The 109,777-nt window shown below is 69.0% G+C and carries 111 protein-coding genes, 1 tRNA gene and 1 pseudogene (2 of these 113 cut by a window edge); 59 read left to right on the top strand and 54 right to left on the bottom strand.

The window, feature by feature from the left end:
- Together U5918_RS14545 and U5918_RS14540 are read right to left on the bottom strand one after the other, a co-directional pair.
- A protein-coding gene (locus tag U5918_RS14545) for an anthranilate phosphoribosyltransferase (RefSeq protein ID WP_336002192.1) crosses the window boundary here: on the bottom strand, positions 1-1,026 show its 5' portion. Its footprint begins 42 nt before the window's first position; only the first 1,026 of its 1,068 coding nucleotides appear in the window; its start codon is at positions 1,024-1,026; its stop codon lies off the left edge, out of view.
- Positions 1,027-1,124: 98 nt separating this feature from the next.
- Positions 1,125-1,577 (bottom strand): MaoC family dehydratase, encoded by a 453-nt coding sequence (locus U5918_RS14540; protein ID WP_336002191.1) that lies wholly within the window; start codon positions 1,575-1,577, stop codon positions 1,125-1,127.
- A gap of 85 nt (positions 1,578-1,662) precedes the next feature.
- Here U5918_RS14540 and ahbB point away from each other — a divergent pair, with 85 nt between their 5' ends.
- From ahbB to U5918_RS14520, 4 genes are all read left to right on the top strand, one after another.
- Positions 1,663-2,757 carry a siroheme decarboxylase subunit beta gene (ahbB, locus tag U5918_RS14535; RefSeq protein ID WP_336002189.1) on the top strand — a complete coding sequence of 365 codons (1,095 nt, stop codon included), beginning with the start codon at positions 1,663-1,665 and terminating at the stop codon, positions 2,755-2,757.
- A 322-nt stretch (positions 2,758-3,079) separates the two neighbouring features.
- A complete protein-coding gene (locus U5918_RS14530; RefSeq protein ID WP_336002188.1) occupies positions 3,080-3,673 on the top strand; it encodes a response regulator in 594 nt (197 codons plus the stop codon).
- Between the two features lie 176 nt (positions 3,674-3,849).
- Positions 3,850-4,449 carry a HalX domain-containing protein gene (locus tag U5918_RS14525; RefSeq protein WP_336003340.1) on the top strand — a complete coding sequence of 200 codons (600 nt, stop codon included), beginning with the start codon at positions 3,850-3,852 and terminating at the stop codon, positions 4,447-4,449.
- Positions 4,450-4,461: 12 nt separating this feature from the next.
- Positions 4,462-6,249, top strand: a complete 1,788-nt coding sequence (locus U5918_RS14520) for a histidine kinase N-terminal 7TM domain-containing protein (RefSeq protein ID WP_336002187.1) — start codon at positions 4,462-4,464, stop codon at positions 6,247-6,249.
- A gap of 15 nt (positions 6,250-6,264) precedes the next feature.
- On the opposite strand, the gene U5918_RS14515 is transcribed toward U5918_RS14520, so the two are convergent.
- On the bottom strand, positions 6,265-8,553 hold the full coding sequence (locus U5918_RS14515) for a nitric-oxide reductase large subunit (RefSeq protein WP_336002185.1): 2,289 nt from the start codon (positions 8,551-8,553) through the stop codon (positions 6,265-6,267).
- A gap of 207 nt (positions 8,554-8,760) precedes the next feature.
- Between U5918_RS14515 and mptA the strand changes: the two genes are divergently transcribed.
- Together mptA and U5918_RS14505 are read left to right on the top strand one after the other, a co-directional pair.
- Entirely contained in the window at positions 8,761-9,690 is a 930-nt protein-coding gene (mptA, locus tag U5918_RS14510) for a GTP cyclohydrolase MptA (protein WP_336002183.1), read from the top strand.
- Positions 9,691-9,907: 217 nt separating this feature from the next.
- Positions 9,908-10,687, top strand: coding sequence for an enoyl-CoA hydratase/isomerase family protein (locus U5918_RS14505; RefSeq protein WP_336002182.1), 780 nt, complete (start codon positions 9,908-9,910; stop codon positions 10,685-10,687).
- A gap of 7 nt (positions 10,688-10,694) precedes the next feature.
- Here U5918_RS14505 and U5918_RS14500 read toward each other — a convergent pair whose 3' ends face one another.
- Complete coding sequence (locus U5918_RS14500) at positions 10,695-11,498, bottom strand: TrmB family transcriptional regulator (protein WP_336002181.1); 804 nt, start codon at positions 11,496-11,498, stop codon at positions 10,695-10,697.
- 57 nt (positions 11,499-11,555) lie between these two features.
- Positions 11,556-13,181, bottom strand: a complete 1,626-nt coding sequence (locus tag U5918_RS14495; protein ID WP_336002180.1) for a DUF255 domain-containing protein — start codon at positions 13,179-13,181, stop codon at positions 11,556-11,558.
- A gap of 114 nt (positions 13,182-13,295) precedes the next feature.
- On the opposite strand from U5918_RS14495, the gene U5918_RS14490 reads away from it, so the two are divergent.
- The 5 genes from U5918_RS14490 to U5918_RS14470 all read left to right on the top strand — a co-directional run bounded on the left by U5918_RS14490 (position 13,296) and on the right by U5918_RS14470 (position 17,803).
- The gene (locus U5918_RS14490) at positions 13,296-13,823 is read left to right on the top strand and encodes an FxsA family protein (protein ID WP_336002178.1); all 528 of its coding nucleotides are present in this window, start codon (positions 13,296-13,298) and stop codon (positions 13,821-13,823) included.
- Positions 13,824-13,923: 100 nt separating this feature from the next.
- Positions 13,924-13,997 (top strand) — tRNA-Ile (locus U5918_RS14485).
- Between the two features lie 293 nt (positions 13,998-14,290).
- Positions 14,291-14,596: a putative quinol monooxygenase gene (locus U5918_RS14480; protein WP_336002177.1), complete on the top strand. Its 306-nt coding sequence runs from the start codon at positions 14,291-14,293 to the stop codon at positions 14,594-14,596.
- Positions 14,597-14,680: 84 nt separating this feature from the next.
- A complete protein-coding gene (locus U5918_RS14475) occupies positions 14,681-16,978 on the top strand; it encodes a neutral/alkaline non-lysosomal ceramidase N-terminal domain-containing protein (RefSeq protein ID WP_336002175.1) in 2,298 nt (765 codons plus the stop codon).
- Between the two features lie 54 nt (positions 16,979-17,032).
- Positions 17,033-17,803: an enoyl-CoA hydratase/isomerase family protein gene (locus U5918_RS14470; protein WP_336002173.1), complete on the top strand. Its 771-nt coding sequence runs from the start codon at positions 17,033-17,035 to the stop codon at positions 17,801-17,803.
- 6 nt (positions 17,804-17,809) lie between these two features.
- On the opposite strand, the gene U5918_RS14465 is transcribed toward U5918_RS14470, so the two are convergent.
- Positions 17,810-18,223 (bottom strand): GIY-YIG nuclease family protein, encoded by a 414-nt coding sequence (locus U5918_RS14465; RefSeq protein ID WP_336002172.1) that lies wholly within the window; start codon positions 18,221-18,223, stop codon positions 17,810-17,812.
- A gap of 141 nt (positions 18,224-18,364) precedes the next feature.
- Here U5918_RS14465 and psmA point away from each other — a divergent pair, with 141 nt between their 5' ends.
- Positions 18,365-19,105, top strand: coding sequence for an archaeal proteasome endopeptidase complex subunit alpha (gene psmA / locus U5918_RS14460; protein ID WP_336002170.1), 741 nt, complete (start codon positions 18,365-18,367; stop codon positions 19,103-19,105).
- A complete protein-coding gene (gene psmB, locus U5918_RS14455; protein ID WP_336002167.1) occupies positions 19,102-19,815 on the top strand; it encodes an archaeal proteasome endopeptidase complex subunit beta in 714 nt (237 codons plus the stop codon). Before psmA ends, psmB begins: the two co-directional genes overlap by 4 nt.
- An 81-nt stretch (positions 19,816-19,896) precedes the next feature.
- Here psmB and U5918_RS14450 read toward each other — a convergent pair.
- From U5918_RS14450 to gfcR, 3 genes and pseudogenes are all read right to left on the bottom strand, one after another.
- Positions 19,897-20,832: pseudogene (locus U5918_RS14450) on the bottom strand (formate/nitrite transporter family protein); the annotation flags it as partial.
- A gap of 56 nt (positions 20,833-20,888) precedes the next feature.
- Positions 20,889-21,938, bottom strand: a complete 1,050-nt coding sequence (trmB, locus tag U5918_RS14445) for an HTH-type sugar sensing transcriptional regulator TrmB (protein WP_336002163.1) — start codon at positions 21,936-21,938, stop codon at positions 20,889-20,891.
- A 41-nt stretch (positions 21,939-21,979) separates the two neighbouring features.
- Positions 21,980-22,615, bottom strand: a complete 636-nt coding sequence (gfcR, locus tag U5918_RS14440; RefSeq protein WP_336002161.1) for a transcriptional regulator GfcR — start codon at positions 22,613-22,615, stop codon at positions 21,980-21,982.
- Between the two features lie 133 nt (positions 22,616-22,748).
- Here gfcR and U5918_RS14435 point away from each other — a divergent pair, with 133 nt between their 5' ends.
- Positions 22,749-24,029, top strand: coding sequence for an HAD family hydrolase (locus U5918_RS14435; RefSeq protein ID WP_336002160.1), 1,281 nt, complete (start codon positions 22,749-22,751; stop codon positions 24,027-24,029).
- Between the two features lie 3 nt (positions 24,030-24,032).
- On the opposite strand, the gene U5918_RS14430 is transcribed toward U5918_RS14435, so the two are convergent.
- The gene (locus tag U5918_RS14430) at positions 24,033-24,242 is read right to left on the bottom strand and encodes a hypothetical protein (RefSeq protein ID WP_336002158.1); all 210 of its coding nucleotides are present in this window, start codon (positions 24,240-24,242) and stop codon (positions 24,033-24,035) included.
- A 66-nt stretch (positions 24,243-24,308) separates the two neighbouring features.
- On the bottom strand, positions 24,309-24,605 hold the full coding sequence (locus U5918_RS14425) for a ubiquitin family protein (RefSeq protein WP_336002156.1): 297 nt from the start codon (positions 24,603-24,605) through the stop codon (positions 24,309-24,311).
- A 130-nt stretch (positions 24,606-24,735) separates the two neighbouring features.
- On the opposite strand from U5918_RS14425, the gene U5918_RS14420 reads away from it, so the two are divergent.
- The 4 genes from U5918_RS14420 to U5918_RS14405 all read left to right on the top strand — a co-directional run bounded on the left by U5918_RS14420 (position 24,736) and on the right by U5918_RS14405 (position 29,194).
- Complete coding sequence (locus U5918_RS14420) at positions 24,736-25,644, top strand: dihydrodipicolinate synthase family protein (RefSeq protein WP_336002155.1); 909 nt, start codon at positions 24,736-24,738, stop codon at positions 25,642-25,644.
- A 57-nt stretch (positions 25,645-25,701) separates the two neighbouring features.
- Positions 25,702-25,965 (top strand): hypothetical protein, encoded by a 264-nt coding sequence (locus U5918_RS14415; protein WP_336002154.1) that lies wholly within the window; start codon positions 25,702-25,704, stop codon positions 25,963-25,965.
- A 63-nt stretch (positions 25,966-26,028) separates the two neighbouring features.
- Positions 26,029-27,267, top strand: coding sequence for a mandelate racemase/muconate lactonizing enzyme family protein (locus U5918_RS14410; protein WP_336002152.1), 1,239 nt, complete (start codon positions 26,029-26,031; stop codon positions 27,265-27,267).
- Positions 27,268-27,397: 130 nt separating this feature from the next.
- Positions 27,398-29,194: a histidine kinase N-terminal 7TM domain-containing protein gene (locus U5918_RS14405; protein ID WP_336002151.1), complete on the top strand. Its 1,797-nt coding sequence runs from the start codon at positions 27,398-27,400 to the stop codon at positions 29,192-29,194.
- Between the two features lie 30 nt (positions 29,195-29,224).
- On the opposite strand, the gene U5918_RS14400 is transcribed toward U5918_RS14405, so the two are convergent.
- From U5918_RS14400 to glpA, 4 genes are all read right to left on the bottom strand, one after another.
- A complete protein-coding gene (locus U5918_RS14400) occupies positions 29,225-29,791 on the bottom strand; it encodes a hypothetical protein (RefSeq protein WP_336002149.1) in 567 nt (188 codons plus the stop codon).
- Positions 29,792-29,894: 103 nt separating this feature from the next.
- A complete protein-coding gene (locus U5918_RS14395) occupies positions 29,895-31,277 on the bottom strand; it encodes an anaerobic glycerol-3-phosphate dehydrogenase subunit C (RefSeq protein ID WP_418771286.1) in 1,383 nt (460 codons plus the stop codon).
- Positions 31,274-32,539: a glycerol-3-phosphate dehydrogenase subunit GlpB gene (glpB, locus tag U5918_RS14390; RefSeq protein ID WP_336002148.1), complete on the bottom strand. Its 1,266-nt coding sequence runs from the start codon at positions 32,537-32,539 to the stop codon at positions 31,274-31,276. The genes U5918_RS14395 and glpB overlap by 4 nt, the downstream gene beginning before the upstream one ends.
- The gene (glpA, locus tag U5918_RS14385) at positions 32,529-34,205 is read right to left on the bottom strand and encodes an anaerobic glycerol-3-phosphate dehydrogenase subunit GlpA (protein WP_336002147.1); all 1,677 of its coding nucleotides are present in this window, start codon (positions 34,203-34,205) and stop codon (positions 32,529-32,531) included. Before glpA ends, glpB begins: the two co-directional genes overlap by 11 nt.
- A 100-nt stretch (positions 34,206-34,305) precedes the next feature.
- On the opposite strand from glpA, the gene glpK reads away from it, so the two are divergent.
- The gene (gene glpK, locus U5918_RS14380; protein ID WP_336002145.1) at positions 34,306-35,844 is read left to right on the top strand and encodes a glycerol kinase GlpK; all 1,539 of its coding nucleotides are present in this window, start codon (positions 34,306-34,308) and stop codon (positions 35,842-35,844) included.
- Between the two features lies 1 nt (position 35,845).
- On the opposite strand, the gene U5918_RS14375 is transcribed toward glpK, so the two are convergent.
- The 5 genes from U5918_RS14375 to U5918_RS14355 all read right to left on the bottom strand — a co-directional run bounded on the left by U5918_RS14375 (position 35,846) and on the right by U5918_RS14355 (position 41,507).
- Positions 35,846-36,811, bottom strand: coding sequence for an ROK family protein (locus U5918_RS14375; protein ID WP_336002144.1), 966 nt, complete (start codon positions 36,809-36,811; stop codon positions 35,846-35,848).
- Between the two features lie 102 nt (positions 36,812-36,913).
- Entirely contained in the window at positions 36,914-38,662 is a 1,749-nt protein-coding gene (gene pyk, locus U5918_RS14370) for a pyruvate kinase (protein WP_336002143.1), read from the bottom strand.
- 114 nt (positions 38,663-38,776) lie between these two features.
- Positions 38,777-40,204: an aldehyde dehydrogenase family protein gene (locus U5918_RS14365; RefSeq protein WP_336002142.1), complete on the bottom strand. Its 1,428-nt coding sequence runs from the start codon at positions 40,202-40,204 to the stop codon at positions 38,777-38,779.
- Between the two features lie 90 nt (positions 40,205-40,294).
- Complete coding sequence (gene kdgK1 / locus U5918_RS14360; RefSeq protein ID WP_336002140.1) at positions 40,295-41,248, bottom strand: bifunctional 2-dehydro-3-deoxygluconokinase/2-dehydro-3-deoxygalactonokinase; 954 nt, start codon at positions 41,246-41,248, stop codon at positions 40,295-40,297.
- 88 nt (positions 41,249-41,336) lie between these two features.
- Positions 41,337-41,507, bottom strand: a complete 171-nt coding sequence (locus U5918_RS14355; RefSeq protein WP_336002139.1) for a DUF7331 family protein — start codon at positions 41,505-41,507, stop codon at positions 41,337-41,339.
- Positions 41,508-41,868: 361 nt separating this feature from the next.
- Here U5918_RS14355 and U5918_RS14350 point away from each other — a divergent pair, with 361 nt between their 5' ends.
- A complete protein-coding gene (locus U5918_RS14350; protein ID WP_336002138.1) occupies positions 41,869-42,387 on the top strand; it encodes an HTH domain-containing protein in 519 nt (172 codons plus the stop codon).
- Here the strand turns inward: U5918_RS14350 and U5918_RS14345 are convergent, their stop codons facing one another.
- Positions 42,388-42,753: a winged helix-turn-helix transcriptional regulator gene (locus tag U5918_RS14345; RefSeq protein ID WP_336002137.1), complete on the bottom strand. Its 366-nt coding sequence runs from the start codon at positions 42,751-42,753 to the stop codon at positions 42,388-42,390.
- 169 nt (positions 42,754-42,922) lie between these two features.
- Between U5918_RS14345 and U5918_RS14340 the strand changes: the two genes are divergently transcribed.
- Positions 42,923-43,324, top strand: a complete 402-nt coding sequence (locus tag U5918_RS14340) for a universal stress protein (RefSeq protein WP_336002136.1) — start codon at positions 42,923-42,925, stop codon at positions 43,322-43,324.
- 225 nt (positions 43,325-43,549) lie between these two features.
- On the opposite strand, the gene U5918_RS14335 is transcribed toward U5918_RS14340, so the two are convergent.
- Positions 43,550-44,122, bottom strand: a complete 573-nt coding sequence (locus U5918_RS14335) for a response regulator (protein WP_336002135.1) — start codon at positions 44,120-44,122, stop codon at positions 43,550-43,552.
- Positions 44,123-44,222: 100 nt separating this feature from the next.
- Between U5918_RS14335 and U5918_RS14330 the strand changes: the two genes are divergently transcribed.
- Both U5918_RS14330 and U5918_RS14325 read left to right on the top strand, forming a co-directional pair.
- Positions 44,223-44,450, top strand: coding sequence for a DUF7996 family protein (locus U5918_RS14330; protein ID WP_336002134.1), 228 nt, complete (start codon positions 44,223-44,225; stop codon positions 44,448-44,450).
- Between the two features lie 41 nt (positions 44,451-44,491).
- Positions 44,492-44,752 carry a DUF8006 family protein gene (locus tag U5918_RS14325; protein ID WP_336002133.1) on the top strand — a complete coding sequence of 87 codons (261 nt, stop codon included), beginning with the start codon at positions 44,492-44,494 and terminating at the stop codon, positions 44,750-44,752.
- Between the two features lie 2 nt (positions 44,753-44,754).
- Here U5918_RS14325 and U5918_RS14320 read toward each other — a convergent pair whose 3' ends face one another.
- Complete coding sequence (locus U5918_RS14320; protein ID WP_336002132.1) at positions 44,755-45,585, bottom strand: NAD(+)/NADH kinase; 831 nt, start codon at positions 45,583-45,585, stop codon at positions 44,755-44,757.
- Positions 45,586-45,735: 150 nt separating this feature from the next.
- Between U5918_RS14320 and U5918_RS14315 the strand changes: the two genes are divergently transcribed.
- Positions 45,736-46,986 carry a KaiC domain-containing protein gene (locus tag U5918_RS14315; RefSeq protein ID WP_336002131.1) on the top strand — a complete coding sequence of 417 codons (1,251 nt, stop codon included), beginning with the start codon at positions 45,736-45,738 and terminating at the stop codon, positions 46,984-46,986.
- Positions 46,987-47,203: 217 nt separating this feature from the next.
- Here U5918_RS14315 and U5918_RS14310 read toward each other — a convergent pair whose 3' ends face one another.
- Positions 47,204-47,632, bottom strand: coding sequence for a universal stress protein (locus U5918_RS14310; protein ID WP_336002130.1), 429 nt, complete (start codon positions 47,630-47,632; stop codon positions 47,204-47,206).
- 63 nt (positions 47,633-47,695) lie between these two features.
- A complete protein-coding gene (locus tag U5918_RS14305; protein WP_336002128.1) occupies positions 47,696-49,594 on the bottom strand; it encodes an ATP-binding protein in 1,899 nt (632 codons plus the stop codon).
- Positions 49,595-49,737: 143 nt separating this feature from the next.
- Between U5918_RS14305 and U5918_RS14300 the strand changes: the two genes are divergently transcribed.
- Positions 49,738-50,079, top strand: a complete 342-nt coding sequence (locus U5918_RS14300) for a DUF7113 family protein (RefSeq protein ID WP_336002126.1) — start codon at positions 49,738-49,740, stop codon at positions 50,077-50,079.
- Here the strand turns inward: U5918_RS14300 and U5918_RS14295 are convergent.
- From U5918_RS14295 to U5918_RS14280, 4 genes are all read right to left on the bottom strand, one after another.
- Positions 50,076-51,326, bottom strand: coding sequence for a DNA double-strand break repair nuclease NurA (locus U5918_RS14295; RefSeq protein ID WP_336002124.1), 1,251 nt, complete (start codon positions 51,324-51,326; stop codon positions 50,076-50,078). The two genes, U5918_RS14300 and U5918_RS14295, sit on opposite strands and share 4 nt — an antisense overlap.
- A gap of 105 nt (positions 51,327-51,431) precedes the next feature.
- Entirely contained in the window at positions 51,432-51,731 is a 300-nt protein-coding gene (locus U5918_RS14290; RefSeq protein WP_336002122.1) for a hypothetical protein, read from the bottom strand.
- A gap of 63 nt (positions 51,732-51,794) precedes the next feature.
- Positions 51,795-52,373, bottom strand: a complete 579-nt coding sequence (locus U5918_RS14285) for a hypothetical protein (protein ID WP_336002121.1) — start codon at positions 52,371-52,373, stop codon at positions 51,795-51,797.
- Between the two features lie 156 nt (positions 52,374-52,529).
- Positions 52,530-52,925, bottom strand: coding sequence for a DUF7522 family protein (locus U5918_RS14280; protein ID WP_336002119.1), 396 nt, complete (start codon positions 52,923-52,925; stop codon positions 52,530-52,532).
- A gap of 187 nt (positions 52,926-53,112) precedes the next feature.
- On the opposite strand from U5918_RS14280, the gene gpmI reads away from it, so the two are divergent.
- Complete coding sequence (gene gpmI, locus U5918_RS14275) at positions 53,113-54,630, top strand: 2,3-bisphosphoglycerate-independent phosphoglycerate mutase (RefSeq protein ID WP_336002118.1); 1,518 nt, start codon at positions 53,113-53,115, stop codon at positions 54,628-54,630.
- 18 nt (positions 54,631-54,648) lie between these two features.
- Here gpmI and U5918_RS14270 read toward each other — a convergent pair whose 3' ends face one another.
- A complete protein-coding gene (locus U5918_RS14270; protein ID WP_336002117.1) occupies positions 54,649-55,044 on the bottom strand; it encodes a hypothetical protein in 396 nt (131 codons plus the stop codon).
- 47 nt (positions 55,045-55,091) lie between these two features.
- Positions 55,092-55,280, bottom strand: a complete 189-nt coding sequence (locus U5918_RS14265; RefSeq protein ID WP_336002116.1) for a hypothetical protein — start codon at positions 55,278-55,280, stop codon at positions 55,092-55,094.
- A gap of 137 nt (positions 55,281-55,417) precedes the next feature.
- On the opposite strand from U5918_RS14265, the gene U5918_RS14260 reads away from it, so the two are divergent.
- The gene (locus tag U5918_RS14260) at positions 55,418-56,152 is read left to right on the top strand and encodes a bifunctional helix-turn-helix transcriptional regulator/GNAT family N-acetyltransferase (protein WP_336002115.1); all 735 of its coding nucleotides are present in this window, start codon (positions 55,418-55,420) and stop codon (positions 56,150-56,152) included.
- Here U5918_RS14260 and nadC read toward each other — a convergent pair.
- From nadC to nadA, 3 genes are read right to left on the bottom strand one after another with little or no spacing between them, the layout of a single operon-like run.
- Positions 56,149-57,018, bottom strand: coding sequence for a carboxylating nicotinate-nucleotide diphosphorylase (gene nadC, locus U5918_RS14255; protein ID WP_336002114.1), 870 nt, complete (start codon positions 57,016-57,018; stop codon positions 56,149-56,151). The two genes, U5918_RS14260 and nadC, sit on opposite strands and share 4 nt — an antisense overlap.
- Positions 57,018-58,541: an L-aspartate oxidase gene (locus U5918_RS14250; RefSeq protein WP_336002113.1), complete on the bottom strand. Its 1,524-nt coding sequence runs from the start codon at positions 58,539-58,541 to the stop codon at positions 57,018-57,020. Before U5918_RS14250 ends, nadC begins: the two co-directional genes overlap by 1 nt.
- Positions 58,542-58,545: 4 nt before the next feature.
- Positions 58,546-59,667, bottom strand: a complete 1,122-nt coding sequence (gene nadA, locus U5918_RS14245) for a quinolinate synthase NadA (RefSeq protein WP_336002112.1) — start codon at positions 59,665-59,667, stop codon at positions 58,546-58,548.
- 306 nt (positions 59,668-59,973) lie between these two features.
- Here nadA and U5918_RS14240 point away from each other — a divergent pair, with 306 nt between their 5' ends.
- Both U5918_RS14240 and hmgA read left to right on the top strand, forming a co-directional pair.
- Positions 59,974-61,701, top strand: coding sequence for an alkaline phosphatase D family protein (locus tag U5918_RS14240; RefSeq protein ID WP_336002111.1), 1,728 nt, complete (start codon positions 59,974-59,976; stop codon positions 61,699-61,701).
- 35 nt (positions 61,702-61,736) lie between these two features.
- The gene (gene hmgA, locus U5918_RS14235) at positions 61,737-62,948 is read left to right on the top strand and encodes a hydroxymethylglutaryl-CoA reductase (NADPH) (RefSeq protein WP_336002110.1); all 1,212 of its coding nucleotides are present in this window, start codon (positions 61,737-61,739) and stop codon (positions 62,946-62,948) included.
- A gap of 19 nt (positions 62,949-62,967) precedes the next feature.
- Here the strand turns inward: hmgA and U5918_RS14230 are convergent, their stop codons facing one another.
- From U5918_RS14230 to U5918_RS14215, 4 genes are all read right to left on the bottom strand, one after another.
- A complete protein-coding gene (locus U5918_RS14230; RefSeq protein WP_336002109.1) occupies positions 62,968-63,378 on the bottom strand; it encodes a hypothetical protein in 411 nt (136 codons plus the stop codon).
- A 75-nt stretch (positions 63,379-63,453) separates the two neighbouring features.
- Positions 63,454-63,978: a DUF5817 domain-containing protein gene (locus U5918_RS14225; protein WP_336002107.1), complete on the bottom strand. Its 525-nt coding sequence runs from the start codon at positions 63,976-63,978 to the stop codon at positions 63,454-63,456.
- A 116-nt stretch (positions 63,979-64,094) separates the two neighbouring features.
- On the bottom strand, positions 64,095-65,357 hold the full coding sequence (gene icd / locus U5918_RS14220) for an isocitrate dehydrogenase (NADP(+)) (RefSeq protein WP_336002105.1): 1,263 nt from the start codon (positions 65,355-65,357) through the stop codon (positions 64,095-64,097).
- 134 nt (positions 65,358-65,491) lie between these two features.
- Positions 65,492-67,294: a hypothetical protein gene (locus U5918_RS14215; RefSeq protein WP_336002103.1), complete on the bottom strand. Its 1,803-nt coding sequence runs from the start codon at positions 67,292-67,294 to the stop codon at positions 65,492-65,494.
- 294 nt (positions 67,295-67,588) lie between these two features.
- Here U5918_RS14215 and map point away from each other — a divergent pair, with 294 nt between their 5' ends.
- Complete coding sequence (gene map, locus U5918_RS14210; protein WP_336002101.1) at positions 67,589-68,482, top strand: type II methionyl aminopeptidase; 894 nt, start codon at positions 67,589-67,591, stop codon at positions 68,480-68,482.
- Between the two features lie 6 nt (positions 68,483-68,488).
- Here the strand turns inward: map and U5918_RS14205 are convergent, their stop codons facing one another.
- Entirely contained in the window at positions 68,489-68,689 is a 201-nt protein-coding gene (locus tag U5918_RS14205) for a DUF7835 family putative zinc beta-ribbon protein (RefSeq protein ID WP_336002099.1), read from the bottom strand.
- 255 nt (positions 68,690-68,944) lie between these two features.
- Between U5918_RS14205 and U5918_RS14200 the strand changes: the two genes are divergently transcribed.
- Both U5918_RS14200 and U5918_RS14195 read left to right on the top strand, forming a co-directional pair.
- On the top strand, positions 68,945-69,487 hold the full coding sequence (locus tag U5918_RS14200; protein WP_336002097.1) for an HIT family protein: 543 nt from the start codon (positions 68,945-68,947) through the stop codon (positions 69,485-69,487).
- A gap of 45 nt (positions 69,488-69,532) precedes the next feature.
- A complete protein-coding gene (locus U5918_RS14195) occupies positions 69,533-70,471 on the top strand; it encodes a cation diffusion facilitator family transporter (protein WP_336002096.1) in 939 nt (312 codons plus the stop codon).
- A gap of 3 nt (positions 70,472-70,474) precedes the next feature.
- On the opposite strand, the gene U5918_RS14190 is transcribed toward U5918_RS14195, so the two are convergent.
- Positions 70,475-71,734 (bottom strand): tRNA (N(6)-L-threonylcarbamoyladenosine(37)-C(2))-methylthiotransferase, encoded by a 1,260-nt coding sequence (locus tag U5918_RS14190; protein ID WP_336002094.1) that lies wholly within the window; start codon positions 71,732-71,734, stop codon positions 70,475-70,477.
- Positions 71,735-71,782: 48 nt separating this feature from the next.
- Positions 71,783-72,448 carry a deoxyribose-phosphate aldolase gene (gene deoC, locus U5918_RS14185; RefSeq protein ID WP_336002093.1) on the bottom strand — a complete coding sequence of 222 codons (666 nt, stop codon included), beginning with the start codon at positions 72,446-72,448 and terminating at the stop codon, positions 71,783-71,785.
- Positions 72,449-72,527: 79 nt separating this feature from the next.
- Between deoC and U5918_RS14180 the strand changes: the two genes are divergently transcribed.
- From U5918_RS14180 to U5918_RS14165, 4 genes are all read left to right on the top strand, one after another.
- Positions 72,528-73,352 (top strand): DUF63 family protein, encoded by an 825-nt coding sequence (locus U5918_RS14180; protein WP_336002091.1) that lies wholly within the window; start codon positions 72,528-72,530, stop codon positions 73,350-73,352.
- Between the two features lie 289 nt (positions 73,353-73,641).
- A complete protein-coding gene (locus U5918_RS14175) occupies positions 73,642-74,367 on the top strand; it encodes a hypothetical protein (protein WP_336002089.1) in 726 nt (241 codons plus the stop codon).
- Positions 74,368-74,423: 56 nt separating this feature from the next.
- Positions 74,424-75,149 carry a nucleoside phosphorylase gene (locus tag U5918_RS14170; protein WP_336002087.1) on the top strand — a complete coding sequence of 242 codons (726 nt, stop codon included), beginning with the start codon at positions 74,424-74,426 and terminating at the stop codon, positions 75,147-75,149.
- A 42-nt stretch (positions 75,150-75,191) separates the two neighbouring features.
- Complete coding sequence (locus U5918_RS14165) at positions 75,192-76,766, top strand: HPP family protein (protein WP_336002085.1); 1,575 nt, start codon at positions 75,192-75,194, stop codon at positions 76,764-76,766.
- Here the strand turns inward: U5918_RS14165 and U5918_RS14160 are convergent, their stop codons facing one another.
- Positions 76,767-77,933: an NAD-binding protein gene (locus U5918_RS14160; protein ID WP_336002083.1), complete on the bottom strand. Its 1,167-nt coding sequence runs from the start codon at positions 77,931-77,933 to the stop codon at positions 76,767-76,769.
- Between the two features lie 101 nt (positions 77,934-78,034).
- Between U5918_RS14160 and U5918_RS14155 the strand changes: the two genes are divergently transcribed.
- Genes U5918_RS14155 through U5918_RS14135 form a run of 5 tightly spaced genes read left to right on the top strand, consistent with a single transcriptional unit; the run spans position 78,035 to position 81,671 of the window.
- Positions 78,035-79,297 (top strand): potassium channel family protein, encoded by a 1,263-nt coding sequence (locus U5918_RS14155; RefSeq protein ID WP_336002081.1) that lies wholly within the window; start codon positions 78,035-78,037, stop codon positions 79,295-79,297.
- Positions 79,294-80,475 carry a TrkA C-terminal domain-containing protein gene (locus U5918_RS14150; protein ID WP_336002079.1) on the top strand — a complete coding sequence of 394 codons (1,182 nt, stop codon included), beginning with the start codon at positions 79,294-79,296 and terminating at the stop codon, positions 80,473-80,475. The genes U5918_RS14155 and U5918_RS14150 overlap by 4 nt, the downstream gene beginning before the upstream one ends.
- A gap of 39 nt (positions 80,476-80,514) precedes the next feature.
- Positions 80,515-80,793, top strand: coding sequence for a ubiquitin-like small modifier protein 1 (locus U5918_RS14145; protein WP_336002077.1), 279 nt, complete (start codon positions 80,515-80,517; stop codon positions 80,791-80,793).
- A 53-nt stretch (positions 80,794-80,846) separates the two neighbouring features.
- Entirely contained in the window at positions 80,847-81,182 is a 336-nt protein-coding gene (locus tag U5918_RS14140) for a TM2 domain-containing protein (RefSeq protein WP_336002075.1), read from the top strand.
- A 9-nt stretch (positions 81,183-81,191) separates the two neighbouring features.
- Complete coding sequence (locus tag U5918_RS14135) at positions 81,192-81,671, top strand: DUF2085 domain-containing protein (protein ID WP_336002074.1); 480 nt, start codon at positions 81,192-81,194, stop codon at positions 81,669-81,671.
- A 21-nt stretch (positions 81,672-81,692) separates the two neighbouring features.
- On the opposite strand, the gene U5918_RS14130 is transcribed toward U5918_RS14135, so the two are convergent.
- From U5918_RS14130 to gatD, 4 genes are read right to left on the bottom strand one after another with little or no spacing between them, the layout of a single operon-like run.
- The gene (locus U5918_RS14130; RefSeq protein WP_336002073.1) at positions 81,693-82,088 is read right to left on the bottom strand and encodes a PIN domain-containing protein; all 396 of its coding nucleotides are present in this window, start codon (positions 82,086-82,088) and stop codon (positions 81,693-81,695) included.
- Positions 82,085-82,321 carry an antitoxin VapB family protein gene (locus U5918_RS14125; RefSeq protein ID WP_336002071.1) on the bottom strand — a complete coding sequence of 79 codons (237 nt, stop codon included), beginning with the start codon at positions 82,319-82,321 and terminating at the stop codon, positions 82,085-82,087. The genes U5918_RS14130 and U5918_RS14125 overlap by 4 nt, the downstream gene beginning before the upstream one ends.
- Before the next feature lie 49 nt (positions 82,322-82,370).
- Entirely contained in the window at positions 82,371-83,306 is a 936-nt protein-coding gene (locus tag U5918_RS14120) for a GNAT family N-acetyltransferase (RefSeq protein WP_336002070.1), read from the bottom strand.
- A 1-nt stretch (position 83,307) separates the two neighbouring features.
- Positions 83,308-84,555, bottom strand: a complete 1,248-nt coding sequence (gatD, locus tag U5918_RS14115; RefSeq protein ID WP_336002068.1) for a Glu-tRNA(Gln) amidotransferase subunit GatD — start codon at positions 84,553-84,555, stop codon at positions 83,308-83,310.
- Between the two features lie 92 nt (positions 84,556-84,647).
- On the opposite strand from gatD, the gene U5918_RS14110 reads away from it, so the two are divergent.
- A complete protein-coding gene (locus U5918_RS14110; protein WP_336002066.1) occupies positions 84,648-85,232 on the top strand; it encodes a hypothetical protein in 585 nt (194 codons plus the stop codon).
- On the opposite strand, the gene U5918_RS14105 is transcribed toward U5918_RS14110, so the two are convergent.
- A complete protein-coding gene (locus tag U5918_RS14105; RefSeq protein WP_336002064.1) occupies positions 85,229-85,882 on the bottom strand; it encodes an ArsR/SmtB family transcription factor in 654 nt (217 codons plus the stop codon). The genes U5918_RS14110 and U5918_RS14105 overlap by 4 nt on opposite strands.
- An 85-nt stretch (positions 85,883-85,967) precedes the next feature.
- Positions 85,968-86,939, bottom strand: coding sequence for a hypothetical protein (locus U5918_RS14100; protein WP_336002062.1), 972 nt, complete (start codon positions 86,937-86,939; stop codon positions 85,968-85,970).
- Positions 86,940-87,212: 273 nt separating this feature from the next.
- Here U5918_RS14100 and U5918_RS14095 point away from each other — a divergent pair, with 273 nt between their 5' ends.
- Together U5918_RS14095 and U5918_RS14090 are read left to right on the top strand one after the other, a co-directional pair.
- Complete coding sequence (locus U5918_RS14095) at positions 87,213-87,608, top strand: DUF5802 family protein (protein WP_336003337.1); 396 nt, start codon at positions 87,213-87,215, stop codon at positions 87,606-87,608.
- A gap of 25 nt (positions 87,609-87,633) precedes the next feature.
- A complete protein-coding gene (locus U5918_RS14090) occupies positions 87,634-88,521 on the top strand; it encodes a Vms1/Ankzf1 family peptidyl-tRNA hydrolase (RefSeq protein ID WP_336002060.1) in 888 nt (295 codons plus the stop codon).
- On the opposite strand, the gene U5918_RS14085 is transcribed toward U5918_RS14090, so the two are convergent.
- A complete protein-coding gene (locus tag U5918_RS14085) occupies positions 88,514-89,821 on the bottom strand; it encodes a preprotein translocase subunit SecD family protein (RefSeq protein WP_336002058.1) in 1,308 nt (435 codons plus the stop codon). The genes U5918_RS14090 and U5918_RS14085 overlap by 8 nt on opposite strands.
- A gap of 76 nt (positions 89,822-89,897) precedes the next feature.
- On the opposite strand from U5918_RS14085, the gene U5918_RS14080 reads away from it, so the two are divergent.
- Positions 89,898-90,911, top strand: coding sequence for an N-acetyltransferase DgcN family protein (locus tag U5918_RS14080; protein WP_336002057.1), 1,014 nt, complete (start codon positions 89,898-89,900; stop codon positions 90,909-90,911).
- Between the two features lie 8 nt (positions 90,912-90,919).
- Positions 90,920-91,963: a dipeptide epimerase gene (locus U5918_RS14075; protein WP_336002055.1), complete on the top strand. Its 1,044-nt coding sequence runs from the start codon at positions 90,920-90,922 to the stop codon at positions 91,961-91,963.
- Between the two features lie 10 nt (positions 91,964-91,973).
- Here the strand turns inward: U5918_RS14075 and U5918_RS14070 are convergent, their stop codons facing one another.
- Positions 91,974-93,491, bottom strand: coding sequence for a glutamate-cysteine ligase family protein (locus tag U5918_RS14070; RefSeq protein ID WP_336002053.1), 1,518 nt, complete (start codon positions 93,489-93,491; stop codon positions 91,974-91,976).
- Between the two features lie 173 nt (positions 93,492-93,664).
- On the opposite strand from U5918_RS14070, the gene U5918_RS14065 reads away from it, so the two are divergent.
- Complete coding sequence (locus U5918_RS14065; protein WP_336002051.1) at positions 93,665-94,387, top strand: MinD/ParA family ATP-binding protein; 723 nt, start codon at positions 93,665-93,667, stop codon at positions 94,385-94,387.
- Between the two features lie 90 nt (positions 94,388-94,477).
- Complete coding sequence (gene thrS, locus U5918_RS14060) at positions 94,478-96,400, top strand: threonine--tRNA ligase (RefSeq protein WP_336002049.1); 1,923 nt, start codon at positions 94,478-94,480, stop codon at positions 96,398-96,400.
- 27 nt (positions 96,401-96,427) lie between these two features.
- On the opposite strand, the gene U5918_RS14055 is transcribed toward thrS, so the two are convergent.
- Positions 96,428-97,252 (bottom strand): PspA/IM30 family protein, encoded by an 825-nt coding sequence (locus U5918_RS14055; RefSeq protein ID WP_336002047.1) that lies wholly within the window; start codon positions 97,250-97,252, stop codon positions 96,428-96,430.
- A gap of 55 nt (positions 97,253-97,307) precedes the next feature.
- Here U5918_RS14055 and U5918_RS14050 point away from each other — a divergent pair, with 55 nt between their 5' ends.
- The 4 genes from U5918_RS14050 to U5918_RS14035 all read left to right on the top strand — a co-directional run bounded on the left by U5918_RS14050 (position 97,308) and on the right by U5918_RS14035 (position 100,973).
- A complete protein-coding gene (locus U5918_RS14050; protein WP_336002045.1) occupies positions 97,308-97,892 on the top strand; it encodes an alpha/beta hydrolase in 585 nt (194 codons plus the stop codon).
- A gap of 96 nt (positions 97,893-97,988) precedes the next feature.
- The gene (locus U5918_RS14045) at positions 97,989-99,647 is read left to right on the top strand and encodes a CTP synthase (RefSeq protein ID WP_336002043.1); all 1,659 of its coding nucleotides are present in this window, start codon (positions 97,989-97,991) and stop codon (positions 99,645-99,647) included.
- Positions 99,647-100,564 (top strand): glutamine-hydrolyzing GMP synthase, encoded by a 918-nt coding sequence (gene guaA / locus U5918_RS14040; RefSeq protein WP_336002042.1) that lies wholly within the window; start codon positions 99,647-99,649, stop codon positions 100,562-100,564. Before U5918_RS14045 ends, guaA begins: the two co-directional genes overlap by 1 nt.
- A gap of 82 nt (positions 100,565-100,646) precedes the next feature.
- The gene (locus U5918_RS14035; protein WP_336002041.1) at positions 100,647-100,973 is read left to right on the top strand and encodes a DUF7126 family protein; all 327 of its coding nucleotides are present in this window, start codon (positions 100,647-100,649) and stop codon (positions 100,971-100,973) included.
- Here U5918_RS14035 and U5918_RS14030 read toward each other — a convergent pair.
- Positions 100,970-101,641 (bottom strand): MBL fold metallo-hydrolase, encoded by a 672-nt coding sequence (locus tag U5918_RS14030; protein ID WP_336002040.1) that lies wholly within the window; start codon positions 101,639-101,641, stop codon positions 100,970-100,972. The two genes, U5918_RS14035 and U5918_RS14030, sit on opposite strands and share 4 nt — an antisense overlap.
- A 102-nt stretch (positions 101,642-101,743) precedes the next feature.
- On the opposite strand from U5918_RS14030, the gene U5918_RS14025 reads away from it, so the two are divergent.
- Positions 101,744-102,061 (top strand): cupin domain-containing protein, encoded by a 318-nt coding sequence (locus U5918_RS14025; RefSeq protein WP_336002039.1) that lies wholly within the window; start codon positions 101,744-101,746, stop codon positions 102,059-102,061.
- Positions 102,062-102,353: 292 nt separating this feature from the next.
- Positions 102,354-104,405, top strand: coding sequence for a PKD domain-containing protein (locus tag U5918_RS14020; RefSeq protein ID WP_336002038.1), 2,052 nt, complete (start codon positions 102,354-102,356; stop codon positions 104,403-104,405).
- Between the two features lie 2 nt (positions 104,406-104,407).
- Here the strand turns inward: U5918_RS14020 and U5918_RS14015 are convergent, their stop codons facing one another.
- Complete coding sequence (locus U5918_RS14015) at positions 104,408-105,052, bottom strand: MogA/MoaB family molybdenum cofactor biosynthesis protein (protein ID WP_336002036.1); 645 nt, start codon at positions 105,050-105,052, stop codon at positions 104,408-104,410.
- 127 nt (positions 105,053-105,179) lie between these two features.
- Between U5918_RS14015 and U5918_RS14010 the strand changes: the two genes are divergently transcribed.
- From U5918_RS14010 to U5918_RS13995, 4 genes are all read left to right on the top strand, one after another.
- Positions 105,180-105,317 (top strand): hypothetical protein, encoded by a 138-nt coding sequence (locus U5918_RS14010; RefSeq protein WP_336002034.1) that lies wholly within the window; start codon positions 105,180-105,182, stop codon positions 105,315-105,317.
- A 101-nt stretch (positions 105,318-105,418) separates the two neighbouring features.
- Entirely contained in the window at positions 105,419-106,459 is a 1,041-nt protein-coding gene (locus U5918_RS14005; RefSeq protein WP_336002033.1) for a zinc-binding dehydrogenase, read from the top strand.
- Positions 106,456-106,821, top strand: a complete 366-nt coding sequence (locus U5918_RS14000; protein WP_336002032.1) for a DUF7977 family protein — start codon at positions 106,456-106,458, stop codon at positions 106,819-106,821. The genes U5918_RS14005 and U5918_RS14000 overlap by 4 nt, the downstream gene beginning before the upstream one ends.
- A 74-nt stretch (positions 106,822-106,895) precedes the next feature.
- The gene (locus U5918_RS13995; RefSeq protein WP_336002031.1) at positions 106,896-108,665 is read left to right on the top strand and encodes a histidine kinase N-terminal 7TM domain-containing protein; all 1,770 of its coding nucleotides are present in this window, start codon (positions 106,896-106,898) and stop codon (positions 108,663-108,665) included.
- 9 nt (positions 108,666-108,674) lie between these two features.
- Here the strand turns inward: U5918_RS13995 and U5918_RS13990 are convergent, their stop codons facing one another.
- A complete protein-coding gene (locus tag U5918_RS13990) occupies positions 108,675-108,932 on the bottom strand; it encodes a DUF5789 family protein (RefSeq protein WP_336002030.1) in 258 nt (85 codons plus the stop codon).
- Between the two features lie 390 nt (positions 108,933-109,322).
- Here U5918_RS13990 and U5918_RS13985 point away from each other — a divergent pair, with 390 nt between their 5' ends.
- On the top strand, positions 109,323-109,777 hold the beginning of the coding sequence (locus U5918_RS13985; protein ID WP_336002029.1) for a CARDB domain-containing protein. Its footprint extends 1,789 nt past the window's final position; the window shows 455 of its 2,244 coding nt (coding positions 1-455); it begins with the start codon at positions 109,323-109,325; its stop codon lies off the right edge, out of view.

Raw genomic sequence — 109,777 nt, 5'->3', positions numbered from 1 at the left:
GCTCTGGATGGTCTCGCGCGCGACGTCGAGGCCCGTCTCCAGGTCGTCCACGTCCTCGCGAGCGTACATTCGCAGCGCCGCGTTGACGGCCACCGCGTCGGCGAACTGGTCGTCGCGCTCGCCGGTGAGGACGGCCTCCGTGATCGACGCCGAGTCCGCCGCGACGTCGTCGACCTCCAGGTCCTCGCCCGCGAAGTCCATCCCGTACGCGCCGGTCTCGATCTCGAAGTCCTGCAACTCCGCCCCTTCGGACCACTCAGCGACCACGGTCGAACCCGGGCGGATGTCGTCGTACCCCTCCTGGCCCTGGAACATCAGCACCCGGGACACGTCCTGGGACTCCACGTGGCGGAAGGTGTCGACGATCTTCTCGGCGAAGGCGAGGTGGTAGAAACTGCCGAGGTGGACGTCGGCGTCGGCCGGGTTCGCCAGCGTCTCGACGGTGTTGACGAACGAGCGCACGCCCATCATGTCCCGGCGCTCCCAGAGGTCGTCGATCGCGGGATTGAACGCCGGCTGGTAGTAGAACCCGAAGCCGGTCTCGTCGACCATGTCCGCGCTCTCGGCGGGGTCGAGTTCCGTCCGGACGCCCAGTTCGTCGAGGACGTGCTTGTACGCGTCCAGTTTCTGCGTCGGGACCCGATCGCCCGAGTGGACGACGACGGGAGTCCCGGCCGCGGCCGCGACTGCGCCGGCGGCGACGCCGAGGATCGCCGTCGAGTGTTTGCCGTCGTAGTTGGCCCCGCAGTCGACGGGGTCGGCGTCGGGGGCGGCGACTTCGACCGACTCCTCGCGCATGACGTCGGTGTAAGCGGCCAGTTCCTCGGGGGTGTTGCGCTTCCAGCGGTTTGCCAGCCAGAACGCGCCGAGCGTCGTGTGGTCGGGTTCGCCGGCCAGGATGCGCTGGAACGCCTCGCGGGCCTGTCCGCGGTCCATGTCCTCGGCGGACTTGTGGCCGGAGCCGACGACCTCGGTCATCAGTCGCTTGAGCGGCCATTCGCCGAACTGCTGGCTCGCCTGTGTCATACCGAACGGTCGGCACGCCAGCGCGATATATTTCACGAAGCCGACGCCGGCCGTTCGTTCGAAAATCGTCGATCGAACCGCCCGGATCCGGCGGTCGCCTACTCGCCGGCCGACCGCTTCTCGAGCAGTCCCAGGCCGACCCACGTGATGACGGGATCGCCGTCCTGCCTGAAGCCGGTCAGTTTGCTGTCGACCTCGCCGATGTCGGGGCGGTCGCCCGCGCGTTTCTCGACGACTTCGTACTCGATCGAGAGTTCGTCGCCGGGTCTGACGGGCGTTATCCAGCGGAGGTTGTCCACGCCGCGGGCCCCCTGGAAGGCCCACTCGGCGTTTTCCATACACTCGACCAGCAGGCGCATGCACATCGAGGCGGTGTGCCAGCCGCTTGCGGTGAGAGCGCCGAACATCGTGTCCTCGGCGGCCTCGGGGTCCGTGTGGAACGGCTGGGGATCGTACTGTTCGGCGAACTCGAGGATCTCTTCCTCTGTGACCTCGTAGCTCCCGTGTTCGCGCGTGTCACCGACCGCGATGTCCTCGAAGTACCTGACCATTGCCGGGACGAGCAGCGCCCGCGACATATCGGTTTCGCGCCGGCGAAGCGACACCGTTACACTTCGGAATTCCCAACAGGAGGCAATGAGTCTCCGGTCGGGCGACTGGCGCGAGGACGTCGACGACGTTGACGCGGCGCTCGTCGACGGGTACCAGAGCGGGTTCCCCGTGACGGAACGTCCCTTCGAGGCCGTGGGCGCTGACCTTGGGATCGACGCCGCCGACGCGCTGGCCCGGGTCCGCCGCCTCCGCGAGGCGGGCGTCTTCCGCCGGTTCGGGCCGGTCCTCAACCCGCCGGTGATCGGCTCCTCGACGCTCGCGGCAGTCGCCGCGCCCGAGGACCGCTTCGAGGCGGTCGCCGAGATCGTCAACGACCACCGGCAGGTCAACCACAACTACCGGCGCGACCACGAGTGGAACATGTGGTTCGTCGTGACCGCGGGGTCGAAGGACAAGCGCGACGCGATCATCGCGGACGTCGAGGACAGGACAGGACTCGACGTGCTCGTCCTGCCGATGCTGACCGACTACTACATCGACCTGGAGTTCCCCGTGGTGAACGGTGATCGATTCGCCCGGGAGACGCGCCAGGAAGGCGCGTCTCCGGACGAGCGAGCGGTGGAACCGCGAGCACGGGAGTCGATCGCCGAGACGGACGCCTCGGCGACCCGGATCAGCGAGGACGCCGCCGCCCACCTCTCGGCGCTGGACCGCCGACTCCTGCTCGAGATCCAGGACGGCTTCCCGCTGACCGAGACGCCGTATCGGGACGTCGCCGCGGCCGTCGACGCGGACGTGGATGCGGTGATCGAGGCGGTCGATCGACTGCGGGAGAACGGCTGTATCAAGCGCATCGGGTGCGTCGTCAACCACCTCACGACGGGCTTCGACAGCAACTGCATGGTCGTCTGGGACGTGCCCGACGACGAACTCGATACCTGGGGCGAGGCCGTCGGTTCGCTACCCTACGTCACGCTCTGCTATCACCGACCGCGCCGCCCGGACCAGGACTGGCCCTACAACCTCTTCACGATGATCCACGGCCGCGAAACCCCCGCAGTCGACGAGAAGATCGACGAACTCGCCGCCGACTACCTCCCGGTCGACCACGAACGGCTTTACTCGACGGAGACGCTGAAACAGACCGGCGCGCAGTACGACGAGATCGTCGGGGAATAGCACGGCCGTGAGCGGAGTCCCCGTGAACGGAGTGAACGGGGGCTCGGAAGGCGAACGTAGTGAGTCTTCCGGCGCGAACGGCCGCTTTTTCGCCCACGTTTTTCGAGGAGGGTCGCCGGAGGCGTCCCGACGATGAAAAAGGTGGGACGGAGACGCTGAAACAGACCGGCGCGCAGTACGACGAGATCGTGGGGGAGTGAGGTCGTCGTGGCGAGGACCGAACCGGCGTCCGCGACCGTAACGTGTCGTTGAACGAATAATTCCTGCCCCTGAAACGCCCGGAACGCTTATCCTTCTGTTGGGGCCATTTGCTAGCGATTGGATGAGTCCCGGTGACCTCCCCACCGTGCTGGTGGTGGACGACGAACCCGACGTGGCCGACGCGTACGCAGCGCAGTTGCGCGACGAGTACCACGTCGAAACCGCGTACAGCGGTGCGGAGGCACTGGAAGCGCTCGGTCCGGACGTCGACGTGGTGCTGCTCGACCGCCGGATGCCCGGCGTCTCCGGCGACGACGTGCTCGAGGAGCTCCGCGAACAGGGGTACGACTGCCGGGTCGCGATGGTGACCGCGGTCGATCCGGGCTTCGACATCATCGAAATGCCCTTCGACGACTACGTCATCAAACCCGTCTCGCAGTCGGACCTGTTCGACACCATCGACCGGTTGCTCGTCTGCGCCGAGTACGAGGAGACGCTCCAGCGCTACTACGCGCTCTCCTCGAAGTACGCGACGCTCGTGGCGAACAAGGGCACCACGGAACTGGAAGGCAGCGACGAGTTCAGGGAACTCAAACGCCAGCGAGCCCGGATCCGCAACCACCTCGAGGAGACCGTCGCGCGCTTCGACGACGAGGCGTTCGCTGCCGTCTTCCGCGAACTCGACGAGGACGTCCACACCGTCGAAGAAGAGTGACGCCGGACGGACCGCAACGACGCCTGACGCCCTGTCGTTGTTGAATTCGATAACCGCGATTCGATCCCACGAGAGCAGCCAGAGCGAGCAGACCGCATCGTCGATTCTCGGTTTTCAGATCTGAACACGGGGCGGAAACTTTTTGGCTACCCTTCACGACTTTGAACAGTGAGTGGATAGGTTTGGGAGAAACAACAGTCCTCATCGTCGACGACGAGTCCGCCGTCACGGACGTGTACGCGGCCCACCTCCAGGACGAGTACGACGTCCGAACGGCGTATAGCGGTGCGGAAGCACTCGAGAAGCTCGACGAAGACGTCGACGCGGTGTTGCTCGACCGGCGAATGCCGGGGATGTCGGGGGACGAGGTCCTCAAACACATCCGCGAAGAGGGGTTCGACTGCCGGGTCGCGATGGTGACGGCGGTCGACCCTGACTTCGACATCCTGGACATGGGCTTCGACGAGTACGTCGTCAAGCCGGTATCCAGAGCCGACCTCTACGACACGGTAGAACAGCTGCTGACGTACTCGACGTACGACGACACCTTCCAGGAGTACTTCTCGCTGGTCTCGAAGAAAGCGGCGCTCGAGTCCTCGAAGAGTCGCTCCGCGCTGGAGACGAACGACGAGTACCAGGAACTGACGGAGCAGATCGAAGCGCTCGAAGCGAACCTCGACGACGCGGTCGGCGACCTCGAAGACGACGAGTTCGGCGCGCTCTTCCGGATGCCGGAGCCGGATCTCGACTCGATGGACTCGCCGTCGCAGTCGTAGGCACAACCACCCATGGCATGGCAATACTCGCCGCACGCGGTCCTCTATATCGGTATCGCCGTGACCATGGTGGCCTTCGGGACGTGGGCGTATCGCTATCGGTCGACCGTCGGCGCGCGGCCGCTGGCCGGGCTCTTCTTCGGCGTCGCCGTCTGGACCGCTTCGTTCGCCGGCGTGATGGCGCAGACGGAGCCGGCGCTCCAGCGTCCGTTCTACAACGCCGCGTACCTCGGCATCGCGGTCATCCCGGTCCTGTTTCTGTACTTCGCCGAAGATTTCACAAACACCGAGACGCCGCTGACCCGGTACGGCCCCCTCCCGCTGCTCGTGATCCCGGCGCTGACGCAGGTGTTCATCTGGACGAACGGCTGGCACGGGTTGATGTGGAGCGATGTCCGCGTCGCGGGGAACGGGGCGACGCTGTCCGTCGACTACGGGCTCTGGTTCTGGGTTCACAGCGGTTACTCGTACGTCCTCCTGTTCGCGGCGATGGCCCTGTTCGTCCGGATGTTCGTCGTCTCGGACGACGTCTACCGCGGCCAGGTGCTGACGGTGATGTTTGGCGCCTCCGTCCCCTGGCTGGCCAACGCGGCGTTCCTGACCGGCCTCACGAACTTCGACGCGACGCCGCCGGCCTTCGCCGTCACCGTCCTCATGTTCATGGTCGCCATCTTCAGACACCGGATGCTGGAGGTGGTCCCCGTCGCCCGCGAGGTCGCCCGCGACGAGTTGATGGACAACCTCGTCGAGGCGGTGTTCGTCCTCGACGACGACCACCGGATCATCGACTGCAACGAGCGCGCGCTGCGGATCGTCGGGGCCGAGAGCCAGTCCCCGATCGGTCGACCGGTCGAGGACGCGCTCCCCGACCTGGAACCGGTGCTGTCCGGGGCCGCGACGGACGGTGGCAGCAGCGAGGGGTCGGAACTGGCGCTCCGCCGGGACGGCAAGCTCCGGTACTTCGACGTCGAGGTGGCCGAACTCCACCGCGCCGGCGGGCTGTTGACGGGCCACCTGGTCAGTCTGCGCGACGTGACGAACCGGAGACAGCGCGAACAGCGTTTGAACGTCCTCAACCGGGCGCTCCGCCACGACCTCCGGAACGAGGCAAACGTCGTGCTCGGCTACGCGGAACTGGGCAAGCAGGACAACCCGGACGCCGAGTGGGTCGAGGCCATCGAGACGCACATCTCGGGACTGATCGACCTCAGCGAGAAGGTCCGCCAGCTCGAACAGGCCCTCGACAGCGAGGACGTGGGCTCGCGCCGGATGGACGCGGTGGAGGTGGTCGAGACCGTCGTCGCGGACATCGAGGCCGACCGCCCGGACGTCACCATCCAGACCGACCTCCCGGCCGCGGCCCCGGTCTCGGCCATCGAGTTCTTCGCCGACGCCGTCCAGAACGCACTGGAGAACGCCGTCGAGCACAACGACAACCCCGAACCGCTGATCGAGGTCGCCGTCTCCGTCTGGGTCGAGGACGACGAGGTCGTCATCGAAGTCGCCGACAACGGCCCGGGTATCCACGAGGAGGAACGGGCCGTCCTGTTGCGCGGCCGCGAGACGCAACTCGAGCACGTCAGCGGACTCGGCCTCTGGATCATCAACTGGATCGTCACCGAGTCCGGCGGCACCGTCCAGTTCGAGGAGAACGACCCCCGCGGCTCCGTCGTGACGGTCAGGCTGCCGGCGGCCGACGAGGTCCCGGAGGACGGGGAGACCGGCGAAACCGGCGTCGAAGCGGCGGACGCGGACTCCGAAGCGACCACCGACGCGGGGGCCCGGGACGTCCACAGCTGACCCGGGCGGGTCGCGTCAGTCGTCGCTCAGCACGCGGTCGGCGATCGGCTGCCCGGCGTCGTCGGTCGGCGTCTCGGCGACCGACTGGTTGCGCAGTTTCTGGACCACGTCGTAGCCGAAGATGGCCGTCCCGACGATGATCAGCGTGTCGCCCGGTAACCGCGCCCAGAACAACGCCTGGACGATCGGTTGCTCGTAGAAGGCCAGGCTCCGGCCGGCGTCGTAGCCCGCCGTGAAGACGGCCTCGAGCTGGAGGAAGCCGACAGGGAGCACCGAGACGAACACCATCAGCGCCAGGCCGACGTTCCAGCACCAGAACGCCCAGCGCAGGCGGCGCTCGGACCAGGCGCCCGTCCGGGTCGTCAGCTGGAGCATGTAGACGGCCATCCCGATGGCGAGGAAGCCGAAGGCCCCGAACATGGCGGCGTGGGCGTGACCCACGGTGTGGTAGGTGCCGTGCTCGAAGTAGTTGATCAGCGGGAGGTTGATGAAGAACCCGAGCACCCCGGCGCCCACGAAGTTCCACGCCCCGCTGGCGATGATGAACATGAACGGCAGGGTGTACGGGAAGCTCTCGCCGCCGGTGGACATCGCGTGGTACTGGCCGATCGCCTCGTAGAGGATGAACACCAGCGGGATGAGTTCGAGCGTGGAGAAGGCGCTCCCGATGGGCACCCAGATGTCGGGCTGGCCGATCCACCAGTAGTGGTGGGAGACGCCGATGACGCCCGTCCCCATCACGAACAGCGCCTGGAGCATGACCGCCTTCTCCGCCGACCGTTTCTCCAGGAGGTTCATGCTCACGAGCACGAGGCCGACGATGGCGACGATGAAGAACTCGAAGGCGCCCTCGACCCACATGTGGACGACCCACCAGCGCCAGAACTCCGTGACGACGATGTTGGTCTGGGGCGTGTAGAACATCCCCGCCGTGAACAGCAGGGCGATGGAGCCCCCGGCGTAGAGGATCATGTGCGCCAGGCCGAAGGGCTGTTCGCGCTGCAGCAGCGGGCGGAAGCCGCGCCAGACCAGCGCCGCCCAGATGGCGAAGCCGACGAGCAGGCCGATCTGCCAGAGGCGGCCGACCTCGAGGTACTCGAGGCCCTCGTTGCCGATGATCCACCAGAGGTCGCCGTCGATGTACCCCTGGGCGCCGAGCCAGATGCCCGCCAGGCCGCCGACCGCGACGACCACGAGCGCGACCAGCAGGCCGTTGACGTAGCGGGCCTGGTTGTCCGGTTCGTAGCCGGTCAACAGCGCCGGGAGGAAGAGGCCGGCGCCGAGCCAGAGGGTCGCGATCCAGAGGATCCCCAGGTCGATGTGCCAGGTCTTGGCCAGCGCGAAGGGGAGCCACTGGAGGATCTCGAAGCCGAAGATCTCGCCGAGGCCGAAGAAGGCGTCGCGCTCGATGTAGAAGTGCGCGAGCAGCCCACCCAGAAGCACCTGCGCCAGGAAGAGCAGGGCGCCGATGGCGACGAAGCGGCTCGCGGCGATCTGGCTGGGCAGGATCTGCACGTCACGCGGATCGGGGACGGTGACGCCCTCGGTCTCGGGTTCGGGCAGGTCGATGGACTTGTAGAGCCAGATGGCGCCGCCGGCCCCCGCGACGAGCAACACCATGGCGATGACGCTCCAGGTCATCGCGCTCGCCGGCGGCTGGTTGCCCGCGCCGGGGGCGTAGGGCCACTCGTTGGTGAAGCTGTTCTCGCCGCCGGGGCGGTCGGTGTGGGCGACCCAGGCGGTCCACATCGCGAAGTCGGCGAACTGGCGGGCCCGCTCCTCGGAGTCGATCATGTCCGCCGGCACGCCCCGGTGGGGTTCACCCTCGTAGTAGCGCTCGACGTACTCCTCGCGGACCTGCTCGTGGGCGTACAGCTCCGCGGCGGAGTACCGGACCACGTCACCGGACTCGCTCGCGTCGAGTTCCGACTGGACCGTGGCGTTGATCGCCGCCCGGTCGCCGTCCGAGAGGTTCTCGTAGGAACGGCCGTGTTCCTCCCGGGCGTAGTAGGCACGCATGTGCTCGACCTTCAGATCCAGCGCGTCGGCCGTGTAGTCGGGGCCGAAGTACGCGCCGTTTCCGAGGATCGAGCCGTGGTTCATCAGCCCGTCCGACTGGAAGACGGTCTTGCCCGCTTGGACCTGGTCCTGCGTCGTGACCGTCTCGCCGTCGGGCCCCTCGACCTGCTGCGGGATCGGCGGGGCCTGCTGGGCCGAGTAGAGCGCGCCCAGTCCCATGACGACGAGGTTGAACACGAACACGACGACCAGTGCCGTCGCGAGTTGCTTTCGCGTGACTTGCATACAGTCGGGGGTCCGACGAGGAGACGGATGAAGGGTCGACGGTGCTCCAAGATCGTGGGACCGCGACCGAACCGGTTCGGCGACAGCGGGACGACAGCGGGGGACCGAACGTCTTGCAGGCAGTCCGTTCGCGGCCCCGGTCGAGGCCGCTCGCGAACGTCGTCGGTACCGAAAGCCCTACACAGAGTTCGTCCCTAGCAGGGGTCAATGAGTCAGCAACTGCCGGACGTTCAGGCGACGAGTCCCGACGTGACCGTCGGACTGAACCGCGTCGGCGTCACCGGCGTGGAGAAGCTCGTCAAGCTCGGCCGCGAGGACGACCGGCCGATCGTGCTGATGGCCGAGTTCGAGGTGTTCGTCGACCTCCCGTCCTGGCGGAAGGGAGCCGACATGTCCCGCAACATGGAGGTCATCGACGAGACGCTGGAGGCCGCCGTCGCCGACGAGGTCTACCGCGTCGAGGACGTCTGCGGCGAGGTCGCCGAGCGGCTGATCGACAAACACGACTACACGACCAAGGCCGAGGTCCGGATGGAGGCCGAGTACGTCACCCGCGAGCAGACCCCCGAGTCCAACCGCCCCACCCAGTCCACCGCGGACATCATCGCGTCCGCGACCGCGACCGAAGACGGCACCACCGAGGAGATCGGCGCCCGCGTCACCGGCATGACCGTCTGTCCCTGCTCGCAGGGGATGAGCACGTCCCGCGCCCGGGAGACCCTCGCCGGTCTCGGCGTCGACGACGAGGTCGTCGACCAGTTCCTCGAAGAAGTCCCCCAGCCGGGCCACTCCCAGCGCGGCCACGCCACGCTGACTGTCGAGAGCGAGGGCGCACCCGAGGCCGACCTGAACGACATCATCGAGGTGGCCCGCGACGCGATGAGCGCCCGGATCTACAACCTCGCGAAGCGCCCGGACGAGGACCACATGACCTACGAGTCCCACAAGGACGCCAAGTTCGTCGAGGACTGCGTCCGCGCGATGGCCGAGGGCGTGGTCGAGGAGTTCCCCGATCTCCCCGACGAGGCGATCGTGACGATGAAGCAGTCCAACGACGAGTCGATCCACCAGCACAACGCCCACGCCGAGCGCGTCGCGGAGTACGGGACGCTGAAGGGCGAAATCAACGGCGACTAACGTCCGCGCGAGCGGAGCGAGCGCGGTTCGCGGAACGCGAGGCAAAGCCGAGCGTTCCGTTTTTCGCCCACGTTTTTCGACGAGTGGTTCGCCACAGGCGAACCCGAGGAGAAAAACGTGGGATGCTGAAGGGCGAAATCAACGGCGAGGACTGAAGACTTCGGAGCAATCTGCGGTCGCCCCCGTTCTTATTAGGCGAGTCGCCGAATCCCGTTCGATGCCACCCACAGTGAGCCGCGACCCGGACGACGAGCGGGTCGCACACCTCCGTATCGACACCGGCGACCTGAACCTCCTCTCGCCCGCGGCGATCGAGGAGCTCCGCGACGCCGCGACGAACGTGCCGGCAGACGTCTCGGTGCTCACCGTCGGGCCGGCCGCCGACGACGGGATCGGCGGACTGACGGCCGGCCTGGATCTCGACGCGGTGCTCGATAGCTCGGTGTCCGAGGCGCGGTCCTTTCTCGGGGCGCTCCACGACGCGAACGCGGCGATCCGCGATCAGGACGCCGTCACGGTCTGTCGCTGCGGGGAGTACGCTCTCGGGGCGGGGCTGGAACTGGCGATGTCCTGTGACTTCCGGGTCACGACCGAGGACGCCGCGCTGGGGCTGCCCGAGATCGACGCGGGGCTGGTCACCGGCATCCAGGGCGGGCTGCTGGTCCGGCTCGTGGGACTCCAGGCCGCGAAGGAACTGATCTACACCGGTGAGCCGGTGTCGGGAGCCGAGGCCGCCGAGATGGGGTTGGTCAACCGGGCGGTCCCACCGACGGAGTACGACGCGACCGTGGACGACCTCGTCGAGACGCTCGCCGCGAAGAGTCCGGAAATCGTCCGCCGACAGTCCGAGGTCTTTCGCGCGCTCCGCTCGAACGGCGTCGAGGCCGGGATCCGACACAGCCGCGAGAGTATCGCGGCCTGTTTCGACACGTACGACCGGCGCGAGGCGATGGCGGCGTTCCTCGAAGACAGGGATCCGGTATTCGAGGGGCGCTGAGGGACGGTTACAGGTTCAGCTCTTCGGCTTCCTCCCACCGCGGGTCGAACTCCGAACGGACGTTGGCGGCGAACTCGCGGTCCTTGAGGTCGATCACGGCGAAGGTCTCGTCGGCGTTGAGCGGGTGGGGGACCTCGATGCAGACCTCTGCGTTGTCGATCAGCTCGAAGGTGCCGGAGACGTTGGGCGAGATGCGCACCGAGAACTGCTCGTGGCGGGCCAGATGGGAGCGGTAGCGCTCGCCGACGCTCTCGGGCAGTTCGTCGACGAGTTCCGGACGCATCAACAGCGAGACGTCGACGCCCCGGTCGAGGGCGTTGCCGAGTTCCTCGACGATCAGGTCGCCGACGGTGTCCATGTCGAACTGCTGGGAGGACGAGGACGCGACCATGATGATGCGCTCGTCGGCGGCGGCGAGGCGTTCGACGAGCAGGTCGACGGTCTCGTCCGGGCCGACGGCAGCGGTCCAGAAGGTCTCCTCGACGGGTTCGGCGCTCTCGAGTTCGCCGACGAGGTCGTCGACGATGCCCTCGTACTGTTCGGCCTTCTCCTCGAGTTCGCGCTTCTTGTCCTCGAGCAGGCGGTCGAGGGCGGTCTGGGGTTCGACGGCGACGTACTTCTTGGGCCGGCTCGCGCTCTGGCTCCGGACCAGATTGTACGTCTCGATGCTGTTGAGCACGTCGTAGATCCGACCCATGGGCACGTCGCTGACGCGGGACAACTCTTTGGCCGTTGTGGGCCCCGTCTTCAGTAGCGCGCGGTAGGCCCGGGCCTCGTACTCGGACAACCCCAGGTCTCTCAGACTTGCCATTGTGGAGCGCTCGGATGCCGGGGATATAAACGCATCGCAGGTTTACCGCCGTGGTTTTTATGAACCGGTCGCCAGTTCAGCCAGGCCGTCGGGCGATTCGGCCGTCCCGGTCGGTTCGCCGTCGTCGATCACCCTCGCTTCGCCGTCCGGGACGTCCGCGTCGGGCACGACGACCGCCTCGTGGTCGGCGACTCGCAGGGCGGCGCGGTGGAGGTCGCTGCCGGCGGGCGTCCCCACCCGGAAGACCCGCAGCGACTGGAGGCGCGCGGCCACCGTCGCGAAACTAGCGACCTCGACGCCCATGCGCTCGGCCGCACCCGCGAACGCCGCGACGGCCTCGCGGGCCCGTTCGCGGTACCGGTCCTCCCCGGTCAGCGCCGCCAGGTCGATCAGCGCGTCGGCGAGTTCGACGTTGGTGTCGAGCGGGTAGAGCGGCTGGTCCAGCAGGCCGGGGCCCGTCGCGACCCCGTCCCGGAACGCCCCGCTCGCGTCGTCTCCCAGTTCGGCCAGCGCGTAGTCGGCGACGGCGACGGCGGCGTCCTCGTAGCCGCCCGTCACCTGCCAGCCGGTCGTCAGCCCCTGCAGGACCCCCGTCTGGTCGGCGAGCAGTCCGGCCTCGCCGGTCTCCTCGTCGGTCCGGTAGTGGGTGACCTCGCCCTCGTCGACCAGGTCGTCGAGGACGTGGTCGAGGGCTCGCTCGGCGTACCGGCGCGCGGACTCGTCGTCGGTGTAGGCGTGCAGGGAGAAGAGCGCCCCGGCCGCCATCCCGTTCCGGTCGGCCAGCACCGTCTCGTCGACCGCCGGCGGCTCGGCCTCCTCGCGGTCGGTGGGCCCCATCCGGTAGTAGTCGTCGTCGCCGGCCTGGCTGGCGGCGAAGGCGTCGCCGGTCCACAGGTCCGTCGTCAGGTACTCGACGGTCGACTCGGCGGAGCTCCGGTAGGAGTCTTCGCCGGTGTAGCGGTACGCACGGGCGAACGCGCGGACCAGCGCGGCGTTCTCGTCGAGCAGTTTCTCCCGGTGGGGGTCGCTCCAGTCCCGGCCCGTCGCGTAGCGGTAGAAGCCGCCGTCGTAGGTGTCGAGCAGGTGCGTCTGGATGGCCTCCAGCGTCCGGGTGGCCTGATCTCGGGCCCGGACAAGTGCGAACTCCACGGTCCGCGGGAGGGGGAATTTCGCGTCCGAGCCCCAGCCGCCGAACTCCTCGTCGAAGGCCCCGAGCAACTGCTCGACCATGTGCTCCTCGATGCGGGCGGTGACCTCACCGCTCGGTGGCGTCCCGTCCCGGAGTGCGCGCGGGACGCGACCGGCGTCCTCGCCCTCGCCGTCCCAGGTGCGCCGCACGGAGTCCAAGATCTCCCGGAAGCCGTCGATCCCGAGGTAGCCGGCGCCGGTGAGGATGTCACCCTCGGGCGTGCAGAAGACGGTCGAGGGGAACCCGCCCATGTTGTAGCGTTCGCGGACCCGCGGGTGGCGGTCCACGTCGACCCGGACCGGCACGAACCCGTCGTTGATGTTCGCGGCGATGCGCGGCTCGGTGTAGGTGGTGGCGTCCATCTCGTGGCAGTGGGCACACCACGGAGCCGACAGCGAGAGCAGGACCGGCTTGCCCGCCCGATCGGCCACCTCGAAGGGCTCCTGGCCCCACTCGCGCCACTCGACGTTCGTGCGCGCCGCGGAGTCGTCCATATCGGGCGGAAGCGGTCGCCGGTCAAGTATCCTGCGTCCCGGCGCGCTCGCTCGATCACTGGGAATCCGGCCGGAAGCGGTTCTATTTTGAGTGCTGGCCCGCTACGGACGGGCATGCTCCGGATGATCGCCCTGCTGTTGCTCATCCCCCTGCTTGACATCATGCTCCTGTTCGTGGTGGGGGGCTGGATCGGCGTCCTGCCGACGGTCGCGCTGGTCGTCCTCACCGCGCTGATCGGGATGCTCCTGGTCCGCGCCGAGGGCCGCCATACCCTCCGGAAGATCCAGGCCAAACTCGCCCAGGGGGAGGCCCCGACCGACGAACTGATCGACGGGGGCCTCCTGCTCATCTCGGGCGCGATGTTGCTCACGCCCGGGCTCGTGACGGACCTCGTCGGGCTGGTCCTCGTCGTGCCCGTCACGCGCTACCCCGTCCGGCTGGCGGCCAAGAAGTGGTTCGTCACGCCCTACGTTGACGCGAAGACCAGCGGCTTCGCCACCGGCAACGTCTACGTCGGCGGCTTCCCCGGCGGCGAGGGCCAGGGGGGAGCGGCAGGGGGACAGCCCGGCCAGGGTACCCCCGAGGACACCTACGACGTCGATAGCGACTCCTACGACGTGGACGACGAGAGTTCGCGCTGAGCGCGGAGGCAACCCGCGACCGGATGTGAGCCCGAACCACCCTTTCAGCGAAAAGAAACGCTTAACATAGGCAGGGCGGAACAGTCGAACGCGCTCACCTGGGCCAATAGCTCAGTCAGGTTGAGCGCTCGGCTGATAACCGGGAGGCCTCCGGTTCAAATCCGGATTGGCCCACTTTCCGCGGGCCGAGAACTCCCCAGCCACCTAACTTTCGGCGCTCTCAGTTCCGTAGTGGTTGCTCTCTACAGCAGTCGCCCTACTCCCCGAAGAGATTCTCGTAGTGGCTCCGGATGAACTACCGCACCCAGTCGCCGTCGGTCCGGTCGGCGGAGTTGTCGGCGGGGTGGTCGGCGACCTGTTCGTGCCGGACGATCCTATCGAGAGTGTCCTCGCGGGCAAGGGCCCCGCAGAGGGCGGGCGGCCCTGAGGGGTAGCTTTTCGTCCCCTGCCCCTGACTACAGGGTGTAATGATCGTCGTTCACGCGAGTTTCCCCATCGACCCCGAGCACCGCGAGGAAGCGCTGGCGCAGATCCAGGACCTGGCCGAGCAGTCCCGCGCGGAAGACGGAATGCTCGACTACCGCGCGACGACCGACGTCGAGGACGAGAACGTGGTTCGCTTCGTGGAGCGCTACGAGGACGCCGCGGCCTTCGGCGCGCACACGGAGACCGAGCACTTCGGCGAGTTCGAGGCGGCGCTGGGCGACTGGCTCGCCGGCGAACCCGAGGTACTCCAGTTCGAGGTCGACTCGATGACCGAACTGGAGCTCTGAGGCGCAACCCGTCGGATTACTTTTAAACACGGCTCCATATCCGCGTGAACCGTTATCCCGGAGCACCCGGTACCCGGTGGCACGATGGCGAACACGGGCGGTCCGGGGTCGGGGGCCCCGGATCGACGGGGGGCGGAGCGCGGGGTATCGAACACGCTGGACAGACGCCGGTTCGTCCAGGCGACGGCGCTGGCGGGACTCGCGACGGGCCTCGCGAGCGGCGAGAGCGGATCGGCGACCTCGGGGGGCGCGCTCACCGCGAGCGCGGCCCGTCGGGACATCACGCCGGAGAACGGCGGCTCCTTCTTCGGGTACGTCCGGCCGGACATGCGGGCCGAGGGGGTCGCGATCAGGCTGTTCGCACACGCGCTGGTCCTCTCGGACGGCGAGCGGAAGGTCGCGCTCGTGTCGGCGGACCTCGGAAAGCCGGCGGTGCGGGACCGGGTAATCGAGCACGTCCGACCGCAGGGGTTCGACCGCGATTCGGTGCTCTTCGCGGCGACGCACACCCACGCCGGGCCGAACGAACCGGGCGAGTGGATCGCGGGGCAGATCGGCGACGCGATCGCGGCGGCCGACGCGAACCGCCGCCCGGCCCGGGCCGGCTGGGCCAGCGGCACGGTCGAAGAGGGCAACTGGAACCGGTCGCTGGCGGCCCATCTGGCTAATTTCGACCTGGAGGTGCCGATCGGCGAGGCCGAACCCGAAGACCACCCGGTCGACCCCGACCGCGCTCGCGACACGACGGTCAGGCTGCTCCGGGTCGAGGGAACCGACGGGACGCCGATCTGCGCGTGGACGCTGTTCGGTAACCACCCGACGGCGTTCACGCCGAGCAACACGACGTTCTCGGCGGACTTCCCCGGCGTCGCACGCGAGTGGTTCGCCCGGCGCTTCGACGACGGCGACGCGCCCGTGACGGTCTACACAACTGGGCGCGTCGGCGACCAGATCCCGCGTTACGACGACTACGGGCAGTACGCGGTCGCCGAGCGGACGGCGATCCGGATCGAGCGCGCGATGTGGGACGCCTGGCGGAACGCCGGCGGCGACCTCTCCCGGGACCTCCCGGTGGACGGGCGCGCGACGCAGGACGAGTACGTCGGGCAGGAAGTCGAACCCGGCAAGCGGGTCGCCGACGACGCGATCGTCGGCCTGCCGACGCTGGACGGCGGCGAGAACGGGCCGACGCCCTTCTCGGGGCTCGAACTGGAGGGCAAACGCAAACCGGAGTGGCTGGCCGACGACGTCCACGGGCGGAAGATCCTGCTCGCGCCGGCCCCCTACTCGACTGACGTGGAAGTGCAGGCCATGCGGATCGGGGACGAGATGCTCGTGACGGTCCCCGGCGAACCGACCGTCGAGATGGGGCGGCGGATGCGGGAAGCCGCCGAATCGGTCGCGCCAGACGGCGTCGAGACGGTCTCCGTGGTCGGCATCGCCAACGGGTACAACGGCTACTTCACCACGCCCCAGGAGTACGACGTGCAGGACTACGAGGGCGGCAACACCGCCTTCGGGAAGTACACCTCCCTGCTGATCCGCAATCGGCAGGAGGACCTCGCCGGCGCGCTGGCCGAGCGGGTCGGCGAACCCTCAGAACCCACCGGTTCGCGACCGGCGGTGCCGGACGCCCCGGTCGGCGACGGCGGCGACGACGGGGCGATCGAGACCCAGCCGCCCGAAACCGTCGAGCGGATGGACGTCGTCACGCTCGAATGGAGGGGCGGCTGGAGCGGGAAAGACCGGCCGGTCGGCGATCCCTTCGTGTCGCTCGAACGGCGGACGGGCGGCGGGTGGGAGACGGTGACCAGCGACCTCGGCCTCGGCTTCGTCTGGACGGCGTTCTGGGGGCACTATACCGCGCGCTACGACGTGCCGCCTGACCTGCCGACGGGGACCTACCGGTTCCGCGTGCAGGCCGCGAACTACGAACTGCCGAGCCGGGCCTTCGAGGTCGTTCCGTCGAGGGGACTCCGCGTGCGGGGCGTCCGGGTCGCTGACGGTTCGAGCAGCGGTGAGGGGGACGGGACGCGGCTCGCGTTCGTCGCGCAGAACCCGCCACCGGACCCCGACGAGAACCTCCGCGTCCGACCGATTCGGCCGACGGGTGGCCTGCTGGCGTTCTCCGCGGCGGGCCAGGAACACGAGGCGAGGTGGGACAAGGGGGCCGAGGCCTGGATCGCGACCGTCTCGGGCGTGGCTGCCGGCGACGTGGTGACCGTCCCCGAGAACGGGCTGGTCGACGGCCTGGGCAACCGGAACGGGAAAGCGGTCGACCTCCGTGTCGGGTCCGTCGCCGAGCTGGACTGGCCCGAGACGATGGGGACCGGCGGCGGCGATCCGCCGGGGCTGTTCGGGATCGGGTCCTTCCCGACCTGACTGCCTCGTCACTGACCCACAACCATTCTTACCCCGGCGCTCCTCTGCCGGCCCATGACCGACATCGAGGTCACGCGCGAGGACGACTACGCGACCGTCACGATCAGCAACCCCGAGCGCAAGAACGCTATCAGCGCCGAGGCCTGCGCGGAGATGGCCGACGAACTCCGCGCGCTGGAACACGACGCCGGGATCCGCGCGGTCGTCGTCGAGGGCGAGGGCGACGCCTTCTGTTCCGGGATCGACCTCTCGGGGGGCATGGACGGCAAAGGCGTGATCGAGGAACTCGAAACCGGCCTGAACGCCATCGCGGCCGGCCTCCTGCGGATGGAGAAGCCCACAATCGCCGTCGTCCGTGGCGTCGCCGTCGGTGCAGGTGCTTCGCTGGCGACGGCCTGTGACTTCGTCTACGCCCGGGACGACGCGGTCTTCGGCTGGGGTTTTACCGACATCGGCCTCGCGCCCGACACCGGCGCGACCTACGTCCTGCCCCGTCTCGTGGGCGTGCGCCGGGCGCTCGACCTCCTGATCACCGCCCGTCGCGTCGGCGCCGAGGAGGCCGTCGACATGGGCATCGCCACGGAGTCGTTCGACGCCGAGGAGTTCGAGGACACGGTCGCGGAACGGGTTGCGACCCTGGCCTCCCGGCCGACCCTGGCGGTCGGCGAGACCAAGCGGCTGGTCCAGCGCAACACCCACCGCTCGATGGAGGAGGCGCTCCGCGCGGAGGCTCGCGCGCAGGATCGGATCTTCGAGACCCAGGACTTCGCGGAGGGGGTCGGCGCGTTCTTCGAGGGTCGCGAACCCGAGTTCGAGGGGCGCTGACCGGCGCTACCGGTCGTGCGCACTCCGGACTGCCGCGACGAGTGCGTCCCGGTCGTCGTGGTGGTGCAGGTGCGTCGGGCAGTCGCAGTCCGACGCGCCGAAGCCCTCGACGACCACCGCGCCGGTCTCGGCGAGCGCGCGGGCCACGGCGCACTCGATCTCGGCCCCGGGCGAGCGCGCGACCGTCTCGATCCGCGCTGGGGTGTCGCCCAGCAGGTAGTCGACGTGCCAGTGGCGGGCGTCGCGCTCGCCGGCGGCCATCTCGACGTGGCGATCGACCCGACTGAACCCGCCGGGACCGAACGCGCTGCCGGTGTAGGCGCAGGCGCCGGCTGGGAGTTCGTGTCCGCCGAGCGACCCGACCGTAAGCGTCTCCGGTTCCGGAAGGTTGACGACGATAGTGTACGTTCCTCCGACCACGCCGGGACAACGCCCCGCGCCCAAATCGACCTTCCGAAGTCGTCGACTGTCGGTGACGGTGTCACTTGCTACCATAAACGGGTTTAAATACGGGAGGCACTAACCCAAGGTGAAGGCCACCCCCGGCTTTCGATGCAAACTATGCAGGGAAACGCACAACAGCAGGCCTACGACCGGGGAATCACGATCTTCTCCCCGGACGGACGCCTCTATCAGGTCGAGTACGCGCGTGAGGCCGTCAAGCGCGGCACCGCGAGCGTCGGTGTCCGCACCGAGGACGGCGTCGTCCTCGCCGCCGACACGCGCGTGCGCTCTCCGCTCTTGGAGCGTGAGAGCGTCGAAAAGCTACACAAGATCGACGACCACATCGGCATCGCCAGCGCCGGCCACGTGGCCGACGCCCGCCAGCTGATCGACTTCGCGCGCCGCGACGCGCAGGTCAACCAGCTCCGCTACGGCGAGCCCATCGGCGTCGAAGGACTCACCAAGGACATCACCGACCAGATCCAGCAGTACACCCAGACGGGCGGCGCGCGCCCGTTCGGTGTCGCGCTGATCGTCGGCGGGATCCAGAACGGCGAGCCGCGCCTGTTCGAGACCGATCCGTCCGGCACGCCCTACGAGTGGCAGGCGCTCGCCGTGGGCGGCAACCGCGAGGACCTCATCGACTTCTTCGAAGAGGAGTACCGCGAGGACCTCGATCTGGACGGCGGGATCGACCTCGCACTGCGCGGCCTCGACACGGTCGGCGACGAGGACCTCGACCCCGAGGGCGTCGCTCTCGGCACGGTCGACGTCGAGACCGAGCAGTACCGCCGCCACGAGACCGAGGAGATCGAACAGTACGTCGAGGAGATCGACACCGGAGGTGACGAGGAATGACCGACATGAACCCAGTCGGCGGCGCACCGAGCCTGGAGGAGGGGCTGCAGAACCCCTACGAACCCGAGCTCGGGACGCTGCCCAACACGACCGACAAGGACAACGAGAAGGTCAACGAGACCGGGACGACCACGATCGGCATCACGACGGACGACGGCGTCGTCGTGGCGACCGACCGCCGCGCGTCGCTGGGCGGCCGGTTCGTCTCGAACAAGAACGTCCAGAAGGTAGAGCAGATCCACCCGACCGCGGCGCTGACGCTCGTGGGCTCCGTGGGCGGTGCCCAGTCCTTCATCCGCTCGCTGCGCGCGGAGGTCAACCTCTACGAGGCCCGCCGCGGCGAGGACATCAGCATCGAGGCGCTGGCGACGCTCGCGGGTAACTTCGCCCGCGGCGGCCCCTTCTTCGCGATCAACCCGATCCTCGGGGGCGTCGACGACGAGGGCAGCCACGTCTTCAGCATCGACCCCGCCGGCGGCGTGATGGAGGACGACTACACCGTCACGGGCTCCGGCCTCACGGTCGCGTACGGGACCCTCGAGAGCCAGTACGAGGACGACCTCTCGATGGACGAGGCGACGACCGTCGCCGCCGACGCGGTCAGCGCGGCCGCCGAGCGCGACACCGGCTCCGGTAACGGCCTCGTCATCGCCGAGGTCACCGGCGAGGGCGTCGAGATCGACACCTACGAGTACGACGACCTGCTCTGAGACCGTCCGCGCGCTCGTTTTTCCACCGGCGCCGACCGCGGCGCCGGACTCGCCGGCCGCTCAGTTTTCTCGCCGCCGTCGCGGCACGTAGGACCGTCCAGCGCGCCGCCCGAGCAGCCACTCGCGGCGCGAGAGCCGCCGTTGCAGGCCGTCCTCGCGGGCCTCGGCGACTCGCCGTTCGGTCGTCTGGAAGTAGTTGACTACGGACACGAGCAGGACGCCGCCGAGCGTGTTGCCGAGCAAGACCGGCAGGACGAACCCGACGAACCCCGCGAGCGGCTGCCCCTGGCCGACGGCGACGAGGTAGACGAGTTCGGTAAAGGAGACGGCGACGTGGAACAGGTTCCCCAGCGGGATCCCGAGGAAGGCGATGTAGACGAGGACGACCCGCGAGATGGAGTCCTGAACGGCGTAGACCACCCAGACGACCCCGGCGACGAGCAGGCCGGCGACGCTTCCCTTGAAGAGGAGGTCCCAGAATGGGGTCGAGACACCTTTGCTGGCGATCGCGGTCGCCGACGCCGCGGCCTCGGGCGGAAAGACGCCGGTCGCGGCGAGGAAGAGGGCGCCGAGCCCGCCGCCGGCGAAGTTCCCGACCAACACGACGGCCCAGGTCCGCAGGAGCCGCGGGACGCTCGCGAGTCGGTCGAGCACCAGCACCACCGGCGGGAGCGTGTTCTCGGTGTAGAGCTGGTAGCGCCCGACGACGATGTAGACGAACCCGAGCGGGTACAGCAGGGCGCTCCCGATCGGATCGCCCCCGGTCGCGGCCGTGAGCGACGCGTAGAGGAGGAACGTGAGCGTGATGGCGAAGCCGGCGGCGAGCGCGCTGAAAAACAGCGTCCGGACCCCCGTCGTCGCCTCGGCGTCCGCGGCGGCGAGGATCCGCTGGAACACCTCGTGGGTCTCGAACCGGTCCGACACGGTCGCGCCCATCTCGGGTGCGTCCGGGGTGGTCGGACTCGTCCGGTCGGCGGACTCGTCGCCCTCCGCCGAGGGCCGCGGATCGTCTCCCATTGGACTCGGGTCCACGTCCGGCGTAAAAAGCGTCGGCCCCGATCGCAATCCGTGACTTACACGCCCGGCGGACTGCCCTCACCGATCCGGATCTCGTGGGCCTCGACGTCCTCGAGCGCGGCGACCTGGCCGCCGACCTCGACGGGGCCGTCCTCGGTCTCGACGAGCAGCGTCGCCGTCTCGCGGCCGGCGCCGAAAGCGGCCTGATCGATGGGGCCCTCGATCACCGCCTCGTCGCCGGTCACCACGTCGCGGCCCTCGATGGAGGCGTAGAAGTCGCCCTCGGCGCCCCGCAGGTCCGAGATACAGCGGCGGATGGTCGCGTAGCGGCGCGGGAACGGGCGGTCGTCGTCGCCCTCGGTGACGGTCTCGGCGGTCGTCCAGAGGACGGTGTTGAGAAAGCCGGAGACGAGAAAGCCCAGTTCCGAGCGGTTGAAGATGACGCCGTAGCGGTCGCGGTCGCCCTGCAGCGCGTCCTGGGTGGCGTAGATCGAGTAGTTCCCGTCGGCGACGGCGACGACGGGCGTGGTGATCCCCCGGCGGGCTCTGACCGTCGTGGCGATATCGAGGTAGTCGAACTCGTCGGCCGGAGGCACGTCCGCGGCCGGGGACAGGAGGAGTTCGATCGCGACGCCGTCCTCGTGTTTCGCCCGCAGATCGTCGGCGAACCGGTCGAGCAACTCGGTGTCGAGCGAGAGGATCAGTTCGTACTCGGCGGCGCCGACGATCTCTTCGAGATAGCGCAGGATCGTCGAGCGGGACTTGATCAGGGAGACCGCCTCGGTGTCCCGAGCGGGGGCGGTGTAGCGAGCCGAGAGGTCGTCGACGAGGTCGTCGAGCGAGGACTGGAAGTCGGCGAAGGCCGTCTCGGGGTCGACCGCCAGCACGCGCATCGGGCGGGACTCCTGGAGTTCGACGAGGCCGAGGTCGGCGAGGTCGCGGACGGTGTCGTAGACGCGGGGCTGGGGGATGTCCGTTCGCTCCGCGATCTCGGCGGCGGTGAGCTGCCCGTGTTCGACGATCGTGAGGTAGGCCGTGGCCTCGTACTCGCCGAAGTCGAACCGGTCGGCGACCCGTGACAGCGCGGCGTGGAGGTCCTCGCTCATCGTCCGTGCTCACGCCGACGAGTCAAATCAGTGTGTCCCTTCTACTCGTCGTTGCCGACGCGGATGACCTGCACCAGCGAGTAGACGGGGACGCCCTCGATGTCCGAGACGCCCTGCTTGTCGACGAGGACGACGCAGGCGATCGGTTCGCCGCCCTGCTCGCGAATGGCCTGCACCGTTTCCGTCATCGTCGTCCCGCTCGTGATGGTGTCGTCGACGACGTAGCACTCCCGGTCGCGGATGCCCGCGAAGTTCCGGGAGAAGGTTCCACCGAGATCCGCCATGTCGTCGTCGTCCCACTGGTGTTTGCGCGGCGCGTAGGTCGCCAGGTCCGTGTCGAGTTCGCGCGCGACCGCCGTCGCCAGCGGCGCGCCGGCCTTCTCGATCCCGATGGTCAGGTCGACTTCCTCGCCCTGCTTCAGGAGGAGATCGGCCATCGTCGAGCCGATATGCCACAGCCGGTTCGAGTCCCGACCGATCGCGCTCCAGTCGACGTGGATGTCCTCGGGGCCGCCGCTCACGTCCTGCTCCGGGGTCGTCTGGGGGCCGTCGCTGCGCTCGACCAGCCAGCTCGCGGTCTCGCGGGAGACGTTCAACTCGTCCGCGATCTCACCCTTCGAGAGACCGCGCTCGGCCAGCTCCGCCGCGCTGGTCATCAGATCGTCGATGTTCTTCATACCTGTCCCGTTCGCCGCCGCCGGTAATGGCCTTTTTCCCGTGGCGACGGCTCCGTCACCGGGATCGGCGAACGCTCGCGGATCGACGCGCCGCCCCCGCAGCCTTTTGCCCGTCCGCGACGGAATCGAAGGCATGGAGCGGTACGACCAGCTCTACCGGCTGTTCGCGGACTTCGACACCGGACGGCTCCGGGCCTACCAGGACTTCGTCGACCTGTTTCCCCCCGTCGACTCCCGGGTGGCCCTCGAACACTGGCAGAACGCCAGCGAGGAGCTCGCCGCCGGCAAAGACGAGATCCGCGAGGCCTTCCCCGACGTCGGCGAGACCTTCGCCGAGGTCGCCGCGACCGCCACCCGCGAGCAGGCCTTCACCGCGCTGGACCTCTACACGGAGTACGGGCGGGCCGTCAACGTGCTGGTGCTCGACGTGGACGAGACCCTCCGGTCGGCCGGTCGCACGGACAACGAGATCCCCCGCGACACGCTGCACATCCTGACGGAGTTCCACGAGGCCGGGACGCCCATCGTCGTCTGCACCGGCCAGACCCTCGAGAACGTCAAGGGCTTCCTGATCCAGGGGCTGGGCAACGAACTCGTCCACTCCGGGGACGTGAGCGTCGTCTACGAGGCCGGCACCGGCGTCTTCACCCCCGGCCACGGCGGCGACACCAAGCAACTCCTCTACGCGGACCTCGACGACGAGATCCGGGCGGTCTTCGACGCCGTGCGCTCCCGCGTCCTCTCCGAAGCTCCCGAGGCCCTCCGGCGGGGCTGTCACCTCCAGGGCAACGAGTTCAACGTCACCATGAAGCCGAACTTCGAGACGGGGAGCACCCAGGCCCGGGCGGTGATCGACGAGGCGCTGGTCTACATGCTCGACCTGCTCGGCGAGGCGGTGCTGTCCGAAGTCGGCGCGGATGGGGACGCGGGAGACGCCGAGACCGCCGACCCCGAGACCGCCGGCGCGTGGGCGCGAGCGTACTACGCCGCAGAGGACCCGGAGATCCGGGGCGTGCTGGAAGGGACGGGGGAGACGGTCGACCACGATCCGGCGGACGTACCCGACCCCGTCGCGGCGGTCTTCGAGCGGATCGACGTGGCCTACTACGAGGCCGACGCGGCCGAGATCGGGAGCCTCGAACTCAACAAGGTGGCCGGCGTCGAGGCGGCCCTCGACGTGCTCGGGATCGACGACCCCTTCTCGCTCGTGATGGGCGACTCGAAGAGCGACCTCCGGGTGATGGAGTGGGCCGCGGCGAACGACGCCGGCATCGCGGCCGCCCCGGACCACGCCTCCCGCGACGTGTTGGCACACGTCGTTGGGACTGACGAACTCGTCTTCGATCCGGGCGACGCGACGGACGTACTGGCGACGATCTACGCGCTGAATCGGCTGGCACGACTGGACTCGTGATCGTCACTCCTCGCGTCGCAGTTCTTCGAGTTCCTCCCCTTTCGCCTGGAGGTGGGCGATCTCACGCTCGGCCCCCGTGTTGGCCCCACCGTGTGCGTAGCGGACGGACGCGTCGAGGACGGACGGGACGAAGCGACTGTCCGCCGACTCCTCGTCGTCGCCGTCCTGGTCACCGGCGCGGATGCCGAGCCACTGGAGGATGCGGGAGCGCATACCAAAAGGTTAGTCGAGCGAAGTGAAAAGCGTTCGGCCGCGCGCGTCGGCGGTCGGGAACCCGGGTCAGGCGGAGCCGCTGACTTTCTCGTGTTCGGAGGTGAGGTGGAACTCCAGGGCGTCGCCCGGCGTGAGTTCCGAGTCCGCCGTCACCGGTTCGTGTTCCGCGTCGGGATTGCGGACGGCGATGACGTCCGAGCGAAGTCGGTTGCCGTCGAGGATCCCGCTCTGTACCTGGGAGCCATAGAGCGCCGCGAGGCGGTCGATGACGTCACGTACCGTCTCTCCCTCCCGCACGCCGACGTGTGCCTCCTGGGCCCCGACCCGTGCCGCGAGCGAGCGGCTGATTTCGATGTCGCACATCTTGCTCTCCCCTACCGGCTCCAGCGCCAAAAAGTTAACTCACTCCCGAAAAAGAACCTCGGACCGTCGCCGGCGGGGCGCGTCCGCCCGCGGGGGAACCTATTACCGACCGGGCGTGGACGAGTCGACGATGGCAGATTCGACCACCGGGAGCGCCGATCCGCTCTCCCTGCACGGTGTGGTCCCCCCGACCGTCACGGCCTTCGACGACGAGGCCGTCGACCCGGAGGCCTCAGCGGCCCACGCCCGGTTCGTCGTCGAGGGCGGCTGTCACGGCGTCTTCCCGCTCGGCACGAACGGCGAGTTCGTCCTGCTGACGACCGAGGAACGCCGCCGCGTCGTCGAGGCCGTCGTGGACGAGATCGACTCGGTGCCGGTCCTCCCCGGCGTCGGCGCGCCCAGTACCCGGGAGTCGGTCGCGAACGCCGAGCACGCCGCCGAGGCCGGCGCCGACGGCGTCATCGCCGTCACGCCGTACTACTACCCGCTCGACGACGCGGCGGCCGTCGATCACTACCGCCGGATCGCCGACGCCGTGGACGTGCCCGTCTACGTCTACCACATCCCGCCCCGGACCGGGAACGCGCTCTCCCTCTCCGCGCTCGGGGAGATCGCCGAGATCGAGGGGGTTGCGGGCCTCAAAGACTCCAGCAAGGACGTGCCCTGGCTCGCACAGGCCATCGACCGCCACCCCGAGTTGAGCTTCCTCGCCGGGTCCGACTCCCTCCTCTTTCCCGGCCTCGAGATCGGCTGTTCGGGCCTGGTCAGCGCCGTCGCCAACGTCTTCCCGGAACTCGTCGTCGACCTCTACGAGGCCTACCAGGCGGGCGAAGAGGACCGCGCCCAGGAGCTCCAGAGCACGGTCTACGACGTCCGGGACGCGATGGGCCGAGGCTCCTACATGGCCGGCGTCAAGACCGCCCTCTCGCTGCGGGACCTCGACTTCGACGTCGGTGGGCTCCGTCGCCCGCTCCGGCGGATGGACGAGAGAGATCGCCAGGCCCTCGAGGGCGACCTCCGGGACCTGGGACTGCTCTGACCCCGCGACGGCGAACGACCCCAAACGTTGATAGCGCTGCCGGGGCCAGTCGAGAGCATGTTGCGGTCGATCGGTCGCTTCGTCGGGACGCCCGCCGTGGTCGTGACGCTGTTTTTCGGGATCGGGATGGTGATCGTGGCCGCGACCCGGGACAGTCAGGCCGTCCAGCTGGTCGCCGCCTTCGTCGCCGTGTTGCTGGTCTTCGTCAGCCTCGCCATGCTGTTCGTCGTCTTCATCAAGCGGCTCAACGCCGACATCGACTCCGAGCGCCACGATCTCAGACGGGAACTCGACGCACTGGTCGAAGACGACGAGAAGTAGGTCGCCCGGTACTGGTCACCGGGTCGCCCCCGCGTTTTACTGTCCGGACGTGGAACGGAGGCCATGGGAATCGACTACGAGACGCTTCGCGACCCCAACGCGGAGTATACGATGCGTGACCTCTCCGCGGAGACGATGGGCTGCCGGGCGAAACGCGGCGGCGGCCGTGACGTCGAGATCACGGACGTCCAGACCACGATGGTCGACGGCAACTTCCCGTGGACGCTCGTCCGGGTCTACACCGACGCCGGGATCGTCGGCACCGGCGAGGCCTACTGGGGCGCGGGCGTCCCGGAGCTGATCGCCCGCATGAAGCCCTTCCTCCTCGGCGAGAACCCCCTCGATATCGACCGCCTCTACGAACACCTGATCCAGCGGATGTCCGGCGAGGGGTCCCTCGCGGGCGTCACCGTCACCGCAATCTCGGGGATCGAGGTGGCGCTGCACGATCTCGCGGGGAAGATCCTCGAGGTGCCCGCCTACCAGTTGCTGGGCGGAAAGTACCGCGACGAGGTCCGGGTCTACTGCGACTGCCACGCGGGCGAAGAGCGCGAACCCGCGGCCAACGCCGACGAAGCCGAACGCGTCGTCGAGGACCTGGGCTACGACGCGCTGAAGTTCGACCTCGACGTGCGCTCGGGCGGGGAGAAAGACCGCGCCAACCGCCACCTGCGCAACCCCGAGATCGAACACAAGACCGAGATCGTGCGGGCAGTCACCGAGGCGGTCGGCGACCGCGCGGACGTGGCCTTCGACTGCCACTGGTCGTTCTCGACGGGGAGCGCGAAGCGACTCGCCAGCACCCTCGAAGACGAGGACGTCTGGTGGCTGGAGGACCCGGTCCCGCCCGAGAACCACGACGCCCAGCGCGAGGTCACGCGGACGACGACCGTCCCCATCGCCGCCGGAGAGAACGTCTACCGCAAACACGGCCACCGCCGGCTCCTCGAAGAGCAGGCCGTCGACGTGATCGCCCCGGACCTGCCGAAGGTCGGTGGAATGCGCGAAACCCGCAAGATCGCAGACCTCGCGGACACCTACTACGTGCCGGTCGCCATGCACAACGTCTCCTCGCCGGTGGCGACGGTCGCCGCTGCCCACGTAGGTACCGCCATTCCGAACTCGCTGGCCGTCGAGTTCCACTCCTACGAACTGGACTGGTGGGGCGACCTCGTCGAGGAAACCGTCATCGAGGCGGGTCGCATCGAGGTCCCGGAGGAGCCCGGGCTGGGCGTGACCCTCGACATGGACGCCGTCGCCGAACATCTGGTCGATGGGGAGGACCTTTTCGAGGAAGCCTGAGCGTCTTCGGGCCCGGTGAGCGAAGCGAACCGGTGTTCGACGCGGCATCGCCCCCCGCGAGGGGAGCGGACGTTATCAGAGGTGATAGAATTGTGCGTAGACTTAACACGCGACGCCTCGATGTCGAGGTATGTTCATCGGCATCCCTGTCCTGGCAGGGCTGCTGGTCGTCTCAGGAGTGCTCTCGACGCTGGTAGCGGCGTTTCTCTGGAACGAGCGGCCCAAATCGGGGACGACGCCGCTCATGTTCGTCGAGATCAGCCTGGCGCTGTGGGCGTTCGGGCAGGCGATCGTCCTCGCCGGCGACGGACTCGCGACGAAGACGGGCGGCTACGCGATCACGCTGTTCGCGATGGCCACGATCGGGCCTTCGCTGTTCCTCTTCGCCCGGCAGTACACGGGACACCCGAGCGGTGCCTCCCGGGAACTGGTCGCCGGACTCGCGGTCGTCCCCGCCGTCGTGCTCGTCCTCGGAGCGACGAACGTCGGCGACCTGGCCTGGGTCGACCCGACGCTGGTCCAGGACGCGGCAGTGGCGAACCTCTCGCTGTCCTATGGCCCCGTGTTCTGGGGCGTCGTCGTCTACACCTACGCGTTGCTCTTCGTCGGCGACTACCTGCTGTTCGGGAAGTTCGTCGGCTCGCGGAACGTCTACCGCAAACGGACCTTCTTCTTCCTGGCCTACAGCGTCCTGCTGACCGGCTGTCACGCCCTGAGCACGGCGGGCCTGAGTCCAGTGCCCCACTACACGCTCGCGCCGCTGGCGAACCTGGTGTTCGGGTCGCTGTCGCTGCTCGTGTTCGTCGGGTTCCGATCGTACGAGTTCCTCCCGCTGAAACCGCTGCTCGAACTGTTCGGCTCCCGGTCGAAGAGCCTCGCGCCGGTGGCCCGGACCGCGATGATCGAGGAGATGGGCGGGGGGATGCTCGTCACCGACCACCGGAACCGCGTCGTCGACATCAACCCGATGGGGCGGAAGATCCTCGGCGATCCCGAGGCGCGCGTGGTCGGCCGGCAACTGGAGGACGTGTTGCCCCCGGACATCTTCGTCGACGACGCCGACGTTGACCTCCTCGATCCGGAGGCTGCGGGCGAGTTCCCGGCGATCTGGGTCCGGACTCCCACCGGTGAGAAGCGGTGTTTCGACGTGACGGTCACCAGACTGGACGGCGATGACGGCGCCGCCGGCCGCGTCTCGCTGATCCACGACGTGACCGAGCGCGAGCGCCGCAAACAGGCCCTCGAGGAGCGCACCGAAGAGCTCAGACGCCAGAACGAACAGCTCGACGAGTTCGCCAGCATCGTCTCCCACGACCTCCGCAACCCGCTCAACGTCGCCGAGAGCGCGATCGAACTCGCCAGACACAACGAGGAGCTGTCGGTGCTCGACCGCGCCGAGGGCGCTCACGATCGCATGGAAGACATCATCGAGAACGTCCTGACGCTCGCCCGACAGGGCCAGACCGTCGACGACACGGAAGCGGTCGAGCTACACGCCATCGCCCGGGAGGCCTGGGCGAACGTCGACACGGAGGCCAGCGACCTCCAGCTGGTCGAAAACGAGACCGTCCGGGCGGACCGGACCCGCCTGTTGCAGGTGTTCGAGAACCTCTTTCGGAACTCGATAGAACACGGCACCAGTGAAGACGGCGACGACGTGACCGTCACGGTCGGGACGCTCCGGGACGGGTTCTACGTCGAAGACGACGGGCCCGGTATCCCCGAAGACCAGCAGTCCGAGGTACTCGACCAGGGGTTCACCACCTCCGAGAACGGGACCGGTTTCGGCCTGGCGATCGTCGAAACCGTCGCCGACGCGCACGGCTGGGACGTCACCGTGACCGACGCTCCTACCGGCGGTGCCCGGTTCGAGTTCAGCGGCATCGCGACCGACGAATCGACGGTGCAGGACGAGGCGCTCACCTGAGCCGGCCAAGCCGTCCGGGGCCGACGCCGGTCAGTCCTCGAGGTGTCGCACGACGGTGTGGCGACAGCGCTCGTGCGGGACGAGGTCGTCGGCCCGCTCGGGCGTCCCGGACGAGTGTTCGCTCGCAGCGTCCCGGATGAGTTCCCGTAATTCGTCGAGAGACACCGGGCCGCGGTCGTCGATCGCCGCTCGCACGTCAGCACAGACGGGCGAGTCGTCCTGGCCGACGGAGTCGACCCACCGGAACCGGACGTCGCCGCCCGCCTGCTCTGTGTACCTGCGGACGCGGGCGAGGTTCCGGATCGACGCCACCTCCGTGTCGACGACGGTCCGGGCCCGCTCCTCGTCGAGGTCGAGTTCGCGCACCACCCGGTCGGCGATCATCGACCGGGCGTAGCCCTCCTCCCGCGTCAGTTCGGCGGCGAGGATCTCGGCGACGCGACGCGCCTCCTCGCCCGGCAGCCCGTAGTGTTCGAGGATCGCCCCAGCCCGCCGCTCCACGTCGACGACGAGGTCGAGCCCGCCGTCGCCGTCACTGCCACCAGCACCCGACTCGCCCTCGCCCAGCAGCCCGGTAACCCAGTCTCGCAAACCCATAGGCGACGGTTCCGGCCTCGCGATTATAAAGTTCGGCGGCGTTTCGGTGGGGAGAACGACGGAGGCGTCGGTCCGCGGGTACCGTCACGGCCAGGCCCGCCGTTCAGTCCGCGACCAGCGCGTCTTCCAGCACCTCCAGGGGATGGCGGATCTCGTAGCCCGTGCCGTGTTCCATCTGCATCGCGCAGGTCGGACACTCCGTCAGGCCCGTCTCCCCTTCGGCGTCGGCCATCTCCTCGAACATCTCCTCGCCGATGGCCATCGATTTGTCGTACTTCTCGGCCTTCCAGCCGTAGGTGCCGGAGATGCCCGAACAGGAGTCGCCGACGTCTTCGACGGCGACGCCGTCCAGGTCCCGGAACAGTTCGACTGCCTGCCGGTCAAGTCCCTGGTTGCGTGCGTGGCAGGGCGCGTGATAGGCCAGGTCGTCTCCTTCGACTTCGGCTTCGGCGAGCGCCCCCCGGAGGTCCTCGTGGATCCGCAGGTACTCCAGGGCCTCGAACGTATGGGCCGCCACGTCGTCGATACCGTCGAGGGAGAACAGTTCGGGGTACTCCTGGCGCAGCGACATCGAGCAGGAGGTACAGGAACAGATCACGTCGTACCCGCCGTCGACGAGTTCGGAGAGCGAGGACACGTTCGTCTCCGCGTCCCGCCGCGCGTCGGCGAGCATGCCGTTCGCGAACATCGGCGTCCCCGAACAGCCCTGCTCGGGGACCGCGACCTCGTAGCCGAAGTGCTCGAAGACGGAGACCAGAGCCTTCGCCACTTCGGGCGTGTTGTAGTTGGCGTAGCAGCCGTGGAAGTACGCGACGCGCTTCTCGTCCGATTGGATCCCTGCCCCGCCACGCTCGGCTCGCGCCTCCCGCGCTCGCTCCTTCGAGGCGGCTGCGCCGCCTCGCCTCTCCCACCACTCCCGGAAGGTCTCCTCGGCGAACTCGGGGAACTCCCGTTCGGCGGTGAGCCCGAACAGTTTCTCGCCGAGCGTTCGCACGATCGAATTGCCCACGAGGGCATTCGTCAGCCGGGGGACCTTGCTCCCGAGCCACGCGCCCGTTCGGTAGTTCGCGAGCACGCGGTTGCGCCAGTACTCGACCGAGAGTTTGCTCATCCCCTCGCGAACGTACTCTGCGCGAGCCTCGTTGTGCATCTGGCTGAGGGGGACGTCCGCCGGGCAGGCGTCGTCGCAGCGCATGCAATTCGAGCAGTCCATGACCGAGGCGTCGATCTCGGCGTCGTCCTTGCGCTTGAGCCGCCACTGCTCTGGTCCCTGGAACTTCGGCCCGGGGAACTCGTCGTCCACTTCCGCGACCGGGCAGTTCGTATCGCAGGTCGAGCACTTGTAACAGGAGTCGGCCCCGCCGCGGAGGTCAAGGTCCCCCTCGGGGAACACCTGCACGGGATCGAACTCGTCGCCGGCGTGCTCGTCGCCGCTCCCGTTCTCGCCCGGTACCCCGCCGTCGTCTGGAGTGTCAGCGTCGCTCACGTGTGTTCACCTGCCAGTCTGCCCGCGCGGACGCCGGTCGCCAGCGAGACGCCGCTGCCGGACTTCTCGGCCGCGAAGTCGTAGTTTCCCAATACTGAGCCCGCCGCCCGGAGGTTCTCGAACTCGGGAGTGCCGGACGCGTCCAGCGGCCGCAAATCGCGGTCGGGGTCGACGCCGAAGCGCGCGAACCGATGGTCGCCGAACGCGTCGTCGTCGAACCAGTCGTAACGGTCGGGCGGGTGGGGGACGTGACAGTCGAAGATCGGTTCCGCGACGCCGTCCCGGTCCGAATCGATCCCCTTTCCGACCAGGCCGCCGGTCGCCAGGACGAACTGCTCGGCCGCGTAGGGGACGCTGGCGCCGTTCCGATCAACGGTGACCGACTCGATCCGGTCGTCGCCCGCGAATCCCATCACCGGGTTCCCCGTCTCGATGCGAACGCCGGCCGCGTCCAGCGCGTCGTAGAGCCGGTCTTCGAGCCGCAGGCCGGGGAGGCTCGGCGGTCCCATCGGGACCTCGAACACGGCCGCGCCCAGACGGTCGGCCAGTTCGTCTCGCACCGCATTCGGGTGATCGTCGCCGAGAACCGCCGGGAATCCCACTCTGGCTTCCCCGTCCAGATGGGCAACGACGCGGTCGGCGAGCGCGCTGCGGACCGGCCGACCGGCGTCAGTCGATTCGTCGCGGTCGAGGAGGTGCGCGAATCGCGTCACCTTCGGCTCCGCGGTCAGGTCGGCCGAGAACTCGACGGTCACGCCGCGGGCCTCGAAGGGGGGGTCCGCGGCGTTCAAGCGCGCGGCCGCCAGCGGCGCGTCGAACCCCACCAGTCGCTCGAAGCCCACCAGCAGCATGTCGCGGGTGTCGCTGGCCAACCCCTCGGCCGCGCTCGCCGAGTACCGCGCCGTCGGCTTGAGCCGACCCCCGAAGGTCGGGACCAGCGCGTTCCGATCGGTCCTCTTTCCCTCGTAGGAATCACCGCAAATGTCGTCGAACATCGCCAGTCCGGCCTCGACGGCGTCCCGGCCCACGCGCTCGTAGGGGTGGCCTTCGGGGAGGTCGGCGAAGTGCTCGAACGGCTCGGCCAGCGGGCCTTCGCCATCGGGGGTGTAGCCGAGCACGTCGATCAGCCCGCTGGCGTGGCGGAGGGTGGGCTGTTTGGCCGACACCAGGCGGACGTCCGCACCCGTCCGGGCGGCCGCGATGGCCGCGGTCGCTCCCGCGAGTCCGCCGCCGATCACCAGGACCTCCTGTTCAATCGCCACCCGTGGCACCTCCGTCGAAGGCGTCGAAGTCGACGTCGTCGTCCCGCACAGTTCGACCCCGGTTCATCGTCGTCGCGTGCAGCGCGTAGGTGAGCATCGCCTGCGAGAGCTGTTCACCCCAGAGCGCGTGGCGCTGGCCTTTCCAGCGCTCCTGGTAGAGGTCGTCCAGCGCGGCCGCGGCCCGCTCGGGGTCGTACTCGGGATGCAGTTCCTGGGCCATCGCGTGCGCGCAGAAGCCGCCCTGGCAGTTGCCCATCGACGCCCGGGTCCTGATCCGGACGGCGTTCAGGTCCGTCCCGGATTCGGCGACGGCGTCCTGCACTTCCGCGCGGGTGACCCCCTCGCAGGAACAGACCACGGGGTTGGGATCCTCGGTATCGAGCACCTCGGCGGACCGGTCGCCCAGTCGTTGCTTGCTCCGGCGGGCGACCGGCGAGGTGAGCCCGAAGTCGTCCATCGCCTCGTCCAGGACGCGCTCGTCCCGGCTCCCGGGAAGTGGAACGTCGGCGGTCCGGCAGGGCGCCGAGACGCCCAGGCGCTCGCAGACGTGGTCGCTGACCGCCTCGGCCATCAGCCGATAGGTCGTGAACTTCCCGCCGACGACGGTCGTGAGTCCGGGTCGCGCGTCCCGGTCGGCGTGGTCCAGGAGGAAGAAGTCGCGCGTGACGTCGGTGGGGTCCTCGGTTCCGGCCTCCGGCGGTTCGTACAGCGGGCGCACGCCCCAGTAGGAGCGGATCGTTCTGGCGTCCCGGAGAACCGGGAGCAGTTCCGCGAGCTGGTCGATCAGCAGGTCGACCTCCCACTGTTTTTCGGGGTAGTCCCCGGGGTCCTCGACCTCCTCGTCGGTCGTGCCCAGAATGCACGTGGTCTCGTGGGGCACGACGATGTCGGCGTCGCCCTTGGGCCGACAGCGGTTGATCACCGTGTCGACCTGCCGGACGTTCATCACGGTCATGACGCCCTTCGAGGGCCGGACGGCGACGTCGACGCCGGCCAGTTCGCCGATCCGGCCGGCCCACGCACCGGTCGCGTTGACGACGTGATCGGCCTCGATGCGCTCCGTGGTGCCCGGACTGGCGTGGGTTCGCTTCCCGGGCCCGCTCTCGTGTTCGACCTCCGCGCCGACGACCTCGCCGGCCTCGACGATGAGGTCGGTGACCCGAGCGTGGGTCTCGATCCGCGCGCCGCGGTTCCGGGCGCTCGCCGCGTTCGCCACGCAGAGCCGGAACGGGTCGACCGCCCCGTCCGGCACCGCGATGGCCTTCTCGACGTCCTCGGCGAGGTAGGGCTCGCGTTCGCGGGCCTCTCGGCCGGTGAGGACCTCGGCTGGGATGTCGCACTCGTCGCAGCCCCGCAGTTTCCGCTCGAAGTAGTCTTCGTCGTCCTCCGGACGCTCGACGAACAGGCCGCCGGTCTCCTCGACGCAGTGGCTGGCCACGTCTTCGAGGATCCGCATCTCGGCGATGCACTCGCGGGCGCTCGACTGGTCGGCCACGGCGTAGCGCGCGCCGCTGTGGAGCAGGCCGTGCATGCGCCCGGTCGTTCCGTGGGTGAGGTTGCCCTGCTCGACGAGCGTGACGTCGAGGCCGCGCATCGCCAGGTCGCGGGCGATGCCACAGCCCGTCGAGCCGCCCCCGATCACCAGCACCGTCGGAGTTGCCGCCATCTACCGCCGCGTGGGACCCCGGACACTAAGCTTCACCGTCGCGGGGCTCGACCGACGCGTACCTTCAAGTCGGATCTGGCTGTACTGCCCCCACGCGACCATGGGAGACAGCTACGTCGGGGCGATCGACCAGGGGACGACCGGGACCCGCTTCATGGTCTTCGACCACGGGGGACAGGTGGTCGCCGACGCCTACGAGCGACACGAACAGATCTACCCCGAACCCGGCTGGGTCGAGCACGACCCCGTCGAGATCTGGGAGACCACGAAGCGAGTCATCGCCGCCGCGCTCGAGGAGGCCGGCCTGGACGCGACCCAGCTGGCCGCGCTGGGAATCACCAACCAGCGCGAGACCACGCTCGTCTGGGACGCTGCAACGGGCGATCCGATCCACAACGCCATCGTCTGGCAGGACCGCCGGACGACCGACCGCGTCGAGCAACTGGAACGAGAGGGGAAAGTCGAGTGGATCCGGGAGAAAACAGGGCTAGAGGCCGACGCCTACTTCTCGGCCACGAAGATCGAGTGGTTGCTGGACGAGGCCGATCCGATCAAGATGGAGCGGACGCGGCCGGCGGACGTGCGCGACCGCGCGGAGGCGGGCGAACTCCTGTTCGGGACGATCGATAGCTGGTTGATCTACAACCTCACGGGAAACCACGTCACCGACGTCACCAACGCCTCGCGGACGATGCTGTACGACATTCACGAGATGGCGTGGGACGACGACCTCCTCGACGAGTTCTCGGTCCCCGAGGCCGTGCTGCCAGAGGTCCGACCGTCCTCGGACGAGGCGCTGTACGGGACCACCGACCCCGACGGCTTCCTCGGCGCCGAGGTGCCCGTCGCCGGCGCGCTCGGCGACCAGCAGGCCGCGCTGTTCGGCCAGACCTGCTTCGACGCCGGCGACGCGAAGAACACCTACGGCACCGGTTCGTTCTTCCTGCTGAACACCGGCACCGAGGCCGTCGAGAGCGACCACGGCCTGCTGACGACGGTCGGCTTCCAGCGCTCGGGCGAACCGGTCCGCTACGCGCTGGAGGGCTCGATCTTCGTCACCGGCGCGGCCATCGAGTGGCTCGAAGACGTCGACCTGATCGAGGACCCCACCGAGACCGCTGAACTCGCGCGGTCGGTCGACGGCACCGACGGCGTCTACGTCGTCCCGGCGTTCACCGGCCTCGGCGCGCCCCACTGGGACGGGCGCGCCCGCGGGACCATCGTGGGGATGACCCGGGGCACCCGCCGCGAGCACATCGTCCGCGCGACGCTAGAGGCCATCGCCTACCAGACCCGCGACGTGGCCGAGGCCATGGAGGCCGACGCCGGCGTCGAGATCGGGAGTCTGAAAGTCGACGGCGGCGCGGTCAAGAACAACTTCCTCTGTCAGCTGCAGGCCGACATCGTCGGGACCGACATCGTCCGGCCGGAAGTCGACGAGACCACGGCGCTGGGCGCGGCGTACGCGGCCGGCCTCGCCGTCGGCTACTGGGACTCCCTCGAGGAACTGCGCGCCAACTGGCACGTCGACGCCGCCTTCGAACCGGAGATGGACCCGGACCGCGCGGACGCCCGCCACGACCGCTGGCTGGACGCCGTCGAGTGCGCGAAGGGGTGGGCGCGCGACGGCGTAGACTGAGTTACCTGCGGATTCGCCCCCGGTCACCGGTGCCACCAGTCATCGCACTCGCAACTGCCCCTTTCACCACGATCTCGTCACCGTACTCGGTCAACCGGATCTCGGGGACGTTCGAGACGACCAGGTCGGGCAATCGCTCGCGGACGGGATCGAGGACGAGTTCGGGGTTGTTGAGCGCCACGGCACCCCCGACGGAGATGGTGATGGGGGCATATGCGTGGACGATCGTCGCGATCCCGTGGCTGTTCCAGTGGGCCATCCGATCGAGCACCAGGTCGGCCAGCGGGTCTGCGCCGGCCGCGTCGAACACGTCTGGGGCGTCTAACTCCGGGTCGTCGAGCGGGAGGTCGGTCGCCACGTCCTCGCGCTCGTGGAGGACGCGGGCGTACTCGGGGAGGTTCTCGCCGGAGCAGAAGGCCTCCCAGTGGCCGGTCCCGCCGCAGCCGCAGGTCACGGGGCCGTTCGAGTCGAGCGCGACGTGCCCGATCTCGCCGGCGTTGCCGTCCCAGCCCGAGAGGAGGTTGCCGTCGACGCAGACGCCGGCGCCGATGCCCGAGGAGATCGTCAGGTAGACCATGTCGTCTGGGGCGCGGTCGGCGTAGAACCGCTCGGCGAGCACGCCCGCGTTGGCGTCGTTGTGGAGGTAGACCGCGTCGCTGTCGACGAGGTTCTGCACGGGGCCGACCAGCGGGATGCGGTCGGCGCCGTCGACGTTTACCGGGTTCTCGACGGCGCCGGCGGCGGTGTCGAGCGGGCCGATCGAGCCGATGCCGACGGCGTTGATCCGGGTGGTCGTCGTCCCCGCCGCCTGGCAGGCCGCCCGGAGCGAGTCGAGGACGGCCTCGGTGACCGCGATGCCGCCCTCGTTCTGTGGCGTTCCCCGCCGATCCCGGCCGAGGACCCGGCCCTCGACGTCGGTCACGACGGCACGGAGGTTCGTCGCCCCGAGGTCGACTCCCGCGTACATTCTCTGCGTGCATCGACGCCCGGCGCGTCCTTAAGTCCGTCCGCTCGCGGCCGGTGCGGGGCTATGCCTGGTGTATTCCGGAACCGAGCTGCAAGTAACTGGTCAGTTCCGCCGCGCCGCGATGGCGTCGGCGTACACGACGCCGCGCTCGCCGTCGAGCGTGACGACCGAGCCGCCGGCCACGTCCCCGAGGTCGGCGTCCGCGATGGTCGGGACGCCCAGTTCGCGCGCGACGATGGCCGCGTAGCCGGTCACCCCTTCGTGGGCGGTGACGATGCCGCCGATCCGGGAGAGGTCGCCGTCGAACTCGCCGTCGAAGTCCGCGGGGACCGCGAGGATCGCGCCCTCGGGGATGCCAGTGAGGTCGCCGCCGTCGGCGACGTGGAACACCGTCCCGGAGGCGATGCCGTCGACGACCGGGCGGCCGGTCGTGAGCGTCTCGGCGGCGACGTGGACCTTGAGCGTGTTGGCGGTGTCCAGTCCGTCGAGTTCGGTCATCATCCCCGCGAGGACGACGACGGTCTCGCCGGGCGCGACGACGCCCGCGTCGACGGCCGCCCGGACCGCGGTCTGGACGACCGCGTCGGCGCCGGCTGCGGCGTACCTGGCGTACTCCGGGCGGATGCCCCAGGTCAGCGCGAGCTGGCGGCGGACCCGCTCGCTGGGCGTCGCCGCGACGATGGGCACGTCCGGGCGGTACTTGGCGACTTTCCGCGCAGTGTAGCCCGATTCCGTCGCTGCGACGATGGCGCTGGCCCCCACGTCACGCGCGAGGAAGCGCGCGGACCGGGCCAGCGCGTCGGTCCGGCTGTCGCCCGCGGGTGGAACCCGCTGTTCACGTGACTCGGCGTACTCGGTGCTCTCCTCGACGTCCCGGACGATGCGGGCCATCGTCTCGACCACGGTGGCTGGGTGGTCACCGATGGCCGTCTCGCCGGACAGCATCACGGCGTCGGTGCCGTCGAGGACGGCGTTTGCCACGTCCGAGGCCTCCGCGCGGGTCGGGCGGCGCTCGTGGACCATCGAGTCGAGCATCTCCGTCGCGGTGATCACCGGGACGCCCGCGCGGTGACAGCGGCGGATCACCCGCTTCTGGATCAGGGGGACCTCCTCCATCGGGCACTCCACGCCGAGGTCGCCGCGGGCGACCATCACGCCAGCGGCCTCCTCGACGATCGAGTCGAGGTTCGCCACCGCGTCGGCCCGTTCGATCTTGGCGACCACGGGGATGTCGCCGCCCGCGTCGTCGATGGCTTCGGTCACCTCGTAGACGTCGGCGCCGTTCCGGACGAAACTGGCCGCGACGAACTCCGCGTTCCGTTCGACCGCCACCTCGATGTCGCGGCGATCCTGCTCGGTGACCACGGGGAGTCCGAGATCGACGCCGGGCACGTTGACGCCCTTGTTGCCGGTGAGGTCGCCGCCGTCCTCGACGCGAGCGGTTACGGCCTCGTCGTCACTCTCCTCCACGATGGTCTGGATGCGGCCGTCGTCGAGCAGGACGCGGTCGCCCGGCTCGGCGGCGTCGATCGAGACCGAGAGTCCGATCTCCTCGGGCGTGGCGGTTTCGCCGGTGACGAACCGGACGGTCGACCCGGTCTCGACGCGGATGGGTTCGTCGAGGGGAGCGGTGCGAATCTCCGGGCCCGCGAGGTCGTACATGATCGGGACCGGGGCGCCGACGCCGTCGCTCACCTCCCGCACGCGGTCGATCACCGCGGCTCGATCCTCGGGGGTGCCGTGGCTCGCGTTGAGGCGCGCCACGGCCATGCCCGCCTCGATCAGCTCGCGGAGTCGCTCGCGCGAGTCCGAGGCGGGCCCGATCGTGCAGACGATTTTGGCGTTGCGCATGGGGTGACACTCCACTGAGTCGCCGGCGACAGTGACGGTGGTCGCGATCGGCCGACGACGACGTTCCGTCAACGTTCTCGGCGCACTCGCATAGGTCCTGTGCCGGGTGGCCGCTCAGAGCACGACGGTCTTGGTCGTGGTGAAGGCGTCGACCGTGTAGCCGATGCCCTCGCGGCCGATACCCGAGTCCTTGACCCCGCCGAAGGGCATGTCGCCGAGGCCGTGGGAGGGCGCGCCGTTGATCCGGACGGCGCCGGCCTCGATGCGGTCGGCGAGTCGCATCGCCCGGTCGTGGTCGGCGGTGAACACCGACGCGTCGAGGCCCAGATCGCCCGCGTTCGCCAGTTCGAGCGCCTCCCGCTCGTCGGCGAAGGGGACCACGACCGCGACGGGGCCGAACTGCTCTTCCTCGACGAGTCTGGCCTCGCGGGGCACGTTCGCGAGCAGGGTCGGCTCGTGGAACTGGCCGTCGCGCTCGCCACCCCGAACTAGTTCCGCGCCCGCGTCGACGGCGTCGGCGACCAGTTCCTCGACGCGGAGGGCCTGATCCTCGTCGATGAGGGGGCCAAGCGCCGTGTCCTCGTCGAAGAGGTCGCCGGCGGTCCACGCGTCCATCGCGTCGTCGAGGCGGGTCACGACCTCGTCGTGGACCGACTCGTGGGCGAGCACGCGCGAGACGGCCGAGCACCGCTGGCCGGCGTACTTGAAGGAGCCCTTCGCGCACTGGCCGACGGCGTCGTCGAGGTCGGCGTCGGGGAAGACCAGCGCCGGGGCGTTACCGCCCAGTTCCATGTGCAGCGTCACCATCCCGCTCTCGTCGCTGACGCGTTTGCCCGCGCCCGACGAACCGGTCATGGCGATGGCGTCGAGGCGGTCGTCGCCGGCGAGCACGTCGCCGATCTCGCTGGCCTCGCCGGGGACGTAGCTGAACGCCCCCTCAGGCAGATCGACGGCGTCGACGCAGTCGGCCAGGATCGCCGCGCTCACCGGCGTCTTCGTCGCCGGTTTCAGGACGACGCTGTTGCCCGCCGCCAGCGCCGGGGCGACCTGGAGCGCCGTCGTCGCGAGCGGGTAGTTGTAGGGCGTCAGGCAGAGCACCGTCCCGACCGGCTGGGGCTTGACGATGGCCTCCCAGCCCTCGTGGCCCGCGGTCGTCCCTTCGAGATATTCGCCCTGCAGTCCGTGAACTACCTCGACGGCGCGACGGAACCGCTCGACGGCCGCGGCGACCTCGTTCCTGGCGCTCGCGATCGGCTTGCCCGCCTCCCGGACGATCACGTCCGCCAGTTCCTCGCGGCGGGCCTCGAGTTCGTCCGCGATCGTCTCGAACCAGCCCGCGCGTTCGACCAGCGTCGTCTCGCGCATCGCCCGCTCCGCGTTCTGTGCGGCCGCGACCGCCGCGCGCGCCTCCGCCGGGCCCGCCGTGTCGACGCGTGCGAACGTGCCGCCCTCCGCGAGGTCCCGTACCTCCAGGGTCCCGCCGCTCGAGTCGTCGAGGTCGTCGAAGAGGAAGTCCGTCGGATGATATCGTGTGGTCGCCATACCGTCCCTAGCCGACCGGTGCGTAAATTAGTTACTCAGAATTGAATTAATTTCCGATTAGTCTGGGTCGCGGACCACCTGGTTACCGGCTCAGCGGTCGATGGCTTCGGCGTCGCCGGCGCGGACGCGCGCGACGGCCTCGGGGGTGACGACGGCGGCGTCACCGGGAACGGTGCGTTTCAGCGCGGCCGTCGCCGCGCCGTCCGCCAGCGCGTCGGGGACGGAACCGCCCTGGAGGCGACGGGCGAGAAAACCGCCGACGAAGGCGTCGCCGGTGCCGATGGGGTGGGCGTCCCCGGCCGGAATCGCCGGCTGGTCGTAGGTTTCGCCGTCGTGGACGGCGACCGCGCCCTCCTCGCCGCGGGTCACGACGGTCGTCTCGAAGCCGTACTCGGCGGCCAGTCGCTCCGCGGTGTCTTCGGGCGATCCGGACAGACCGAGGACCGTCTCGGCGTCGCGGTCGGCGACGACGAATACGTCGACGAGTTCGAGGAGATCGGTCACCGTCTCGCGGGCCCGGCCGGGCGACCAGAGTTTCGAGCGGTAGTTCAGGTCGAAGACGGTGGTCGCGTCCGCCTCGCGGGCCAGTTCCAGCAGGTCGGCGGTGGTCGTCGCCAGCGTCTCCGAGAGCGCGGGCGTGATCCCCGTGGTCAGGAAGGCGTCGGCGCGCTCGATCCGGTCGGTCGGGAGTTCGGCGGCGGTCGCGGTCCGGACGGCCGCTCCCTCGCGGTCGTAGACGACGGACTGCCCGCGCGGGGGATCGGCCCGCTCCAGATAGTAGGTCCCCTGTCGGCCCTCGTCGGTCAGGACCACGGCTGGATCGACGCCGTGGCGGCGGATGGCACCGAGGACGCGCCGGCCCGGCGGCGTGTCCGGGAGTTTCGAGAGCCACGTCGACTCGACGCCGAGGCGCTGGGCCGCGACGGCGACGTTGCTCTCCGCGCCGGCGGCGTGGACCTCGAAGGTCCGCGCGGTCTCGACTGGCTCGTCCCCCGGCGGGGACAGACGCAACATGGTCTCCCCGAAGGTCGCGAGTGCTGGCATACCCCTCACGTCGTCGTCCGCGAGCAAAAAGGTGCGAGACGAAGAGTGCCGCGGCTGCTCGGCCGCGATCGGTCGCCCCCTCCGGCCGCTACCGCAGGTCCGTCACGGACACGGCCCCGTCCGACTGGAGCCAGGCGCGGTGCTCGTGTCGGTCGTAGATGAGCACGCCGTCCGCCGCCTCGAGCGCCACGAGCGATCCGGCGCGCTCGCCGGCCGCGTCGGGTTCGGTGTCGGCGTCGTCGACGGGTGTTCTGGCCATCGTGATTTCCCCCTCCGTCTGAACTGTCGCCCGCCAAGGTGTTAAGAGTTACCATACCACATAGAACCCCACGAACCGGCGGGGTCCCCGGCACCGCGGCGGTCGGAGCTCCCGACACGCCGACGGGGATGACGGAGGGCGGCGGACGACGGCGTGCGATCGTTTCAGCGGGCGATACTGCGAACTGAAGCGGCGTTCGCGGGTTCCCGCTCGGGGCGCGAGACCGACCGCTCGGAGGCCGTTTCCCGCCGGTGATTAGCCGGCGATTACACCGGATCATACCGTTCCTGTCAGGCGGTTTTGTCTAGCGCACCAAATCTTTATCATTCAGTGTATTGATTGGTATGCACACCCGATTACGATGACCACAGAGACACAGCAGGAGCGGGTGACCGTCGATCTCCACGTTCGATCGCTCACGCCCCGTGGCGGGCCGGGCCAGCAGGAGGCGGTGATCGAACGACTCGAGGAACTCGTCGAGAGCGGGCACGTCGACGAGTTCTCCCTCGACGTCTGGGGGCGGCAGGTCAGCCTGTCGACGGCCGCCGCCCGCACCGACGCGGGACGGGACGTGTTGAACAGGGTCGAAGCGTTCCGCGACTGGGCGGCGGAGACCGATCGCTCCGTCGACTCCTTCTTCGAGACGCGACGGGTCTCCTCGACGGTGACCGACGAGAACTACGTCGCGCTCGTCCTGCCGCGGGTCACCCTCGCCGAGTACCGCGACGGGGACCTGGCCTACGTCGCGCCCTGCACGGACGGCGAGGACGTCTGTACCGTGCTGGACCGACTCGACGCCCTGGAGACGGAGCCGACCGTCGCCGAGGCGGTCGAGGCGGACGGCCGGGGCCGACTCGTCGCCCCGGAAGCCGAGGAGTAGTCAGGCCGGAGAGCCCTCGTCCGGCGCGGGGACGAGGTGATCCCGACCCCACTCGCGCATCGCGTCGATGACCGGCGCCAGATCGGTGCCGCGCTCGGTCAGCGCGTACTCGACGCGAAACGGTTTCTCGCTGACGACGGTTCGCGTGACGATCCCGCGGTCCTCGAGGTCGTCCAGACTGTCCGAGAGCACCTTGCTCGACACCCCGTCGACCGCGTCCTGCAGGGCGTTGAATCCCCGGGCGCCCTCCTGTAACAGCCGGTCGACGATCACCGGATGCCACTTCTTGCCGATCAACGCGGCCGTCGCCGTCACGGCACACCACTGTTCGCCGGCACACCAGATCTCCACCGGTTCGTCGTCCATACGTCCCCACAGGACGGCCACGGATTTATAGTTACGTTTCGCTACCCGGTTGCATTCGGTAACTGCCACCCGGACCGCGTTCGAACGCTGATAGTGAACGCCCCCACCTATTCTCAATTACTGATACTTGGCACTGTTATTTAACAGGCTGCTGTTCGACTGAATGGGTATGTACGAGATACTGATGCCGATCGACACCGACGCCGACCGCGCACTGCGGCAGGCACGAGCCATCGAGGACCTGCCGGGCGGGCCCGACGAGGTCGCGGTGACGGTCCTGCACTCCTTCACCGAGAACCCGTCGGGCGCGTCGATCACACAGTTGCAGTCGGCCCGGCGCGTCGAGTCGCGCCTCGAGGACGCCGGCTACGAGGTGACCCTCGACGAGCAATCCGGCGAACCGGCCGACGCCATCCTCGAAGCCGCCGCCGAGATGGACGCGGACCTGATCTGCATCGGCGGGCGCAAGCGCTCCCCCACGGGGAAGGTCCTGTTCGGGAGCGTCACCCAGAGCGTCCTGCTCGACGCAGACCGGTCCGTCCTCGTCTGCCGGCGCGACGTCGAGGCCTGAGTCGAAACCAACCACCATTTAAACCACCGAGTATCACCGGGTTAAATTTAATCCAGTATCGCTTGATATAATGTCTCGCCGGTGGGTGGGTGGTTCATCGCTTCCGATTCTCACCGGCGGGGGACGCGCCCACGTCCCCTTACCAGCCGTCCCGCAAGCACCACGTGCCAGCTTGCCGCGATGCCGTTCCTCAGGCGGCATCCCGGCTTCTTCTGTGACCGACGATCACCGACCGGGCTGTCGACCGATCTCGCGAAAGGCCATCTCGAAGTCGGCGAAGTCCTCGAGCGATGCGTCCATCTCGGCCTCCAGTTCGGCGGCGCGCTCCCGGAGCGCGGCGACCTCCTCGTGCCCGTCGAGCTCCCGCGGGGTCTTCTCGGCTTCGAGCAGGGCCAGTTTGGCCGTGACCTCGTAGAACTCGGTGAGGCGCTCGTCGAGGTCGCTGGCGGCGAGCTGTTGCTCGATCGCCTCGAGCAGGTCGTCGCTCTGGACCGGTTTACAGAGGTAGTCGTCGAAGGGCATCGCGATGATGTCGAAGTCGGGGTCGACCGCCGTGATCATGACGACGCGACAGTCGAGTCCCCGGTCGCGGATCGTCTCGAGGACCTCGTCGCCCGAGACTTCGGGCATCCGGCGATCGAGCAGGACGATGTCGACGTCCTCGTCGACCGTTTCGAGGGCCTCGCGGCCTCCGTAGGCGGTGCGGACGTCGTACTCGCGTTCGAGTTTCAGCGCGTACACGTCGGCGACCTCCGTCTCGTCGTCGACCACGAGCACCGTCGCCCGATCCTGGGCCATAGCCCCAGTTCGGAGAGCCACGGGTTATATCTTGCCCGCGAGTTGACACCGGGAGTCCGGGATCGAACCTTTCACGCCGGTCGACGCCCACGGGTCCCCTATGAGCGGCCACGAGACAGACGCCGCGACGGGCCTCTCGGACCGAACCAAGATCGCGCTGGCGCTGAGCGCCGGCGTCGTCCTCCCCGGACTCGCGAACTACGGGCTCGGCCGGGCCGGCTACCCCACGCTCGGCAGTCTGGTGTGGGTCGTCGGCTACTTCGGCGTCATGATCGCCATCTGGTACGTCTGGGTGCGCCCGCTCGATCTGACGGGTCCGGCCGAGTAACGGAAGTTTTTAGGCCGCTTCAGGGTCAGTGTCAGTCAAGGATGCTCGCGCTACCGCTCCAGGTGATCGACAACTTCCTGCTCCAGTACAACGTCGGGCAGGCGCTTTTGCTGGTCTTCGTCCTGTCCCTCGTCGGGGCCCTGCCGCTGCGGTCCCTACGTGTTTACGCCGTCCAGTTTTTGAGTTTCGGCCTCATCTTCATGCTGACGCCCCAGAGCATGCTCGAGGAGCCCCACTGGAAGTTCCTCGGCATCGCGCTGCTGGTGCTGGCCCCGATGGTGTACGTCAGCGCGCGCAAGTAAGTTCAGTCCAGTTTCTCGAGGCCCGCGAAGAAGTCCAGCGGCGGCCCCGCGACGCGGACCGGTTCGTCGGCCGGTGAGAGCGTCACCGTCGCCGGCGGTGCAACCGTCTCGCTCGTCCGCCCGTCCCCGACGACGACCGCCCGGTCGCTCCCGCTCACGGTCACCGTGACCTCGCTGTCCGCCCCGACCACGAGCGGCGGCATCCCCGGATCGCCCGCCATCTCCGTGACGATCAGTCCCCCCACGTCCGGGTGGACGACCGGACCGCCCTCGCTGAGGTTGTAGGCGGTGCTCCCGGTCGGCGTCGCGATGAGGACCCCGTCGGCGTGGCCCGCGGTGTAGGTCGCCCCGTCGACCGCGACGGTGAGATCGACTCCCTGGCCGTGGCCCCGCTGGGGACCCAGGACGGCGATCTCGTTGATCGCGGGTGGGATCGTCAGGCCGTCGCCGCGGACCCGAATCCGGTCCATCGACCGGAGCGTCGGCGCTCCGTCCGCGCGGAACTCCGCGACGACGTCGGCGACCGTCTCGACGGCGTCTTCGGGCGAGACTGCGTTCAGAAAGCCGACCTCGCCGAGGTTGACGCCGAGTATCGGGGTCGTCCCCGCACCGCGGGCGGCGAAGAGGAAGGTCCCGTCGCCGCCGATGCTGATCACGAGGTCGCAGTCGTCCATCGCCGCGACGGCGACGCCGTCGACGTCGGCGTCGAGGGTCTCGGCGGTGGTCTCGTCGACGACGGTCCCGACGCCGCTCCCCTCGAGGTGCGTGCGGACGTCGCTGGCCAGCGCGGCGGCGCGCGGGTTCTCCCGCTGGGCGACGATCCCGACGTTCATCTGCCCGGGGGTTGACCCCGGGCCACCATAAACCGGGCGGGACGCGACCGCCCGGGGCCGACCGTATCGGGACGTGAACACCGGACAACTTTAATCAATCAGCGAACCGAGAGACCGGTATGATCACCCGGTCGTCAACGAGGGTCCCCGATGAGTGAGGACGACGACTGGTTCGAGAGCGCCACCGCGGGCGACGACGCTGCCGACGCTGACGAAACTACCGACGAGAACGACGCTACCGACGGGGACGACGCTGCCGAGGAGGCAGTCACCGACGACGAGACCGCTGACGCCGACGATGCAGCGGACACCGACTCCGCAAGATCCGACGCCGTCGGCGACGAGTCCGACGACGCGAACGGCGACGGGGCGTTCGACGCCGAGGACGGAGTGTTCGGCGAGGGCGACGCGGCCAGCGGCTTCGGCGAGGGCGACGCGGAGGACGACGATCCCTTCGGCGGCGACGGGAGCAGTCCCTTCGACGCCGACGGAGACGAAGGCAGTCCGTTCGACGCCGGGGGAGACGATGAGAGCCCCTTCGACGCCGGCGGGGACGAGGGCAGTCCGTTCGGCGGTGACAGCGACGGGGGCGACGGCGGCGAGGGCGGCGAGCTCTTCGACGACGACTTCGCGTCCGCGTTCGGGTCGGCGGGCGGCAGCGGTGGCGGCGACGAGTTCGACGACGAGGACTTCGAGTCCGAGATCCCCCGGCTGGATCTGGGCATCGAGGGCCTCGACGACATGATCCAGGGCGGCATCCCGCGCCGTCACCTCATCGTCACCATCGGCTCGGCCGGGACCGGCAAGACCACCTTCGGCCTGCAGTTCCTCCACCACGGGCTGCAGCAGGAGGACACCGAGAAGGCGGTCTTCATCACGCTCGAACAGAGCCACGACGCGATCATGGCCACCGCAGACGAGCGCGACTGGGACTTCGAGCGCTACGAGGAGGAGGACGAACTCGCCATCGTCGACCTGGATCCGGTGGAGATGGCAAACAGCCTCCAGAACATCCAGGCGGAACTCCCGGAGCTAATCAGGGACTTCGGCGCCGATCGCCTCGTGCTCGACTCCGTGTCGCTGCTCGAGATGATGTACGACAACCAGGCCAGGCGGCGGACGCAGGTGTTCGACTTCACCCGCTCGCTGAAGAAAGCCGGCGTGACGACGATGCTCACCTCCGAGGCCAGCGAGTCGAGCACCTACGCCTCCCGGCACGGCATCATCGAGTACCTCACCGACGCCGTCGTCCACCTCCGGTACGTCCGCCAGGAGACCCGCGAGACACGGATGGCCGTCGAGATCCAGAAGATCCGGAACGCCAACCACTCCCGGGAGACCAAACCCTACGAGATCACCGGCGACGGCATCTCGGTCTACCAGCAGGCGAACATCTTCTAAATTTTTCCACCTCCCGACGAGCGGGCGGCGAAAGTCGCCGGCCGCTCGAAGGGTCGGGCAAAAATTTAGTACAAAAATCGCCGCTCGCTCCAGTGCGCGGCTCCGCCGCGCGTAGTCGCTCGCCGGCGTTCCGCGCGCTCGCGAGCCTTCGGCTCGCTCGCGTGCGGTACGATAACTCCACACCGCACGATGGTCGCCACCCTTCCCCCCGCGACAGTCACCGCGCGACGGTCACCGGCACCGTGGCGTTCCGGACGACGTTCTCGGCCACGCTGCCCAGCAGGATGCGCGTGACGCCCGAGCGACCGTGGCTCCCCATCACGATCAGGTCCACGTCGTTCTCCGCGGCGTACTCGACGATGGCCCGGGAGGGTTTGCCGACGACCGTCTCCGACGAGATCCGCGACTCCGACGCCGAGTCGCGATCCGCGAGTTCTTCGAGCAGCGACTCGGCGTCGGCCTTTGCCCGCTCGAACCACTCCTCCGAAAAGCTCGGAAGCGTCGCGCCCGCGCTGTAGCCCGCCTCCGTCGGGTTGATCACGTGCAACAGGACGAACTCGCCGTCCGGGTACTCACGCATGGCGAAGTCACAGGCCTCACGGGACTGCTCCGAACCGTCGACCGGTACCAGGATACGCTTTCCCATGGTACCAATACTCACTCATGGGATTTGAAAGTTCGCGCCGAGGAGCGGCGACGGCGGACCGACTCAGTCCCGGCCGTGTTTGGTCACGCAGACCGGGAGACCGATCAGCTCGACCGACTCGGAGTTGTCCGGCGAGTAGACGACCATCTGGCCCTTCTCCATGTAGGGCACCTTCGCTTCGAGGTTCGAGGGGATGTTGACCGCCTTGATGGCGTCCTCGTCGCCGAGGTTGAGGACGATGGTCGTGTTGATCTGTTTGAAGACCGGTTCGGCGATGTCCTGGGGGTCCTGCGTGATGAGAAAGAGGCCCAGCCGTTCCTTGCGGCCCTGTTTGGCGGCCTCGGTGAACTTTCCGATGACCTTCCGCGCCTGGACGCTGTCGGCGTCGGTGAGGAAGTTGTGGGCCTCGTCCATCCCGACGACGAGGGGCGTCTCCTTGATCCGGTCGTAGCGCGGGTCGTTCGAGAGCTTCTCGTCGACCAGCAGGCTCGACAGCGCGAGCACCACGGTCTCGGTCGCCCGGCGGTCGTTGACGTGGTAGGTCGGGACCACCGTCAGCCCGCCGGGGCGGACGAAGTCGCTCACGAGGTCGGTGATCGGGCGCGCGTCCTGGTCGAACACGTCGCCGAACCCTCTTACTCGTCGGCGGACGGCGTCGAAGGTCGCCTCGTGGACCCGGCCGCTCTCGTCGAGTTCCTCCTTCAGCGCCGGGTCGTCGAGGAAGGAGACGAACTGCTCGTAGGTCCCCGCGGAGCCGTGATTGTCGAAGAAACGGCTCAGGAGGTATCGCAGCGCGGAGTACTGGTTGTCGTTGAGGCCGCCGCCGGAGACCAGCCAGGGGTTGCCCCGGACCATCGAGAAGGGGATGGTGAACTCGACCTGCTCGGCGCGGTGGTGGTCGGCGGCGTAGGTCGCCCCGCCGACCTTCGGGACGAAGGCGACGGTGTCGTCGTGCCCGCCGAATGCGACCCCCTCGCGTTCGAGCCGGCGGCGGTCGTCCTGATCCAGTTCGGGGTTGTCGTCGTGCATCTGGGCGTACTCGTCTTGCGGGTCGAACTGCACGACGGCGGTCTGGACCTCGCGGTCGGCGCCGTCGCCGACGGGGTACGTCCGGTCGTCGTCGAGGTACTGGCGCAGGACGTTCTTCGAACCGTGGGTCTTCCCCGACCCGGTCCCGCCGGCGATCAGGGTGTGCCGGAAGACCAGCGGGTCGCCGGCCTCGTAGTCGTCCTTGAGCCGGTAGTCGATGGTCGGCGGCTCCGCCGCGGTCTCGACGCGCTCGCCACCGACGGCCAGGTGGCCCAGGAAGACCCCGTCCTCGGGGATCTTCAGGCCGGTCTTGATCTCCGATTTGTCCGTGGCGGCGCGGACGACCGTCTCCGGTTTTGGCACCCGGTCGGTCATCCGGCGTTTCAGTTCCCCGTCCTGTTCGAAGAGTACAGCGACGGGTTCCAGCGTCGCCATGAACTTGAAGTCCTGCTCGTCGATCCCCCGCGAGCGCATCGCGCGCCGGGCGTGGATCTCCGTCGCGTCGTCGGTGCGAAACTCCTGGGCGTACTCCAGCGCGGTGATCCGGCAGAAGAGACGTTCGCCGTCCGGATAGGGTACGAGCAAATACTTCCCGATCCGGACGCTCGCGCGGTTCTCGACGGTGACGTAGGCCCGGAGCCGCGTGTCGTCGGGGTCCTCGCTGATGGTCAGGCCCTCTGAGGCCGAGAGCACGCCCATCCCCCGGTCCGAGCCGGCGGGCGAGACGTCCACGGTCTCGAAGGCCGGCGACTCCTCGTCGTCGGTCGCCGGTTCATCCCCGGTCGCCGCAGCCTGGGCCGTCTCGTCGGCCGCCGGCTCGTCGGCTCCCGATTCGGCGTCGGCCTCCGCTCCCGGCGTCCCGCCGGTGTCCCCGTCGGCGGACCCCTCGTCCGCGCTTCCGTCGAAGTCGGTGAAATCGCCCAGATCTGACATACCAGCCCCATCGCCCCCGTGGGTCAAACACGTTTCCCCGTGACGCGACCGGTCGCGGAGCCCACACCACCGGCGACCGGAGGTTCGATGGAGTGACCGACACCGACGCGGCCTTTTTCCGCGCTGGCCGCGTACCTGTGGGTATGTTACTCATTCGAGGGTCAGCCGGCGGGACCGACCTCACCGGCACGCTGTACGAGCGCGGCGAGCGCTCGCCGTCGTTCAAGGGCGCGCCCGACGAGGACGCGCCGTACGTCTGGGTCTGCGACGCCTTCTACGAAGTCGAGAGCGGCGGCCAGGAGACCACCATCGGCGGCCGCGATCTCAACGTCGCCTTCGAGACCCCCATGCCCCACGGCTTCGAGACCCGCGAGCGCGCCATCCGGGCCGCGAAGGAGCACGTGCGCACCCAGTTCGCCCGCGTCGGGGTCGACGGCACCGACGTCGAGATCGAGGTGACGAGGGCCGAGGCCGAGGCGCACTAGAACTCCACGCCGTCCCAGCGCACGTCGTTGTACGCCCGCTGGCGGTCGCTGTCGAACGTTTCCTCGAGTTGCCGCTGGAGTGCGGCCTTCTCCTGTACGCTGATCCGCGCGAGTTCGTCTGCCTTCTCGACGGCCAGCGGCGGCCCGGTCCGTCCGGCCACGTCCGTGACCATCTGCATGGTCAGCTCCTCGCGCAGGTCGGGGTCCTTCGTGAACGCGTAGGGGGCCTCGACCCGGTAGACGAGTTCCTCGCGCGGGTCGTAGAGAACGAAGAAGGTCACCTCGTACTCCCGCGGGTCGAGTTCCTTCGTCAGGTCGAGATCGAGTTCGCTCTCAACGGAGAGGGGACAGTCCGCGCCGGCCCGGGAGACGAACCAGTTGGTGAAGGTCAGGGCGTCCGTCTCGGTCTCGCCGTCGTCGTCGGTCCGCCGGAGGATCTGCTCGAAGAAGGCCGCGTCGTTGACCCAGGGGGCCGCCGATTTCCGGCGGACGGTGCGGGTGATCGCTTTGGAGGCCGTGTTCTTGACGAACCCGACGAGTGGAACGTCGCGTTCGACGAAGCGCTCGACGAGGTCGACGTAGTGCTGGACGACGTCACGGGGACGTTCGTCCTCGACCAGCAGTTCGGCCAGCGTCGGGTCCTGGTTCGTCCACTTCAGCAGGCCGGTGGGGTAGATCGGCCCGTCGAGGATCAGGAGGTCGGAGACGACGTCGGCGTTGAGTTTCGCGTGCGTGCTCTCGGCGAGGTAGAGCGCGAGGGCGTGGACGACGGTCTGCTCGAAGCGGTCGACGCGGGGGGCCTGGAGGATGCGGCCGCGGCCGTATCCCTGGTCGAACAGACTCCAGTCGTCCTCGGTGACGTCGACTGTCCCGTCGTTCGCGTGGACGGTACTGACGATGGTGCGGCCACGGTGCAGGTCCAGATCGGAGGGGACGGCGGCCATCGCCGCCTGGGCCACGTCGATGACCAGGCCGTTCTTGAACGTGGTGGGGTTGATCGTCCCCGAGTCGAGGCCGTGCTGGGTGGGGAAGGGCGACTCCATCAGCGCGGCGTCCTCGCAATCGACGAGCCGGCACCGCTGGTCGCCGAGGGGTTCGATGACGGGCGTTCCCTCGTAGTAGAGGGGGTCGAGGAACTCCTCCCAGACGGTGCCGGCCACGTCCCGGTGGTCGCTGGCGTCGACGCCGCTCTCGATGCGGCCGGCGAGCTGCGCGATGCCGTCGAAGTGCACCGGGTCGAGGGTCATTGGCCGGGCAAACGCAAGGGGGGAGCAAAAGTGTCGGGGACCGTCGGTCGGGCGGTCCAGTGCCGTCGCGGGGACCGGGCGTGACCAGTGGCCGAACCGCGCCGGTCACTCCTCGTACGCGGTGACGAGGTCGGCGTCGATCGCCAGTCGGATCTCGTCGTCGTCGGATTCTGCGACGAGTTCGGCGACGAACTCGTCGATGCCGACGTCGAGATCGACTTCCTCGCCGTCGGCGAAGGACAACTGCGTCCAGTCCGCGTCGCCGACGACGCGGGCCGTGTCCGGCCACCCGTCCTCCGTAGGATATCCCGGCTCCTCGGGATACCCTCCCTCCGTGGGGTACGGGGACTTCTGGAGGTACCCCTTCTCCGTCTCGTAGATCTCGTGCTGGTCGTCCGGAGACATAGGTCACCATACCCCGCGGAGGCTATTCGTGGTTGTTGCAGACTGCGAGCCATCGGTCTCCAGTTACTGCCGATATCCGAAGTACGCTAGCGCGAGGACGAGGAGGACCACCCCGAGGTCGGGCTCTATCGACGATTCCGCGGTGACCAGTCGGCCGATCGACGCGGCGAACAGGGCGATTCCGGCGAAGGCGGCCCACAGGCCCCGCCGAAACTCGGCCGTGCGCCCCTGCATCTTCTCGCGGTTTTTCTCGACGACCTCCTGGTAGGTGTCCACGAGTTCGGCGTAGTGGTGCTCCAGATCGGTCTCGCGCTGGATCTCGCCGATGGCGTCCGCGCTCAGGCCGAGGGGGTGGATCGAGGGCGTGTATACCCCGATACAGCACCACAGCGAGTAGAGGAAACTGAGCACGGCGGCGACGACGTACAGGTCGATCGTCAACTGGTCGAAGACGTTCCAGGCCGAGACGATCCCCAGCGTGACGAGCAACACGACCTTGACCGTTTCGAGGGCCTTCCCTTCGAGACGCCTGACGCCCTCGATCTGGACGTCGGCGGTGTCCCTGTAGGCCTCGTACGCCGTCCTGTTGATCTCGATCTTCTCCGTTCGCGACCCCGTCTCCGTCGCGTCACCGTCGGCCATGGCGTTTCCGAGACGGACGTGCCGCCGACGGATCTCCGGGCGCGGGCGGGGAGGCGGGGAGCGGGCGCCGCTGGCGGCGGACCATGTCCGCCGTCGTTCGATAGCTCGGACAATAAAAGTCCGTGTCGGGGAGGCAACACCGCCGTCCGGCGGTCGTCAGTCGTCGCGGCCGGTCTTCTCGTCCAGCACTTCCTTGATGGCGGTGACGTAGGAGTTGAAGTCCCGGATGGTCGCGCCGTCGGTGGTGACGAACACGCCGTCGCGGTCGCTCGTCACCCGGAGGAGGAAGCCGTTCTCGAAGACGCGGATGGTGTAGCGGTACTCGCCCAGTTCGGTCCCGCGGTAGGCGTCGGTGGTGTTCTTGAAGCCGCGCCACTCGTGGCCGATGAAGCTGTCGAGGTCGGCGTCGCGTTCGAGGTCCTCGCGGAGGTATAGCTGCTCGAAGTTCGACCGGGTGAAGTAGGTCAGAGAGCGGAGGCTATCGCCCGCCGCCGTGCGCGCGGTCGTCACCAACTTGTCGGCGAACGCTTCGTCCACGATAGTCGTCTCCATGCGTTAGCCTGGGCCGCCCTCTTACATAACGTCGGTGGTCCCCGAGGCAACTGCCGCGGTCGCCGACGCGTCCGCGCCCATATTTCGGCGCCCTGCACCCGGAGTGAACCCCGACCCGGGCCCGACCGTCCCGCCGGCCGCCCGCGCATCCGACGGCGTTTTACATTCCGGCGGCGACCCACCGCGTATGCAGGTGGGTCTGGTCATCCTCGACGGCTGGGGGCTGAACCCCGACGAGTCGGCCCGGGACGCCGTCCGCGCCGCGGACACCCCGAACGTCGACCGCTTTCGCGAACAGGGGGCCGCGACGACCCTGGAGACGCACGGTCGCCGCGTCGGCCTCCCCGACGGACAGATGGGCAACAGCGAGGTCGGACACCTCAACATCGGCGCCGGCCGGGTCGTGAAACAGGAGACGACCCGGATCACCGACGACATCGTGGCCGGCGAGTTCGGCGACAACGAGGCCCTGAAATCGGCGTTCGATTACGCCGAGGACCACGAGGGCACGGTCCACTTCATGGGGCTGGTCAGCGACGGCGGCGTCCACTCGGCCCAGTCGCACCTCCACGCACTGATCGACGTCGCCGCCGAGCGTGACGCCGAAACCGTCACCCACGCCTTCACCGACGGGCGCGACACCTCCCCTACGGGGGGCGAGGATTACCTCCAGTCGCTCGCGGCCCACGCCGAGGAACGGGGTACCGGCCACGTCGCCACCGTCAGCGGCCGCTACTACGCGATGGACCGCGACGAGAACTGGGACCGGACGAGACGCGCCTACGACGCCATCGTGAACCGGGAGGCCGAGTACGCCGCCCCCACTGCGGTCGACGCCGTCACGGACTCGTACGACCGGGACACCACGGACGAGTTCGTCGAGCCGACGCTGGTCGATGGCGGGCTGGCCCTTTCCGATGGTGACGCGATCGTCTTCTTCAACTTCCGCTCGGACCGGGCCCGCCAGCTCACGCGAATGCTGGCCGACATCCGCCCCGAATGGGAGTTCGATACGGACCCGCCGGCGACGCGGCTGGTGACGATGACCGAGTACGACGAGACCTTCGACCTCCCCGTCGCCTACCCCCCGAACCAGCCCGAAGACGTGCTGGGCGAGGTGCTCGCAAACACCGACCACACCCAGTTGCGGATCGCCGAGACCGAGAAGTACGCCCACGTCACCTACTTCCTCAACGGCGGCCGCGAGGTGGAGTTCCCCGGCGAGCGCCGCGAGATCGTGCCGAGCCCCGACGTGGCGACCTACGACCAGCAGCCGGAGATGAGCGCCGCCGAGGTGACCGACACGGCCATCGACGCCATTCGTGCCGACGACCCGGACGTGCTGGTCCTCAACTACGCGAACCCGGACATGGTAGGCCACACGGGCGACTTCGACGCGGCCGTCGCGGCCGTCGAGGCCGTCGACGAGCAGGTCGGGCGGCTCGTGGACGCGCTCGGCGAGGCCGGCGCGCACGCGCTCGTCACCGCCGACCACGGCAACGCAGACGACATGGGCACCCCCGAGAACCCCCACACCGCGCACACGCTCAACCCGGTCCCGTTCGCGTATCTCGATCCCGAGGGGACCGACGGGGGGCGAGTCGCGCGGGAGGGCGGCACGCTCGCAGACGTCGCGCCGACGATGCTCGAACTGCTGGGCGTCGAGAAACCGGCCGCGATGACGGGCGAATCGCTCCTCGAGTGAGGCATCGGGGACGGCGGATCACTCGGTCGCGGTCGAGAGATCTTCGGGGATCGCCGCGGCGAAGAGTCGGTAGCCGGCGATCGCGCCGAGCAGTCCCATCGAGACGGCGAGCGCCAGCGATCCGGAGACGAACAGCCCGACGAAGACGAGGGGGCCGCTCCCCGCCAGCGCGAACCCGGCCGGGAGGGGGCGGAATCCGAAGACGGACCCGGAACTATCGGCGGCGTATCGCTCCGGGGCGAGCAGCGCCGGGAGGACGAGCGCCACGCCGGTGCCGACGGCGACGCCGGCCACCGCGCCCGGGAGGGCGACGCCGAACGCCGTCAGACTCACCGCTACCAGCGTCGCGACGGTCGTGCCGGCGACGCCGACGCGAACCAGTTCGACGGTGCGCCGGGACGGTTCCGTCGTCACGTCCGGTCGGAGGCGGCCCGGTCACTTAACCGACCGGAAAGCCCGCGCTACGCCGACTGGCGACCCCGGGTGACCGTCCCGGACGTCCCGACGAGCAGTGTGCCGACGGCGATGGCGACGACGCCGAGGGGGAGCGTCAGCGTCGGCACGGTTCGAATCAGTTGGAGCAGTTCCACCCCGACCAGTCCCACCCCGACGACCAGTAGCACCGCGCCGGTGAGCAGTCTGTTGTCCATCGGTGTTCCCTGGGGGGCGTACCACGCCCAGCCTGTTGAACGCGGCTGCGAGGTGATTGGGGATGGGGGCCGTTCGGTGGCGACTCGTGTCAGACGGTCAAAAGTTGTATAGGTCCCGGGACCGAAGGTATCCGGGAATGAGCCCCTTCGAGTCCTTCGATTTCGACGACGACCGGATGGGGATCTATCGCTACGTCGAGCGGCACGGGTCGGTCCAGCCGAGCGAAGCGGCCGACCACGTCGCCATCGACCCGGAGGCGTTCAGACACCACGTCTCGATGCTGAAACGCGACGGATACCTCGAAGAGACCGAAGACGGGAACCTCCGAGTGCGACTCGACTGCGGCGAGACCGAGGAACACGAGACGGCTGGGCTGGCCTACGAGATCCGACCGGCCTGTCAGGCCGACGCGACGGGACTTTTGGGCGTGGTCCGGGCGGTCGCCGACCGCCAGGTCCACCTGGTCGCCGAGAGCGTCGCCGAACAGCTCGAGTACGAGGACGCCCTCCTGCGGAACAACGCCGGCGAGACGCGCGTGTTCTTCGTCGCGACCGTCGAGGACGAGGTCGTCGGCTGGTGCCAGGTCGAGATCCCGCGCCTCGCCAAGCTCTCCCACACCGCCGAACTCACCGTCGGCGTCCTCGTCGAGTACCGGCGCTACAGCATCGGCAGCCACCTCCTCCAGCGCGGGATGGAGTGGGCCCGCGCCAACGGCTGCCGCCGGGTCTACAACTCCGTCCCCGAGACCAACGACCTCGCCGTCTCCTTCCTCCAGGAGAACGGCTGGCGCATCGAGGCCGTCCGCGACGGCCACTTCGAGATCGACGGCGACCCCGTCGACGAGATCATGCTCGCCGTCGATCTCGATTAGTCCGTCCGGAAGGAGTAGTCAAGCGACGCCGCCGAGTGGGTCAAAGAGCCCATCGAGATCACGTCCACGCCGGTCCCCGCGTATTCGGGGACGTCTTCGACGGTGATGCCGCCCGAGGCCTCCGCCAGAACAGCGGGGTCCCGCTCACGTAGCAGGTCGACGGCCTCCCGAGTCTCCGCGGGCGTCATGTTGTCGAGCAGGACGATATCGGCGCCCGCGTCGGCGGCCCGCGGCGCCTCGGCCGGTCGCTCGACCTCGACCTCGATCTTCGTGGCGAAGGATGCCCGATCGCGGAAGTGCTCGACGGCCCCCTCGAGGCCCATCTCGGCGACGTGGTTGTCCTTGACCATCACCATGTGCGAGAGATCGAGCCGGTGGGTGTCGCCCCCGCCCGCGACGACCGCGCGCTTCTCGATCCCGCGGAGCCCGGGGGTCGTCTTCCGCGTCGCGGCGACGGTCACGTCCTCGTCGACCTCGCGGCTCACGGCTTCGCCGTTCGCACCGTCCGAGGCCTCACTACGCTCGGCCTCTCGCGCGGCCGCGACCGCTCGCCGGGTCTTCGTCGCGACGCCGGAGGCGTGCCCGGCGAGGTTGACTGCGACCCGCTCTCCGCGCAGCACGTCCCGGGCCGGGCCCGCAACGCGCAGGACAGCCTCGCCGGCCTCGACGCGGTCGCCCGGTTCCGCGGGGCGCTCGACGCTCACCCCGAGGTAGTCGAAGACCGCCGCGGCGGCGTCCAGCCCCGCGACGACGCCCGACTCTTTGGCGACGAGTCGCCCCGTCGTCTCCCCGGGAACCTCGTTCGTCACGTCGTGGTGCCCCAGGTCCTCGCGGAGCCAGCCCTCGATCTTCGAGTCGGCGAGCATCAGTCGTCGGCCCGGGGTTCGGGCGCGTCGGATTCAGCGTCGGTGCTCGGACTCTCCGCGAGGTGATGACAGCCGACCGACTCGTCGTTTGCGGCGGCCTGTCGCGCGATCAGCAGGGCCGTCACGCTCGCCGACCGGAGTTCGTACAGCGAGCGCGAGGTCCGCGTCCGCGTGTAGGCGTCCACCTCGCCCTTGAGTCGCCGGAGGACGGCCATCGCCCTGCCGAGGTCCTCGGGATCGCGTTCCAGGCCGACGTACTCGTCCATGACGCGCCGGAGCCGGCGGAACTTCTCGGCGGCGAACCGGTCGGGGAGTTCGGGGTCCCGTTCGAGGAGCTCCGGCGCCTCGACGACTTCGGCGTCCGTCCCGGCCGCGTCGGCGCCGGCCCGCAGCCCCCAGACCAGCCCCTCGAGCAGCGAGGTCGAAGCCAGCCGGTTCGCGCCGTGGACGCCCGTGCGGGAGCACTCGCCGACGGCGTAGAGCCGGTCGAGACTCGTCCGCCCGCGGTCGTCGACGTCGATCCCGCCGCAGCAGAAGTGCTCGGCCGGGACGACCGGGATCCCGGTTTCCCAGTCGACGCCGTGATCTTCGCACTTCTCGACGAGATCGGGGAACGCGCCGGCGAAGTCGAGGGGACGCACGTCCAGCAGGACCTCGCCCGTCGCGTCGCGTTCGGTCTGGACCGCGCGGGCGACGACATCCCGGGGGGCGAGTTCGGCGTCCTCGTGGTAGTCGGGCATGAACCGCTCGCCCTCGCCGTTGCGGAGCACTGCACCCTCGCCGCGGACGGCCTCGCTGACGAGGAAGGGACTGTCGTTGGCAACGCACACCGTGGGGTGGAACTGGACGTACTCCATGTCCGTGACCTCCGCGCCCGCCAGGGCCGCCATGGCGATGCCGTCCCCGGTCGAGCCAGCGGGGTTGGTCGACCTGGGATAGAGGTCCCCGATGCCGCCGGTCGCGAGCACGACCGACCCCGCGAAGTGGGGGGCGAATTCGCCGTCCGATTCGAGGACGGCCCCGTGGGCCCGGCCCTCGTGGCGGATCAGTTCGAGCGCGGCGGTGTCGTCTCTGATCCGGACCCCGTCGTGGTCGTCGAGGTAGTTCAGGAACGGGACGTGGACGTGTTTCCCCGTCGAGGCGTCGACGTGGAGGATGCGGTCCGCCGAGTGGGCGGCCTCGCGCCCGAAGTCGAAGTCGCCCTGGGCCTCGTCGAACGCGACGTCGAGGGTCTCCAGCAGGACGTCCTCGACGGCGTCGTTCGCGTTCTCGACGAGCACGTCGACGGCGTCCGGGTCGGCCGTGCCGTCCGAGGCCGCGAGGACGTCGCGCTTGAACTGCTCGGGGTCGTCGCGCGCGACGGCGATGCCCCCCTGGGCCCACCAGGAGGCCGACCCCTCCGGGCGGGTGGCCTTCGTCGCGACGGTCACGTCGGCGCCCTCGCGGGCCGCGGCCAGCGCGGCAGCGAGGCCGGCGATCCCGGAGCCGATCACGAGCACGTCGGATTCGGTGTGTGCGGACATCGGATCAGATCTCCAGCATCCGGTCGAGTGCGACCTGTGCCAGTTCCTTCTCCGCGGGCGCGACCTCGATCACGTTGCGTTCGCGGCCCTCGACGAGTTCCTCGAGCACCCAGGTCAGGTAGTTGGGGTCGATCTGGCGCATGGCGTTGCAGTCCATGCAGGCGTCGCCGCAGAGCGGCAGGACCTCCACCTCCGGGTGCCAGCGGTCGAGGTGGTTCGCGAGGTGGATCTCCGTGCCGATGGCCCAGGCCTCGCCGGGGTCGGCCTCGGCGACCGTCTCGCAGATGGTCGCGGTGGACCCGACCACGTCGGCGGCCTCGACGACCTCCCGACGGCACTCCGGGTGGACGACGACGTTGGCGTCCGGGCGTTCCTCGCGCAGGTCCTCGACGTGACTCTCGCGGAATCGCTCGTGGACCTGGCAGTAGCCGTCCCAGAGGATCACGTCGTTCTCGACCGCGGCGCTCGCGTCTTTGCTCTCGGGATCCCAGGGGTCCCACTCGACGATCTCGTCCTCCAGTCCCAACCTGTGAGCCGTGTTCTCCCCGAGGTGCTTGTCCGGGAGGAAGAGGACCTTCTCGCCCCTCTCGAAGGCGTACTCGAAGGCCCGGTGGGCGTTCGAGGAGGTACAGACCAGCCCGCCCTGCTCGGCGCAGAAGGCCTTCAGGTCGGCGTAGCTGTTCATGTAGGTGATCGGCACGATGTCGTCGTCGGTCGCGGCGGTGAGTTCCGCCCACGCGGCGTCGACCTGCAGCGCTTCCGCCATCCCGGCCATCGGGCAGGACGCCTCCATGCTCGGGAGGATCACGGACTGATCGTCGTCGGTGATGATGTCGGCGGACTCGGCCATGAACGTCACGCCGCCGAAGATCACGTAGTCGGCGTCGGCCGCGGCGGCCTCCTTCGAGAGCTGGTAGGAGTCGCCGACGAAGTCGGCGTGTTCGACGATCTCCCGGCGCTGGTAGTTGTGGCCCAGGATGACCACGTCGTCGCCCAGCTCGGCCAGTGCGGCCTCGATGCGCTCGGTGCGCGCGACTTCGTCGAGGTCGCGATAGGCCGGCGGGAGCTGTTCCAGGTCGTCGTATTTGAAGAGACTCAGGTCGGTCTCGAACCGCGCTGTTTCCATTTCCGGCACGTATACCACCCTTTGGTGTTGCACGACCTACGGTAGATGATATTGAAAAGATTTTGCCTTCAATATACGGCACCGGTGGATTTTCGTGCATATATTGCCGCTGTCCCCGTCGCTGCCCCCGGAACGTGATGCGTGGGAGCGACCGCGACGCGTCTGCCGACCGGCACGAAACGTATCTCTCTCCGGTCACATCCCCGGCCGTTATTAACGACCGGGCATACGAACCGTTACGTTTAGCCAATCTGTTTTACAATAATCGTCTGAGGTTTCCGATGTACGAACGGGTGGGGGTCGACGGTGACTGAAGAGCGGAGGGTGGACGATGGACGGCGGGCGGCGCTCAGGGGCATCGCCGGGGCGCCCTTCGCGCTCGGGACGGCGGACCTGCTGGGGACGGACGCGATACCCGAACCGCGGTCGGTCGAACCGCTCTCGGGTGGCGCCAGTCGCTACTGGGGCGACCGAGACACCGACGGCGTGTTTCCCCAGTCCGTCGCAAGCGGCGATCCGACGCCGACCGGGGCGGTGGTCTGGACGCGGGTGAACCCGGACGCCTTCGATCCGAACGCGCCGCTGGAACTCGTCGTCGCGACCGACGAGGACTTCGAGCGCGACCGGCGGACTTTCGCCGTCGGGACCGACGATCTCGCAGCCCACGACTACACCGCGAAGATCGATCTCGACGGGCGACTGTCGCCCGACGAGCGGTACTACTACCGGTTCGTCTACGACGACGTGGCCAGCGAGACCGGCGAGTTCCGGACCCTGCCGGCACCGGGGAGCAGCCCCGAGCGCGTCAGGTTCGGGATCGTGAACTGCCAGGACTACCGGAACGGCTACTACGGCGCGTTCGCGCACCTCGCCCGGGAGGACCTGGACTTCGTCCTCCACCTGGGCGATTTCGTCTACGAGTACGGCGGCTTCACCGAGTCCCAGGCCTTCTACGAGTACTTCGACCGGTACGTTCGGCTCCCGAGCGGCGAATCAGTCGCGGTCGATCTGGCCGACTTCCGGCACCTCTATCGGACCTATCGGGGCGACCGGTTCCTCCAGGCCGCGCTCGAACGCCACGCGCTCGTGCCGACCTGGGACGACCACGAGATCGTCGACAACCGCTACTGGGACTACGAGGAAGACCGCCCCCGCGCCGGTGCGAAGACCCACCCCTGCAAGGGCGACCCCGACGCCATGCGACGACTGTTCGCGGCCGGCATCAGGGCCTGGTGGGAGTACATGCCCGTCCGGGTGGGCTACGATCCGAACGCGGCGGACCTCCAGCAGCGGTTGCGGCTCTACCGAACGTTCGAGTTCGGCGACCTGCTGGATCTGGTGGTGACAGACGAACGCCTCTACCGGACGAGCCCGGAGGCCGGCGACAAACTGGGGATCGAGTTCGGTTCGGACGACTCGGGGTCCGTGGCCGAGGCGGACATCGACCAGACGATGCTTGGCGAGACGCAACGCCGGTGGTTCCTGAAGCAGATGCGGGACGGCGACGCCACCTGGTCCGCCTGGGCCAACGAGGTCCTTCTCACGGACTTCCGGGTCGACACCGACTACGCGACCGTGTTCAACGCCGACGCCTGGGACGGGTTCGCGACGGAGCGGCGGTACCTGCTGGACCGACTCCGCGACGGCCCGGAGAACCTCCTCGTGTTCAGCGGCGACCTCCACTCCTCGCTCGCCGGGTACGTGGCCCGAGGCGACGCCGCGTCGCCCGACTCGCGGGTCGGCGTCGAACTCATGACGCCCGCGGTCACCAGTCCGAACCTCCGCGAACGCCTCGACGGCGTCGATTCGGCCCGGGTCGAGCGCTACCTCACCGACGCCATCGTCTCCCGCAGCGCGCAGGTCGAGGCGCTCGACAGCGGCCACTGGGGGTACGCCGTCGCCGAGGTCACCCGCGACGCCTGCGAGTTCACGGTCCACGCGGTCGACAAGTCGGTGAACTCGGGGGCCGCTCCGAAGGAAGAGCTGTTCAGCTACCGGGTCCCCGCCGGCGAGGTCGACCTCAGGCGGGTGTAGAAACGCTTAGGGGAACACCGGTCGACCCGTCCGGTATGACCGACCCGTCAGAGCTCGCCGCACGCGTCCGCGACGGCGAGCTCCGACTCCACGAACTGGAGGCCCACGCCGACCCGGAGACGGCCGCCGCGGCCCGCCGGGCCTTCGTCGAGAGCGAGACAGACACCGACCTCGAGACAGTCGGATCGTACGCGTTCGAGGCCGAAAACGCCGACCCCAATATCGAGAACATGATCGGCGGGGCGCAGGTCCCGATGGGCGTCGTCGGCCCCGTGGAGATCGACGGCGGGAGCGTCGACGGCGAGCGCTACCTTCCGATGGCGACGACCGAGGGGGCGCTGCTCGCGAGCGTCAACCGCGGCTGCTCGGCCATCCGATCGGCCGGCGGCGCGACCGCGCGCGTCCTCAAGAACGGGATGACCCGCGCGCCCGTGTTCACGGTCGAAGACGTCGGCGAAGCCGCGACCGTGGCCGCCTGGGTCCGCGAGAACACGGACCAGCTGGCCGAGGCCGCCGAGTCGACCACCAGCCACGGCGAGCTCACCGACGTGACCCCCTACGTCGTCGGCGACTCGGTCTTCCTCCGGTTCGTCTACGACACGAAGGACGCGATGGGAATGAACATGGCCACCATCGCCACGGAGGAGGCCTGCGGCGTCGTCGAAAGCGAGACGCCTGCCTCCCTCGTCGCGCTCTCGGGCAACCTCTGTACGGACAAGAAGCCCGCGGCGATCAACGCCATCGAGGGCCGGGGCCGCACCGTCGCCGCCGACGTGCTCCTCCCCCACGACCTCGTCGAGGAGCGCCTCGACACGACCGCCGACGCCATCGCGGAGGCCAACACCCGCAAGAACCTCGTCGGGAGCGCGAAAGCGGGGAGCCTGGGGTTCAACGCCCACGCCGCGAACGTCATCGCCGCCGCGTTCCTCGCGCTGGGCCAGGACATCGCCCAGGTCGTCGAGGGTTCGAACGCCATCACCACAGTCGAAGAGCGCGAGGAGGGGCTCTACGCCAGCGTCACGATCGCCTCCCTCGAAGTCGGTACCGTCGGTGGCGGGACGGGCCTGCCCACGCAGGCCGAGGCCCTCGACGTGGTCGGCGTCGGCGGCGGCGGCGACCCCGCCGGCAGCAACGCCGACGCGCTCGCGGAAGTGATCGCGACGGCGGCGCTAGCGGGCGAACTCTCCCTGCTGGCGGCGCTGGCCTCCCGGCACCTCTCCAGCGCCCACGCGGAACTGGGTCGGTGAGGAGCCGGTTGGAAGCCGTCTAGTCCCCCGGGCGGACCCCCGGCGGCACCGCCTCCCGGAGTCGCTCTGCGTCCCCGATGATACCGAGCACGACGAGCGCCCCGCCCAGCGCCAGCACCGCGATGATCAGCGTGAACAGCCCCCGGCCCAGGAGCGGGACGAGCAGCCAGTCCGCGAAGAGCAACGCCCACCCGGCGGCCAGAAGCGAAAAGCCCGCGACCTGAAGCCCGTGCCCGAGCACGCGGTGGTAGAGCGCCCCGAATCCGAAGCCGGCCGCGAAGAGGAACTGGCCGATCCGGTTGAGCCCGAGACCCCCCACCGACGGCTGGCCGGCGCTCCCGGCGATCACGACCACGATCGCCCCGAGGACGATCCCGGTCCCCGCCGCGAGGAAGAACAGGTCCGCGCGTTCCGGTCGCTCCGCTGCCATACAGGTATGTCACCGTCTCGCATGTTAAATTCCGCAGTCGTGATTCGGACAACTTACGCCGCTGTCAGAAACCGGTCAGAGCAGGCGGTAGGTCCCGTCCCGTTCGGTCACCTCGCCCCGGCGGACGAGTTTCGCGAGCGCGTCCCGGACGTACTCGGCCGGCACGCCGCGGTCGGTCGCGTAGGCGAGGACCGCCTCCTCCGTCGGTTCGTCCCGGTCCCGGAGCGCCGCCAGGACCGTCTCCTTGCGACTTTGACCGCCGCCGCTCCCCTCGCCGGCGCGATCGCCGGCCGCCGCGACCGCGTCGGGGTCCAGCCCGGACGCTTCGAGATACTCGTCGTCGTCGACGCCGGCCTCGTCCAGGTAGCGGTCCATCTCCGCGAACGAGTCCAGGTCGTCGAAGGCGTCTTCCCGGCCCTGGCGTTTCGCCAGCAGGGCCGCCCGGACCTCGCGGGCGTGGTCCGGGTCCTCGGTGGTGACGAACTGCTTGAGGGTCTCGAACTTGCGGCTGGCGCCACAGCGGGGACACTCGGAGCGTTCGGGGCGGCCCTCGACGACGCGGAGCGCGTCGCAGTCGCTGCACCCGACGACCGCGTACATATCCGCACCTGCGTCGCCATCGGAGAAGAGTTTTCCGTCCCCCGTCGCCCCCGCTGGGTGGACCAGGTGGCGCGGCTGGACGGAGCGAGACGAAACAGAAAACGGCGGCCGGGGAGTCAGGCCAGGTCGTGGATGTTGTCGGCGACCCGCTGGGCGTACTCGCTGGTGGCGAGTTTCTCGCCGCCCTGGATCTGGCGCTCGATGTCGTAGGTGACGTGTTTGGACTTGATCGCCTCCTCGACGGCGTCGTAGATCAGGTTACTGGCGTCCTGCCAGCCGAGGTACTCGAGCATGATCCGGCCGGAGAGGATCATCGCGGTCGGGTTCACCTTGTCCTGGCCGGCGTACTTGGGGGCCGAGCCGTGGACGGGTTCGGCGAGACAGCGACCGTCGCCGAAGTTCGCGCCGGGGGCGATCCCCTGCCCGCCGATCTGGGCGCCGCAGGCGTCCGAGAGGTAGTCGCCGTTGAGGTTCGGCATCGCGAGCACGTCGTACTGCTCGGTGCGGGTGAGGATCTGCTGGAGCATGTTGTCGGCGATGCGGTCGTTGACGACGACGGCGTCCTCGGGGGCTTCGCCGTCGCGTTCCTCCCAGAGGGTGTCCTCGGTGATGACCTCGCTGCCGTACTCCTCTTCGGCGACCTCGTAGCCCCAGTCGCGGAACGCGCCCTCGGTGAACTTCATGATGTTCCCCTTGTGGACCAGCGTGACCGAATCGCGGTCGTTCTCCAGGGCGTACTCGATGGCCTTGCGGACGAGGCGTTTGGTGCCGAACTCGGTGATCGGCTTGACGCCGATGCCGACGGCGCCCTCGTGGATCGTCTCGTCGAAGCCCATCTCGTCTTCGACGAACTCGCGGACCTTCTCGACCTCGTCGGTGCCGGCCTCCCACTCGATGCCGGCGTAGACGTCCTCGGTGTTCTCCCGGAAGGTGACCATGTCCATCTGGTCCGGGCGCGTCACCGGCGAGGGGACGCCCTCGATGTGGTAGGTGGGTCGGACGTTCGTGTAGAGGTCGAGTCGCTTGCGGAGAGCGACGTTCAGCGAGCGAAAGCCCGCGCCGACCGGGGTCGTGAGCGGGCCCTTGATCCCGACGTTGAACTCCCGGAACGCCTGGAGGGTGTCCTCGGGGAGGTTCTCGTCGTACTGCTCGCGTGCGGTCTCGCCGGCGTAGACCCGCATCCAGCTGATCGACCGGCCGGTGGCTTCGGCCGCCGCCTCGAGCACCTTCTGTGCGGCCGGTCCGACGTCGACGCCGATTCCATCGCCGTAGATGATGGGGATGATGGGGTTCTCCGGAACCGAGAGTTCGTCGTTCTCCGGATCTACCACCTCGATTTTCTCCCCGTCCGCGGGCACGTCGACCTTCTCGTAGGGCATATCTCGGAAGTTCACACGTCGGGCTAAAAGGCCTACCGCTTCCTGGGAAACTATCGACAACGACCGTGGTGATTATTCAGTGTCAGGCTCGTCGCTGACCGTCCCCGAGAGCGGCCCGCGGCGATGGGGCCGTCCTACAGCCCGCCGTCAGTCGTCGTCACACCACCGGCACCAGGCGTCGCTTCGGTCGCCGTCTCTCCGCCTGGCGTCTCCTCTTCGGGCGTCTCGTCGGTCGGCGTCTCTCCGCCCGGCGTCTCCTCCTCGGGCGTCTCCGTCTCGCCCGGCGTCGTCGTCTCGTTCGGCGTGGCCATTGCGGTGGCGTTGTCCTCGCCGTTCTGCACGGTCAGCGGCAGGGTGACGGTCGTCCGCTGGCTCTCGATTTGCTGGGTGTAGGTTCCGGCCGTGAGGTCCTCGGTGGAGACGTTGATCGTGACCTCCTGGCGTTCACCCGGTTCGAGGACGACCAGCTGGCGCGTCATCGCGGTCGTCCCGACCTGGTAGCCGATGTACTCGACGCCGCGCTGGTCGTCGGCGTTGACCAGCGTGAGCGTCGCCGTGAAGTTCTCGCCGGCCTGGATCTCGTCGGGGACCGAGACGTTCGCCAGGTGGAACTGGCCGTACTCGGTCGTCAGTCGAGCCGTGGCGCGGTCCGCCGTGGCGTTGTCGACCTGGACGGCGGTCGGCTGTGCGGCGGTCGCGGGGCCGCCTGCCTGCGCGTTCCCCTGACCGCCGGGCGGTCCGGCCTGGGTCGTGTTCGGCTGTCCGGCGCCACCGGGCGTCGCCGCACCGGTCGCGTTGCCGGTCTCGTTCGCCCCCATGCTCGTCGTCACGACCATCTCGCCGACGCTGAGGTGGGTGACGTTCACCATCGGCACGACGACGGTCTGGCCTTCACCGGCCTGTCCGCCGCCCGCACCTGGCGTCATCTCGCCGTCGTCGGGAGTCATCTCACCGTCATCCGGCGTCATCTCGCCGTCGTCGGTGGTGGTCTCGCCTTCGTCGGGCGTCATCTCACCATCATCCGGCGTCATCTCGCCGTCACCCGGCGTCGTCTCGTTCGCCTGAGCCATCATCGGTGAAACGGCTTCGGTGGGCGTCCCCGGTGCGCCAGGCGTCTCCGCTCCGGGCGTCTCCGCTTCGGGCGTCGCCTCACCCGGCGTCGCTTCGCCCGGCGTCTCCGTCGTGGTCGCCTCGCCGGGCGTCGCCTCACCGGGCGTCCCGGCCTCGCCCGCTTGCTCGCCGGCGGCCGCCGACTCCTCGTAGCTCAGGGAGTCGACTTCGAGCTGCTGGACCGAGAGCATCGCGATCCTGACGCTCTCGACCTCCTCTGTCTCGTTCGTCTCGTTCTGGGCTCCGGCAGCCGGCGTGGTCTCGCCGCCGGGCGTCTCCGTTTCGTTCTCCTGGGCCAGCAGGGGTTCGGTCCCCTCATCCGCGACCGTCGGGGTCGCGGTCTCTTCGCCCATCGGCGTCTCCGTCGCGGTTTCTTCGCCCATCGGCGTCTCGGTCGCAGTCGCCTCGCCCATCGGCGTCTCCGTCATGTTTGCCTCGCCAGCGGGCATGGTCTCGTTCGCTGCGCCCGGCATCTCCTCCGGGGCCATCCCCTGGCTGGTGAGGTCGTCGGCCGTCACGCCTTCCAGTTGGAGCGACTGGATCTCGACGTCGACGAAGGTCCCGTTGGTGATGGTCCGGTTCTCGCTCGTCACTTCGGCCACCGTCAGCCGGTTGACGGTCGCGTTCGTGACGTTCGTGTCCTGAAGCCGGAGTCGTTCGACGGTGACTCCGTGAAGAGTCACACCCGTGGCGTCCGTCGTCTCGTCCGTCGTGTCCGCGGCCGTGGCCTGTGGCGCACCCTGTTGCCCACCTGCTGTCAGGGCAATTCCGGCCGCGGCCACGACCAGAAGTATCGCTGTCACTGCCGCCAGATGCTTGTCTCTCATCCGGTGTCCGGTTCCTCAAGGCCCGGGATAAGGGGCCCAGACCGTTTCGAGAACGTAGCGACCGACTGTGTGGGATAAGCGGTCTCTGACGGCCGATCGGTTGCAGATCGGCATCTTTCACTTGCGGGTCGGCTGACCCTCACCGACCAGTGGCGATCAATTTGGCTACCCGTAAGCGACCGGGTGCTCCGGCGTCGTCTCGGCTGTCGGACCGGTTCGGTCGAGACGGGCGGACGGCGCCGCGTGACCTGCCGGAGCGCAACTCCTTTGCCGGCGTTCGTCGAACGGGCGGGTATGACCGACGTGGACCTGGACGGCGAGCAGTACGAGAAACACCGGGAAGCGGGCGAGATCCTCGCGCAGGTGCGAAACGAGGCCGCAGACCGGGTGGAAGTCGGCGCGAGTCACCTGGAACTGGCCGAGTGGGCCGAGGAGCGGATCCGCGAACTCGGCGGCGAGCCGGCCTTCCCCGTGAACATCAGCATCGACGAGGAGGCCGCCCACGCCACGCCGAGCGTCGACGATTCGGCGACCTTCGGCGAGGAGATGGTCAACCTCGACATCGGGGTTCACGTCGACGGCTGGCTCGCCGACACCGCCGTCACCGTCGACCTCTCGGGTAACCCCGAGCTAGCGGAGGCCTCCGAGGCAGCCCTCGACGCCGCACTCGACGTGGTGGAAGCCGGCGTCGACACGGGCGAGATCGGTGCCGTCATCGAGGAGACGATCGACGGTTACGGGTTCAACCCGGTCGTGAACCTCACCGGCCACGGACTTGGCCACTGGAAGCAGCACACGCCGCCGAACATCCCGAACCGGGAGGTCGCACAGGGCGTCGAACTCGAGGCCGGCGACGTCGTCGCCATCGAACCGTTCGCGACCGACGGCGGCGGCAAGGTGCGGGAGGGCAGCGAGGAGGAGATCTTCGCGCTCGAATCGGAGGGGTCGGTCCGCAACCGCGCCGCCCGGGACGCGCTGAACCAGATCACCGAGGAGTTCAAGACGTTACCCTTCGCCACGCGCTGGCTCGACGTGCGCCGGCCGGAGATGGCGCTCCGGCGGCTCAAACAGCAGGACGTGCTCCACGGCTACCCCGTACTCAAGGAGGAGGACGGCCAGCTGGTCAGTCAGAAAGAACACACGCTCATCGTCACCGAGGACGGCTGCGAGGTCACGACGCGGCTGTGATGTCAGCTAGGCGTTGTTCATCCGCAGGACGGTGCGCGCACCACACACCCGACACTCGCTGACACGGTAGGGCTCGCGCGAGTACTCGGCGTTCTCCGGCGTGGCGCTCTCCGTGAGAATCTCCACGGACACCTCGTGGGGCGTCTCTCGCCGACATTCCTCGCACTCCTCTGTCATCCCGTCGGACGTATCATCGCGTACTGACATCGCGTCCGGTCCTACCCCGGTCGGGAGCATAAAAACTCCAATCCGTTCCGGTTCGTTCACGCGATTTCCGGTCGCCGTCCGGTGGTTTTCGCTATGACGGGCCGAGAGCGTCCCAGATCGTTTACGGAGCCCGTTCACAGTTCCGTTCGGGGCTACCCCGATAGAACGGCCGATGGATATAAATACGTGAAGATGGCTCGCCATCGAATCGCGGTGTGCCGTGGCGGTTAAGCCGGGCGCGGTCCCAGCACGGGCATGGAGCAGGTGTTCGCGCCCTGGCGGATCGACTGGGTCGAGCGGCCGGACAAGAACGAGGACGTCGACGGCTGCGTGTTCTGCGCGTTCGCCGACGCCGACGACGATCGGGCGAACAAGGTCGTCGCCCGGAGCGAGCACGCGTTCGTCCTGCTGAACAACTACCCGTACAACCCCGGGCACGCGATGGTGATCCCCCACCAGCACACCGGCGACTACCGCGACCTCGACGAACCGGTACTCGCCGATCACGCGCGCCTCAAACAGCGGACCATCGAGGCGATGGAGACGGCCCTGCATCCGGAGGGGTACAACGCCGGTCTCAACCTCGGTGGCGGCGCGGCCGGGGGGTCGATCGACGACCACCTCCACACCCACGTCGTCCCGCGGTGGGAGGGCGACACCAACTTCATGCCGGTGATCTCGGAGACGAAGGTGATCGTCGAGGCCGTCGAGGACACCTACGAGCGCCTCCACGAGGGCTTCGCCGAACAGGAGGGGGCGACGGTCCACGGGCCGGACCAAGCGGTCGACCTGTCGTAGGCCGTCGAAGGGGGACTTTTGACCCCCCGCGTCCAAGCGCCTGCGATGACACGCTCGACGGCGCTCAGGCGGGTCGGCCTCGTGGTGCTCGGGGTCAACCTGGTCCTGGTCCTGGCCAAGGGGGCGATCTGGTACGTCACCGGGAGCCTCGCCGTCGGCTCGGAGGCCGTCAACAGCCTCGCCGACACGGTCTACAGCGTGGTGATCGTCGCCGGCCTCTACCTCACCACCCGGCCCCCCGACTTCGAGCACCCCCACGGCCACGAGCGCATCGAGCCGTTCGTGAGCCTCTTCGTCGCGCTGGGCATCTTCGCCGCCGGCGCAGCCGTCATCTGGCAGGCGATCTCGAGCGTCCTCGCGGACTCCGTCGCGGTGACCCACAACCCCGCGGCCGTGGGCGTGCTCGCGTTCGCCGCCGTCGCAAAGTACCTGCTCTATCGCTACTGTCTGGCGGTGGGAACGGACCACCGCTCGCCCGCCGTCGTGGCGACGGCGCTGGACAATCGCAACGACATCCTCACCGCGCTGGCGGCGATGGGGGGCGTCATCGGCGCCGTCCTCGGGTTCCCGCTGCTCGACCCCATCGCGGCCGCCGTCGTCGGCGTCGGCATCCTCTACACCGGCGTCGAGGTCGTCCGGGACAACCTCGACTACCTCGTCGGGGCGGCCCCGCCCGAGGATCTCCGGGCCGAGATCGTCCGCCGGGCGCTCTCCCACCCCGACGTGGAGGGCGCCCACGACGTCATCGCCCACTACGTCGGCCCGGAGATCGACGTCTCGCTCCACGTCGAGGTGGAAGGCGACCGCACCCTGACGGAGGCCCACGACATCGAGAGCGCCGTGATCCAGTCGATCGAGCGCCTCCCGGAGGTCGACGACGCGTTCGTCCACGTCGACCCGAAGGAGGCCGGCGAGTGGAAACCCGACGAGGAGGTCGACCGCCTGGTCGGCGGCCCGAACCGGGACCCCGACCGCGACCCCTGAGACTCAGATCGGTTCGCCGAAGGCGTACACCGTGTTGTGGCTCGTGATCTCGACGTCGACGAACTCGCCGACCGCGAGCCCCCGCTCCTCCGCGTCGGCGATCACGACCTGGCGGTGAGCCTCGTCGTAGCCCACGAGCGACTCGCCGGTCCCGTCCTCGACGAGCAGGACCCTGCGATCGGTGCCGACCATCTCCTCGTGAGCCCCGCCCACGAGGTCCATCTTCAGTTCGGAGAGTTCCTTCGAGCGGTCCTTCTTCGTCTGGCCGCCCAGCCCCTTCATGTCGGCGGCGTCGGTGCCGGGGCGCTTCGAGAAGCGCGTGACGTTGATCTTCTCGGGGCGCGTCTCGCGCATGAGCGCGAGGCTCTGCTCGTGGTCGCGGTCGGTTTCGGTCGGGAAACCCGCGATGAAGTCCGTCGAGAGCGTCCAGTAATCGAGGTGCTCGTCGAAGGTCTCGACGACCTCGACGTACTCCGACACCGCGTGCTGGCGGCGCATGTCGGCGAGCACGTCGTCGCTGCCCGACTGGACGGGCGCGTGCAGGAAGTTGTACAGTTCGTCGTTCTCGGCGAACACCCGGGCGAGGTCCTCGCGGGCGCCGTGGACGCCCTTCGGGTTGGCCATCCCCACCCGAACCCGGAAGTCGCCCTCGATATCGCAGATGCGGTCCAGTAGCTCGGGGAGGAGGCTCTCGCCCTGATTGCTGTCCCAGCCGTAGACGCCGGTGTCCTGGCCGGTGATACGTATCTCCTTCGCGCCCGCGTGGACGAGCGCCCGGGCCTTCTCGACGTTCTCGTCGACCGACGGGCTGTCGATGCGACCGGTGGCCTGCTTGGTGATGCAGTACGAGCAGTCGCTCATGCAGCCCCGCGCGATGGGGAGGATGCCGGTCACGCCGTCGAGCACCGGTTCGACGCCGTCGGTGACGGTCGGGCACTCGCCGTTGCGGACGTGTTCGGGCACCTCGTCCCAGTGGAGGATCTCCGCGTCGAACTCCTCGTCGCGGAAGAGGTCGCCCTGGGCGAGCGCCATGCAACCGGTCACCACCAGGTCGCCGGGCGTCTCCGCGTCGAGTTCTCTGGCCCGCCGGAGCATGTTCTGCTCCGTCTTCTCGAGGACCGTGCAGGTGTTGAGGATCGCCACGTCGGCCGCTTCGGGGCCGTCGACGGGGTGGTGGCCCCCCTCGCGCAGCGCCTGCTCGATCTGCTGGGTCTCACCCCTGTTGGAGGTACACCCGTACGTCTCGATGTGATAGCGGGCCATTCGCTACTCCGTCCTCGGGGCTCGCCGAGCAAAAACGCGACGGATCCGTCACGCCCCGTCCGATCCGGCTCCGGTCGATGGCTGCCCCGCCGCCGCCCACTCCTCGACGATGGCGACCCCGCTGCTCGCGCCGATGCGTTCGGCCCCGGCGTCGAACATCGCTTTCGCCGCCTCCCAGGAGCCGATCCCGCCGCTGGCCTTCACCGGCAGGTACTCGCTCAGCAGTTCGACGTCGGCCACCGTGGCGCCGCCCTCGGCGAACCCGGTCGCGGTCTTGAGCATGTCGGCGTCGGCGGCGACCGCGAGTTCGGCCGCCCGGCGTGTCTCCTCGTCGCTGAGCAGCGACGTCTCGAGGATGACCTTCACGGGCATCGGGGTAGCGGCGACGACTTCGCCGATTTCGTCCTCGTAGGTGTCTTCCTCGCCCGATTTCAGGCGCCCGACGTTGGCCACCAGATCGAGTTCGTCGGCGCCGTCGGTCCAGGCCCGCTCGGCCTCACTGACCTTCGTCTCCGTCGCGTGCTGCCCCTGGGGAAACCCGATCACCGTCGCGAGCGTCGTCTCGGGCGCGTAGTCCGCGACCAGATCGACGTAACACGGCGGGACGCAGGCGTTCATCCCGTGTTCGACGGCCTCGTCCACGACCCCCAGTACCTCGTCGCCGGTGGTCGCCGGCCCCAGTACCGTGTGGTCGATCCGCCCGGGTACGTCCATGGGCCTCGATAGCAGCGGACGGGGAAAAAGGGACGTGGCCGACCGGAAGGCTTTCGGCGGCCGGCCGACCCCCTCCGACATGTTTCGCCAGGTGTTGCCTGAGGGGCTGGCCGTCCCCGCGACGCCGTATCTGCTCGTGCTGGTCGTCGCCGGCCTCGCCGTCGGCGCCGCGTTGTACAGTCGTCGACCACCTGTCACGCAGCGACTCGTCCTCGCGTTCACCCCGTGGATGACCGCGGGCGCAGCCCTGCACGTCGTCTACCAGCTCGGGGCCGCGCCGCCGGCCATCGCCCCGCTCCTGGGCGCACCCGCAGTGTACGTGACGACCTTCCTGCTGGCCGGGGCGGTCTGGGTGGGGCTGCTCTCACTCGACCGCCGGGTTCCGCGTCCCCTCGCCGTCGTCGGCGGCGTCGTGACGCTCGTCGGTGCCGCGAACGTCGTCGCCACGGCGACCACCCGGGGGACGTTCGCCCCGGTGCTCCCGCTCGCGGCGCTCGTCGCGTCGGTTCCGCTCACTGCTGGGACGTACGGCGCAGTCCGACACCTGCGACCGACCGTGACCGCCCGAACGGGGGCTCTCGGTGCGGTCGTCGTGTTCGGGCACGTTCTCGACGGCGTGTCCACCGCGGTCGGCGTCGACCTGCTGGGAAGCGGGGAGCGAAGCCCACTTCCCGAGGCGATCATGGACTTCGCCGCCTCACTGCCGACCGAACCCCTGCTCGGTAGCGGCTGGCTGTTCGTGCTCGTGAAGCTCCTGATCGCCGCCGGCGTCCTGGTGCTGTTCGCGGATTTCCTGGAGGAGGACCCGGTCCAGGGCAACGCGGCGCTCGGGCTCGTCGCCGCCGTCGGACTCGGGCCCGGGACGCACAACGTGTTGCTGTTCGCAGCCCTGGGAGCGGCGTGAGCGGCGCTCGCGAGTCGGGTATCGAAAGGGAACGAGAGTGAGGGTCGGTACCGGTCAACCCCGTGGTGTTGGGTTTTGGTCCGTCCGTGCGGGTCGCGGACGCGTGGTGATCGGTCGGAGTGGCGAGCTCCACTTCCCCCGCGCCCTCATCCTACCCATGTCCGGCCGAGAGTATAAAGGTTACTGCTCTGGAACCTTATTTCGTAAGCGCGAAGTTCGGATTGCGAGGGCTTACAGCCGTCGTCTAGGTCCCCCAAGATTAATGCGCATGGGCGAAATATGGATTCCCATGCCCTCAGACTCCGGTTCCGAGGAGTATCCGCGGGCACCCGCCCAGAAGGCCCGTGACGAGAACATTCTGGGCGTCTTCGAGGCGACGGCGGACCCCGTCCTGACGACCTCCGAGGTCGCCGAGGAACTCCCGATCGGGAAGCGCGCGACGCTGAACCGCCTCGAGGACCTCGTGGACCGGGGGGAACTCGACTCGAAGGACGTCGGCGTGGGCCGCGTCTGGTGGCGCGAGCCCGCTGGAACGGAACCCGACGAACCGGAGATTGCGGCCGAGAGCGGTCCGGAACCGGCGAGAGCGGGGGATCCGAACGCCCGCCGCGATCCAGCGCCGGACGCGCCCGTGACCGGTGGCAACGAACCGGTCGCGGCGGCCGACGATACCGACCCTGCGGTCGATACCGGATCCGAGAGCACCGAAGACGACGTGGAACCCCTGGAGAGCGAGAGCCCGCGCTGGGCCTTCATCGGGAGCCTCGGCCGGCATTCGATCCTCGCCGGCGTCTTCCTGCTCGGCCTCCTGCTCGTGGAGGGGATCATCCAGCAGGCGCTGCTGCCAGTGTCGCCGGTCCCGGTCTTTCTGACCGCGGTCGTGTTCTTCCTCATCGGCTTCCCCGCGCGGGGCGCCTACCGCACGAAGAAGTACTTCGAGTCGACCGATCTCTCGATTTCGCAGTTCGTCGGCCCGCTGGGACGGGTCTTCGGCCGGGACGACTCGCGTTCCTGAGTGGCGACGCCGGCCGAACACCCGACGGTTTTGTACCGCCTGCCTGAAGAGTGGGTATGGCGAAACAACCACACCTGCTCGTCGAGGACGGTGCGCTGGCCGACGTCGCGCTGTTGCCGGGCGACCCCGGCCGCGTCGACCGGATCGCCGACGCCTGTGACGAGGCGACGACGGTGGCACAGAACCGTGAGTACAAGGTCGTCAACGCCACCTACGAGGGCCGCGAGCTCACCGTCTGCTCGACCGGGATCGGCTGTCCGTCGGCCGCCATCGCCGTCGAGGAACTCGAAGCCGTGGGCGTCGAGACCCTGATCCGGGTCGGCACGACCGGCGCGCTCCAGTCCGGCATCGAGATCGGGGACATGGTCGTCGCGACGGGCGCAGCCAAAGACGAGGGGACGACCGGGCGGTACGAGGGCGACACCGTCCCGGCCGTGCCGGACTACGACGTCCTCTCGGCACTGGTCGACGCCGCGGAGAAGCGGGGAGAAGACGTCCACGTTGGCCCGATCGCGACGGATGACGCGTTCTACGCCGAAACTGACGCCTACGTACGCGACTGGGAGGAAGCCGGCCTACTGGCCGTCGAGATGGAGGCCGCGGCGATCTTCTCGCTGGCCCGTCGCAAGGGGATGGCCGCCGGCGCGATCTGTACGGTCGACGGCAACCTCGTCGAGGGGACCCAGAAGGGCGAGACCGAGGCCGAGGAACTCCCCGAGAAGGCACAGAACAACGTCGAGCGGGCGATCGAGATCTCGCTGTCGGCGGCGACCACAGTTTGAGACCGCCGCGCAGTTTTAGTCCCCCGCTCGCCAACGACCGCCATGCGCGATCGGTTGCGTCGACGACTCGCCGCGGTCCGGGCCCGCGTTCGGCGCCTCGAGCGCCGCGAACTGCGGGCGATCCGGCGCTGGCTCGAGAACACGCGCAACCTGATCCACCTCTCGGTGATCGTGTTCGTCCCCCTGCTGATCGCGATGGTCACCTGGCTCTCGAACGCGGTCTCCGTGCTCCCGTTCCTGCTGTTTCCGCCGCTGGCGTCTGGCACGTTCACGCTCTTCTCCAACCCCGAGAGCGAGTACGCCTCGCCGACGCGGTTCGTCGGCGGCCTGACCGTCGGGGCGTTGTGTGGCTGGATCGCCTACCTGATCGCCACCGCGCTCTGGGCCGCACCCGGGGAGACGGCCGTCGATCCCGGCGCCGCGGCGCTGTCGATCTTTCTTACCGGAGTCGTGACCTGGCTCCTCGACGTGGAGGAGGCCTCGGCCTTCTCCAGCGCCCTGCTCATCCACGTCATCGACGTGAGCCAGGCGAACTCGATCACGCTCGAGGTGCTCGCGGGGCTGTCGGTGACGGTCACGCCGCGGCTCGCGTACGTCGGCAGCGTCCTCGTGTCGTCGGCGCTGGTGGCGACCGTCTTCCTCCTCTGGCGCGAGACGGTCTACGAAGAGCGGGCTCGCTATCTCTACCAGTCGACCAACGGCGACGACCACGTCCTCGTGCCGATGCGCACCGACACGGCCGAGGCGACCGCCATGCTGGCCGCCGCCCTCGCCGCCGCCCACGAGGCCGGAAAGGTCGTCCTGCTCGACGTGGTCGACGACGAGCGACTGGCCGCGGCCGAGCGGGAACTCCTCTCGGAAACCCGGAGCGCCCGGACCGACGGCGGGCGCCCCGGCGACGCGGCGGGGACCGACGCCGGGTCGGCACCCGAGCCCGACGACGCGGACCTCGACGACGAGGCGCTCGAGGATCTGACCGAGCGTCGCGCCGCCTCGACGGCTGCGAACCGGCTGGAAGCACAGGCTGCGCGCATCGAGACGGAGGTGGGCGTCCCGTGCGAGTCGGTCGTGGCGGTCGCCACCGGGCGCCCGTCGAAGACGGTGCTCACGACCGCCCAGGAGACCAACTGCGACCTGATCGCGACGCCGTACGAACAGCACCACGGGAGCCTCTCGCCGTTCGTCCGACAGCTGTTCAGTGGTGACGTCGACGTGCTGGTCCATCGCTCCGTCGACGGGCGAGTCGGCTGGCGCCGGGTGCTCGTGCCGGTCCGGCGAGCCAGCGACGTGGCCCACGCGATGATCGACTTCGCGCTCCGGTTGACCGGGCGGACCGGGCACGTCGGCGTCGCGCACTGCATGCAGGAGGGCGGGAACCGCCGTCGGGCGGAGAACATGCTCTCGAACCTGGTCGAGCCGTTCGACGGCCCGCTTGAGACGCGCGTCTCGCGGGCGTCGATCGAGACCTTCCTCCGAGACGGCGCGAACAGCTACGACCTGATCTTCCTCGGCGCGAGCACGGACCGGAGCCGGGCCTCCCGCCTGATCTCACCGCCGACCTTCGAGCGCATCCGGGATCTCGACTGCGACGTCGCCATCGTCGACCGGAACCGGTGATCAGGCCTCGTCGCCCGATCCGTCGTTCGCCAGGATCCTGTCTGCGAGCGTCTCGACGTCCTCGTCGCCGAGGGCCGACTCGACGAGCAGGTGGCCGCCGATGACCGCCGGGCTGATGACCGAGTCAGCGCCCGCCCGCCTGAGTTTCTCGACGTTCTCGCGGTCGGTCGCGGCCGCGACCACCCGAAGGTCTGCGTTGAGCGACTTGGCGGTCAGGATGGCCAGCGCGTCGTTGGCGTCGTTCTCCGTGGCCGCGACCACGGCGCGAGCGTCCTCGATGCTCGCGCGGTGGAGGGGCTCCTCGTCGCTGGGATCGGCGGACAGGACCGCGATGTCCCGCGCGTTGAGGTGAGCCGCCGCGTCCTGGTCCGGCGTGATGACGACGAAGGGCGTCGTCCCGGAGAGTTCCTCGATGATCGGTTCCGTCAGGTCGCCGTAGCCGAGGACGATGACGTGGTCCTCGAGCAGTTCGAGTTGTCGGTCGGTCATGGTTCCGAGTGCCTGGGCGAACCGCGCCTCGATGGCCGGGCCGAGCAGTGACCCGAGTGCGAGCGTGAAACTGGCGACGCCGAGCACCAGCACGGAGATGGAGAACAGACGGGCCTGCTGGCTCTCGGGGATCGCGTCCCCGTACCCGACGGTGCTCGCGGTGACGATGGTGTAGTAGACCGCGTCGAGGACCGTCTCGACGTTCGCGAACTCCCCCCTGAGGCGGTAGGTCCCGGCGGTCCCGTAGACCATCGTCCCGACCAGTGCCGCCCCAGCGGCAAGCTGCGTCGTCGAGAGGGCGAGGGGTCGGTCGAACCGCCGATAGTTGATGAGGACGGTCGGGAGCGAGAGCAGCGAGAGGACGATCAGCGGCGACGAGAGGACGTTCGACTGGGCCAGCCCCTGTGCGGCGGTGACCGGCAGGAGGACGACCGTCGAGTACCACGCGACGCGCAACCCGCGCCGGAGCCCGAAGGCGCTCCCGAGCATGAGGAAGCCGGTCAGCGCGCCGGTGAACCCGGCCGCCTGCTCCACGTCATCGGGGATGAACGGCCCGAGCGGGCCCGCTATCTGGGTCATCCCGATGTTGACGACACCCGTCGTGAAGGAGAGCAGGGCGACGAGCGCCACGAGCACGACGGCGACTCGCGTTCGCAGCAACACGCCTCGGGACGACATGTCCCCCCATCCGGCGTGGCCCGGGATAAAACCGCCGGACCGGCCCCTTCGCGCCGGAAGTCGTCGGTACTGGTTAGTACGAGGCGTTCCCAGCGAACCCCATGGCTTCACTCCCGGTCGAGGTGTTGCTGGGGGTCTATCTCGGCTTCCTCACCGGGATCATCCCCGCGCTGGTCGCCTGGACGCTGGGCTTCGGGTTCAAGTACTTCACCGGCGTCACCATCCCCGGCTTCGGTGTGGTGGTGCTCGCAGTCGCGCTCGCCGGCGTCAGCGGTGGCCTGCTCGCGCTGGCCGACCCGACGGTCACCCAGTCGGCCAACGCGCCCATCCTCGTGACGGCGATTCTCGTCGTCACGGCCCTGTCCCTGTACGCCCACGCGAAGGGCGACCAACTCGGCGCGAACTTCCCGCGTCGGCTCTCCTTCTCGAAACTCCGCGAACGCACGCTCCCCCGGGACGTCGTCGAGTTCGTCGGCGGCCGCGACCAGGTCCGGATCACCGTCGTCGGCGACGTCTCCGACGTGGAGGGGTACCCGCCGCTGCCCGACGACCTCCGGTCCGAGATCGGGGAGGCCGAGTACACGCTCCCGGCGGATCTGCGGGTCTCCGAACTCGAGGACCGCGTCGCAGAGCGCCTGCGCACGGAGTTCGACCTCGGGGACGTCACGGTGAGCATCGACGAACGCGGTCGCGCCTCGGTCGCCGCCGCACCGCCCTTTTCCGGGCTCTCGAAGCGGATCCCCGCCGGCAAACGCGCCGTCTCCGTCGACGCGCTGATCCCCACCGGCCTCGCGCGCGGGGACGAGGTGACGCTCGTCACGAACGACGCGCAGGTCGGCGGCACCGTCGTGAGCGCCAAATCCGACGACCCAGCCGCCGACCGCCGACTGACATCGCCGACTGCGGCCGAAATCGAGGGGGCAGAGGCCGAAGCCGGCGCCGACGCGGTCGAAGACGACGACGCACCGGCGCGGGCTGTCAGGGCGCCGACGACCGGCGGCGGCGAGGGCCGGCTCACCGCGGCGGTCAGCCGGACGGACGCCGAACCCCTCGTCCGGGCCGACCGGGCGCGGGTCGTCGTGGAGGCCCGCGGCACGCGCCTGGAGTACGAACTGGTCTCACTGCTCCGGCGTAGCGGCATCCGGTTCCGCCGGTTCACGGTCGGGGCAGAGAGCGAACTCGACGGCGTGACCCTCGGAACGGCCACCGTCCGGGACACGCACGGCGTGGCGGTGCTGGCGGTGCGGAAGCCGACCGGCTGGCTGGTGACGCCGCCCGGGACGCTCGGTATCGCGGCCGGTGACGAACTGTTCGCGGTCGGCGAGCCCAGGCAACTCGACGCGTTCGCGGAGGTGGTCGCGTGACGCTCCAGTTCGCCGCGGTGCTCGACCGGCCGACCGTCGCAGCGGCGCAACTGCTCGGCCTGGCCGTCCTCTCGGGCGGCCTCTCCGCGGCCGTGGCGCTCCTGTACCGCTGGTACACCCGCGAGCGCGTCCAGCGCGGGCTCCCGGTGCTCGTCGGTCTCGCCGGCGTCGCCGTCTCCTTCAACACGACCGCGATTCTGGGGCAGGTACTCGCCGGTGGGACGGCCCCGCTCTCCCCCGAGACGGCGGTGTTCAACGTCGCCGCCTTCCTCCTCGCCGGCTTCACGGCCGCGGGGGGCGTCGACGTCGGTGACCGGTTGGGCAACGACCTCTTCGCCGCCACCGGGAGCAGGAGCGTGGAGGGGGAGGTCAGCCGGGTGGTCGAGGCCGTCGGGCGCGTGATCGCCGTCGAACTCCCCGAGGAGATCGACGACATCGTGGGCTACGATCCCGTCCCAGACGAGACGAAGGCGCAACTGGCCGGCCGGACCTTCCTCTTCCCCCGGCGACTGACGGTGGCCGACCTCGAAGACCGCCTGCGTACGCGACTCAAGAGCGACTACGGCGTCGGTCACGTCGACGTCGACGTCGCAGCCGACGGCAGCGTCGAGTTCCTCGCCCTCGGTGCACGGGTGGCCGGCATCGGCCCGACGCTCCCGCCCGAAACCGCAGCCGTCGTGATTCGGGCCGACCCGGCTTTCGCCGCCAGCGCCGGCGACGTGGTCCAGGTGTGGCGACGGGATCCGGTCGAGCGCGTGACGACCGCCGAAGTCAGGGGCGTCGCGGGCGACGCGGTGACGCTGGCTGTCGACGCGGCCGACACCGAGGTGCTCGACGCAGACACCGAGTACCGGCTCGTAACATTGCCCACGGAGGCCCGCCTCGACCGCGAGTTCGCCTCGCTGCTGCGCGGCGCCGAGGAGACGATGAGCGTCGTCGAACTCGACGCGACGAGTCCGCTCGTCGGCCAGCCCGTCGGCTCGCTCGACGTCGCCGTGATGGCCGTGCGGCTGGCCGACGGCGGCATCGAGGCCATCCCCGGCCGGGGCCACGTCCTCGCGGCCGGCGACGCCGTCTACGCCGTCGCCAGGCCCGAACTGCTCCGGAAACTCGAGGTCGCCGCGGCGGTCGCCGACCCGGCGGCGGCCCGGGCGGCCTCGTCCGAGAGCGACGACTGACACCGAACGCTCTTTGTCGAGGCGCTCCGGACCCACGGTATGGAGTGGCAGCTCTTCGCCAACCTCAAGGAGACCGTCGGGCAGTCCTACGTCGAAGTGGACGTCGAACCCGGGGCGACCTTCGGCGAGGCCCTCGACGCCCTGCTCGAGGCACACCCGGAACTCGCCGAGGAAGTCCTGGACGACGACGGCGAGCTCCGCGATCACATCCGCGTCCTCCGCAACGGGGACAACCCGTTCGTCTCCGCCGAGGGCCGCGAGACCGAACTGGAAGCGGGCGACGAACTCGCGCTCTTTCCCCCGGTCAGCGGCGGGTAACGAGTCAGATAATTTTCACAGGTATTATCACCGCGCCAACCCCCTCTTCGGACATGAGTGCCGATCGGAAGCCGGACGAGACCGAGCAGTACTGTTCGTCCTGCGGCGAGATCATCAAGAAGGAAGCCGAGATCTGCCCCGAGTGCGGCGTCCGACAGAAACCGGCCGTCAGCGATAGCTCGAAGGACCGGGTCACCGCCGGCGTCCTCGCCATCTTGCTCGGCATCTTCGGCGTCCACAAGTTCTACCTGGGCGACAACAAGATGGGGATCCTCTACCTCTGTTTCTTCTGGACGGCCATCCCCGGCGTCGTCGGACTGATCGAGGGGATCATCTACCTGAGCAAGACCGACGAAGAGTTCCAGCGCATCTACGTCGACGAGGAGTGACCGAGGAGCATGGCCCACGACGAGAGTTCCGTGCCGGCCGAGATCCGCGCCGGACTCCGTCGCACGGCCCCGTTTTTCCTCTCGCACCACCTTCCGGACGAGTACCACCGGTGTCACACTCTCTCGATTCGGGGCCGAACCGTCCGCCTCTGTGCCCGCTGTTCAGGAATCTATCCGGGGATCGTCCTCGGGATGGCGGCGGCGCTTTGGGGCCTCTGGCGGCCGTGGCACGCCCTTGCCATCCTGGCGTTTCCCGCTCCCGCGCTGGTCCAGTGGGCGCTCGTCACCTTCGGGGACCGACGCGGACGGAACGCGACGCGGACGGTCACCGGCCTGCTGCTCGGAGTCGGCTACGGCCTCGGTGTCGTCACGTTCCTCGGAGACCCGTTCGCCCCCGTCCCACTCGTCGCCGCGATCGGATACGGGGGGCTAGCGGGGGTGCTTCTCTATCTGGAACGCGCCCGGTCCGCAACCGTCGCGGGCGAGTGATCGGACGTCGCGCGGTGCGGTTCAATACGTGTCGACGGAGAGCCCGTCGATCCGGCGGAAGTCGGTCGGATTGGCGGTCAAGACGGGTTCGTCGTGGACGACACCCGTCGCACCGATGATCTCGTCGCCCGGGTCGTCCAGCGGCAGTCCCTCACTCCGGAGTCCGCCGCCGATCCGCCCGGCCTTCCGGAGTATCTCGGGGGTCACGTCGTACAGCGTTCTGGACTCGACGACGGCCTCGATCTCGGCCCGCTCCTCGGCCGACCGATCGGTGTACCCCAGTCCCCAGTGGAGTTCGTACAGCGTCATCGCCGAGAGTCGCTGCGCGATCCCGTCGGTTTCGAGTTCGCGGACGCGCTCGACGGCGTCTCGATCGTCCCGCATCAGATCGAGTACCACCGACGTGTCGAGGATCATCGATCGTCCCAGTCGGCGGCGAGGTCGTCGGCGTAGTCACCGTAACTGTCATCGAGCGCCGCTTCGACGTCGTCGGCCTCGTCCTCGTCGAGCATCCCTCTGAGTTCGAGCAGCGATCGTTCGCCGGCGAGCCGAGCGACTACGTCCGAGAAGGACTCCTCCTCGCGTTTCCGACTGCGGAGCTTCTCGTAGGCCTCCTCCGTCAGGCGGACGTTCTTGTACTCAGTCCCCATGTGCACACGTATGTGTGCATCGGCCTAAAGTCCTCGGGCCGTGGCCCCCTCACCGCCCGGTCAGGTCGGCTTCCAGCACGAAGTCGGGTTCCTCGCCGATCTCGACCCCGACGGCCGCCGCGTCGCTGACGGCCCGGGCCGTCTCGGGGATCAGCACGCGCGTCCGGTCTGCGTCCACCGCCGCGGCGTCCCGCGCGATGGCGGCGAACAGCGACCGTGCGGCCGGGTGGTTGGCCCACGCGGCGACCCCGTACTCGGCGATCCGCTCGCCGCTTTCGGCCGAGTCGTAGTCGCGGGCCCGGTAGGCCATCGCCCGCGTTCCCTCGTCGGTGCTGACGGCGAAGACTCGCGTCTCGTCGGCGGCCCGGCGGAGCACGTCGCGGGTCAGCTCCCGGACGGCCCAGGACTCGTCTGGCGCGAGCGTGAGTCCCCGGAGCGCCCGGTTCGCGTCGCTGCGCTGCCAGTAACTCCAGGCCGCGTCCGGGCGGTCGTCGGCGACGACGTGATCGGGCTCCGCTTCGGCCCCAGCGTCGGCGTCCGCGTCCGGTTCCGGATGCACCCACCGGAATTCGGTGACCGGCTCGAAACCGACCCCTCTGGAGGTTCCCAGCCCCTGGACGTTCCAGGAGAAGACGAGGTTGCGACAGACGGTCGCCCCGCGGTCGGCCGCCCAGTCGAAGACCGCGTCGGTGAGCCGGTGGGCCAGCCCCAGGCCGCGGGCGTCGGGTGCGACGCGCATCCCCTGCGCCCAGGCCTCGTGGTCGGAGAGCAGGACGCCCTGACAGACGCCTGCGGGGGTGCCGTCGACGGTCGCGACGAAGGTGCGCTGGTCGGGACCGTCGCTCTCGACCCACTCGGGGAACACGCGGGGGAGGTAGTCGCTGACCTCGCGGTCCGGCCAGGAGTCCTCGGTAAATTCGGCGACGGCCTCGTGGTCGTCGGGCCCGGCCTGGCGGACCGCGAGGTCGGCCCCCTCGTCGCCCATGTCAGGTCCAGGGCCGGGACTGGGCCTGGATCTCGCCGGCCAGGGGCGTTTGCATCGCCGCGGCCGGGTCGTCCCGGTTCGCGAGCACCCACATGAGTTTGACTTTGGCCGTCCCGGGCAGGAGGTCCTCGCCCTCGACCACGCCGGCGTCGAGCAGGTCCCGGCCGGTGTCGTACACCCGGTCGCAGACCCGCCCTTCCAGACACTGGCTGGTCATCACGACCGTCGTCCCGGCCTCGGTCAGTGCTTCGACCGTCTCGATCCAGTCGGTGTTGACGTGGCCCAGGCCGGTCCCCTCGATCACGACCCCCTCGGCGCCGTCGGCCGCGGCGTCGAGCATCGCGGGATCGGTGCCGGGCGTGAACTTCACGAGGCCCACGTCGGTCGCCAGGTCGTCGTGCAGGGCGAGGTCGGTCTCGCCGCGCTGGGCGTGCTCCCGGTGGAAGGTGACGTCTTCACGTTCATAGTCCACCTCGCCGAGGGGTTTCGCGCCGACGGTCTCGAACGCGTCGCGGCGGGAGGTGTGGTTCTTCCGGACGCGGGTGCCGCGGTGGAGGGCGCAGCGCTCGTCCGCCTCGTCGGCGTGCATGCAGACCAGCACCTCCGCGCAGTCGGCCTTGGCGGCCTCGACGGCGCAGACGGCGTTCATGACGTTGTCCGAGGAGGGGCGGTCCGCGGAGCGCTGGCTCCCGGTGAAGACGATCGGGACGGGCGTCTCGAGCATGAAGGCGAGCGCCGACGCGGTGAACTGCATCGTGTCGGTGCCGTGCATGACGACGACGCCGTCCGCGCCGGCCTCGATCTCCTCGTGGACGGCCTGGGCCAGCTCCTGCCAGACGTCGGGCGTCATGTTCTCGCTCAGGATGTTCGCGACGACGCGGCCGCGGTAGTTCGCCCGGCCGGCCAGGTCCGGCACCGCCCGCAGCACGTCCTCGGCGTCGAATTGGGCGGTGACGGCGCCCGTCCGGTAGTCGACCGTCGAGGCGATGGTGCCGCCGGTCGAGATCAGCGAGATGGTCGGCAGGTCGTCGTCGAACGCGATCTCGGACTCGCCCGCGGCGTCCTGTGCGCCGGCGACGTCGTAGGTGTCGGCCTCGAGCACTTCGACGGCGGCCTCGGCCCGGTCGACGCCGACGTTGTAGCCGCTGTCGAGTTTGACGACGAGGTTGTCGTCCGTCGTCGAGGGCAGAAGGACGCCCTCGTAGCGCTGGTCCGCGCGCTCGACGCGGACCCGGTCGCCTGGGTTCATACCCCGGGCTACCGCGTGGCCGGACTTGAAACCACCTTTTTCACCGCCCCGCGGGGGAAAAGACTCACGTCGCCCGAGGCGGACCATTCAGCATGGCCGAACGTTCCGAGCAACGGTCTCGATCCGCCCGGGCGCCTGAGGAGGAGCCGCCCGTCGAGTCGTCGCTCGGGCTCGCGGACGAACCGGCGGTCGACGCCGGGACCGCCCACGGGACCACGGAGGAGTCCGGAAACCGCGGAATCAGTGGCCGCCTCGGTGCGGTGCTCCGTGCACCCTTCAGTGCGGCGGCGTCTCGACTGACCACGCCCTTCGAGGGACTGTTCTCGGTCCGGGCGTTCCTGCTCCTGTTCGTCCTCACAGCCGTCGGGATGGTCGTCGCAGGGGCGACGCTCCCCCTCGGATCGGTCGGCGGACTCGTCGGGATCTCGGCGGTCGCCTTCGCCGCCGGTCTCGGGAGCGAGCACCGGCGCTACGCCGAGGTGACGCTGTCGGGTGGGCTGGCCGCGGGGCTCAGCTGGGTGCTCGGCAACCTCGCGATTTCGGTGCTGGGTGCGGGCGTCCCCCTCGTCGCCGTCGGAGTCGGCGTCGGCGCGCTCGCCAGTCTGCTGGGTCACTACTTCGGCCGGGACCTCCGCGACGGGTTGACCCGTGACCTCGCGTCGACGGGCGGCCCCTAATCGCGGATCCGCCACTCGTCGTCCGACTGCGCCACGACGCCGTGCTCGCTGAGTTCTGAGAGCGCCTCGCGGACCACGGGGTTCGGCGCGTCGACCGCGTCCTCCACCGCGTCCGTCGACGCCGGGCCGTCCGCCAGCGCCCCCAGCACGTCGGCGTACAGTCGCGTGTCCTCCACGCCGAGTTCGTCGCCGAGTCGCTCCATGACCGTGGCGAGGCGGCCCTGGACCCACCGCTGGGCCATCGACAGCTCGTTTTCCAGCTGATCCAGCCGTGCGAGTTCGGCCGCGATGTCGGAGACGTCACCGGGTTCGCGGGAGCCGACGTCGATCTTCAGGTACCGACAGCTGGCGGTGACGTCGAGGCTCTGGCTCGCGGGATAGGCGCTCTTGGCACCGAAGCCGTAGGGCGAGACGCTGACTTCCAGCCGCAGGTTCTGGGAGATGAAGTAATATTTCCGCCGCTGGTCGTCGGTCCGGCTCTCGACCAGGCCGGCCGTCTCCAGTTTGCGGAGGTGGTCGATGACGGCCTTGGGACTCACACCGAGGTACTCGCTGATCTCGGTCACGTAACAGGGCTTTCGGGCGAGCAGCCGAAGGATCCGCCTGCGGTTCTCGTTTCCCAGGAGATCGAGTAGCTCGGCCGAATCCATTTACCGAACGTAAGTGATGACCAGTGAAAAGGCTATCTGGGTCGGGCCGGCCGTTCGCGGCGAGTCCCTCCCCGGGCCGACCGGGTCACTGGCCCCCGAGGAGCCCGTCGTCGCCGGATCCGTCGGTCCCGTCCGAGTCGGCGCCGTCGAGGACGTCTGTCCCGTCAGTCAGGTCCGAGTCGTCGGTGCTGTCCCGACCGTCCGAGTCGTCGATCCGGTCGTTGCCGTCGGAATCGGCGCCGCCGAGGCGGTCACCCTCGTCGAGGCCCGAATCCAGCGGAGAAGAGCCGTTTCCGTCCGTCACGTTCGCGTCGGAATCGTCACCGATCGGCAGGTCGCCGTCGCGGCCGCGGTCGCCGGGTGGTCCGCGGTCGGACCCGTCGGTCACGTTCCGAGGCGGCCCGGTCACGTCGGGGCCGTCGGGTCGGTCCTCGGCGTCACCTGGCGGACCGACATCTCCCGGCGGGCCGGCGTTCCCCGGTCGCACGACGGAGAGATTCCGCGCGACGGCCGCGACCTCCTGCCCTCGCATCTCTCGCGCCCGGTCGCGAATCGCGTCCAGACGCGAGGTGTTCACGCCCACGGCGCGGGCGCGGTCTTCGGTCCGGTTGACCGATTCGTCGAGGGCGTTCAGTTCCTCTGCGAGCCGGCTCGCCTGGGCCACGTAGGCCACGCGCGGGATCTCGCCGCTCTCGTAGCGCGCCTGGAGGGCGGCCATCCGGTCGCGGAGTCGGTCACCGCGCCGGTCGAGGCGGTCCACGCGAGCCGAGACCAGATCCGCGCGCTCGGCCTCGCCGGTCGCGTTGTACCGGGCTTGCCACATGCCTTCCTCGACGGCGGATTCCGTGTCGGCGCTGTTGGCCTGCATGAACGCGCCGATTCGGGCACCCAGGCCCTCCGTCCCGTTTCGGTCGGTCTCGTTCTCGTCGGTGGTCTGTGCCGGGGCCGCGTCGGTCGCCGGTGCGGGTGCGCCGACGGCGCCGAGTACCGGCACGGCGACGAGCGCGAGGGCGACGGTGACGACCAGGGCGGCCAGCAGGGATCCACGGGCTCTCATTGTCAGTCGGTATGCCAGTGTGGTACAAAAAAAGGGAGATCCGTTCTCACCGTTCACCGACCCTCGCTCACGGCCCCAGATAGTCCAAGAGCGTTCACGCGACCCGCTCCACGCCCGGACGGCCGAGCCCCTCGCCGAACCGTTCCCGGCCCCGGTCTCGACGGTCGAAGCTCCGATCACCGACGTCCGGGCCGCAATCCGATGAAAGCACGGCGACATAAACGCTCCGGCCAAGGCTTATCTACTGCGATGTGGTACGTGTCACCGTATAGCATGTTCGAGCGGTTCTCGAGCGGGTACTACCTCGGCCGGCTCTACGTGACGCCGGGCGAGAGTGACACCGCAGCCATCAGTCGCGAACAACACGAGCGAGTCAACGAGCAGCTCTACGCCACCGGCGAGGGGGTAGAGCGGCTCGATCGACCGCTGGTCATGAAAGTCGACGAACGACACTTCCCGGTGACCGGGGCCGAGGGCGTGCCCGAGGACACGCTCGCGGTGCCGCGGTCGGTGCTCGAAGACACGCGGATCGACAATCCGCCGGCGCTCACGGAGGTCCTGCTCGCGAAGGCCGACCGGGCCCAGCAGCTCCTGGCGCTTTCGAGCGACAGGACGACAGCCGTCGACGACCCGGACGAGGGGCCCGAACCCGGCGGCCCCGCAATTTAAGCCGCCCCGACTACCCCATCCGGTGATGCTCGACGAGCTGCTGGGGCGGGCCGCGCTCAAGGACCGGATCGAGGAACTCGAAGAGGCAAAGCGCCACCTCGAACGGCAACTCGAAGCCGAACAGGAGCGCCGCGCCGAGGCCGTCAGCGCCCGGCAGGAGGCCCAGCAGCGGGCCAACCGCCTCGACGACCGGATCGCCGACCTCGAGGGCACCGTCGAACGCCTCGAGAGCGACAGCCAGCACGTCGACTACCGCCGCCGCGAGCGCCTCAACGGCGAGCGCCTCGACGCCGTCCTCGACCGACTGGAATCGGTCGCGACGGATCCCGAGGGGGCACTCACCGCCTACGTCGACGACGAGCCACCTGCAGAAGTGCGGGAGGCGTTCGGCGATCGCTCGCCGCTCGTCACCGACGCCGCCCCGTGTCTGGCGGTGACCGACGACGCCGGCCTCGTCAGCGCCGCCCTCTCCGTCCCGGTGTCCCCGGAGCCGTTCGTCGACTGGGCCGACGGGTTCGCGTTCGACCGGTCGTGGTTTCGCCCCCGCGGGGAGTTCACCCTCGCGCTCGTCCGGTCGGACCTGTTCGCGATGGGGGAGTACCTGGGTGCGGAACGGACGGCCTTCCACGGCTTCGACTCGGAGCTGAAGAGTCAACACTCCAAGGGCGGCTTCTCGCAGTCACGGTTCGAACGCCTCCGCGACGAACAGATCGACTCCCACGTCGACCGCTGTCTGGAGGCCCTCGCAGAACGGACGACCGATCCGCTGTACGTCGTCGGCGAGCGGACGGTGCTGGGCGAGTTCTCCGAGGTGGCGGACGTGACCGCCACCGTCGACGCGACCGGCAACCCCGAGCCCGCCCTCGAGGACGCCTTCCGCGATTTCTGGACGGTCCGGCTGCGCGCTATCTGACGCGTCGCGAAAGCAGTGCGACGCTGGCCAGGGCGACCGCGAGCAGGGCGGTGAGCGGCGTGAAGCCGGGGCCGAGCGCCCCGCTGTCGGTGACGGTGACGGGTCCGTCAGAGTCGTCGGTCGTCGCTGCAGCCGTCTCGGGGCTCGATTCCTCGGTCGGCGGCGCCTCGGTCGGTGGTTCGGTCGTCTCCGGCTCCGGTTCCGTCGTCGTCTCCGGCGGCGCCGCGGTGGTCGTCACGTTGATCGGGTCAGAGCCCACGTCGACCTCGTCGTCGAGGGGGTCGTCCTCGCTCGCCAGCGCGGCCCGGGCGACCGATTCCGGGACCTCGGTGACCGACAGCGGCACGGGGAAGGCGCCGGTCCGGAGCGTCATCGAGAGCTGCGTGGCCTGCTCTGCGGTGTCCGTGTAGAGCAGGACCGACGGGTCTTCCTCGTAGTTCTCGAAGTCGATCGACCAGGCCAGGTCCCCGCCCAGCGACGTCGCGGTGACGACCTCGCCGTTGACGACGCTGTACAGGCAGTAGCCCTCGGCTTCGTCGGGATTCTCGGCCGCGTCGTCGGGACAGCCCGTGACACCTTCTTCAGTGAACCCGGCCTCCTTGAGGAAGACGGCGGCCTCACGGGCGGCCCGGGGATCGAGGTGGACCTCGACGCTGGGCCGGTCGGTGTAGGGACGGCTCGCCGCACCCGGCCCGACGCCGACGAAGTCGTCCTGGGTCAGGATCGTCCGCTGGCGGTAGACCGTCGTGGAGCCCATCTCTACCGGGAAGTGCGCGACCGCCGAGACCGTGCCGCGGTTCCGGACGATCTCCGTCACCGTCCGGGGACTCGCCCCCGTGACGACGACGTGCTGGCTGCCGTCGACGGTGACCGTCTCGGCGGTGGCGTTCAGCCCCCGGGCCCCGAGTCGGTTGCGCAGGACGCCGACGATCTCGTTACGCGTCGCCTCCGTCACGCCTCGCCGGACCGTATCGGGCGAGAACCCGGCCGCCTCGAACCCGGCCCCGATCCCTGCGAGGGTGAGGTTCGCCCCGTACACCTCGGCCGTTTCGTTCTCGGGTTGCAGTCGGACGTTCTCGGCCGGGACGCTCAGGTTCGCGGCCAGTGCCTGCCGCGCCCGCTCGACCGATTCGTTATCGGCTCCATCGACCGTGACTCCGGAGACAGTCCAGGCGTCGACGCCGATCCCCAGGACCGTCTCGTTCCCCTGCGTCTCTGTCTGTGCTCCTGCCGCCGGCGCGGCGACCATCGTCAGTGCCAGCACACCCCCCACGAGGAGTGCTATCGCGAAACGACGCATATCCTCCGTGACGGTAGATCGACATAAAAATCCTTAGGTGTCAATGTTTATGTCCGCACCGACCGACCCCTCTCGCATGAACGTGGCCCTCCTCGCCCACGAGGGGTTCCCCGACCGCGCGAAGACCGCCGTCGGCGTGCTCCGCTACGCCGAGTACGAGGTGTGCGCCGTCCTCGACAGGGAGCACGCGGGCGAGCGCGTCCGCGATCACCTCCCGGACGTGCAGGACGCGCCGATCGTCGCCGGGATCGAGGACGTTCCCGAGCGGGTCGACGCGCTGGTGATCGGCATCGCCCCCATCGGCGGCGACTTCGACGAGCGCTGGCGGCCGGACGTCCGCGGCGCCATCGAGCGCGGCTGCGACGTACTCGCTGGCCTGCACTATTTCCTCGCCGAGGACGACGAGTTCGCCGCCCTCGCCGACGAACACGGGGTCGAACTCCGGGACCTCCGGCGACCGCCCGACGACCTCACCGTCGCCGAGGGACGCGCCCGCGAGGTCGACGCCGACGTCGTCCTCACTGTGGGGACGGACTGCTCGACGGGGAAGATGACCACCAGCGCCGAGCTCGTCGCGGCGGCCCGCGAGCGCGGGATCGACGCGGCGCTGGTCCCGACCGGCCAGACCGGCGTCCTGATCGAGGACTGGGGAATCGTCGTCGACCGCACCGCGAGCGACTTCACTGCCGGCGCGGTCGAGCGGATGGTCCGCGAGCGCGGCGCCGACCACGACCTGCTCGTCGTCGAAGGTCAGGGGTCGATCACCCACCCCGCCTACTCGGCGGTGACCTGCGGCATCCTCCACGGGGCGATGCCCGACGCGCTGGTTCTCTGTCACGAGGCCGGCCGCGAGGCGATCCACGGCTACGAGCCCTTCGCGATCCCACCGGTCCCCGAGGTCGTCTCGCTCTACGAGGACCTGGCCGCGCCAGTGGCGGAGACGACCGTCGCCGCCGGTGCGCTGAACACGGCCGACCTGGACGAGGGCGAGGCCAACCGCGCGATCATCGAGTACGCGACGGCCATCGACGCGCCGGCCACCGACCCCGTCCGGTTCGACGCAGCTGAACTGCTCGACGCGCTCGTCTGACTCCCGCCATGCCACGTACCACAGAGTTCGACTGGTACGACCTCGCGCTCGCGGAACCCTTCGGCATCTCCCGCGGGACAAGCACCGTCTCCGAAAATCTGGTCGTCCGCGTCGACGGAACGGACGGCCGGGTGGGGATCGGCGGCGCGGCCCCGAGCGAGTACTACGGCGAGACGTGCGAGACCGTCGAGCGCGTCCTCCCGGACCTGCTGGCCGCGGTCGAAGACGTCGATCCCCGGAACCGCCAGCGAATCGCCCATCGACTTTCCGAGACCGCCGGCGGCCCCGCCGAACACCCGGCCGCCCGGGCGGCAGTCAGCGTCGCGCTGGCGGACCTGGCCGCGAAGCGGGCGGACGACCCCCTCTACCGGGACCTCGGACTCGATCCGGGACGAAGCATTCGCTCGTCGTTCACCGTCGGCATCGACGACACCGAGCGGATGGCCGAGCGCGCGGCGCGCGCGGCCGAGACCTATCCGATCCTGAAGCTCAAACTCGGGACCGATCGGGACCGCGAGATCGTCCGGAGAGTACGAGAACGCGTCCCAGACACGACGATCCGGGTTGACGCCAACGGCGCCTGGGACGCCGATCGGGCCGTCGAGATGGCGGGGTTCCTGGCCGACGAGGGCGTCGAGTTCGTCGAACAGCCGGTTCCCGCGGACGATCTGGACGGGTTAGCCCGCGTCTTCGACGCGGGGCCGTTGCCAGTCGCGGCCGACGAGAGCTGTATCACCCCGGCGGACGTGCCCCGGGTCGCCGACGCCGCCGCTATCGTGGTACCCAAACTCTCGAAATGCGGCGGCGTGTGGCCCGTCCTCCGAATGTGTCACGCCGCCCGCGCGTGCGGGCTGGACGTCATGCTCGGCTGCATGACCGAGACGAACGCCTCGATCGCGGCGGCGGCCCAACTCACGCCGCTCGTCGACTATGCCGATCTGGACGGGTCGCTGTTGCTCGCCGACGATCCCTTCGAAGGGATCCCGATGCCCGGCGGGTCGATCGATCTCTCCGGCGTCGATCGGCCAGGCACGGGCGCGCGGGAGAAGTAATCCGAGCTGCTCAGAGCCAGTCGGCGAACGTGTCGCGTTCCCGTGACAGCCGGACGTACTCCTCCTGCACGGTCCGGAGGGCCGCTTCCAGATCCGCACCCTCCGCCAGTTCCGCGCGCGCCCGGTCGATCTTCCACTGACTCGGGGTCGTTCGCGCCTCCCACCGGGCTTCGAGGGGGTCGAGGTACCGGTCCGCGGTGGCGTCGTCGACGCCCTGCTCGGCGAGGCCGCGGCGGGCGTACTCGAAGACCTCCGCGAACACCGTCTCGGGGTCGCTCGTCCGCTCGCCGTCGGCGGTGATCCAGGCGAACTCGGCGTCGAGGCCGTTCGCCGCGGCGGAGTAGAAACACCGTTCGGCGTCGGCCCAGTCGAGCGTTCCCAGCGGGTGGTCGGCCGCGACGAGGCCGCGCAGGAGGCCGCCGACGAGACACTGGAAGCCGACGACGTCCCGGATCGAGGGCTGGGTGGGGATCGGACGGTACTCGATGCGGATCGACTGGCGGTCGCCCGCGCCGTCGACGGGTTCGCCGCCGATGACGCCGCGAAGCCAGCGCCAGAAGGTGCCGCGTTTGTGGTCGAACTCCCAGAACTCGCCGGCGAAGCCGTCGTCGGTGTCCTCGACCCACTCCTCGAGGAACGGGGCCAGGAGCGGATCGTCGACGACGTGGTCCACGACGGCCGTCGGGTCGTCGAGGTCGTCGGGTACCCTGACCTTCGGCGGATCGGTGTGGTTGACCGACTGCTCGAAGGCCGCGATCCGGAGTTCGTGGTGGGTCTCCGCGAGCACGCGTTCGGGGTCGACGTCGTCGTACAGGTCGCCGGGGAGGAAGGGGGAGTTGACGGCCAGGGCCAGCACCGGGCCCATCGTCCGGGTCGCGAGGTCGTGGTAGCGGGGGAACTGCTCGGTCTCGGGGATCTGGACGTGGGGCTGAATCGAGGTCGCCAGCGACTCGAAGAGGATGGTCGGGAAGGACAGGTCGGCGCCGGGGACGTCGAAGGGCACCGAGCCGTCGGCCAGGTCCAGGCAGTGGCGGTCGATGGCCCAGTACCGCGGGACCGGGCGCATGTTCGACGGGAGGTCGGTCCCGTCGCGTCGGTCGGTGTCGGCGAGGTAGTCGTAGCTCCCCTCCGTGGCGGGGGGCGTCGTCCACATCGCGTCGAGCACGAGGTCGAGGCCGTGCTCGCGGGCCGCCGCGCGGGCCCGGTCCCAGCGTTCTTCGAGCGAGCGGGCCTGGGCCGCGATCCCCTCGGCGGTGAAGGGATCGGGGTCGGTGTTCACTTCGGCGTTGTGCAGCCCCAGTTCGGCGTTACAGGCCTCGAAGACGGCCTCCGGGAGTCGGGCGAGCGCGCCGTCGTCGTCGACGGCGTACACCTCCAGTTCCAGGCCGAGGGCGAAGTCCTCGTTGTCGAGGTCGCCCCGTTCGATCACGTCTTCGAGGTACGCCGCCTGGTCGTCGACGCGCGCTTCGAACTCGGCCCGCGTCTCCGCCGTCAGCGACTGGCCCACCAGCGCAACCGGATCGGTCATTGCCACTCAGTCGCGCGAGCGACGGATTTAGTGTTCCGGAATCTCGCGCCCCGGTCGACCGGCGACGGGCCTCGTACCCGACGACCGGCCCGTTTCGGCGGGGGCGCGGTTTAAAACACCAGTGTCACCCCACGATATGTATTTCAGGTGCGGGACGCGCTAGGGGACAAGGCATGGCTGGGCACGTGTACACCGTGGCGGGGGGCAAGGGCGGCGTGGGCAAGACGACGACGACCGTCAACGTGGGCATCGCACTCCAGGAGTCGGGGCGGGACACGGTCGTCGTCGACGCAGACCTGGGGATGACGAACCTGAGCGAACTGCTCGGACTGGACCACGAGCCACACCTCCACGACGTATTGGCCGGCGAGGCGGAGATGGGCGACGCCATCGCCACGGGGCCGAAGGGCGTCTCCGTGCTGGCCGGTCGCGGGACGCTCGATTCCTTCGCCGCGGCCGACCCCTCGAACCTCCGGCCCGTGCTGCGGGCGCTGCGGCGCTCCTTCGACGCGGTCATCGTCGACACCGGAGCCGGCCTCTCCCACGAGACGCTGGTCCCCGCGGGCGTCTCCGACGGCATCGTCCTCGTGACGACGCCCGACGAGGTGTCACTGACCGACGCCAGGAAGGTGGGCGAACTGGCCGACCACGTCGACGGCACGGTCGTCGGCGCGGTCCTCACGAAGGTGCGGGACGACATCGACGTCTCCGCGGTGGGGGAGGAACTGGGCGAGGACGTCCTCGGCGTCGTCCCGAAGGACGACGAGGCGACCGCCGACGAACCGCTCGTGGTCACGAGCCCCGACAGTTACGCCGCCCAGGCATACCGCCGGCTGGGGGCGAAGCTCGGGAACCGGATCGACGAGCAGACGGTCGAGCGGACGGCCCAGTCCTGAGCGGTCCGTCGCTGACCGTACGCGGCGGCGGTCGCCGCCTGTCGTCGGATTCTCAATACACTTATCCCGCGGTGCCGACTTGCCACGGGTATGAGCGAGGTCACGGTCACGCTCCCCGACGGATCGACCCTCCAGATGGAGCAGGGGTCGAGCGTCGAGGACGTCGCGTTCGAAATCGGACCGGGATTGGGTCGGGACACGGTCGCCGGCGTCGTCGACGGCGACCTCGTCGACAAGCACGCGCCCATCGAGAGAGACGTCGAGATCGAGATCGTCACCGAGAGCGCCGCGGAGTACCTCGACGTGTTGCGCCACTCGGCGGCCCACGTCTTCGCCCAGGCCCTCCAGCGACTGTATCCGGAGGCGAAACTCACCATCGGCCCCTGGACCGACGACGGCTTCTACTACGACATCGCCGGCGTCGACATCGACGAGGACGACCTCGAGGAGATCGAGGCCGAGGCCGAGTCGATCATCGAGGAGGACCTCGAGATCGAGCGAGAGATGGTCCCCCGCGGGGACGCCAAAGAGCGCTACGAGGACAACCGCTTCAAGCGTGAGATCCTCGAGGACGAGGCGGCCGGCGAGGATCCCGTCCAGTTCTACCAGCAAGGCGAGTTCTACGACCTCTGTCAGGGCCCCCACGTCGAGTCGACGGGCGAGATCGGCGGCTTCTCGCTGCTGGAGATGTCCGCCGCCTACTGGCGCGGCGAGGAGGACAACGAGATGCTCACCCGGGTCTACGGTACCGCCTTCCCCTCCGAGGACGAACTGGCGGAGTTCCTCGAACAGCGCCGGAAGGCCGCGGAGCGGGACCATCGCAAGATCGGCCAGGAGATGGACCTCTTTTCCATCGACGAGACGACCGGGCCGGGCCTCCCCCTCTATCACCCGAACGGAAAGACGATCCTGAACGAGCTCTCGGACTACGTGGCCGGTCTCAACAGGCAGAACGACTACCGCGAGGTCGAGACCCCGCACGTCTTCCGGACGGAACTGTGGAAGAAGTCGGGCCACTACGAGAACTACGTCGACGACATGTTCCTCCTCGACGTCAACGACGAGGAATATGGATTGAAGCCGATGAACTGCCCGGGCCACGCGACCATCTTCGACCAGGGCCAGTGGTCCTATCGCGACCTCCCCGTCCGCTACTTCGAGGACGGGAAGGTCTACCGCAAAGAACAGCGAGGGGAACTCTCCGGCCTCTCCCGGGTCTGGTCGTTCACCATCGACGACGGCCACCTGTTCGTCCGCCCGGACCAGATCGAAGACGAGGTCGAGGCCATCATCGACATCATCCTCGACATCCTCGACACCTTCCAGCTCGACTACACCGTCCAGTTCGCCACCCGACCCGACAAGTCCGTGGGCAGCGACGAGATCTGGGAGCGCGCGGAATCCCAGCTCGAATCGGTGCTGGAAGGGGCGGACATGGAGTACGTCGTCGAGGACGGCGACGGGGCCTTCTACGGCCCGAAGATCGACTTCGCCTTCCAGGACGCCCTCGGGCGTGACTGGGACGGGCCGACGGTCCAGCTGGACTTCAACATGCCCGAGCGGTTCGACCTCACCTACGTCGGCGAGGACAACGAGGAACACCGGCCGGTGATGATTCACCGCGCGCTCTACGGCTCCTACGAGCGCTTCTTCATGGTCCTCACCGAACATTACAACGGGAAGTTCCCGCCGTGGCTCGCGCCCGAACAGATCCGGATCCTCCCGATCAGCGACGACAACCTCGACTACGCCGAGGAGATCAAGCGAGAACTGGGCGACTACCGCGTGACCATCGAGGACCGTTCGTGGACGGTCAAGAAGAAGATCCGCCAGGCCCACGAGGACCTGGTGCCCTACATGCTGATCCTCGGGGGCGACGAGGAGGAGTCGGGGACCATCTCCGTCCGCGACCGCAAGGAGCGCGAGCGAAACGAGGTCGACCCCGCCGCCTTCCGCGAGCACCTGGAGCGCGAGGTCGACCAGCAGCGGACCGAGCCGACCTTCCTGCACTGAGTTCGGTCGCTCCCGACCTGGCGCCGCTCAGTTCTGCTCCTCTTCTTTTAGCTCGTCGAGTTCGGCCTCCACTTCCTCGTCGTCGACCTCGGTCTCGACGTCTGGGTCGGCCGCCGAATCGACGTCCCCGGCCTCGGCCTCCCCGTCGGTCTCTGACTCCCCCATCTCGGCTTTGAGCGTGTCGAGTTCGGCATCGACCTCGCCCGTGGTGCGGATCTCCTCGAGTTCGCGGTCCAGCTGGTCCTCGTCGCTCAGCGCGTCCTCGAAGGCGCCCGACTCCTGGAGTTCGTCCATCGCCGCGGCCCGGGCCTCCATCTCCTCGGTGCGTTCCTCCGCGCGCTCGATCGAGCGCCCGACGTCCGCCATCTCGTCGCCCGCGCCGGTCATCGCCTCCGAGACGGTCTTCGAGGCCTCCGCGGCCTTGTAGCGGGCCTTCATCGTCTCCTTTTTCGTCCGGAACTGCTCGATCCGGTTCTGGAGGTCGTCTTTCTTCTCGATCAGCTGGTCCTGCTGGCCCTGGAGCTTCTGGATCTGGGTCTCCAGGTCCTCGATCTGGTTCATCTTCTGTTTTTTCTTCTCCAGCGCCCGGCGCGCGAGGTCCTCCCGGTCCTGCCGGACGGCCTCTCGGGCCTGCTCGTTGTGCTTCTCGACGTTCTCCTCGAGGCGGCGCTGCTGGATCTCTAACCGTTTCTTCTGGGTCGTCAGGTCGGCGATGCCCTGCTTGACGTTCTGGAGTTCGTCTCGCATCTGCTCGTAGGAGTAATCGAGCGTCTCGGAGGGGTCTTCCGCCCGGTTCAGGACGGCGTTGACCTTCGAACGGATGACGTAGGAGGCGCGCGAGAGGATTCCCATGGGGGCCATTGGGTTCCGCTGCCCTTAAATCTCTCACACCGCCTTCTATGGTGACATGAGCGAGCAGCGCCGCATCGCCGGCGACCGCGACCTCAGAGTGACGGTCGATACCCCCGACGCCGACCGCGCCGTCGTCGCCTGCCCGCCCCACCCGCAGATGGGCGGCACGCGGTCGGACCCGCGGCTCCGGGCGGTCGGCGAGGCGCTCGGAGAGCGCGGCGTGGCCTGCCTCCGGTTCGACTACGGCCCCTGGGACGAGGGCGAGGGGGAACGCCGCGACGCGCTGACGGTGCTCGCGTCCGCGCGCGACGACTACGACGAGGTGGCGCTGTTCGGCTACAGTTTCGGTGCCGGCGTCGCGCTCCTGGCGGCGGCCGAGAGCGACCCCGAGCCGAGCGCCCTCTCGGTGCTGGCACCGCCGTCGTCGCTGGGCGGGGCGGACACCGTCGCCGCCCTCGATGGGCTCTCCTGTCCCGTGCAGGTCCTGTACGGCGAGAACGATTCGACAGTGGACTGGGAACCGGTGGTCCTACGCGCACGCGAGCGCGGGGACGCTGTCGAGTCGCTCCCGGGCGATCACTTCTTCACGGGACAGGTGGCGGGGATCGGCGAGTCGGTGGCGGCGTTCCTGACCGAGTGAGGACGCGGCGACGGCGCGGGAGAACCAAAAGTGTGCAAACGTGGCACGCTCGGACCTTCCCGTAACCGTTTTGAGCGCCCCGCGCGCACCGTCGGTATGCCGACCGAATCAGAGACGAACTACGACCCGGAACTGGGTCGGAAGTTCATTTTCGTCACCGGCGGCGTGATGTCTGGCCTGGGCAAAGGCATCACCGCCGCGAGCACGGGGCGGTTGCTGGCCAACGCCGGCTTCGACGTCACGGCGGTCAAGATCGACCCCTACCTGAACGTCGACGCGGGGACCATGAACCCCTACCAGCACGGCGAGGTGTACGTGCTGAAAGACGGCGGGGAGGTCGACCTCGACCTGGGGAACTACGAGCGGTTCCTCGACGTCGACATGACCTTCGACCACAACGTCACCACGGGGAAGGTCTACCGCGACGTCATCGAGAAGGAACGCGCTGGCGACTACCTGGGCAAAACGGTACAGATCATTCCCCACATCACCGACGACATCAAGCGGCGCATCCGCGAGGCCGCCGAGGGCCACGACGTCTGCATCGTCGAGGTCGGCGGCACCGTGGGTGACATCGAGGGGATGCCCTATCTGGAAGCCCTCCGGCAGTTCGCCCACGAACAGGACGAGGAGGACATCCTCTTCACGCACGTCACGCTCGTCCCCTACTCGAAGAACGGCGAGCAGAAGACCAAACCCACCCAGCACTCCGTGAAGGAACTCCGATCGATCGGGCTCCAGCCCGACATCCTGGTCGGGCGCTGTGAGGACAAACTCCACCCGGACGTCAAGGAGAAGATCGCCCTGTTCTGCGACGTGCCCACCGACGCCGTCTTCTCGAACCCGGACGTCGAGGACATCTACCACGTCCCGCTGATGGTCGAGGAGGAGGGCCTCGACCAGTACGTGATGGAGCGCCTCGACCTGGCCGACGAAGCCCTGCCCGAGGACGAGCGGGACAACCACTGGCGGGATCTGGTGACCCGGGAGACCACAGGCGAGGTCGAGATCGCCCTCGTGGGCAAGTACGGCCTGGAGGACGCCTACATCTCGATCCACGAGTCGCTGAAACACGCCGGGCTGGAGGCCGGGGTCGACGTGAACACGACCTGGATCCACTCCGAGAAACTCGCGGAGGGCGACGCCGACGAACTCGCCGACGTGGACGGCGTCGTCGTTCCCGGCGGCTTCGGCTCGCGTGGCATCGAGGGGAAGATCGAGGCCTGCCGCTACGCCCGCGAGAACGACCTGCCGTGGCTCGGCCTCTGTCTCGGCTTCCAGATGGCCGTCGTCGAGTACGCGCGTAACGTCCTCGACCTGGAGGGGGCTCACTCCGCCGAGATCGACGAGGAGACGGCCCATCCGGTGATCGACCTGCTCCCCGAGCAGTACGACCTGGAGGACATGGGCGGCACGATGCGCCTCGGCGCCCACGAGACCGACATCGACCCCGGGACACTCGCCAGCGAGCTCTACGGCGGCACGTCCTGCACCGAGCGCCACCGCCACCGCTACGAGGTCAACCCCGAGTACATCGACGACCTGGAGGCGGCCGGCCTCGACTTCTCCGGCCACACCAACAAGCGCATGGAGATCCTGGAGTTGCCCGATCACCCCTACTACCTGGGGACGCAGTTCCACCCCGAGTTCAGATCCCGTCCCGGCCGGGCCAGCCCGCCGTTCGTCGGCCTGCTGGAGGCGATCCTCGACGGTGACGAGACTCGCGGGCAGGCCCACGAGGAGGTGGAGGCCTGATGGTCGACGTGGATTCGTTCATCGACGAGAAGGTCGACGAGATCAGCGAGGCGGTCGGCGACGCGAACGCCGTCATCGCGCTGTCGGGCGGCGTCGACTCCTCGACGGCCGCCGCGCTGGCCTACGAGGCCATCGGCGATCAACTGACGCCGGTCTACGTCGACACCGGCCTCATGCGGAAGGGCGAGACCGAGGAGATCCGCGAGACCTTCGACTACATGGACTCGCTGCGGATCGTCCAGGCCAAGGACCGGTTCCTGGACGCCCTCGCGGGCATCACCGATCCCGAGGAGAAGCGCCACGCCATCGGCGAGCAGTTCATCCGGGAGTTCGAGACCGTCGCGCGGGAGGTCGAGGCCGACTACCTCGTCCAGGGGACGATCTACCCCGACCGCATCGAGAGCGAGGGCACCATCAAGAGCCACCACAACGTCGGCGGGCTCCCTGACGTGGTGGACTTCGAGGGCATCGTCGAACCGATGCGAGACCTCTACAAGGACGAGGTCCGCGAGGTGGCCCGCGAACTCGACCTCGAGGAGATCATCGCCGAGCGGATGCCCTTCCCCGGTCCAGGTCTGGCCGTCCGGATCATCGGCGAAGTGACCGAGGAGAAACTCGAGGTCGCGCGGGAGGCCAACCACGTCGTCGAGGAGGAACTGGTCGAGCACGACCCCTGGCAGGCCCTCGCTGCAGTGATCGGCAAGGCCACGGGCGTCAAGGGCGACAACCGCGTCCACGGCTGGGTCGTCGCCGTCCGCTCCGTCGAATCGCGTGACGGCATGACCGCCCGCGCCCAGAACGTCGACTGGGACACCCTCCAGCGCATCCAGAGCCGCATCACCGGCGAGAACGAGAACGTCGCGCGCGTGCTCTACGACGTGACCCACAAGCCCCCGGCGACGATCGAGTACGAGTAACCCCACAGCTTCTTTTCGCGAGTCGATTCGAAGCCGTGACGCGACCGTGAGAGCCAAACCCCGGGGGCGACAGGGGACTACCATGAACGCAGTCATCGCCGGCCCCGACGAGTTCGATCTCGGGGCCGCGCTGTCGGCAGCGGGGATCACAGTCACGCGCGCGGCCGGGACCGCGAACCGCCCGGCCCTCGAGGAGGCCGGCATCCACGACGCCGACCTGCTCGTGCTCACCGACCGGGATCTGGCGACGGCGATCCCCGTCGCGACGGACCTGACCGACGACCTCCGGATCATCGTCTACACGACCGACTCGCTGCCCGAGTTCGTCAAGGGGCAGGCCCACATGGCGCTGGACCCCGCGCTGTTCGACCCGTCGGACGTCGCCGAAGAGATCGCGAACGGCAGCTAGAGGGACGCCGCCAGGTCGGCCAGCCGATCGCCGCCGTGCTCGCGGAAGGGGAGGCCGTGGCCCATCGCGGCGATCGAGAACTCGGGGGCCCGGTCGGCCAGGTCGCGGACGCTCTCCGCGACCGCGTCGGTGTCGTAGCTCATGAGCCACGGCGAAGCGGCCAGTTCGCCGTCGGACTCGCGGACCAGATCGCCCAGGAAGGCGGCGTCCAGGGCCTCGCTGACGTAGGCGACGTGGCCGGGCGTGTGCCCGGGGGTGTGGTAGGCGGTGAAGGAGCCGATCTCGTCGCCGTCGGCGACGGTCTCGACGGGGAGGGCGGGGTCGCGGAGGAACGGGCTCGAGACGGCCTGGATCGCGCCTTTGCGGTTGCGCAGTGGCGGGTACTCCTTCCCGGTGAGGTACGGTTCGTCGGCCGCGCCGACGTAGACGGTGGCCTCCAGTCCCTGCAACCGACCGAGGCCGCCGACGTGGTCGAAGTCGAAGTGGGTGAGCAGGACCCGATCCACGTCCTGGAGTGAATACCCCGCCTGGTCGACGCCGAGCACGAGGTTGCGACCGTCCCAGGGGTTGCCGGCGTCGACGAGGGTCACGGTCCCGTCGTCGACGAGGTAGGCGTTCACCCCGCGGAGGTCGTACCACCACACGTCGTCCCCGAGTTCGGTAACCATCGCCCGGGTCTGGGACCGCCAGCGGGTAAAAGGCACGCGAACCGGCAGCCTTGCCGCGCCGTCGACGGAACGGCTAAGGCCGGCCCGCCCGACCGCGCAGGTATGACGCTCGACCGACTACCCGACCTCGACCCGGACGCGGGCGAGGTGCTCGACGCGGAAGTGGCGGTGAGCGACGACGTCCTCGTGAAAGCCTTCGCGCTCGGCCCGGGGGCGGCCATCGACCCGCACACCCACGATGGAGCGACGAACGTCTTCCACGTCCTCGCCGGGACGGTGACGGTGGTCCGCGACGGCGAGGAAGCACAGGTGTCCGCGCCCGGCGTGGTGTTCAACGAGCGGGGCCAGTCCCACGGCGCGCGAAACGAGACGGACGACGTCGCGATCCTGACCGCCAGCCTCTGTCCGCTCCCGCAGTGACCCGGGGGCGCGCCCCCGATTCTGTCCGATCGTCGGACCGGTAGGTGCCGTTTAGCGACGGGTTCGGAACGGCGACACCGATTCGGCCGACTGGCGGGCGCCACCGCCTCCCGGAGGCCGGTACGGCCCCGGGGAAGGCGGCGACTGAATCCCCTCAGTACGCCCATAACAATGAGTGGACAGTGGGTAGGCTGGGATATCGCATGCTCGGTGCAACCAACTGGTCCGTTTGCGACGGACGAACCCAAATGAAAGTGCGAGGAACAACATCGGCAACACCGGGGGGTCGCTAATGCGGCCCGGACCGAAAGACACCGGCCGCCCCGAATCGGACCGCGGGCGCGCCGGGACGCTGGCGCTGGTCGTCATGACCGCGCTCTGCGTATCCGCGATCCCCGTGGGGGTGGCCGGCGCCGCCGGAGCCGCCACGGCGACGGGGGTGCAGTCGACGACTGCCGCGACCGGGGTGACCAGTAACACCACGGACGGCACGACCATCGCCGTCCGGCAGGGCGACACCTGCTACGAAATCGACCCCCTCGGCGACGGGTCGGAGACCGTCGAGGAGTACTACGACTACAACATCAGCGCGGGCTACAGCTCGCTCGGGACGACCGACATCCAGGAGAACCAGGTGAGCAACCTCCTGGTCTACGAGGGTGCCGAGGGCTACAGTCTGGTGCTGGTCCACGACAAGTATCGGAACGCGCCCCACGGCGGGGTCGCCTCGATGACGTTCACCGGCCTCCCCAGCGACGGGGAGTGGGCCGTCGAGGACGACGGGTACGAGGGACGTGACGACCAGTGGAACCACGAGGGCTCGCGCACCGAGGTCGACTGGATGTGGTACGAGAACCGCAGCGACGGCGGCGCGTTCCGCGGACTGACCGCCAGCGAGGACACGTCGATCACGATCGAGCCCGCCTTCAACGAGGAGGCCGCCGCCTGGGGCGAGTGGGAGGCCTCCGGCACGGAAGAGGACCGCATCACCGAGTGGCGGCTCCACACCAGCCCCGACGACTACACGTCGCTCGACATGGACGAGTCGGTCACCATCAGCCGCGAGGCGTGTAACCAGGCGCCCGCCGCCGAACTGTCGGCCGAGCCCGAGGGCGCCGCGGTCGGCGAGTCGGTGCGGCTCAACGCCAGCAACTCGACCGACGACGACGGCATCGCCGAGTTCGCCTGGGACTTCGACGGTGACGGCACGGTCGACCTGAAAACCACGACGCCCCACGCCGACTACACCTACGACGAGACCGGCGAGTTCGAGGCCACCGTGACCGTCAGCGACTACGACAACGCGACCGACACCGCGACCACGACCGTGACGGTCACCGAAGACGGCCCCGACGACGGTGACGAGAACGACGGCAGTGACGGGAACGACGGCGACGACGGTGACGAGAGTGACGGCGACGACGGTGACGAGACCGACGGGCCCGACGACGTGCCCCAGGCATCCCTGACCGGTCCGGCGACGGTGACCGTCGGCGAGTCCGTCGCGCTCGACGCCGGCGACTCGATGGACGGCGACGGGATCCAGTCCTATGGCTGGAACTTCGACGGCGACACCAGCGTCGACCGGACGACGACCGAGGCGACCGTCGAGACGAGCTTCGACGAAGCGGGCGCCTACACGGTCACCGTGACGGTCACGGACAACAACGGAAACGATGCGACCGCGGAACACGAGATCGAGGTCGAGCAGGCCGACGACGGCGACGAGTCGGACGGTGACATCGACGTGGGCGGCGACGGCCCGGACGGGCCAATCATCGCCCCGATCGACACTGGCGCTGACGACGACGCCAACGAGTCGGACGAGGCGAACGGGTCGGACGACGCGAACGGGTCCGGCGTCTCGGTGGCGGCCATCGAGACGACCAGCGGGAGCGTCAACGAGGGCGACGCGATCGAGGTGACGATCCACCTCGACGAACCGGCCGAGGAGCCCGACAACCTCCCGATGACGATCAGTCGGCAGGACGAGAACGGGACCGAGAGCGTGGTCGAGGAGACCGAGGTCGCGGTCCCCGGGAACGGGACCCGGAACGTCTCCGTCTCGCGGACGGTCGATCAGCCTGGCGAGTACCGGGCCGCGGTCCAGAACCAGACCGCTGCGTTCTCCGTCCTGGCGGCGCCGGCCGGCGGTGCGGACGGCGAGCCGCTGACCGAGCAGGGCCCCGCGACGGCCGAAGAGCCGGCCCAGGACCCGGGCGGCGAGTCGACCGAGGCGTCGACGCCCGCCGAGACCACGAGCGGAAACGGCCCCGGCTTCGGCGCGACCGCCGCCGTGATCGGGGTCGTGCTCGGCGGGATTCGGCTCGCGCGTCGGGACTAGATCTAGTCGCGCTGGGCCAGGCCCGCGAGGTGCGGGGCCTGGTCGACGATTATCTCCTCGGCGCCGAGTCGCGCGGCGTTCTCGGAGCCGGGGAGACAGAAGACGATCGCACCGTCGGCGACGCCCGCGAGCGCGCGGGTCGCGACTATTTTCGTGCCGATCTCGTCGTAAGAGAGCCGCCTGAACAGTTCGCCAAAGCCCGGCAACTCCTTGTCGAGCAACGGGCGGACCGCCTCGACGGTCACGTCGTCGGGCGTGACGCCGGTCCCGCCGGTCGTGACGACGGCGTCCACGTCTCCGCGGCCGACGACGGCGTCGACGACGTCCTGCACGCCGTCGTGGTCGTCTCGGACCACGTCCCGGACGACCACCTCGTGACCCGCGTCGGTGAGCGCCGCCTCGATCACGTCCCCCGCTGGATCGTTATCGCGGCTCCGGGAGGAGGAGACCGTCACGACGGCCACGCCCAGCGACTCGCGGTCGTGTGCGTGGTGGTCGTGGTCGTGATCGTCGTGCTGCCCGTCGTCCGCTTGCTCCTGGGCGGTCGGTTCGTCGCCCGGCTCGTCCGTCGAGCCCGCGTCGTCGACCACGTCATCGGAATCCTCGTCGACGGACCGTCGGGTGTCGCGCTGCTGGAAATCGACCATGCCGGCCCGTTCCCCCTACGGCCTCAAAACACTCCCGCCCGCCCGGAACCGTCTCGGCCGCGACCGGCGATCGGGGCGTCTGTCACGTCGAAAGTTATTAATTATTATAGTTATTGAGTGTCACGTAGTGCCACAGTATCACTTCGTCTGCCACGACTGTGAGGCCGAGGCGATGGTCGGCGACCGCGAGACGGCGGACTCGCGGCGTCGCGAACACGTCGCTGCGACCGACCACAGAGCGAGCGTCGCCGGTTTCGCCGGGTAGCCGGGATCGGATTCCAGCGCGCAGCGCGACGACGCGCCGGTTCCGCCGGGGGTGGTGGTGGAGTCGTCAACGTTTTGCACGGGCCGACCGATCCACGGGGTATGCAGGCAGTCCAATTCTCCGAACACGGCGACACCGACGTCATCGAGTACGGCGACTTCGCGGATCCGGATCCGGCCGCCGACGAGGTCCTCGTCGACGTGAAAGCGGCGGCGCTCAACCACCTCGACGTCTGGACGCGCCGCGGCCTCCCAGGGATCGACCTGGAGATGCCCCACATCCCCGGCAGCGACGCGGCCGGCGTCGTCACCGACGTCGGTGCGGACGTCGATCGATTCAGCGAGGGCGACCACGTCGCCGTCTCGGCCGGCGTCGCCTGCGGGTCGTGTGAGTTCTGCCGCGACGGCGAGCCCACGATGTGCGTGGACTTCCACATCATCGGCGAGCACGTCCGCGGGGTCCACGCCGAGCAGGCCGCCGTCCCCGCCGACAACCTCGTTCCGGTCCCCGAGCACGTCGACTGGGAAGTCGCCGGGTCGGCCTCGCTTGTCTTCCAGACCGCCTGGCGGATGCTGGTGACCCGCGCCGACCTCCAGCCCGGCGAGAACGTGCTCGTCCTGGGCGCGAGCGGGGGCGTCGGCCACGCCGCGCTCCAGATCGCGAAGTACGTCGGCGCCGAGGTGTACGCCACGGCGAGCAGCGAGGAGAAACTCGACTACGCGCGCGAACTGGGGGCAGACGAGGTCATCAACTACGAGGCCGAGGACTTCGACGACCGGGTGCGCGAGTTGACCGATGGCCGCGGCGTCGACGTCGTCGTCGACCACATCGGGGCCGCGACCTGGCAGCAGTCGCTGGCCAGCCTCGCGAAGGGCGGCCGGCTGGTGACCTGCGGTGCGACGACGGGCCCGAACCCCGAGACGGACGTCAACCGCATCTTCTGGAACCAGCTCGAGGTGATCGGCTCGACGATGGGCACGCCGGGCGAAGTCGACGACGTGCTGGAACTGGTCTGGGAGGGCGAACTCGAACCCCGAGTCAGGGACACCCTGCCGATGAGCGAGACCGCCCGCGCCCACGAGATGCTCCAGGAGCGCGAGGGCTTCGGGAAAGTCGTCGTGGTCCCCGACAGCGAGCTGTGAGCGACGACGGCTACGTCCACGAACCGGGCGAGATAGCGGGCGACGGGAGCGCCGCGGGCGATGCCGACCGTGGCGATCCCGACGAGGGTGCGAGCGACGCGACCCCGCGAGACCAGTACCCCCGCAATACGGTCGATTCGACGGCCAAGGAGTTCGACTGGCGCGGCTGGTTGCTGGTCGGTGCCATCGTGATCGCCTTCCTGGTCGTCCCGGGGGCGCTGTACCTGCTCCCCGCGGCCCGGGGCGGCCTGGCCGCGCTCGGCCTGGGCTGGCGACACACCTACCTCGCCCTGCCGCTGATCCCGGCGCTGCTCCTCGCGGCGATCGCCGTCTGGTCGGCGGTCCGCTCGCGAGCCGGCTGATCCGCGCGCTCTCAGTATTGATAGCGCCGACAGAACCCTTATTCTCGGGTTCGGCCTCCTCACGGTAGGCAGCGATGGCGCTCCAGTACACCCCCTACACCGCGCCGGTCTTCGTGTCGGCCGTGGTCGGCCTCGCCGTGGCCGCCTTCGCCCTCCAGCACCGGGAGCGGCCGGGGGCTGCGCCGCTCGCGATCTTCCTGCTCGCCGCGAGCTGCTGGTCGTTCGCCGAGGGGATGAACCTCGCCGCAGCGACGCTGGGGCCCAAGATCTTCTGGACGCGGGCCGAGATCGCCGTCTCCGCGGTAGTCCCGCTCGCGTGGCTCGCCCTGGTCCTCGAGTACACCGGCAACGACGAGTTTCTCACCCGGCGGACCCTCGGCCTGCTCCTCGTCGAGCCGGCGCTCCTCCTCGGCGTCCTCTGGTTCGAACCGAGCCTCGTGCAGGCGGGCGCGACTCTCGACACCAGCGGGCCGTTCGCCGTCATCGACGCGACGCTGGGGCCGGTCTACTTCGGCCACCTGATCTACTCGTACCTGCTCGTGCTGATCGGCGGCGGGTTGCTGTTGCGTGTCATCCTCTTCGCGGAGGGCGTCTACCGGACCCAGAGTACCGCGCTGTTGATCGCGATGTTCCTCCCGCTGGTCGGCAACGTCCTCTACGTCTTCGAGTCCCTCCCGAAGGGGGTCGACCCGACGAACGTGGGGTTCCTCTTGAGCGGAGTGATCGTCGCGGGGACGATCCTCCGCGGGCAGTTGCTGGAGGTGGTCCCGGTCGCCCGCCACCTCGCCCGCGACGAGATCCTCGAGAACATGGACGACCGCGTGATCGTCCTCGACGACAACCACCGGGTCGCCGACGTCAACCCGTCCGCCGCCGCGCTCCTCGACTGCTCCGAGAACACCGCGATCGGCCGGCCCATCGAGGCGGTCCTCCCCCCGGTGGCGGACCTGCTCGCGGCGGGCGACGGCCCACACCTGCAGACCGACCTGTCCCTCAATCGCGACGACGGCGTTCATCACTTCAGCGTCCGGATCTCGCCGCTCAACCGCGCCGCGGGCTCGGTCGTCGGGACGCTGATCAGCCTCCGGGACGTGACGGACGAGCGCCAGCAGCGCCAGCGGCTGGACGTGCTCAACCGACTGTTGCGACACAACCTCCGCAACGAGATGAACGTCGTCGCCGGCAACGCCGAACTCGTCCAGCGGCGACTCGACGACGCAGAGCTCAGCGACCGACTCGAGCGGATCGAGGAGACCGCACTTGGCATCACCGAACAGAGCGACAAGGTCGGCCGCATCTCACGGACCTTCGACGACGACGCCGCGCCGACGGTCGACCTGGCCGACACGATTCACACCGAGGTCCGCGACGCCCGCGACCGATATCCCCGCGCCGAGTTCACGGTCGAGCTTCCGCGAGGCCTCGACGCGTGCGTCGACCCCGGCGTCGCCATCGCCCTGGAGGAGTTGCTGGCGAACGCGGTCGAACACAACGACGGGAATCCGGAAGTGACCGTCGCGGTCCGCACTGACGAGGGGTTCGTCGTGGTCGAGATCAGGGACAACGGGCCGGGGATCGAGCCACACGAACTCGACGTGCTGGACGAAGGGGAGGAGACGGCGCTCCAGCACGGCAGCGGCGTCGGGCTCTGGGTCGTCTACTGGACGATCGAGCAGTTCGGTGGCCACCTCGAGTTCTCGAACGGGGAGCGTGGCTGTACCGTCGCGGCGGTGTTGCCGGACGCGTCGGCCGACGAGGAGTCGCGAGCCGACCGCATCGCGGAGGTCGCCGGTGTGGGTGACTGGTTCGACCCGACAGAGACGACCTCCTCGGCCGACGACTGACGCCGGCGTTCAGCCCTCGCCCTCCGACTGGTAGGGCTCGCCCACGGCGTGTCGGGGGAGGAGGGCCATCACCTCGCTCCGGAGTTCGTCGACCGAGTCGAACGCGTCGGCGTCCGAGTCCGCGATGGTCTCGCCGAGGTTCTCCGTCCCGTCGGCCAGCGAGAGCGTGACGTCCTCGAAGGCCGCGACCGCCGCGTCGCGATCGATCGGGTAGTCGGCGTTGGCCAGTTCCTCGTCGAGGTGTGACAGTTGGACTTCGCGTGCCATACCGTATCATCCACGCGCGAGCCCATAATCACGACCGGCCACGAACTGGCCGGGTCCTTGCCCGTCGATAGACAGTTCGACCGGTATGCGACGGCTCGCCACCGGAATTCCTCATCGAGCCGTCCGCCGCTCCCGATTCGGATAATTCCAGACCGCACCGTACTAAAAGACGTGTCTATCCTCACGGTAAAATAGAAGTGAGAATATGGACTGAACCTACATGTCGTGGCATAGCGAGGGCAGAACGGGGGGTGAACGCCACGTTTCGGGGAGCGACGTGCAGTGCGACGTGAGCGTCGCGTCGTTCGTCCGGAACCGGGGGTAGGTAATGGGGAATTCGTCTCTGTCACGCCCCGACACGCCAGCGGCAGCTACGACGATTGGGGAACCATGACAGCAGACATAGACCTAGCGAACGTGACGGTCGCATTGCTAACCGTCGTGACAGTGCTCGGCCTGACCGCCACCGCGGCAGGCGGCGCAGTCGCGACGACTCCGGGCGACGTTTCCGCCCAGCAACAGGTAACGGACTCCGGTTCCGCCGCCCTCTGGGGCTGGTGGGACGACGATGACGACGAGGACGACGACAGTCCCTGGTGGGAGGACGATAGCCCCTGGTGGGAGGACGATGACGACGACACCGACGACGGCGATTCCGGCGACGATGATTCCGGCGACGGTGACGACGACGACACCGACGACGGCGACGACGACAGTTCCTGGTGGGACGACAGTCCCTGGTGGGACGACGGTGACGACGATGATAGCGACGACTCCGACGACGGGGACTCCGACGACGGCGACTCTGGTGACAACGAGACAGCCGATCCCGCACCGGCTGCCTT

The organism is Halorientalis sp. LT38 (assembly GCF_037031225.1).
GTDB lineage: Archaea > Halobacteriota > Halobacteria > Halobacteriales > Haloarculaceae > Halorientalis > Halorientalis halophila.
The sequence above is the reverse complement of the archived record's forward strand: the minus strand, read 5'-3'. Positions and strand labels throughout refer to the sequence as shown.

What these genes read in the sequence shown, in the direction of transcription:
- U5918_RS14540 (WP_336002191.1), bottom strand. Translation starts at nt 1,577, where the DNA reads ATGGTCAGGTACTTCGAGGACATCGCGGTCGGTGACACGCGCGAACAC.
- ahbB (WP_336002189.1), top strand. Translation starts at nt 1,663, where the DNA reads ATGAGTCTCCGGTCGGGCGACTGGCGCGAGGACGTCGACGACGTTGAC.
- U5918_RS14530 (WP_336002188.1), top strand. Translation starts at nt 3,080, where the DNA reads ATGAGTCCCGGTGACCTCCCCACCGTGCTGGTGGTGGACGACGAACCC.
- U5918_RS14520 (WP_336002187.1), top strand. Translation starts at nt 4,462, where the DNA reads ATGGCATGGCAATACTCGCCGCACGCGGTCCTCTATATCGGTATCGCC.
- U5918_RS14515 (WP_336002185.1), bottom strand. Translation starts at nt 8,553, where the DNA reads ATGCAAGTCACGCGAAAGCAACTCGCGACGGCACTGGTCGTCGTGTTC.
- mptA (WP_336002183.1), top strand. Translation starts at nt 8,761, where the DNA reads ATGAGTCAGCAACTGCCGGACGTTCAGGCGACGAGTCCCGACGTGACC.
- U5918_RS14505 (WP_336002182.1), top strand. Translation starts at nt 9,908, where the DNA reads ATGCCACCCACAGTGAGCCGCGACCCGGACGACGAGCGGGTCGCACAC.
- U5918_RS14500 (WP_336002181.1), bottom strand. Translation starts at nt 11,498, where the DNA reads ATGGCAAGTCTGAGAGACCTGGGGTTGTCCGAGTACGAGGCCCGGGCC.
- U5918_RS14495 (WP_336002180.1), bottom strand. Translation starts at nt 13,181, where the DNA reads ATGGACGACTCCGCGGCGCGCACGAACGTCGAGTGGCGCGAGTGGGGC.
- U5918_RS14490 (WP_336002178.1), top strand. Translation starts at nt 13,296, where the DNA reads ATGCTCCGGATGATCGCCCTGCTGTTGCTCATCCCCCTGCTTGACATC.
- U5918_RS14480 (WP_336002177.1), top strand. Translation starts at nt 14,291, where the DNA reads ATGATCGTCGTTCACGCGAGTTTCCCCATCGACCCCGAGCACCGCGAG.
- U5918_RS14475 (WP_336002175.1), top strand. Translation starts at nt 14,681, where the DNA reads ATGGCGAACACGGGCGGTCCGGGGTCGGGGGCCCCGGATCGACGGGGG.
- U5918_RS14470 (WP_336002173.1), top strand. Translation starts at nt 17,033, where the DNA reads ATGACCGACATCGAGGTCACGCGCGAGGACGACTACGCGACCGTCACG.
- psmA (WP_336002170.1), top strand. Translation starts at nt 18,365, where the DNA reads ATGCAGGGAAACGCACAACAGCAGGCCTACGACCGGGGAATCACGATC.
- psmB (WP_336002167.1), top strand. Translation starts at nt 19,102, where the DNA reads ATGACCGACATGAACCCAGTCGGCGGCGCACCGAGCCTGGAGGAGGGG.
- trmB (WP_336002163.1), bottom strand. Translation starts at nt 21,938, where the DNA reads ATGAGCGAGGACCTCCACGCCGCGCTGTCACGGGTCGCCGACCGGTTC.
- gfcR (WP_336002161.1), bottom strand. Translation starts at nt 22,615, where the DNA reads ATGAAGAACATCGACGATCTGATGACCAGCGCGGCGGAGCTGGCCGAG.
- U5918_RS14435 (WP_336002160.1), top strand. Translation starts at nt 22,749, where the DNA reads ATGGAGCGGTACGACCAGCTCTACCGGCTGTTCGCGGACTTCGACACC.
- U5918_RS14430 (WP_336002158.1), bottom strand. Translation starts at nt 24,242, where the DNA reads ATGCGCTCCCGCATCCTCCAGTGGCTCGGCATCCGCGCCGGTGACCAG.
- U5918_RS14425 (WP_336002156.1), bottom strand. Translation starts at nt 24,605, where the DNA reads ATGTGCGACATCGAAATCAGCCGCTCGCTCGCGGCACGGGTCGGGGCC.
- U5918_RS14420 (WP_336002155.1), top strand. Translation starts at nt 24,736, where the DNA reads ATGGCAGATTCGACCACCGGGAGCGCCGATCCGCTCTCCCTGCACGGT.
- U5918_RS14415 (WP_336002154.1), top strand. Translation starts at nt 25,702, where the DNA reads ATGTTGCGGTCGATCGGTCGCTTCGTCGGGACGCCCGCCGTGGTCGTG.
- U5918_RS14410 (WP_336002152.1), top strand. Translation starts at nt 26,029, where the DNA reads ATGGGAATCGACTACGAGACGCTTCGCGACCCCAACGCGGAGTATACG.
- U5918_RS14405 (WP_336002151.1), top strand. Translation starts at nt 27,398, where the DNA reads ATGTTCATCGGCATCCCTGTCCTGGCAGGGCTGCTGGTCGTCTCAGGA.
- U5918_RS14400 (WP_336002149.1), bottom strand. Translation starts at nt 29,791, where the DNA reads ATGGGTTTGCGAGACTGGGTTACCGGGCTGCTGGGCGAGGGCGAGTCG.
- glpA (WP_336002147.1), bottom strand. Translation starts at nt 34,205, where the DNA reads ATGGCGGCAACTCCGACGGTGCTGGTGATCGGGGGCGGCTCGACGGGC.
- glpK (WP_336002145.1), top strand. Translation starts at nt 34,306, where the DNA reads ATGGGAGACAGCTACGTCGGGGCGATCGACCAGGGGACGACCGGGACC.
- U5918_RS14375 (WP_336002144.1), bottom strand. Translation starts at nt 36,811, where the DNA reads ATGTACGCGGGAGTCGACCTCGGGGCGACGAACCTCCGTGCCGTCGTG.
- pyk (WP_336002143.1), bottom strand. Translation starts at nt 38,662, where the DNA reads ATGCGCAACGCCAAAATCGTCTGCACGATCGGGCCCGCCTCGGACTCG.
- U5918_RS14365 (WP_336002142.1), bottom strand. Translation starts at nt 40,204, where the DNA reads ATGGCGACCACACGATATCATCCGACGGACTTCCTCTTCGACGACCTC.
- kdgK1 (WP_336002140.1), bottom strand. Translation starts at nt 41,248, where the DNA reads ATGCCAGCACTCGCGACCTTCGGGGAGACCATGTTGCGTCTGTCCCCG.
- U5918_RS14355 (WP_336002139.1), bottom strand. Translation starts at nt 41,507, where the DNA reads ATGGCCAGAACACCCGTCGACGACGCCGACACCGAACCCGACGCGGCC.
- U5918_RS14350 (WP_336002138.1), top strand. Translation starts at nt 41,869, where the DNA reads ATGACCACAGAGACACAGCAGGAGCGGGTGACCGTCGATCTCCACGTT.
- U5918_RS14345 (WP_336002137.1), bottom strand. Translation starts at nt 42,753, where the DNA reads ATGGACGACGAACCGGTGGAGATCTGGTGTGCCGGCGAACAGTGGTGT.
- U5918_RS14340 (WP_336002136.1), top strand. Translation starts at nt 42,923, where the DNA reads ATGTACGAGATACTGATGCCGATCGACACCGACGCCGACCGCGCACTG.
- U5918_RS14335 (WP_336002135.1), bottom strand. Translation starts at nt 44,122, where the DNA reads ATGGCCCAGGATCGGGCGACGGTGCTCGTGGTCGACGACGAGACGGAG.
- U5918_RS14330 (WP_336002134.1), top strand. Translation starts at nt 44,223, where the DNA reads ATGAGCGGCCACGAGACAGACGCCGCGACGGGCCTCTCGGACCGAACC.
- U5918_RS14325 (WP_336002133.1), top strand. Translation starts at nt 44,492, where the DNA reads ATGCTCGCGCTACCGCTCCAGGTGATCGACAACTTCCTGCTCCAGTAC.
- U5918_RS14320 (WP_336002132.1), bottom strand. Translation starts at nt 45,585, where the DNA reads ATGAACGTCGGGATCGTCGCCCAGCGGGAGAACCCGCGCGCCGCCGCG.
- U5918_RS14315 (WP_336002131.1), top strand. Translation starts at nt 45,736, where the DNA reads ATGAGTGAGGACGACGACTGGTTCGAGAGCGCCACCGCGGGCGACGAC.
- U5918_RS14310 (WP_336002130.1), bottom strand. Translation starts at nt 47,632, where the DNA reads ATGGGAAAGCGTATCCTGGTACCGGTCGACGGTTCGGAGCAGTCCCGT.
- U5918_RS14305 (WP_336002128.1), bottom strand. Translation starts at nt 49,594, where the DNA reads ATGTCAGATCTGGGCGATTTCACCGACTTCGACGGAAGCGCGGACGAG.
- U5918_RS14300 (WP_336002126.1), top strand. Translation starts at nt 49,738, where the DNA reads ATGTTACTCATTCGAGGGTCAGCCGGCGGGACCGACCTCACCGGCACG.
- U5918_RS14295 (WP_336002124.1), bottom strand. Translation starts at nt 51,326, where the DNA reads ATGACCCTCGACCCGGTGCACTTCGACGGCATCGCGCAGCTCGCCGGC.
- U5918_RS14290 (WP_336002122.1), bottom strand. Translation starts at nt 51,731, where the DNA reads ATGTCTCCGGACGACCAGCACGAGATCTACGAGACGGAGAAGGGGTAC.
- U5918_RS14285 (WP_336002121.1), bottom strand. Translation starts at nt 52,373, where the DNA reads ATGGCCGACGGTGACGCGACGGAGACGGGGTCGCGAACGGAGAAGATC.
- U5918_RS14280 (WP_336002119.1), bottom strand. Translation starts at nt 52,925, where the DNA reads ATGGAGACGACTATCGTGGACGAAGCGTTCGCCGACAAGTTGGTGACG.
- gpmI (WP_336002118.1), top strand. Translation starts at nt 53,113, where the DNA reads ATGCAGGTGGGTCTGGTCATCCTCGACGGCTGGGGGCTGAACCCCGAC.
- U5918_RS14265 (WP_336002116.1), bottom strand. Translation starts at nt 55,280, where the DNA reads ATGGACAACAGACTGCTCACCGGCGCGGTGCTACTGGTCGTCGGGGTG.
- U5918_RS14260 (WP_336002115.1), top strand. Translation starts at nt 55,418, where the DNA reads ATGAGCCCCTTCGAGTCCTTCGATTTCGACGACGACCGGATGGGGATC.
- nadC (WP_336002114.1), bottom strand. Translation starts at nt 57,018, where the DNA reads ATGCTCGCCGACTCGAAGATCGAGGGCTGGCTCCGCGAGGACCTGGGG.
- U5918_RS14250 (WP_336002113.1), bottom strand. Translation starts at nt 58,541, where the DNA reads ATGTCCGCACACACCGAATCCGACGTGCTCGTGATCGGCTCCGGGATC.
- nadA (WP_336002112.1), bottom strand. Translation starts at nt 59,667, where the DNA reads ATGGAAACAGCGCGGTTCGAGACCGACCTGAGTCTCTTCAAATACGAC.
- hmgA (WP_336002110.1), top strand. Translation starts at nt 61,737, where the DNA reads ATGACCGACCCGTCAGAGCTCGCCGCACGCGTCCGCGACGGCGAGCTC.
- U5918_RS14230 (WP_336002109.1), bottom strand. Translation starts at nt 63,378, where the DNA reads ATGGCAGCGGAGCGACCGGAACGCGCGGACCTGTTCTTCCTCGCGGCG.
- U5918_RS14225 (WP_336002107.1), bottom strand. Translation starts at nt 63,978, where the DNA reads ATGTACGCGGTCGTCGGGTGCAGCGACTGCGACGCGCTCCGCGTCGTC.
- icd (WP_336002105.1), bottom strand. Translation starts at nt 65,357, where the DNA reads ATGCCCTACGAGAAGGTCGACGTGCCCGCGGACGGGGAGAAAATCGAG.
- U5918_RS14215 (WP_336002103.1), bottom strand. Translation starts at nt 67,294, where the DNA reads ATGAGAGACAAGCATCTGGCGGCAGTGACAGCGATACTTCTGGTCGTG.
- map (WP_336002101.1), top strand. Translation starts at nt 67,589, where the DNA reads ATGACCGACGTGGACCTGGACGGCGAGCAGTACGAGAAACACCGGGAA.
- U5918_RS14205 (WP_336002099.1), bottom strand. Translation starts at nt 68,689, where the DNA reads ATGTCAGTACGCGATGATACGTCCGACGGGATGACAGAGGAGTGCGAG.
- U5918_RS14200 (WP_336002097.1), top strand. Translation starts at nt 68,945, where the DNA reads ATGGAGCAGGTGTTCGCGCCCTGGCGGATCGACTGGGTCGAGCGGCCG.
- U5918_RS14195 (WP_336002096.1), top strand. Translation starts at nt 69,533, where the DNA reads ATGACACGCTCGACGGCGCTCAGGCGGGTCGGCCTCGTGGTGCTCGGG.
- U5918_RS14190 (WP_336002094.1), bottom strand. Translation starts at nt 71,734, where the DNA reads ATGGCCCGCTATCACATCGAGACGTACGGGTGTACCTCCAACAGGGGT.
- deoC (WP_336002093.1), bottom strand. Translation starts at nt 72,448, where the DNA reads ATGGACGTACCCGGGCGGATCGACCACACGGTACTGGGGCCGGCGACC.
- U5918_RS14180 (WP_336002091.1), top strand. Translation starts at nt 72,528, where the DNA reads ATGTTTCGCCAGGTGTTGCCTGAGGGGCTGGCCGTCCCCGCGACGCCG.
- U5918_RS14175 (WP_336002089.1), top strand. Translation starts at nt 73,642, where the DNA reads ATGCCCTCAGACTCCGGTTCCGAGGAGTATCCGCGGGCACCCGCCCAG.
- U5918_RS14170 (WP_336002087.1), top strand. Translation starts at nt 74,424, where the DNA reads ATGGCGAAACAACCACACCTGCTCGTCGAGGACGGTGCGCTGGCCGAC.
- U5918_RS14165 (WP_336002085.1), top strand. Translation starts at nt 75,192, where the DNA reads ATGCGCGATCGGTTGCGTCGACGACTCGCCGCGGTCCGGGCCCGCGTT.
- U5918_RS14160 (WP_336002083.1), bottom strand. Translation starts at nt 77,933, where the DNA reads ATGTCGTCCCGAGGCGTGTTGCTGCGAACGCGAGTCGCCGTCGTGCTC.
- U5918_RS14155 (WP_336002081.1), top strand. Translation starts at nt 78,035, where the DNA reads ATGGCTTCACTCCCGGTCGAGGTGTTGCTGGGGGTCTATCTCGGCTTC.
- U5918_RS14145 (WP_336002077.1), top strand. Translation starts at nt 80,515, where the DNA reads ATGGAGTGGCAGCTCTTCGCCAACCTCAAGGAGACCGTCGGGCAGTCC.
- U5918_RS14140 (WP_336002075.1), top strand. Translation starts at nt 80,847, where the DNA reads ATGAGTGCCGATCGGAAGCCGGACGAGACCGAGCAGTACTGTTCGTCC.
- U5918_RS14135 (WP_336002074.1), top strand. Translation starts at nt 81,192, where the DNA reads ATGGCCCACGACGAGAGTTCCGTGCCGGCCGAGATCCGCGCCGGACTC.
- U5918_RS14130 (WP_336002073.1), bottom strand. Translation starts at nt 82,088, where the DNA reads ATGATCCTCGACACGTCGGTGGTACTCGATCTGATGCGGGACGATCGA.
- U5918_RS14125 (WP_336002071.1), bottom strand. Translation starts at nt 82,321, where the DNA reads ATGGGGACTGAGTACAAGAACGTCCGCCTGACGGAGGAGGCCTACGAG.
- U5918_RS14120 (WP_336002070.1), bottom strand. Translation starts at nt 83,306, where the DNA reads ATGGGCGACGAGGGGGCCGACCTCGCGGTCCGCCAGGCCGGGCCCGAC.
- gatD (WP_336002068.1), bottom strand. Translation starts at nt 84,555, where the DNA reads ATGAACCCAGGCGACCGGGTCCGCGTCGAGCGCGCGGACCAGCGCTAC.
- U5918_RS14110 (WP_336002066.1), top strand. Translation starts at nt 84,648, where the DNA reads ATGGCCGAACGTTCCGAGCAACGGTCTCGATCCGCCCGGGCGCCTGAG.
- U5918_RS14105 (WP_336002064.1), bottom strand. Translation starts at nt 85,882, where the DNA reads ATGGATTCGGCCGAGCTACTCGATCTCCTGGGAAACGAGAACCGCAGG.
- U5918_RS14100 (WP_336002062.1), bottom strand. Translation starts at nt 86,939, where the DNA reads ATGAGAGCCCGTGGATCCCTGCTGGCCGCCCTGGTCGTCACCGTCGCC.
- U5918_RS14095 (WP_336003337.1), top strand. Translation starts at nt 87,213, where the DNA reads ATGTTCGAGCGGTTCTCGAGCGGGTACTACCTCGGCCGGCTCTACGTG.
- U5918_RS14090 (WP_336002060.1), top strand. Translation starts at nt 87,634, where the DNA reads ATGCTCGACGAGCTGCTGGGGCGGGCCGCGCTCAAGGACCGGATCGAG.
- U5918_RS14085 (WP_336002058.1), bottom strand. Translation starts at nt 89,821, where the DNA reads ATGCGTCGTTTCGCGATAGCACTCCTCGTGGGGGGTGTGCTGGCACTG.
- U5918_RS14080 (WP_336002057.1), top strand. Translation starts at nt 89,898, where the DNA reads ATGAACGTGGCCCTCCTCGCCCACGAGGGGTTCCCCGACCGCGCGAAG.
- U5918_RS14075 (WP_336002055.1), top strand. Translation starts at nt 90,920, where the DNA reads ATGCCACGTACCACAGAGTTCGACTGGTACGACCTCGCGCTCGCGGAA.
- U5918_RS14070 (WP_336002053.1), bottom strand. Translation starts at nt 93,491, where the DNA reads ATGACCGATCCGGTTGCGCTGGTGGGCCAGTCGCTGACGGCGGAGACG.
- U5918_RS14065 (WP_336002051.1), top strand. Translation starts at nt 93,665, where the DNA reads ATGGCTGGGCACGTGTACACCGTGGCGGGGGGCAAGGGCGGCGTGGGC.
- thrS (WP_336002049.1), top strand. Translation starts at nt 94,478, where the DNA reads ATGAGCGAGGTCACGGTCACGCTCCCCGACGGATCGACCCTCCAGATG.
- U5918_RS14055 (WP_336002047.1), bottom strand. Translation starts at nt 97,252, where the DNA reads ATGGGAATCCTCTCGCGCGCCTCCTACGTCATCCGTTCGAAGGTCAAC.
- U5918_RS14050 (WP_336002045.1), top strand. Translation starts at nt 97,308, where the DNA reads ATGAGCGAGCAGCGCCGCATCGCCGGCGACCGCGACCTCAGAGTGACG.
- U5918_RS14045 (WP_336002043.1), top strand. Translation starts at nt 97,989, where the DNA reads ATGCCGACCGAATCAGAGACGAACTACGACCCGGAACTGGGTCGGAAG.
- guaA (WP_336002042.1), top strand. Translation starts at nt 99,647, where the DNA reads ATGGTCGACGTGGATTCGTTCATCGACGAGAAGGTCGACGAGATCAGC.
- U5918_RS14035 (WP_336002041.1), top strand. Translation starts at nt 100,647, where the DNA reads ATGAACGCAGTCATCGCCGGCCCCGACGAGTTCGATCTCGGGGCCGCG.
- U5918_RS14030 (WP_336002040.1), bottom strand. Translation starts at nt 101,641, where the DNA reads ATGGTTACCGAACTCGGGGACGACGTGTGGTGGTACGACCTCCGCGGG.
- U5918_RS14025 (WP_336002039.1), top strand. Translation starts at nt 101,744, where the DNA reads ATGACGCTCGACCGACTACCCGACCTCGACCCGGACGCGGGCGAGGTG.
- U5918_RS14020 (WP_336002038.1), top strand. Translation starts at nt 102,354, where the DNA reads ATGCGGCCCGGACCGAAAGACACCGGCCGCCCCGAATCGGACCGCGGG.
- U5918_RS14015 (WP_336002036.1), bottom strand. Translation starts at nt 105,052, where the DNA reads ATGGTCGATTTCCAGCAGCGCGACACCCGACGGTCCGTCGACGAGGAT.
- U5918_RS14005 (WP_336002033.1), top strand. Translation starts at nt 105,419, where the DNA reads ATGCAGGCAGTCCAATTCTCCGAACACGGCGACACCGACGTCATCGAG.
- U5918_RS13995 (WP_336002031.1), top strand. Translation starts at nt 106,896, where the DNA reads ATGGCGCTCCAGTACACCCCCTACACCGCGCCGGTCTTCGTGTCGGCC.
- U5918_RS13990 (WP_336002030.1), bottom strand. Translation starts at nt 108,932, where the DNA reads ATGGCACGCGAAGTCCAACTGTCACACCTCGACGAGGAACTGGCCAAC.